Annotated in this window: 108 protein-coding genes, 1 tRNA gene, 1 other RNA gene and 11 pseudogenes (2 of these 121 only partly in view); 62 read left to right on the top strand and 59 right to left on the bottom strand. The window is 46.0% G+C overall.

The features are described from left to right. Window positions 1–410, top strand: the final stretch of a protein-coding gene (gene mutY, locus DXE27_RS02575; RefSeq protein ID WP_128112787.1) for an A/G-specific adenine glycosylase. The gene continues 736 nt to the left of window position 1, outside the view; 410 of the gene's 1,146 nt are visible here — the last part of the coding sequence; its start codon lies off the left edge, out of view; its stop codon occupies window positions 408–410. On the opposite strand, the gene rapZ is transcribed toward mutY, so the two are convergent. From rapZ to DXE27_RS02530, 9 genes and pseudogenes are all read right to left on the bottom strand, one after another. Beyond that, window positions 355–1,245 carry an RNase adapter RapZ gene (rapZ, locus tag DXE27_RS02570; protein ID WP_128112786.1) on the bottom strand — a complete coding sequence of 297 codons (891 nt, stop codon included), beginning with the start codon at window positions 1,243–1,245 and terminating at the stop codon, window positions 355–357. The genes mutY and rapZ overlap by 56 nt on opposite strands. A gap of 40 nt (window positions 1,246–1,285) precedes the next feature. Beyond that, a complete protein-coding gene (hprK, locus tag DXE27_RS02565; protein WP_128112785.1) occupies window positions 1,286–2,236 on the bottom strand; it encodes an HPr(Ser) kinase/phosphatase in 951 nt (316 codons plus the stop codon). After that, the gene (locus DXE27_RS02560) at window positions 2,233–2,694 is read right to left on the bottom strand and encodes a PTS sugar transporter subunit IIA (protein ID WP_128112784.1); all 462 of its coding nucleotides are present in this window, start codon (window positions 2,692–2,694) and stop codon (window positions 2,233–2,235) included. The genes hprK and DXE27_RS02560 overlap by 4 nt, the downstream gene beginning before the upstream one ends. Before the next feature lie 33 nt (window positions 2,695–2,727). Beyond that, window positions 2,728–3,052, bottom strand: a pseudogene (gene hpf, locus DXE27_RS02555) (ribosome hibernation-promoting factor, HPF/YfiA family). A gap of 182 nt (window positions 3,053–3,234) precedes the next feature. Continuing rightward, a complete protein-coding gene (gene lptB, locus DXE27_RS02550; protein WP_128112783.1) occupies window positions 3,235–4,002 on the bottom strand; it encodes an LPS export ABC transporter ATP-binding protein in 768 nt (255 codons plus the stop codon). Beyond that, on the bottom strand, window positions 3,999–4,571 hold the full coding sequence (lptA, locus tag DXE27_RS02545; RefSeq protein ID WP_128112782.1) for a lipopolysaccharide transport periplasmic protein LptA: 573 nt from the start codon (window positions 4,569–4,571) through the stop codon (window positions 3,999–4,001). Before lptA ends, lptB begins: the two co-directional genes overlap by 4 nt. 1 nt (window position 4,572) lies before the next feature. Next, window positions 4,573–5,214 carry an LPS export ABC transporter periplasmic protein LptC gene (gene lptC, locus DXE27_RS02540; RefSeq protein WP_128112781.1) on the bottom strand — a complete coding sequence of 214 codons (642 nt, stop codon included), beginning with the start codon at window positions 5,212–5,214 and terminating at the stop codon, window positions 4,573–4,575. A gap of 3 nt (window positions 5,215–5,217) precedes the next feature. Continuing rightward, a complete protein-coding gene (locus DXE27_RS02535; RefSeq protein ID WP_128112780.1) occupies window positions 5,218–5,790 on the bottom strand; it encodes a KdsC family phosphatase in 573 nt (190 codons plus the stop codon). Between the two features lie 28 nt (window positions 5,791–5,818). Next, window positions 5,819–6,811: a KpsF/GutQ family sugar-phosphate isomerase gene (locus DXE27_RS02530; protein ID WP_128112779.1), complete on the bottom strand. Its 993-nt coding sequence runs from the start codon at window positions 6,809–6,811 to the stop codon at window positions 5,819–5,821. 11 nt (window positions 6,812–6,822) lie between these two features. On the opposite strand from DXE27_RS02530, the gene DXE27_RS02525 reads away from it, so the two are divergent. After that, window positions 6,823–8,805: a monovalent cation:proton antiporter family protein gene (locus DXE27_RS02525; RefSeq protein WP_128112778.1), complete on the top strand. Its 1,983-nt coding sequence runs from the start codon at window positions 6,823–6,825 to the stop codon at window positions 8,803–8,805. Between the two features lie 27 nt (window positions 8,806–8,832). Here DXE27_RS02525 and uvrA read toward each other — a convergent pair whose 3' ends face one another. Then, window positions 8,833–11,730, bottom strand: a complete 2,898-nt coding sequence (uvrA, locus tag DXE27_RS02520; protein ID WP_128112777.1) for an excinuclease ABC subunit UvrA — start codon at window positions 11,728–11,730, stop codon at window positions 8,833–8,835. A gap of 37 nt (window positions 11,731–11,767) precedes the next feature. Between uvrA and DXE27_RS02515 the strand changes: the two genes are divergently transcribed. Further along, entirely contained in the window at window positions 11,768–12,952 is a 1,185-nt protein-coding gene (locus tag DXE27_RS02515; RefSeq protein WP_128112776.1) for an MFS transporter, read from the top strand. Window positions 12,953–13,036: 84 nt separating this feature from the next. Then, the gene (gene ssb / locus DXE27_RS02510) at window positions 13,037–13,492 is read left to right on the top strand and encodes a single-stranded DNA-binding protein (RefSeq protein ID WP_068319607.1); all 456 of its coding nucleotides are present in this window, start codon (window positions 13,037–13,039) and stop codon (window positions 13,490–13,492) included. Window positions 13,493–13,596: 104 nt separating this feature from the next. On the opposite strand, the gene queF is transcribed toward ssb, so the two are convergent. The 3 genes from queF to ilvA are packed head-to-tail and all read right to left on the bottom strand — an operon-like array spanning window position 13,597 to window position 16,888. After that, the gene (gene queF, locus DXE27_RS02505; protein WP_128112775.1) at window positions 13,597–14,424 is read right to left on the bottom strand and encodes an NADPH-dependent 7-cyano-7-deazaguanine reductase QueF; all 828 of its coding nucleotides are present in this window, start codon (window positions 14,422–14,424) and stop codon (window positions 13,597–13,599) included. Window positions 14,425–14,447: 23 nt separating this feature from the next. Beyond that, window positions 14,448–15,353, bottom strand: coding sequence for a 5'-nucleotidase (locus tag DXE27_RS02500; protein ID WP_128112774.1), 906 nt, complete (start codon window positions 15,351–15,353; stop codon window positions 14,448–14,450). A 14-nt stretch (window positions 15,354–15,367) separates the two neighbouring features. Continuing rightward, entirely contained in the window at window positions 15,368–16,888 is a 1,521-nt protein-coding gene (gene ilvA, locus DXE27_RS02495; RefSeq protein ID WP_128112773.1) for a threonine ammonia-lyase, biosynthetic, read from the bottom strand. Window positions 16,889–17,022: 134 nt separating this feature from the next. Between ilvA and DXE27_RS02490 the strand changes: the two genes are divergently transcribed. From DXE27_RS02490 to rnpB, 13 genes and pseudogenes are all read left to right on the top strand, one after another. Continuing rightward, window positions 17,023–20,862, top strand: coding sequence for a DUF3683 domain-containing protein (locus tag DXE27_RS02490; RefSeq protein WP_128112772.1), 3,840 nt, complete (start codon window positions 17,023–17,025; stop codon window positions 20,860–20,862). Next, window positions 20,862–21,260 (top strand): gamma-butyrobetaine hydroxylase family protein, encoded by a 399-nt coding sequence (locus DXE27_RS02485; RefSeq protein WP_128112771.1) that lies wholly within the window; start codon window positions 20,862–20,864, stop codon window positions 21,258–21,260. The genes DXE27_RS02490 and DXE27_RS02485 overlap by 1 nt, the downstream gene beginning before the upstream one ends. Then, window positions 21,260–22,003 (top strand): bifunctional demethylmenaquinone methyltransferase/2-methoxy-6-polyprenyl-1,4-benzoquinol methylase UbiE, encoded by a 744-nt coding sequence (gene ubiE / locus DXE27_RS02480; protein WP_128112770.1) that lies wholly within the window; start codon window positions 21,260–21,262, stop codon window positions 22,001–22,003. Before DXE27_RS02485 ends, ubiE begins: the two co-directional genes overlap by 1 nt. A gap of 68 nt (window positions 22,004–22,071) precedes the next feature. Then, window positions 22,072–22,980, top strand: a complete 909-nt coding sequence (locus DXE27_RS02475) for a Tim44 domain-containing protein (protein WP_128112769.1) — start codon at window positions 22,072–22,074, stop codon at window positions 22,978–22,980. A gap of 54 nt (window positions 22,981–23,034) precedes the next feature. Next, window positions 23,035–23,655, top strand: coding sequence for a ubiquinone biosynthesis accessory factor UbiJ (locus DXE27_RS02470; RefSeq protein WP_128112768.1), 621 nt, complete (start codon window positions 23,035–23,037; stop codon window positions 23,653–23,655). Between the two features lie 3 nt (window positions 23,656–23,658). Then, on the top strand, window positions 23,659–25,245 hold the full coding sequence (ubiB, locus tag DXE27_RS02465) for a ubiquinone biosynthesis regulatory protein kinase UbiB (RefSeq protein WP_128112767.1): 1,587 nt from the start codon (window positions 23,659–23,661) through the stop codon (window positions 25,243–25,245). A gap of 56 nt (window positions 25,246–25,301) precedes the next feature. Then, on the top strand, window positions 25,302–25,949 hold the full coding sequence (locus DXE27_RS02460) for a DUF502 domain-containing protein (RefSeq protein WP_128112766.1): 648 nt from the start codon (window positions 25,302–25,304) through the stop codon (window positions 25,947–25,949). Window positions 25,950–25,965: 16 nt separating this feature from the next. After that, on the top strand, window positions 25,966–27,765 hold the full coding sequence (gene aspS, locus DXE27_RS02455; protein WP_128112765.1) for an aspartate--tRNA ligase: 1,800 nt from the start codon (window positions 25,966–25,968) through the stop codon (window positions 27,763–27,765). Between the two features lie 21 nt (window positions 27,766–27,786). Continuing rightward, window positions 27,787–28,230 (top strand): dihydroneopterin triphosphate diphosphatase, encoded by a 444-nt coding sequence (gene nudB, locus DXE27_RS02450; protein ID WP_128112764.1) that lies wholly within the window; start codon window positions 27,787–27,789, stop codon window positions 28,228–28,230. Window positions 28,231–28,267: 37 nt separating this feature from the next. After that, a pseudogene (locus DXE27_RS02445) lies at window positions 28,268–30,096 on the top strand (ABCB family ABC transporter ATP-binding protein/permease). Between the two features lie 9 nt (window positions 30,097–30,105). Then, window positions 30,106–31,471, top strand: a pseudogene (locus DXE27_RS10375) (glycerate kinase type-2 family protein). A gap of 1 nt (window position 31,472) precedes the next feature. After that, window positions 31,473–32,531, top strand: coding sequence for a dihydroorotase (gene pyrC / locus DXE27_RS02435; RefSeq protein WP_128112763.1), 1,059 nt, complete (start codon window positions 31,473–31,475; stop codon window positions 32,529–32,531). A gap of 58 nt (window positions 32,532–32,589) precedes the next feature. Then, an RNA gene (gene rnpB, locus DXE27_RS02430) (RNase P RNA component class A) lies at window positions 32,590–32,898 on the top strand. Here the strand turns inward: rnpB and DXE27_RS02425 are convergent. Further along, a complete protein-coding gene (locus DXE27_RS02425; RefSeq protein WP_128112762.1) occupies window positions 32,899–33,321 on the bottom strand; it encodes an OsmC family protein in 423 nt (140 codons plus the stop codon). Window positions 33,322–33,746: 425 nt separating this feature from the next. Here DXE27_RS02425 and rplM point away from each other — a divergent pair, with 425 nt between their 5' ends. The 4 genes from rplM (at window position 33,747) to erpA (ending at window position 36,211) form a co-directional block, all read left to right on the top strand. After that, window positions 33,747–34,175, top strand: coding sequence for a 50S ribosomal protein L13 (rplM, locus tag DXE27_RS02420; protein ID WP_011903721.1), 429 nt, complete (start codon window positions 33,747–33,749; stop codon window positions 34,173–34,175). 9 nt (window positions 34,176–34,184) lie between these two features. Then, complete coding sequence (gene rpsI / locus DXE27_RS02415) at window positions 34,185–34,586, top strand: 30S ribosomal protein S9 (protein ID WP_128112761.1); 402 nt, start codon at window positions 34,185–34,187, stop codon at window positions 34,584–34,586. A gap of 112 nt (window positions 34,587–34,698) precedes the next feature. After that, entirely contained in the window at window positions 34,699–35,757 is a 1,059-nt protein-coding gene (argC, locus tag DXE27_RS02410) for an N-acetyl-gamma-glutamyl-phosphate reductase (protein WP_128112760.1), read from the top strand. 79 nt (window positions 35,758–35,836) lie between these two features. Beyond that, window positions 35,837–36,211, top strand: coding sequence for an iron-sulfur cluster insertion protein ErpA (erpA, locus tag DXE27_RS02405; protein WP_128112759.1), 375 nt, complete (start codon window positions 35,837–35,839; stop codon window positions 36,209–36,211). A gap of 20 nt (window positions 36,212–36,231) precedes the next feature. Here erpA and DXE27_RS02400 read toward each other — a convergent pair. Beyond that, window positions 36,232–37,363, bottom strand: a pseudogene (locus tag DXE27_RS02400) (anhydro-N-acetylmuramic acid kinase). 76 nt (window positions 37,364–37,439) lie between these two features. Between DXE27_RS02400 and tyrS the strand changes: the two are divergent. Beyond that, the gene (gene tyrS / locus DXE27_RS02395; RefSeq protein WP_128113680.1) at window positions 37,440–38,672 is read left to right on the top strand and encodes a tyrosine--tRNA ligase; all 1,233 of its coding nucleotides are present in this window, start codon (window positions 37,440–37,442) and stop codon (window positions 38,670–38,672) included. On the opposite strand, the gene ruvB is transcribed toward tyrS, so the two are convergent. From ruvB to DXE27_RS02345, 10 genes and pseudogenes are all read right to left on the bottom strand, one after another. Next, window positions 38,669–39,739 (bottom strand): Holliday junction branch migration DNA helicase RuvB, encoded by a 1,071-nt coding sequence (gene ruvB / locus DXE27_RS02390; protein ID WP_128112758.1) that lies wholly within the window; start codon window positions 39,737–39,739, stop codon window positions 38,669–38,671. The two genes, tyrS and ruvB, sit on opposite strands and share 4 nt — an antisense overlap. 42 nt (window positions 39,740–39,781) lie before the next feature. Further along, window positions 39,782–40,363, bottom strand: a complete 582-nt coding sequence (ruvA, locus tag DXE27_RS02385; protein ID WP_128112757.1) for a Holliday junction branch migration protein RuvA — start codon at window positions 40,361–40,363, stop codon at window positions 39,782–39,784. A gap of 29 nt (window positions 40,364–40,392) precedes the next feature. Beyond that, window positions 40,393–40,920 carry a crossover junction endodeoxyribonuclease RuvC gene (ruvC, locus tag DXE27_RS02380; protein ID WP_128112756.1) on the bottom strand — a complete coding sequence of 176 codons (528 nt, stop codon included), beginning with the start codon at window positions 40,918–40,920 and terminating at the stop codon, window positions 40,393–40,395. A 15-nt stretch (window positions 40,921–40,935) separates the two neighbouring features. Further along, complete coding sequence (gene purH, locus DXE27_RS02375) at window positions 40,936–42,516, bottom strand: bifunctional phosphoribosylaminoimidazolecarboxamide formyltransferase/IMP cyclohydrolase (RefSeq protein ID WP_128112755.1); 1,581 nt, start codon at window positions 42,514–42,516, stop codon at window positions 40,936–40,938. A gap of 47 nt (window positions 42,517–42,563) precedes the next feature. Then, window positions 42,564–42,803 carry a helix-turn-helix domain-containing protein gene (locus tag DXE27_RS02370; protein ID WP_128112754.1) on the bottom strand — a complete coding sequence of 80 codons (240 nt, stop codon included), beginning with the start codon at window positions 42,801–42,803 and terminating at the stop codon, window positions 42,564–42,566. A 40-nt stretch (window positions 42,804–42,843) separates the two neighbouring features. After that, entirely contained in the window at window positions 42,844–43,860 is a 1,017-nt protein-coding gene (gene dusB, locus DXE27_RS02365; protein ID WP_128112753.1) for a tRNA dihydrouridine synthase DusB, read from the bottom strand. 163 nt (window positions 43,861–44,023) lie between these two features. Further along, complete coding sequence (locus DXE27_RS02360) at window positions 44,024–45,175, bottom strand: FAD-dependent monooxygenase (protein WP_128112752.1); 1,152 nt, start codon at window positions 45,173–45,175, stop codon at window positions 44,024–44,026. Between the two features lie 13 nt (window positions 45,176–45,188). After that, window positions 45,189–46,556 (bottom strand): aminopeptidase P N-terminal domain-containing protein, encoded by a 1,368-nt coding sequence (locus tag DXE27_RS02355; RefSeq protein WP_128112751.1) that lies wholly within the window; start codon window positions 46,554–46,556, stop codon window positions 45,189–45,191. Further along, entirely contained in the window at window positions 46,549–47,265 is a 717-nt protein-coding gene (gene murU, locus DXE27_RS02350; RefSeq protein WP_128112750.1) for an N-acetylmuramate alpha-1-phosphate uridylyltransferase MurU, read from the bottom strand. Before murU ends, DXE27_RS02355 begins: the two co-directional genes overlap by 8 nt. After that, a pseudogene (locus DXE27_RS02345) lies at window positions 47,262–48,253 on the bottom strand (aminoglycoside phosphotransferase family protein). The gene murU and the pseudogene DXE27_RS02345 overlap by 4 nt, the downstream one beginning before the upstream one ends. Before the next feature lie 49 nt (window positions 48,254–48,302). On the opposite strand from DXE27_RS02345, the gene lptD reads away from it, so the two are divergent. From lptD to rsmA, 4 genes are read left to right on the top strand one after another with little or no spacing between them, the layout of a single operon-like run. Further along, window positions 48,303–51,080 carry an LPS assembly protein LptD gene (gene lptD, locus DXE27_RS02335; protein ID WP_231969615.1) on the top strand — a complete coding sequence of 926 codons (2,778 nt, stop codon included), beginning with the start codon at window positions 48,303–48,305 and terminating at the stop codon, window positions 51,078–51,080. Continuing rightward, window positions 51,077–52,537, top strand: a complete 1,461-nt coding sequence (locus tag DXE27_RS02330) for a peptidylprolyl isomerase (RefSeq protein WP_231969614.1) — start codon at window positions 51,077–51,079, stop codon at window positions 52,535–52,537. Before lptD ends, DXE27_RS02330 begins: the two co-directional genes overlap by 4 nt. Further along, a complete protein-coding gene (gene pdxA, locus DXE27_RS02325; protein WP_128112749.1) occupies window positions 52,512–53,501 on the top strand; it encodes a 4-hydroxythreonine-4-phosphate dehydrogenase PdxA in 990 nt (329 codons plus the stop codon). Before DXE27_RS02330 ends, pdxA begins: the two co-directional genes overlap by 26 nt. Window positions 53,502–53,523: 22 nt before the next feature. Then, window positions 53,524–54,300 carry a 16S rRNA (adenine(1518)-N(6)/adenine(1519)-N(6))-dimethyltransferase RsmA gene (gene rsmA, locus DXE27_RS02320; protein WP_128112748.1) on the top strand — a complete coding sequence of 259 codons (777 nt, stop codon included), beginning with the start codon at window positions 53,524–53,526 and terminating at the stop codon, window positions 54,298–54,300. Window positions 54,301–54,309: 9 nt separating this feature from the next. Here the strand turns inward: rsmA and DXE27_RS02315 are convergent, their stop codons facing one another. From DXE27_RS02315 to DXE27_RS02275, 9 genes are all read right to left on the bottom strand, one after another. Continuing rightward, window positions 54,310–55,044, bottom strand: coding sequence for a lysophospholipid acyltransferase family protein (locus tag DXE27_RS02315; protein ID WP_128112747.1), 735 nt, complete (start codon window positions 55,042–55,044; stop codon window positions 54,310–54,312). Between the two features lie 7 nt (window positions 55,045–55,051). Then, the gene (gene gmhB / locus DXE27_RS02310; RefSeq protein WP_128112746.1) at window positions 55,052–55,624 is read right to left on the bottom strand and encodes a D-glycero-beta-D-manno-heptose 1,7-bisphosphate 7-phosphatase; all 573 of its coding nucleotides are present in this window, start codon (window positions 55,622–55,624) and stop codon (window positions 55,052–55,054) included. Next, on the bottom strand, window positions 55,621–57,759 hold the full coding sequence (gene glyS / locus DXE27_RS02305) for a glycine--tRNA ligase subunit beta (protein ID WP_128112745.1): 2,139 nt from the start codon (window positions 57,757–57,759) through the stop codon (window positions 55,621–55,623). The genes gmhB and glyS overlap by 4 nt, the downstream gene beginning before the upstream one ends. Window positions 57,760–57,786: 27 nt before the next feature. After that, window positions 57,787–58,677, bottom strand: a complete 891-nt coding sequence (gene glyQ, locus DXE27_RS02300) for a glycine--tRNA ligase subunit alpha (protein ID WP_068319536.1) — start codon at window positions 58,675–58,677, stop codon at window positions 57,787–57,789. Window positions 58,678–58,736: 59 nt separating this feature from the next. Then, window positions 58,737–60,251 carry an apolipoprotein N-acyltransferase gene (lnt, locus tag DXE27_RS02295; RefSeq protein ID WP_231969613.1) on the bottom strand — a complete coding sequence of 505 codons (1,515 nt, stop codon included), beginning with the start codon at window positions 60,249–60,251 and terminating at the stop codon, window positions 58,737–58,739. A 17-nt stretch (window positions 60,252–60,268) separates the two neighbouring features. Beyond that, the gene (locus DXE27_RS02290; RefSeq protein ID WP_128112743.1) at window positions 60,269–61,108 is read right to left on the bottom strand and encodes an HlyC/CorC family transporter; all 840 of its coding nucleotides are present in this window, start codon (window positions 61,106–61,108) and stop codon (window positions 60,269–60,271) included. 25 nt (window positions 61,109–61,133) lie between these two features. Then, entirely contained in the window at window positions 61,134–61,607 is a 474-nt protein-coding gene (ybeY, locus tag DXE27_RS02285; RefSeq protein ID WP_128112742.1) for an rRNA maturation RNase YbeY, read from the bottom strand. Then, window positions 61,597–62,943 carry a tRNA (N6-isopentenyl adenosine(37)-C2)-methylthiotransferase MiaB gene (gene miaB, locus DXE27_RS02280; protein ID WP_128112741.1) on the bottom strand — a complete coding sequence of 449 codons (1,347 nt, stop codon included), beginning with the start codon at window positions 62,941–62,943 and terminating at the stop codon, window positions 61,597–61,599. The genes ybeY and miaB overlap by 11 nt, the downstream gene beginning before the upstream one ends. 66 nt (window positions 62,944–63,009) lie before the next feature. Next, window positions 63,010–64,272, bottom strand: a complete 1,263-nt coding sequence (locus DXE27_RS02275) for a putative Na+/H+ antiporter (RefSeq protein ID WP_128112740.1) — start codon at window positions 64,270–64,272, stop codon at window positions 63,010–63,012. A 58-nt stretch (window positions 64,273–64,330) separates the two neighbouring features. On the opposite strand from DXE27_RS02275, the gene DXE27_RS02270 reads away from it, so the two are divergent. Further along, complete coding sequence (locus tag DXE27_RS02270; RefSeq protein ID WP_172457102.1) at window positions 64,331–64,741, top strand: rhodanese-like domain-containing protein; 411 nt, start codon at window positions 64,331–64,333, stop codon at window positions 64,739–64,741. Between the two features lie 46 nt (window positions 64,742–64,787). Then, complete coding sequence (locus DXE27_RS02265; RefSeq protein WP_128112739.1) at window positions 64,788–65,177, top strand: OsmC family protein; 390 nt, start codon at window positions 64,788–64,790, stop codon at window positions 65,175–65,177. 49 nt (window positions 65,178–65,226) lie between these two features. Here DXE27_RS02265 and DXE27_RS02260 read toward each other — a convergent pair whose 3' ends face one another. Further along, window positions 65,227–65,529 carry a glycine zipper domain-containing protein gene (locus DXE27_RS02260; protein WP_231969612.1) on the bottom strand — a complete coding sequence of 101 codons (303 nt, stop codon included), beginning with the start codon at window positions 65,527–65,529 and terminating at the stop codon, window positions 65,227–65,229. Between the two features lie 47 nt (window positions 65,530–65,576). Then, window positions 65,577–65,777, bottom strand: a complete 201-nt coding sequence (locus DXE27_RS09050) for a Rap1a family protein (protein ID WP_231969611.1) — start codon at window positions 65,775–65,777, stop codon at window positions 65,577–65,579. Between the two features lie 287 nt (window positions 65,778–66,064). Here DXE27_RS09050 and DXE27_RS02250 point away from each other — a divergent pair. The 3 genes and pseudogenes from DXE27_RS02250 to DXE27_RS02240 all read left to right on the top strand — a co-directional run bounded on the left by DXE27_RS02250 (window position 66,065) and on the right by DXE27_RS02240 (window position 68,796). After that, window positions 66,065–67,276 (top strand): annotated as a pseudogene (locus tag DXE27_RS02250) (ammonium transporter). Between the two features lie 46 nt (window positions 67,277–67,322). Further along, window positions 67,323–67,853, top strand: a complete 531-nt coding sequence (locus DXE27_RS02245; protein ID WP_128112738.1) for a gamma carbonic anhydrase family protein — start codon at window positions 67,323–67,325, stop codon at window positions 67,851–67,853. A gap of 13 nt (window positions 67,854–67,866) precedes the next feature. Next, window positions 67,867–68,796, top strand: a complete 930-nt coding sequence (locus DXE27_RS02240; RefSeq protein WP_128112737.1) for an AEC family transporter — start codon at window positions 67,867–67,869, stop codon at window positions 68,794–68,796. Here the strand turns inward: DXE27_RS02240 and maiA are convergent. Continuing rightward, window positions 68,767–69,453, bottom strand: a pseudogene (gene maiA / locus DXE27_RS02235) (maleylacetoacetate isomerase). The gene DXE27_RS02240 and the pseudogene maiA overlap by 30 nt on opposite strands. A gap of 70 nt (window positions 69,454–69,523) precedes the next feature. Here maiA and DXE27_RS02230 point away from each other — a divergent pair. After that, complete coding sequence (locus tag DXE27_RS02230) at window positions 69,524–70,153, top strand: trimeric intracellular cation channel family protein (protein ID WP_128112736.1); 630 nt, start codon at window positions 69,524–69,526, stop codon at window positions 70,151–70,153. Here DXE27_RS02230 and DXE27_RS02225 read toward each other — a convergent pair. Beyond that, window positions 70,140–71,715 (bottom strand): annotated as a pseudogene (locus DXE27_RS02225) (gamma-glutamyltransferase family protein). The gene DXE27_RS02230 and the pseudogene DXE27_RS02225 sit on opposite strands and share 14 nt — an antisense overlap. Window positions 71,716–71,964: 249 nt before the next feature. Here DXE27_RS02225 and DXE27_RS02220 point away from each other — a divergent pair. Beyond that, a pseudogene (locus DXE27_RS02220) lies at window positions 71,965–73,637 on the top strand (MFS transporter). Window positions 73,638–73,689: 52 nt separating this feature from the next. Here DXE27_RS02220 and DXE27_RS02215 read toward each other — a convergent pair. Then, on the bottom strand, window positions 73,690–74,301 hold the full coding sequence (locus DXE27_RS02215; protein ID WP_128112735.1) for an MOSC domain-containing protein: 612 nt from the start codon (window positions 74,299–74,301) through the stop codon (window positions 73,690–73,692). Between the two features lie 15 nt (window positions 74,302–74,316). Further along, complete coding sequence (locus DXE27_RS02210) at window positions 74,317–74,580, bottom strand: 7(1) septoil knot domain-containing protein (protein ID WP_128112734.1); 264 nt, start codon at window positions 74,578–74,580, stop codon at window positions 74,317–74,319. Between the two features lie 157 nt (window positions 74,581–74,737). Between DXE27_RS02210 and DXE27_RS09045 the strand changes: the two genes are divergently transcribed. The 13 genes from DXE27_RS09045 (at window position 74,738) to DXE27_RS02150 (ending at window position 83,098) form a co-directional block, all read left to right on the top strand. Beyond that, window positions 74,738–74,935, top strand: a complete 198-nt coding sequence (locus tag DXE27_RS09045; RefSeq protein ID WP_197712283.1) for a hypothetical protein — start codon at window positions 74,738–74,740, stop codon at window positions 74,933–74,935. Window positions 74,936–74,940: 5 nt separating this feature from the next. Continuing rightward, window positions 74,941–75,123 carry a hypothetical protein gene (locus tag DXE27_RS09040; RefSeq protein WP_197712282.1) on the top strand — a complete coding sequence of 61 codons (183 nt, stop codon included), beginning with the start codon at window positions 74,941–74,943 and terminating at the stop codon, window positions 75,121–75,123. 82 nt (window positions 75,124–75,205) lie between these two features. After that, window positions 75,206–75,282 (top strand) — tRNA-Met (locus tag DXE27_RS02200). 71 nt (window positions 75,283–75,353) lie between these two features. Beyond that, on the top strand, window positions 75,354–75,869 hold the full coding sequence (locus DXE27_RS02195; RefSeq protein WP_197712281.1) for a DUF2878 domain-containing protein: 516 nt from the start codon (window positions 75,354–75,356) through the stop codon (window positions 75,867–75,869). Between the two features lie 125 nt (window positions 75,870–75,994). Next, a complete protein-coding gene (gene recA, locus DXE27_RS02190; RefSeq protein ID WP_415064458.1) occupies window positions 75,995–77,080 on the top strand; it encodes a recombinase RecA in 1,086 nt (361 codons plus the stop codon). Between the two features lie 17 nt (window positions 77,081–77,097). Further along, a complete protein-coding gene (gene recX / locus DXE27_RS02185; protein WP_128112732.1) occupies window positions 77,098–77,619 on the top strand; it encodes a recombination regulator RecX in 522 nt (173 codons plus the stop codon). Window positions 77,620–77,812: 193 nt separating this feature from the next. Then, complete coding sequence (sucC, locus tag DXE27_RS02180; protein ID WP_128112731.1) at window positions 77,813–78,982, top strand: ADP-forming succinate--CoA ligase subunit beta; 1,170 nt, start codon at window positions 77,813–77,815, stop codon at window positions 78,980–78,982. 15 nt (window positions 78,983–78,997) lie between these two features. After that, window positions 78,998–79,891: a succinate--CoA ligase subunit alpha gene (gene sucD / locus DXE27_RS02175; RefSeq protein ID WP_128112730.1), complete on the top strand. Its 894-nt coding sequence runs from the start codon at window positions 78,998–79,000 to the stop codon at window positions 79,889–79,891. A 99-nt stretch (window positions 79,892–79,990) separates the two neighbouring features. After that, the gene (locus DXE27_RS02170; RefSeq protein WP_128112729.1) at window positions 79,991–80,698 is read left to right on the top strand and encodes a TerC family protein; all 708 of its coding nucleotides are present in this window, start codon (window positions 79,991–79,993) and stop codon (window positions 80,696–80,698) included. Window positions 80,699–80,817: 119 nt separating this feature from the next. Then, window positions 80,818–81,330 (top strand): pilin, encoded by a 513-nt coding sequence (locus DXE27_RS02165; RefSeq protein ID WP_128112728.1) that lies wholly within the window; start codon window positions 80,818–80,820, stop codon window positions 81,328–81,330. Window positions 81,331–81,427: 97 nt separating this feature from the next. After that, complete coding sequence (locus DXE27_RS02160) at window positions 81,428–81,871, top strand: tetratricopeptide repeat protein (protein WP_128112727.1); 444 nt, start codon at window positions 81,428–81,430, stop codon at window positions 81,869–81,871. Between the two features lie 74 nt (window positions 81,872–81,945). Beyond that, a complete protein-coding gene (locus DXE27_RS02155; protein WP_128112726.1) occupies window positions 81,946–82,509 on the top strand; it encodes a tetratricopeptide repeat protein in 564 nt (187 codons plus the stop codon). 34 nt (window positions 82,510–82,543) lie between these two features. Continuing rightward, entirely contained in the window at window positions 82,544–83,098 is a 555-nt protein-coding gene (locus DXE27_RS02150) for a hypothetical protein (RefSeq protein ID WP_128112725.1), read from the top strand. Between the two features lie 25 nt (window positions 83,099–83,123). On the opposite strand, the gene DXE27_RS02145 is transcribed toward DXE27_RS02150, so the two are convergent. Beyond that, window positions 83,124–83,309 (bottom strand): hypothetical protein, encoded by a 186-nt coding sequence (locus tag DXE27_RS02145; RefSeq protein ID WP_128112724.1) that lies wholly within the window; start codon window positions 83,307–83,309, stop codon window positions 83,124–83,126. 1,029 nt (window positions 83,310–84,338) lie between these two features. Next, window positions 84,339–84,797 carry a hypothetical protein gene (locus DXE27_RS02140; protein ID WP_128112723.1) on the bottom strand — a complete coding sequence of 153 codons (459 nt, stop codon included), beginning with the start codon at window positions 84,795–84,797 and terminating at the stop codon, window positions 84,339–84,341. Between the two features lie 225 nt (window positions 84,798–85,022). Between DXE27_RS02140 and DXE27_RS02135 the strand changes: the two genes are divergently transcribed. From DXE27_RS02135 to DXE27_RS02120, 4 genes are all read left to right on the top strand, one after another. Continuing rightward, complete coding sequence (locus DXE27_RS02135) at window positions 85,023–85,697, top strand: hypothetical protein (RefSeq protein ID WP_128112722.1); 675 nt, start codon at window positions 85,023–85,025, stop codon at window positions 85,695–85,697. Window positions 85,698–85,982: 285 nt separating this feature from the next. After that, a complete protein-coding gene (locus DXE27_RS02130) occupies window positions 85,983–86,564 on the top strand; it encodes an LIC_10190 family membrane protein (RefSeq protein WP_128112721.1) in 582 nt (193 codons plus the stop codon). Then, window positions 86,543–87,271: a hypothetical protein gene (locus DXE27_RS02125; RefSeq protein ID WP_128112720.1), complete on the top strand. Its 729-nt coding sequence runs from the start codon at window positions 86,543–86,545 to the stop codon at window positions 87,269–87,271. The genes DXE27_RS02130 and DXE27_RS02125 overlap by 22 nt, the downstream gene beginning before the upstream one ends. A 193-nt stretch (window positions 87,272–87,464) precedes the next feature. Beyond that, window positions 87,465–88,052 (top strand): glycosyltransferase family 2 protein, encoded by a 588-nt coding sequence (locus DXE27_RS02120; protein ID WP_197712280.1) that lies wholly within the window; start codon window positions 87,465–87,467, stop codon window positions 88,050–88,052. A 148-nt stretch (window positions 88,053–88,200) separates the two neighbouring features. Here DXE27_RS02120 and moaC read toward each other — a convergent pair. Then, window positions 88,201–88,706, bottom strand: a pseudogene (gene moaC / locus DXE27_RS02115) (cyclic pyranopterin monophosphate synthase MoaC). A 23-nt stretch (window positions 88,707–88,729) separates the two neighbouring features. Between moaC and DXE27_RS02110 the strand changes: the two are divergent. Next, the gene (locus DXE27_RS02110) at window positions 88,730–90,436 is read left to right on the top strand and encodes a M48 family metalloprotease (RefSeq protein ID WP_128112719.1); all 1,707 of its coding nucleotides are present in this window, start codon (window positions 88,730–88,732) and stop codon (window positions 90,434–90,436) included. Here the strand turns inward: DXE27_RS02110 and DXE27_RS02105 are convergent. From DXE27_RS02105 to DXE27_RS02085, 5 genes are read right to left on the bottom strand one after another with little or no spacing between them, the layout of a single operon-like run. After that, window positions 90,433–91,059, bottom strand: a complete 627-nt coding sequence (locus tag DXE27_RS02105) for a DUF2946 family protein (RefSeq protein ID WP_128112718.1) — start codon at window positions 91,057–91,059, stop codon at window positions 90,433–90,435. The genes DXE27_RS02110 and DXE27_RS02105 overlap by 4 nt on opposite strands. 11 nt (window positions 91,060–91,070) lie before the next feature. Beyond that, window positions 91,071–91,505: a nuclear transport factor 2 family protein gene (locus DXE27_RS02100; protein WP_128112717.1), complete on the bottom strand. Its 435-nt coding sequence runs from the start codon at window positions 91,503–91,505 to the stop codon at window positions 91,071–91,073. 20 nt (window positions 91,506–91,525) lie between these two features. Beyond that, window positions 91,526–92,560, bottom strand: a complete 1,035-nt coding sequence (gene waaF, locus DXE27_RS02095) for a lipopolysaccharide heptosyltransferase II (RefSeq protein WP_128112716.1) — start codon at window positions 92,558–92,560, stop codon at window positions 91,526–91,528. 43 nt (window positions 92,561–92,603) lie between these two features. Next, window positions 92,604–92,792 carry a zinc-finger domain-containing protein gene (locus DXE27_RS02090; RefSeq protein ID WP_128112715.1) on the bottom strand — a complete coding sequence of 63 codons (189 nt, stop codon included), beginning with the start codon at window positions 92,790–92,792 and terminating at the stop codon, window positions 92,604–92,606. 14 nt (window positions 92,793–92,806) lie between these two features. After that, complete coding sequence (locus DXE27_RS02085; RefSeq protein ID WP_128112714.1) at window positions 92,807–93,730, bottom strand: branched-chain amino acid transaminase; 924 nt, start codon at window positions 93,728–93,730, stop codon at window positions 92,807–92,809. Window positions 93,731–93,937: 207 nt separating this feature from the next. On the opposite strand from DXE27_RS02085, the gene DXE27_RS02080 reads away from it, so the two are divergent. Genes DXE27_RS02080 through DXE27_RS02050 form a run of 7 tightly spaced genes read left to right on the top strand, consistent with a single transcriptional unit; the run spans window position 93,938 to window position 101,431 of the window. After that, on the top strand, window positions 93,938–95,149 hold the full coding sequence (locus DXE27_RS02080) for a phosphoglycerate kinase (RefSeq protein WP_128112713.1): 1,212 nt from the start codon (window positions 93,938–93,940) through the stop codon (window positions 95,147–95,149). Window positions 95,150–95,151: 2 nt separating this feature from the next. Then, entirely contained in the window at window positions 95,152–96,588 is a 1,437-nt protein-coding gene (gene pyk, locus DXE27_RS02075) for a pyruvate kinase (protein ID WP_128112712.1), read from the top strand. A 47-nt stretch (window positions 96,589–96,635) separates the two neighbouring features. Further along, window positions 96,636–97,700, top strand: coding sequence for a class II fructose-bisphosphate aldolase (fba, locus tag DXE27_RS02070; RefSeq protein WP_128112711.1), 1,065 nt, complete (start codon window positions 96,636–96,638; stop codon window positions 97,698–97,700). Between the two features lie 7 nt (window positions 97,701–97,707). Continuing rightward, a complete protein-coding gene (locus DXE27_RS02065; protein WP_128112710.1) occupies window positions 97,708–98,604 on the top strand; it encodes a phosphoribosylaminoimidazolesuccinocarboxamide synthase in 897 nt (298 codons plus the stop codon). A 50-nt stretch (window positions 98,605–98,654) separates the two neighbouring features. Then, window positions 98,655–99,149: a 5-(carboxyamino)imidazole ribonucleotide mutase gene (purE, locus tag DXE27_RS02060; protein ID WP_128112709.1), complete on the top strand. Its 495-nt coding sequence runs from the start codon at window positions 98,655–98,657 to the stop codon at window positions 99,147–99,149. A 3-nt stretch (window positions 99,150–99,152) separates the two neighbouring features. After that, complete coding sequence (locus tag DXE27_RS02055) at window positions 99,153–100,325, top strand: 5-(carboxyamino)imidazole ribonucleotide synthase (protein ID WP_128112708.1); 1,173 nt, start codon at window positions 99,153–99,155, stop codon at window positions 100,323–100,325. Between the two features lie 2 nt (window positions 100,326–100,327). Continuing rightward, complete coding sequence (locus tag DXE27_RS02050) at window positions 100,328–101,431, top strand: L-threonylcarbamoyladenylate synthase (protein WP_128112707.1); 1,104 nt, start codon at window positions 100,328–100,330, stop codon at window positions 101,429–101,431. On the opposite strand, the pseudogene dacB reads toward DXE27_RS02050, so the two are convergent. The 6 genes and pseudogenes from dacB to DXE27_RS09025 form a co-directional block, all read right to left on the bottom strand. Further along, window positions 101,377–102,897, bottom strand: a pseudogene (dacB, locus tag DXE27_RS09540) (D-alanyl-D-alanine carboxypeptidase/D-alanyl-D-alanine endopeptidase). The gene DXE27_RS02050 and the pseudogene dacB sit on opposite strands and share 55 nt — an antisense overlap. Before the next feature lie 41 nt (window positions 102,898–102,938). Continuing rightward, window positions 102,939–103,583, bottom strand: coding sequence for a response regulator (locus DXE27_RS02040; protein WP_172457100.1), 645 nt, complete (start codon window positions 103,581–103,583; stop codon window positions 102,939–102,941). Beyond that, entirely contained in the window at window positions 103,580–104,785 is a 1,206-nt protein-coding gene (locus DXE27_RS02035; RefSeq protein WP_128112705.1) for a sensor histidine kinase, read from the bottom strand. Before DXE27_RS02035 ends, DXE27_RS02040 begins: the two co-directional genes overlap by 4 nt. A 169-nt stretch (window positions 104,786–104,954) precedes the next feature. Beyond that, on the bottom strand, window positions 104,955–105,368 hold the full coding sequence (locus DXE27_RS02030) for a type 2 periplasmic-binding domain-containing protein (RefSeq protein ID WP_128112704.1): 414 nt from the start codon (window positions 105,366–105,368) through the stop codon (window positions 104,955–104,957). 7 nt (window positions 105,369–105,375) lie between these two features. Continuing rightward, entirely contained in the window at window positions 105,376–105,999 is a 624-nt protein-coding gene (locus DXE27_RS02025; protein ID WP_128112703.1) for a response regulator transcription factor, read from the bottom strand. Continuing rightward, the gene (locus DXE27_RS09025; RefSeq protein WP_197712277.1) at window positions 105,999–106,532 is read right to left on the bottom strand and encodes a hypothetical protein; all 534 of its coding nucleotides are present in this window, start codon (window positions 106,530–106,532) and stop codon (window positions 105,999–106,001) included. Before DXE27_RS09025 ends, DXE27_RS02025 begins: the two co-directional genes overlap by 1 nt. Window positions 106,533–107,156: 624 nt before the next feature. Between DXE27_RS09025 and DXE27_RS02015 the strand changes: the two genes are divergently transcribed. From DXE27_RS02015 to DXE27_RS02005, 3 genes are all read left to right on the top strand, one after another. Then, window positions 107,157–107,447: a co-chaperone GroES gene (locus tag DXE27_RS02015; RefSeq protein ID WP_072582790.1), complete on the top strand. Its 291-nt coding sequence runs from the start codon at window positions 107,157–107,159 to the stop codon at window positions 107,445–107,447. Window positions 107,448–107,475: 28 nt separating this feature from the next. Continuing rightward, on the top strand, window positions 107,476–109,119 hold the full coding sequence (gene groL, locus DXE27_RS02010) for a chaperonin GroEL (protein ID WP_128112702.1): 1,644 nt from the start codon (window positions 107,476–107,478) through the stop codon (window positions 109,117–109,119). Between the two features lie 89 nt (window positions 109,120–109,208). Further along, window positions 109,209–109,958 carry a hypothetical protein gene (locus DXE27_RS02005; protein WP_128112701.1) on the top strand — a complete coding sequence of 250 codons (750 nt, stop codon included), beginning with the start codon at window positions 109,209–109,211 and terminating at the stop codon, window positions 109,956–109,958. On the opposite strand, the gene DXE27_RS02000 is transcribed toward DXE27_RS02005, so the two are convergent. From DXE27_RS02000 to DXE27_RS01985, 4 genes are all read right to left on the bottom strand, one after another. Then, complete coding sequence (locus tag DXE27_RS02000) at window positions 109,947–110,738, bottom strand: hypothetical protein (RefSeq protein WP_128112700.1); 792 nt, start codon at window positions 110,736–110,738, stop codon at window positions 109,947–109,949. The two genes, DXE27_RS02005 and DXE27_RS02000, sit on opposite strands and share 12 nt — an antisense overlap. A gap of 103 nt (window positions 110,739–110,841) precedes the next feature. After that, on the bottom strand, window positions 110,842–112,209 hold the full coding sequence (locus DXE27_RS01995; RefSeq protein ID WP_128112699.1) for an NAD(P)(+) transhydrogenase (Re/Si-specific) subunit beta: 1,368 nt from the start codon (window positions 112,207–112,209) through the stop codon (window positions 110,842–110,844). A 33-nt stretch (window positions 112,210–112,242) separates the two neighbouring features. Next, window positions 112,243–112,581, bottom strand: coding sequence for a proton-translocating transhydrogenase family protein (locus DXE27_RS01990; protein WP_128112698.1), 339 nt, complete (start codon window positions 112,579–112,581; stop codon window positions 112,243–112,245). A gap of 24 nt (window positions 112,582–112,605) precedes the next feature. Further along, window positions 112,606–113,736 carry a Re/Si-specific NAD(P)(+) transhydrogenase subunit alpha gene (locus tag DXE27_RS01985; RefSeq protein ID WP_128112697.1) on the bottom strand — a complete coding sequence of 377 codons (1,131 nt, stop codon included), beginning with the start codon at window positions 113,734–113,736 and terminating at the stop codon, window positions 112,606–112,608. Window positions 113,737–113,912: 176 nt separating this feature from the next. On the opposite strand from DXE27_RS01985, the gene mnmA reads away from it, so the two are divergent. Further along, window positions 113,913–115,025, top strand: a complete 1,113-nt coding sequence (gene mnmA / locus DXE27_RS01980) for a tRNA 2-thiouridine(34) synthase MnmA (protein WP_128112696.1) — start codon at window positions 113,913–113,915, stop codon at window positions 115,023–115,025. A 59-nt stretch (window positions 115,026–115,084) separates the two neighbouring features. Here the strand turns inward: mnmA and DXE27_RS10370 are convergent, their stop codons facing one another. Beyond that, window positions 115,085–115,343 carry the 3' portion of a glutathione S-transferase C-terminal domain-containing protein gene (locus tag DXE27_RS10370; RefSeq protein ID WP_415064437.1) on the bottom strand. 56 nt of this gene lie beyond the right edge of the window, so 259 of the gene's 315 nt are visible here — the last part of the coding sequence; the start codon falls outside the window, past its right edge; the stop codon is at window positions 115,085–115,087.

Genomic DNA, 115,343 nt, shown 5'->3' with positions numbered 1-115,343 from the left:
TGATTCGATCTGGCAATTCTGTGCTGTTGCAAAAGCGTCCCAGTAAGGCGATATGGGGCAGCCTTTGGTCTCTGCCTGAGTCTGCTTGGACGCCTAAGGCGCCTGCAGATGCTGGTGTTCATATGAGTGTGAAAGCGTTATTTGCATTGACATTGCCAGGCGAAAAATCTAGCGCACATATGAAGTTATGCAAAGCATTAGAGAAGATAGAAGAAATCAAACATGTATTTACGCATCGCCGTTTATGGATGCATATTTGGCAAACAAGTAGCGTCAAAGAATTGCAGTTTGCAAATCCAGATCTAAAGTGGGTTTCCCTAAGTCAGCTCGGGCGATATGGGCTTCCGCAGCCGATTAAGATTTTGTTACAGGGTTTGAGTCTAGCTCGCGGTGACGATCTAGAAAATTAAGCTGTAAGTTGCTGAAGTCTTTTTGGTTGCGGAAGTATTCGCTAAGGCGATTCACCAGATAGACCGAGCGATGTTGGCCCCCCGTGCATCCAATGGCAACCGTTAAGTAACTGCGACCATCAGCAATGTAATGCGGAAGCCAACGATGAATAAATTGCGTGATGTGCGCTTCCATGTTGACTACCTCTGGAATTTTTTCTAAGAATTCTTTGACGGGCTTGTCATTGCCTGTAAGGGGTCTTAATACTTTGTCGTAGTGGGGGTTCGGTAAACAGCGCACATCAAAAACTAGGTCTGCCTCGGTGGGAACACCTTTTTTAAAGCCAAAGGATTCAAACACCACAGTGAGGCCAGCAGGCTTATCTTTGAGAAGGTCCTGAATCCAGGAGCGCAACGCATGAGCGGGTATGTTGCTGGTATCGATGCTATGTGCATGAGCGCGCAAGGGCTCTACTAGGCTACGTTCGCTATTGATCGCCTCTATTAGAGTGGCTGACTGAGATTGCTTGGCATTTGTAGAGAGCGGATGACGTCGACGTGTCTCAGAAAACCGTTGCACCAAAGTCTTGGTGTCTGCGTTGAGAAAAACGACTCCTACTTGATGGTTTTTGCGTAAGTTTTCGAGGATCAATGGCAGGTCAGCAATTGATTGACCACGGCGTGCATCTATTGCGACGGCAATACGCTCACTTTTTTCTTTTTCAAGGGTGCTGATAAGACTCTCTAGAAGAGATATTGGTAGGTTGTCTACACAGTCATAACCAGCATCCTCAAAAGCTCTTAGGGCTACTGATTTACCTGAGCCTGAGATTCCGGTAATCAGATTAATTTGCATAACTTAAAGTAAGCGTCCCTGAGATTTGGCTGAATCTGCTTCAGCATTCCATTTGCAAGCGTTGACGCTCGATAAATTCTTTTAAGGTGTCAATGCCGCGTAACTGCAAAATGGTATTTCGGACTGCGGCCTCAACTAGTACTGCCAAGTTACGACCTGCAGCCACTTGAATTTTGACGGTACGAATTGGAATGCCCAATACGTCTACGTGCTGCGCCTCTAGCGGTAATCGTTCAAATTCACCGTCGGTGCGACGAACCAATTGAACAATAAGACGAAGCTTTAGCTTGCGACGTACGGCCGTTTCACCAAATATGGTGCGAATATCTAAGAGCCCTAACCCACGAACCTCAAGTAGGTTGCGCAAGATGACTGGGCAGCGTCCTTCGATGTAGTCTGGACCAAGGCGAGCAAAATCCACGGCATCATCAGCCACCAAGCCATGTCCATGAGAGATAAGCTCAAGCCCTAACTCGCTTTTGCCAAGACCAGATTCACCGGTGAGAAGAACGCCCAAGCCTAGGATGTCCATAAAGACGCCGTGCATGGTGATTTGAGGGGCGCCAATTTTGGTCAAATAGGTACGTAGGTGATCGATGACCTCTGCAGCAGAGATGGCTGTAGTAAATAAAGGTGTGGATGAGCGCTGACAAAACAGCTGCAAATCCGGATCTGCCGCTTTTCCATCGGCAACGATGACGCATGGAGGTGTTTTGGAAATCAAGCTCGCAATTTGCTCTTGCCTTTGCTTAGGCTCCAGCATTGCGTGATAGTCAACCTCTTGCTCACCAAAGATTTGAATGCGACTTGGGTGAATGAGATTTAAGTGACCAACTAAGTCTGAGCTGGCAGCAGCAGCTTTTACTGCTTCTGGTGGAAAGGTGCGATCAGCGCCTTCAAGGCCGCCAATCCAAGACAGTTTTAAATCTGAAACGTTGCCATCGAAAATCTGCTGAGCAGTTACTCCGTCTAGAAGTAATGGCTGAGTCATTTTGTGCTACCCCAGTGTTGCAATAGCTCGCATACTTTGATTGGATCTACGGCGGTGCTTAGCAATTGACGTGCTTGCGCATCAGATAAAAGTTGCGCAATTGAGGAGAGAATTTCAAGATGCTGTTGCGTTGCTTTTTCAGGCACCAGCAAAAATATTAGGGTAGAAACGGGTTCGCCGTCAGGTGCGGCAAATTCAATAGGGTCTTTAAGCCTCATCATTGCTGCTGATGGCTGTTTAAGGCCTTTAACGCGACCGTGAGGGATTGCTACGCCAGCACCAAGGGCGGTGGAGCCCAAATCTTCGCGAGCATTTAGAAAGCCAACAACTTCAGCGGCATCAATGCCAACTCGTTGAGCGAAGAGTTCCCCGGCGGCTGCAAATGCATCAGACCTGTTTTTAGCAGGGTTATCTAATGCAATGCAGTCGGGGGTGAAAAGATTAGTCAGGGCATTCATGCGAATTGATTATAGGTGTCCTGACGCGCAAGATTACTCAAAATGCTTTTCGTGGTGATGATCTTGAATCTTTTCTTTATGTTTTACGACTTGGGCGCTCGAGTTTATCGACCACTGTATCCATTGCATGGTACAGGTCGGCATTGTGTGCTTCAGCGAACAAATCCTTTCCCTTTAGGTGAATAGTGATTTCCGCGCTTTGGCGAAGATCCTTTTCTTTTACCTTATCTACTACCAGAAAGGCTGAGGCGTCGATAACATGATCAAAGTGCTTGCGAATTTTGGCTAATCCCGCCTCAAGGTGCGAGCGCATGGCAGGGGTAACTTCTACATGACGGCTATTGATTTTCAAATTCATCAGCAACTCCTTTTATAGACGCGTGCGCATGGGCGTGCCTGGGGTGCGCAGCAAGCCCCTGAAATTTTTTGAACTGTTTTTTTGGAAAATAATCCATGAGCCTCCAGCGTATCAGTGAATTTGCTGAAAACCAAGAGGGAATTAAAATTTTTATTACATATCCTGGCAGACCCCCGGCCGGCTTACATTCTGAAGTTTTCGCCTAGATAGACTCTGCGAACAGCATCGTTTTGAATGATTTCGTCTGGCTTACCCGCGGCCAATACGCTACCTTCGCTGATGATGTAGGCGTGATCACATATACCTAGGGTTTCGCGGACGTTGTGGTCGGTGATCAATACGCCAATTTGGCGATCTCGCAAGAAACGTACAATCCGCTGAATTTCCCCAACGGCAATAGGGTCAACGCCCGCAAAGGGCTCATCAAGCAGGATAAATTTTGGTTGTGAAGCTAGGGCCCTAGCGATCTCAACGCGACGGCGCTCGCCGCCAGAGAGTGAGAGCGCTGGATTATTGCGAAGGTGGCTAATCTGTAGTTCGCCCAAGAGCTCATCTAGTCGACGGGCTATTTCCGCTTTGGATAATGGCTTACCGCCTTGCACTTGCAGCTCTAGGACAGCTTGGATATTTTCGGCAACATTCAGCTTTCTAAAAACAGATGCCTCTTGGGGGAGATAGGAGAGACCTATGCGGGCGCGCTTATGAATCGGCAGATGGGTGATGTCAGCTCCATCCAGCACAATATTTCCACCATCAAGCGGCACTAGGCCAACAATCATGTAGAAAGAGGTGGTTTTGCCAGCACCATTTGGACCTAGTAAACCCACTACTTCGCCGCATTTGACCTGAATGGAAACGTCCCGCACTACGGTTCTGGAGCCATAACGTTTTTGAAGGTTATGTGCGCTCAGCATTGCTGGGCTATTGGTTTGAGCTAAATCCGTTGTCATTTCTCTAATGCGGCTTTTCTTCTTGGTGAAAGGATTGCTCTTGCTAAAGGTAAATCCTCAGGTTTTGCAGCTTCAGGTGGAGTGACGCGATAGTACTGTTTTACATCATCGTACTCAATTTTCCAGCCACGTAATTGATCGAGCATTTGCATATTTAATAAACGCTTGAGGCTGGCATCGCCAGTGATTGTTAACACTTCAGTTTTAGCGTTGTAGTTCACTTGGGCCCCGCGACCCTGCATGAATTCATCGGCCGGTCCTTCGCGACGCTGTCTGAAGCTTGCCGTTGTATCAGGCGAACCCTCTACGTCTACATATTCGTAGCCTTCAGGATCTACTTCAATATGACCATTTTCTCCGGTCACCACAATGCTGCCTTTAATAAGGAGCACTTGTCCGCTGAGGTCGTAGATCTGCCGAACATCATTTACAGAAACTTTTTTAGCCTCGAGGATTACCGGCTTATCTTGGTCTGCTTTTTCTGCGTATGCAGTGCCAGTGAGAGCCGCACCCAGAGCGCCAAAGCAAAGTATTGCGCGACAGATTAGCAGGTAATGAGTAGATAACATTTTATTGGGTGCTGCGAGGAGCTCGCTCGATACGACCTTTAACCTGGCCTCTGAGTGTCATACTCTGCTCAACATTATTAAACACTCCACCTTCAGTAGAGTTCATGATAGACATACCTTGCTCAAGCGTAATGGGCGTATTTGTTTCAACAATGTCATCATTGATGAGCACTTTAAAGTAGTTTGAGCTGGCAAGCATTCTTAAGGTCGCAGGCTGTGTTGCGCTTGCTGCTTGAGCTGGACGAAAGATCGATGCATTGTCAAATAAGTCCAAAATCGTAAGGTCGCCATCCAGATGTCCGGTGTCGGATTTCACAGTAACAGGGGCTTTTTCGGCTTGGAATAAACGCATGCGAGGCGTAAGGATGTCAATTGAAGCGTCATCGTCATAGTGGGTAAATTTAACGCCGAGAATTCGATATTTGGTATTACCAAATTCATTTAGAGCAGAAAGGGCGCCATCTTTAATGGTGTAGTCAGGCTCATGAAGGCGTACTCGTGCCAAGGGAGATTTTTCTGGAGGCGTGTTTTTTTCTACTAGCCAAAAAGTGGCCAAAGTTAGTGCCCCCATCAGAATCAAAGGCATCAGTCGTAATAGTGCACGCCCAATACTAAGTTTGATTTGCCGAGGATTCAGTTGCATTACTTAAGAGCGTGCTTGCTTGAGAAGTTCGTTATAACGATCTTGCGCTTTAAGGATGAGATCACATGCTTCGCGAACTGCACCATTGCCGCCTACAAGCGTGGTGACGAAGTGGGCAAATTCTTTTACCGCTTCATGACCCTGCGCAGGACAAATTCTTAGGCCTGCATTTTTCATCATTTGGAAGTCTGGCCAGTCATCACCCATCACGGCACAGTCTGCTGGTGTAAGACTCAGAGATTTCAGAGTTTGTTCTAGGGCAACAGCTTTGTTTTCTACGCCCATATGTACATGTTTAATGCCCAACTCTTCGCAGCGGGCTAAAACCATTTTGGAACTTCTGCCGGTAATGATGGCAGTTAAGATGCCGCATTGCTCTAAAAGTTTGATGCCCAATCCGTCTTGGATATCAAAAGCTTTAAGCGATTCTTTGCCATCAGCACCAATCCAAACCTGGCCATTCGTTAACACGCCATCGACATCCAGTACGAGCAACTTCACTTTGCCAGCGCGCTCCCAGGCTTGCGGGTATTGCGTCAAAGGATTGGTGTTGTGAGTATTAAAAGCACTGGGCATAAAAATTCAATTCGGTTTACTTACAGAGTTAAATAACTTTTGCTGCGAATAAGTCATGCAGATTAAGGGCGCCTAGTAGGCACCCGTTGCTATCCGTAACCACTAGGTGATTGATGCGATGCTTCTCCATCATTTCAATGGCTACTTCTGCCAAGAGTTCTGCTGGGATGGTGCGTGGATCAGGGGTGGTGGCGCTTGCGAGCTTGATATCGCCAAGATTAGTAGTTTTTTCCAAAAGACGGCGTAAGTCACCATCAGTCAAGATGCCAAATACTTTTTGTTGAGCATCCAAGATCACCACCACGCCCATGCGCTTGGAAGTCATTTCCAGTAAAGCGTCTTGCAGGGAGGCGTCAACAGAAATCTTTGGCGTGTCTTCAAGGCTGCGCATGACTTCGCTAACATGCATTAATTGCTTGCGACCAAGTCTACCGCCTGGATGTGAGCGAATGAAATCTTCCGCCTGAAATCCCCTGGCATCTAACAAAGCTACGGCCAATGCGTCGCCCATAGCGAGAGCAGCTGTCGTGCTAGTGGTTGGCGCAAGATTTAAAGGGCATGCTTCTTTTTCAACGCTGGTATCTAAATGTGCATCAGCAAGCTTAGCGAGCGATGAGTTTGGTGCGCCAGTTAAGGCAATTAATTTTGCGCCGGTGCGTTTTACGATCGGAACGATAGTGAGTAACTCGTCCGTTTCGCCAGAATTTGAGAGTGCAACAAAAACATCGTCTCTAGTCACCATGCCTAAATCGCCATGACTGGCTTCAGCAGGGTGAACAAAAAAAGCAGGCGAACCGGTTGAGGCAAATGTCGCCGCAATTTTGCGGGCGATATGACCGGATTTACCGATTCCGGAAACCACAATTCGGCCCTTACAGCCTTGTAAAAGCTCAACTGCAAGCACTAAGGCATCAGCATTGGTGCCTTCAAGGCGATCGTGCATGGTTTGCAGTGCAGCAGCCTCAATAGTGAGGGTGTCGCGCGCAAGCTTTAGGGTACGTTCACGAGTCTTAGCTATCATCAAGTAAGTATATGCCGTCAGTCCTTCAATTAACCCTCATTCTTCTGGCCTCGGGTGTGGCCGGAGTGGTTATTTTCCGCTATTTTGGGCTACCCCCGATTTTGGGCTATTTGGCTATTGGCGTGCTGATTGGGCCAAATGCCCTGGGTATAGCGAACGATTCAGCCACCGTGAAGTATTTGGCTGAATTTGGGGTTGTTTTCTTGATGTTCTCCATCGGCCTGGAATTTAACCTCCATAAGTTAAGGGCAATACGATCTATCGTATTTGGTCTTGGCGGCAGTCAGGTCATTTTGACGATGTTGCTGGCAATTCCTGCCAGTTTGCTGATGAACTGGATTTACCCTATTTCTTGGCAGGCAGCGATTGCGTTAGGCGGCGCTCTGGCGATGTCTTCTACCGCGATTGTGACAAAACTGATTTCGGATCGCGCGGAATTGGAAACTGAGCACGGTCGCAATGTAGTGGGTATTTTGTTATTTCAAGATTTGGCGGTAGTTTTCTTGTTGATCTTGCTGCCGTCCCTCGGAAAAAATCCTAAAGACCTCTTCGTAGCCCTGACTGCAGCATCGATCAAAATAACAATTGCATTGACGCTGATTTTCTTCATCGGTCAAACGCTCATGAGCCGCTGGTTTAGGTTAGTTGCAAAGCTACGCTCACAAGAATTATTCATGCTCAATCTGTTATTGATTGTGCTTGGCATGGCAGGATTAACGGAGCACTTTGGTTTGTCTTTAGCGCTCGGTGCGTTTTTGGCGGGCATGTTGATTTCAGAAACGCCGTATCGCCATCAGGTGGAAGAAGATGTAAAGCCGTTCCGCGATGTTTTGTTGGGACTCTTCTTTATTACGATCGGTATGCTGCTTGACTTCAGTGTCATTGGTCAGCAGTGGGTGTTAGTGCTCTTGCTATTAATTGGCCCATTGGTATTTAAGTTTGGACTGATTGCCTTGCTCTCTCGGGTGTTTGGTTCAAGCCCAGGCATCTCCATCAGAACCGGTTTGTGCCTTGCCCAGGCGGGTGAGTTTGGGTTTGTATTGCTTAATCAAATCGATGGTTTAGATTTGATTGATCCCACCTTAAGTCAAGCAGTTCTTGCGGCAATGTTGCTCTCGATGTTCTGCGCACCATTTTTAATTGAATATAGCGATCGCATTGCAATGCGTTTCTCAAGCAATGAGTGGTTATTGCAATCACTTGCTTTAACGCGTGTAGCTGCAAAAAGTGTTCGCAATGAAAATCATGTGGTCATTTGCGGGTTTGGAAGGTCGGGCCAAAGTTTGGCTCGCATGCTTGATCAAGAAAAAATTCCGTACATTGCTTTGGATTTAGATCCTGATCGCGTCAAAGAAGCTGCGGCTGCTGGCGACAATGTTGTCTATGGCGATGCGAGCCGCGAAAATTATTTGGTGGCCGCTGGCCTCTCTAGAGCAAAAGCAGTGGTGATTACCTATGCTGATACTGGGGCGAGTCTGCGCGTACTTCGTCAGGTTGAGCACTTACGTCCCGGTATGACTGTATTAGTTCGCACCAGAGATGATGCAAATATTGCTAAGTTGCAAGCCGCTGGTGCTACCGAAGTTATCCCGGAGTTGATTGAAGGCAGTTTGATGATTGCTTCCCATGTACTGCTCATCATGGGTGTGCCGATGCGCAAGGTAGTGCGACGCATCACAACGGCACGGGAAGAGCGCTATAGCTTATTAAGAGGTTACTTCCGGGGTTCAGCTGATGATGACTTTGGCTCTAATGAATCTTGGCGGCTGCATGCTATTACCCTCTTGCCGAATTCTCAGGCTATTGGAAAGACTCTGGGTGATCTAGATCTTGAGAAGGAAGGCGTCAATGTTCAGGCGGTACGCCGTAAGGGGCTGAATGCCGATTATGTGAAGCTAGACCCTAAACCAGATTTACGTCTGGAAGACAATGATATTTTAGTGATCTCAGGCAATTCAGAGGCAACAGATTTAGCTGAAGCCAAATTACTCTGAGATCGTTCAAACACTTTATTTCAGGATTTACTTTTTCTTCTTGCTGACCGCGGGGGCGGGGGATTTGCGTGTCAGTAAGGGTGCTAAGTAGTGGCCGGTAAAACTTGCTTCATTCTTGGCCACATCCTCTGGTGTTCCAGTGGCGATAATTTGTCCACCACCAGCGCCACCTTTAGGTCCCAAGTCAATAATCCAATCCGCAGTCTTAATGACATCTAGGTTGTGCTCAATGATGACAATCGTATTGCCCTGTTTCTTGAGTGTCTGGATAACTGTTAGTAATAACTGAATGTCATGGAAATGCAGGCCAGTGGTTGGCTCATCCAGAATGTACAAAGTACTACCAGTATCGCGCTTAGACAATTCAAGAGAAAGTTTGACGCGTTGAGCTTCTCCGCCCGATAGGGTGGTAGCACTCTGGCCAAGCTTTACGTAGCCAAGACCAACATCAAGCAATGTTTTGAGTTTGCGCTTCACGACTGGTACTGCTTCAAAGAACTCATGAGCTTGTTCGATGGTCATCGAAAGCACTTCATGAATATTCTTACCCTTGTAGCGAATATCTAAGGTCTCTCGGTTATAGCGCTTCCCATGACAAACGTCACAGGGTACATAGACATCCGGCAAGAAGTGCATCTCCACTTTAAGAACACCATCGCCTTCGCAAGAATCGCAGCGGCCACCCTTGACGTTAAAAGAGAATCTACCGGCTTCGTAGCCACGCTCACGTGATGCAGGAACGCCAGCAAAGAGCTCTCTAATGGGAGTAAATAAGCCTGTATAGGTGGCCGGGTTAGAACGTGGTGTTCTTCCAATTGGAGATTGATCGACGCTGATGACTTTATCGAAATGTTCTAAACCTTTGATTGCGTCATGCGCTGCTGGCTCTGCATTTGAGCCATACAGATGTTGGGCAACAGCGTGGTGCAGGGTGTCATTAATTAAGGTGGATTTGCCTGAACCCGATACACCGGTCACACAAGTTAATAGGCCAACAGGAATCTTGGCATGCACCGATTGCAAATTATTTCCACGCGCGCCAATGATTTCTAGGAAGCGATCGTTCACTGGAATGCGTTTTTCGGGAACAGCAATAGCTTCGCGTCCAGCGAGATAGGCGCCGGTTAACGAGTTTGGGTTGGCTTCGACTTCTGCTGGAGTGCCTTGGGCAACGACTTCGCCGCCATGAACACCTGCGCCCGGGCCAATATCAATCACCCAGTCAGAAGCGCGGATCATGTCTTCGTCATGCTCAACCACTAAGACGCTATTACCTAAATCACGCAGGTGTTTAAGAGTTCCAATCAGGCGATCGTTATCGCGTTGATGCAATCCAATTGACGGCTCATCTAAAACATACATCACGCCCGTTAAGCCGGAGCCGATCTGGCTTGCCAGGCGGATACGCTGCGCTTCACCGCCAGACAGGGTGTCGGCTCTGCGTTCAAGAGAGAGATAGTCTAGGCCAACGTCATTTAAGAAGCGTAGACGAGCACTAATTTCTTTGACAATTTTGTCGGCGATTTCTCGTTTAGCGCCTTTAAGTTCGAGTGCCTCAAAATATTCTTTGGCTTCTTTGAGTGGCAGTGCGCTGATTTCATAAATTGCGCGTGATTGCTTTTTCTCGCCAACTTTGACAAAGCGCGCTTCTTTGCGCAAGCGACTGCCATTGCATTCAGGGCAGGTTTGCACATTCTGATAACGAGATAGTTCCTCGCGCACAGTCATGGAGTCGGTTTCGCGATAGCGTCTTTCGAAGTTAGCAACAATGCCTTCAAAAGCATGTTCACGAATACTGTTCTTGCCGCGCTCGTTGATGTACTCAAAAGGAATGGTGACATCACCAGAACCTAAAAGAATAAGATCTTGTTGTTTCTTGGACATTGTTTCAAAAGGTTTTTCCACATCAAAACCACCGTGCTTAGCAAGGGTTTGGAGAAGCTTGAAGTAGAACTGATTGCGACGGTCCCAACCTTTAATCGCACCAGAAGCTAGTGATAGGTCTGGGTGAGCGACGATGCGCTTTGGGTCAAAGAAGGACTGATGTCCAAGCCCATCACAGGAAGGGCAGGCGCCCATTGGGTTGTTGAAGGAGAAGAGGCGTGGCTCTAATTCTTGTAGGGAGTATGAGCAAACTGGGCAAGCAAATTTGCTTGAGAAGATCATCTCTTTGCCGGTATCCATGTCCACAATCATGGCCTTGCCATCCGCTAGGCGTAAAGCAGTCTCAAAAGACTCGGCGAGCCGTTGCTGAATATCAGGGCGCACCTTAATTCGATCAACAACTACCTCAATCGAATGTTTATCGTTTTTCTTGAGTGTTGGCAATTGATCGACTTCAAAAATTTCTGCTTTAGCAACGTTTGCAGTGCCGCCACCCGAGCGGACGCGGAAGCGCACAAAGCCTTGTGCTTGCAGGTCTTGGAAGAGGTCAACGAACTCACCTTTGCGCTCGCTAACTACTGGAGCCAGAATCATCAACTTCGTATCTTCTGGCGTCGAAAGAACGGTGTCGACCATTTGAGAAACGCTTTGCGCTTCTAGTGGCAGGTCGTGGTCCGGGCAATGTGGCGTTCCAGCGCGCGCAAATAACAAGCGCAGGTAATCATGAATTTCCGTAACAGTACCAACGGTAGATCGTGGATTGTGACTTGTAGCTTTTTGCTCAATCGAAATCGCAGGTGAAAGACCTTCAATCGTGTCGACATCTGGCTTTTCCATGAGTTGCAAAAACTGACGGGCGTAAGCTGAGAGAGATTCAACATAGCGGCGTTGACCTTCTGCATAGAGGGTGTCAAAAGCCAATGAGCTTTTGCCTGAGCCTGATAAGCCAGTAAGGACGACGAGTTTCTCTCTAGGGATGTCTAGATTGATGTTTTTGAGGTTGTGGGTGCGGGCACCGCGGATCTTGATTTCGTTATTCATGATTTTTTAGCGTAACTTGTTAATATAGCTTTTTCCCATGAATCCTTCTGAACTCCGATCTACTCTGGCCTTAGCGGGCATCTTTGGCCTACGCATGCTGGGCCTGTTTTTGCTATTGCCCATCTTTAGCATTCATGCGCGAGGCTTACCGGGTGGAGAGCACGCTCTTTGGGTGGGTTTGACCCTTGGCATCTTCAATATCGTCCAGGCCTGTTTTTATATCCCTTTGGGCCGTTTATCTGACCGAATTGGCCGTAAACCGGTTGTTTTATGGGGTCTGTCCTTATTTGTAGCTGGCGCCTTGATCTGTGCGGCCAAGGATGATTTGCTATGGATTGCCATTGGGCGCGGCGTGATGGGTGCTGGGGCAGTTTCAGCAGCGATTTCTGCCTGGGTTGCCGACTTAACTCGCGAACAAGTGCGTACCCGGGCTATGGCTTTGGTTGGCGGCAGCATTGCCCTGTCATTTGCCTTATCTCTAGTGATCGCCGCCCCCATTTATCGCGTGATCAGTCTTAGTGGAATTTTCGTAGTCTTGGCAGCATTGGGTGTTATTGCCATGTTTGTAACTTTTTACGTATTACCGACAGCTCAGCCAGAAGTAAAAGTTCAGCAAGCTTCGTTAAAAGAAGTTTTCTTTAGGCCTGAATTAATGCGCCTAAATATTGGTGTATTTGTATTGCATGCAACTCAGGTTGCGATGTTCTTGGTAGTGCCACGTTTATTGGTGCAGGCAGGGTTGCCACTCTCGTCCCATTGGGAAATTTATCTTCCTGTTGTACTGCTCTCATTTGTCTTTATGGCGCCCGCAATCATTTACGGTGAGAAGAAGCAGAAATTAAGAACCGTGTTGTTAGTTGCGATTGTTTTATTGTTAATTGCTGAATCGTTGTTTACACAAGCCTCATCTGTGATGGCTATTGCAGTAGCGCTACTGATTTATTTTGTAGGCTTTAATTTGCTCGAGGCATTGCAGCCTTCCCTGGTGTCGCGTTTTGCAAAAGAATCCAAAGGTACAGCACTGGGCGTTTACAACACCACTCAATCAATTGGCCTCTTTTCTGGGGCTGTAATTGGGGGTTATTTAATGGATAGCCATGGTGATTTATCGGTCTTTGCGATGGGTGCAGCACTCTTAGTTTGCTGGCTTATAATTGCTTGGTCGATGGGTGAAATGCCAACGAGAGCAACAGAATCAAAGGATGTAGCCACAAAGACATAACCGCAGCTTCATAAATTTAATTTAAGCGAGCAGTTTATTTTTTAGCAGTAATAATAACAGTAGTATTTTTCTTCGGGAGACAACATGGCTTCGGTAAATAAGGTCATCATCGTAGGTAACGTAGGACGTGATCCAGAAACACGGTACATGCCAAGCGGCGACGCCGTTACAAACATTTCAGTAGCAACATCTGATCGCTACAAAGACAAGCAAACTGGTGAAATGAAAGAAACCACAGAATGGCATCGCGTTGCATTCTTTGGCAAGCTCGCAGAAATCGCCGGTCAGTACCTCAAAAAAGGTTCACAGGTTTATGTTGAAGGTCGTTTGCGTACACGCAAATGGACTGATGCTAGTGGCCAAGAAAAGTATTCCACTGAGATTGTTGCAGAGACAATGCAAATGCTTGGTGGCAAGCCAGTGGGCGGAAGTGGTGACGGTGGCGAAAGCTATAGCCGCTCAAAGCCGGCTGAGCAATCCGCTCCAGCAGCCTCAAATGCTGCGTCATTGGGCGCAATGGACGACGATATTCCGTTTTAAGCAATACCAAAAAATTCATCGGCCATAAGCTGGTGGGTTAAATAGTAAAAACCCCTTCCAGATTTCCTGTAAGGGGTTTTTCTTTGCCTATTCTCTGGAAGAGTTTATCGCCGTGCGTGCCGAATGTTTTCTGGCCAAGGCGAGTTGTAGTCAGTGCGAAATGGGTTGATATCTAAGCCGCCGCGTCTTGTGTAACGGGCATACACAGAAAGTTTTTCTGGCTTGCACTGGCGCTTGATATCCGTGAAGATAGTTTCAACGCAATGCTCATGGAATTCACCTAATTGTCTGAAGCCAATGAGGTAACGCAACAAGCCTTCTTCAAGAATAGGCCGGCCTTGGTAGCGAATTTGCACACTAGCCCAATCTGGCTGGCCAGTTACAGGGCAATTAGATTTCAGAAGGTGTGATACTAAGCATTGCTCAATCGGGCCAAAGGATTCGTTCACGCCCAACAGGCTTGGGTCTGCAGCCAGACTGGGATCTACCTCAATATCCAATCTATCCATCAAAATCCCGCTCATCTCCTGCATCCCTTTTTTGGAGATTGATTCCGTTGGGTTAATACGAGTAGTGATCTTGCTACCAGCAACTGCTGATAAGTCAGCAATAAGCTTCTCTTTAACTTCATTCTCATCCTCGAAGCGCGCGCTATTGAGGCTGTTGAGGTAAAGCTTGAATGATTTTGACTCAATCATGTTTGGTGAGTCGGCAGGAATTTGAAACTCCGCCAATGCAATCTGCGGCTTTCCTTTTTTATTGAGCCAGCTTAGCTCAAAGGCACTCCAAATATCAACACCAACAAATGGCAGTGCTTGACCTTCTGTCAGACCTAACTTTTTTCTGTTCTCTGTTCTTGGAGTGGGAAACAACAAGTTTGGATCGTATTGATCTGGGTATTGTGTTGATTGACCGAGCGGTAACGTTGCCATAAATAACTTTGTTTATTTTTTTATTACTTGGCTTTATTGGATACACCTGATACAACATGGCCGGTGGGTGCAACTGATGCAGCCGATTGGCAGTGGCCAGTTTGATCATCAAAGAAAAAGTCGGGCTCAAATTCTCGCAAGAACTCGCTCTTGGAGAGGCCGCCTAAGAACATGGCTTCATCTACATCAATACCCCATGCCATCAAGGTTCGAATGGCGCGTTCGTGTGCAGGTGCAGAGCGCGCAGTTACCAGCGCAGTACGAATACGCATACCGTTTTCGCTGGTGGAGCGTTGCAGCCTATGAAGAGCCTCAAGCAAAGGCTTAAAGGGGCCTGGAGGCAAAGGAATGTCTACCATTTTGCTCTCGTGGTCAACAAAGGCTTCAAGCCCCTTTTTCTGAAATACTTGCTCTGCTTCATCAGAAAAAAGTACTGCGTCTCCGTCAAATGCGATCCGAATTTCATTAGGATGAGATTCAGCGGTTTTACTGGACTCTGGATATACGCGGGCCGCTGGAAAACCAGCATCAATAGTTGCCCTCACATCATCTTCATTTGCAGATAGGAAGAGGTTGGCATGAAGCGAGCGTAGGTAATGGTAGGGCGGACGACCTCTTGTAAATACACCGCGCTCAAGATGCAAGCCATGGTGTTCTGCAGAGCGAAAGACTCGCAAGCCGCTTACGGGGTCATTACGGGAGAGGATCACCACTTCAACTCGTTGTTCACCCTCATCATTAAACGCCAATAGTTTTTTTACTAGAGGAAATGCAACCCCTTTTTGAGCTGCCTCACTAAGACGCTCAAGCTGCAACTTCATATATGCGCTGTCGTCGGCAGATTCGAAAATGCGATTTTCTTCTTCAAAATCAAACAGGGCGCGCGATGAAATCGCAACGACAAGTTTTCCGGTGAGCGTATATGACATCTTGCGGCTGAATCCTATTTGAGAAATAGGCGGTAGGCGGGATTATTGCTTTCATCCCAATGCGGATAGCCTAGGCCGGCCAAGAAGTTTTGGAATTTCTTCTGCTCATTCTTGGGAACTTGAAGCCCTACCAAAATGCGACCGTAGTCTGCGCCATGATTGCGGTAATGGAACAGGCTGATATTCCAGTTGGGTGCCATGCTGGTTAAGAATTTCATCAAAGCGCCTGGACGCTCGGGGAATTCAAAGCGATAGAGCAACTCATCTTTGGCAAGTGCAGAGTGTCCGCCAACCATGTGACGTAAATGCGACTTGGCTAGCTCATCATGCGTGAGGTCAATCGTTGCAAACTTTGCTTTTCGGAAATGCTTTGCGATGACTTCACTATCGCCGGCTTTTTGTGTGCTGATGCCAACAAAAATATGTGCTTCACTTTGATCGCCAATACGATAGTTAAATTCCATAACGTTACGTTTGCCAAGTAGTTCACAAAAGCGTTTGAAAGAGCCGCGCTCTTCAGGAATGGTTACCGCAAATACTGCTTCACGGAACTCGCCAACATCTGCACGTTCGGCCACAAAGCGAAGGCGGCTAAAGTTCATATTGGCCCCGCAAGCCACAGCCACCAAGGTTTTCTTCTTGATGCGTTTCTTTTCTACGTACTTCTTCATCCCTGCGATAGCTAGCGCGCCAGCAGGCTCAAGGATGCTGCGAGTATCAGTAAAGACATCGTTAATTGCTGCGCAGATTTCATCGGTATCGACAGTAATAATTTCATCTACTACTTTTTTGCAAATGCGGAATGTTTCTTTGCCGACCAATTTCACAGCAGTACCATCCGAGAACAAACCCACGTCTTTCATCTCAATACGTTTGTTTGCTTTGAGTGATTGATTCATCGCATCCGAATCGGAAGCTTGCACGCCGATCACTTTTGTTTTTAGGCTGACGGCTTTGATGTATTCACCAATACCCGCAATCAAACCGCCGCCACCAATTGCTACGAAGACAGCATCGATGGGTTTTTCGTATTGAGTAAAAATTTCATGGGCAATCGTTCCTTGGCCTGCAATGACATCAGGATCATCAAATGGATGAACAAAGGTTAGGCCTCGTTTTTTGCCCAAAATTTCTGAGTGCTTAAAAGCATCGCTGTAAGACTCGCCATGGAGGATGACTTCAACCCAAGATCCGCCTCTGGCCTTTACTGCATCAATTTTGACGCTCGGAGTGGTCACCGGCATCACGATGACGGCTTTGCACTTCATTTTGGCGGCAGAAAGGGCTACGCCTTGGGCATGGTTGCCTGCTGAAGCAGCGATTACCCCCCGTTTTAGGGCTTCTGGGGGTAAATGGGCCATTTTGTTATAGGCGCCACGGAGTTTGAATGAGAAAACCGGCTGGTTATCCTCTCTTTTAAGGAGAGCCTGGTTACCCAAACGTTTTGTTAGTTCTGGGGCGAGCTGAAGCTCGGTTTCTCTGGCTACGTCATAGACGCGAGCCGATAAAATTTTCTTTAAATAGTTCGTTGCCATCCGATGAGCGTACCACGGATGGCTTCTAAGCCTTTAGATTTGCAAGGGTTTATCCATTTCGGGAGCAACTTTCCAGGAATCCTGCCAGTATCAGGTTTGCTCAATTAAAATGCTTATTTATCAAATATGTCGCTATGAACGCCCCATTAGCTTTGAACCAGTTGTTGGACGCTGAGGCAGGTTCCCCCCGCCTGCGTGAAATTCCCTACAACTACACCTCCTTTTCTGATCGAGAGATTGTTATTCGTTTGTTGGGCGAGGAGTCATGGCGCGTTCTAAATGATCTGCGCGGTGTTCGTCGTACTGGCCGTTCTGCGCGAATGTTGTTCGAAATCCTGGGGGATATCTGGGTAGTTCAGCGCAACCCCTTCTTGCAAGATGATTTATTAGATAGCCCAAGCCGTCGTCAACAGCTAATTGATGCGCTCTGGCATCGCCTGGGCGAAGTTAAGAAAAGAAATATTGGCGACTCTACTGAGCAAGTAGAGGTGCTGTTGAGTGCTGCGTATCGCGCAATTGAAAATTTTGAAAATGGTTTTAAAGAAGTTGAGCAGATTCGTAAGCGTGCTCGCAAAGAATTAGGCCGCCATACTGCTGCAGACAATATTTGTTTCGATGGCGTATCTCGTGCTGCGCACGTTACTGATGCAACTGACTGGCGTGTTGAGTTTCCGCTAGTTGTTCTTAAGCCTGATTACGAATCTGAAATCCCAGGCTTAGTTAAGGCTTGTATTGCATTAGGTCTCACGATTATTCCTCGTGGGGGAGGCACTGGCTATACCGGTGGCGCAATTCCGCTTTACGCAATGTCTGCGGTAATTAATACAGAAAAGCTACAAGACATTGGTGGCGTTAAATCTAAGCAGTTACCTGGGCTTGACCGCGAAGTTTCCACAATCTTCACTGGCGCAGGCGTTGTTACACGGCGCGTATCAGATGCTGCAGAGCATGCTGGCCTTGTCTTTGCGGTTGATCCTACCTCTGCTGATGCAAGTTGCATTGGCGGCAATATTGCAATGAATGCTGGCGGTAAAAAAGCAGTGCTTTGGGGTACCGCTCTTGATAACTTAGCTAGCTGGCGTATGGTTGATCCGCAAGGCAACTGGTTGGATGTTGAGCGTCTTGAGCACAACATGGGCAAGATCCATGATGTGACTACAGTACGTTTTCAGTTAACTTGGTCCGATGGAAATAGTGAGCCGGGTCAGCGCATTCTTAAAACAGAATTGCTAGAGGTTGAAGGTAAACGTTTCCGCAAAGAAGGTTTAGGCAAGGACGTTACGGATAAATTTTTATCTGGCTTGCCTGGCGTACAAAAAGAAGGTTGCGATGGTTTGATTACTAGCGCAACTTGGGTATTGCATCGCATGCCGAAGTTCATGCGTACTGTTTGTCTTGAATTTTTTGGACAAGCGCGCGAAGCCATTTCAAGCATTGTTGAGATTAAAGCTTACTTGGATGGTTTAAGCAAGCAGGGCGGCCCAATCTTGGCTGGTCTTGAGCATTTGGATGATCGCTATTTGAGAGCGGTGGGTTACTCCACTAAATCCAAGCGCAATAGCTTGCCAAAAATGGTATTGATTGGCGATATTGCTGGAGATGACGAAGAAGCGGTTGCTGCCGCAACTAGTGAAGTAGTGCGCATGGCGAATTTGCGGGTTGGCGAAGGATTTGTTGCTGTTAGTGCTGAAGCCCGTAAAAAGTTCTGGCTTGATCGTGCTCGTACAGCTGCAATTGCCCGTCATACCAATGCATTTAAGATCAATGAAGATGTTGTGATTCCCTTGCCACGTATGGGTGAGTACACCGATGGCATTGATCGCATCAATATTGAACTCTCTCTTAAAAATAAGCTGCAAGTACTAGATGGCCTAGAAGCTTTCTTGAAAAAGAGTGCTTTGCCGTTGGGTAAGAGTGACGAGGAATATGAGATTCCAACCGCAGAAATCTTGGGAGATCAGGTTCAGCAGGCTTTAGAGCTTATTGCCAGGGTGCGGGCACGCTGGGCTGATTGGCTCACGCAGATGGATACGTATTTCCCGCAACTACAAAACTATAGCTTGCGCGCCTCTTGGAAAGAGGAAGTGCGATCTGAATTGCGCATCATCTTTGGTGGTCTTGCATTCGAGCCTATCCTAGCTGAGCTCGAGGCCATTCATAAAAATACTTTGCGTAAGCGTGTATTTGTGGCTTTGCATATGCATGCTGGTGATGGCAATGTTCACACCAATATTCCTGTGAACTCTGGTGACTATGAGATGTTGCAAGATGCTCATCGTGCTGTAGATCGCATCATGAAATTAGCGCGCTCACTAGATGGCGTTATTTCTGGAGAGCACGGCATTGGTATTACCAAGCTAGAGTACTTAACTGAAGCTGAATTAAAAGACTTCCGTAGCTATAAGAACCGCGTTGATCCTGAAGGCCGCTTTAATAAAGGCAAGTTGATGCCGCATGCGGATCTCAGCATGGCGTACACACCAAGCTTTGGTTTGATGGGTCATGAGTCCATCATCATGCAGCAAAGCGATATTGGAGCAATTGCCGATAGCGTTAAAGATTGCTTACGTTGTGGTAAATGTAAACCTGTTTGCTCAACGCATGTGCCACGTGCAAACTTACTTTACAGCCCACGCGACAAGATCCTCGCAACTTCTTTATTGATCGAAGCCTTTCTTTATGAAGAGCAAACCCGACGCGGTGTTTCGATTCGTCACTGGGAAATGTTTGATGATGTTGCTGCACACTGCACTGTCTGCCACAAGTGTTTAACGCCTTGCCCGGTCAATATTGACTTTGGCGATGTGACCATGAACATGCGCAATCTCTTGCGTAAGATGGGGCAGCAGCGCTTTAATCCTGGTACTGCTGCATCCATGTTCTTCTTGAATGCAACTAGTCCAGAAAGCATTAATCTTGCGCGCAAGACCATGATTGGTTGGGGTTATAAGTTGCAGCGTTTGGGTAATGATGTGTTGCGTAAGTTTGCAAAACAACAAACCGCACATCCTCCCGCAACGGTCGGCAAGCCAAGCGTTAAAGAGCAGGTAATTTTCTTTGTCAACAAGAAGATGCCTGGCAATTTGCCGAAGAAAACAGCCCGCGCTTTGTTAGATATTGAAGATGCGAACTACGTTCCGATTATTCGAGATCCTAAGACCACTTCTGCTGATACTGAGGCAGTGTTTTATTTCCCGGGCTGTGGTTCTGAGCGTTTGTTCTCGCAAGTTGGCTTAGCCACACAAGCTATGTTGTGGAATGTTGGCGTGCAAACTGTTCTTCCTCCAGGTTACCTGTGCTGCGGCTATCCGCAGCGTGGAAATGGCGACTTTGATAAAGCTGAGAAGATGATTACGGATAACCGTGTGTTATTCCATCGCGTTGCCAATACGCTCAATTACCTAGATATCAAGACCGTGGTTGTTTCGTGCGGCACTTGTTACGACCAATTGGCTGGCTATCAGTTTGAGCAGATTTTCCCTGGTTGTCGCATTATTGATATTCATGAGTTCTTGGCTGAGAAGGGCGTGAAGCTCTCTGGCGTTACAGGCGTGAAATACATGTACCACGATCCTTGCCACTCTCCAATGAAGTTGCAGGATCCATTGAAGACGGTCAATGAGCTGATTCAGTTAGAGGATAGCAAATCTATTCAGAAGAATGATCGTTGCTGTGGGGAGTCTGGAACTCTTGCTGTGACGCGTCCTGATATTTCCACTCAAGTGCGCTTCCGTAAGCAGATTGAGATGGAAAAAGCTGCCAATGATTTGCGCAAAGGTGATTTCACTGGTGATGTCAAAGTCTTAACTAGCTGCCCATCCTGCTTGCAAGGTCTCACACGCTTTGATGCTGATAGCGATACAACAGCTGATTACATTGTGGTTGAAATGGCTCAGAAGCTGCTTGGCAAAGAATGGATGCAAGACTACGTAGCCAAGGCAAACCAAGGTGGTATCGAGAGGGTTCTCGTTTAATGATTCCAAGTAATGTGGTTGTGCATCAGCAATCTAAAGTCTTAGAGCTCTCTTATGAGAATGGCAATACTTATCGCCTACCTTTTGAGTTGTTAAGAGTGCTGTCTCCTTCCGCTGAAGTACAAGGCCATGGCCCTGGACAGGAAACATTGCAAACCGGCAAGCGCGATGTTCTGATTGCTCATCTCGAGCCAGTGGGGCACTATGCGCTCAAGCCGAGCTTTTCAGACGGACATGACTCTGGGTTGTATACATGGGATTACTTATTGTTCCTGTGTGAGAACCAGGAACAATTATGGAAAGAGCATTTAGATAAATTGGCTGCTGCAGGTCTTGATCGGGATGCGCCTATGGTGCAAGCTGGACATTCGCATGGCCATTCTTGTGGAAGTCACTAATGAGTAAAACGCACTTCGGTTATCAAAGTGTTGATGAGGCTGAGAAAGCCGGCAAGGTTGCTGAAGTTTTTCATTCGGTAGCAAGTAAATATGATGTGATGAATGACTTGATGTCTTTTGGATTGCATCGTCTTTGGAAAAAAATTACGATAGCGCGTGCAAACGTTCGCCCGGGCCAAAAGGTATTGGATATTGCCGGTGGCACTGGTGATCTAGCCGCTGCATTTGCTAAAGCCGCCGACTGGGGTCGCAACCCTGACGCTCAAGTTTGGTTAAGTGATATCAATGCTTCCATGTTGGGAGTTGGCCGTGATCGTTTATTGGATCGCGGTATGGCTCTGCCTTGTGTCCAGTTTGACGCTGAGAAGATCCCTTTCCCAAATAATCATTTTGACGTAGTGACAGTGGCATTCGGTTTGCGCAATATGACTCATAAAGATGTTGCTTTAGGTGAAATGCGTCGTGTGATTAAGCCGGGCGGTCGAGTTTTGGTATTGGAGTTTTCCAAGCCGGATGCTTTTTTACAGCCGGTATATGACACCTATTCTTTTAAGGTGTTGCCATGGTTGGGCGAGAAAATTGCACAGGATTCAGAAAGCTATCGCTACTTGGCAGAATCTATTCGCATGCATCCAGATGCGCAAACCCTCAAAGAAATGATGTTGGGAGTGGGTTTTGATGAAGTGGAAACCCACAGAATGACTGGGGGTATCGTCGCCTTACATATTAGTATTAAATACTGATAGTTGTATAGTTTTTAAAGTCTTAAAAACTAAAGAAGTTGAGTGGTTATAAGAAGGAGTAAAGATTAATGAATAAACATTTTTTTAAAGCTGCGCTTTTAAGTCTGACTTTGGTATTTGCAACGGTTGGCCATGTTGAGGCTGCACGTTTAGGCGGCGGCAAAAGTATCGGACGTGCACCTAGTGCCCCAATGCAAAAACAAGCTGCGCCAGTTCAAAAGCCTGCGCAACAAGCTCAACCTGCAGCTCCAGCTCCGGCCCCTCAAACTCCAGCACCAAGTCGCTTTGGTGGAATGGGTGGCATATTGGGTGGCTTAGCAGCTGGCTTAGGTATCGGCTATCTTTTGTCCCATTTTGGTTTAGGTGAAGCGGCCCCTTCTTTGATCACCGGTTTGCTCATTGCGATGTTGGCAGGTTTTGCAATCATGTTTGTGATTCGCAAAATGTTGCCTGCAATGTCTGGCGCTGGTCAGAATTCGAATATCCCATCACAGGGTATGCAGCGTAGCAATGCCGAGATCCAAAGACAGGAGCCGGCATTTACTCCTGCGGCAAATGCATTTGGTGGTGTTGGCGCTGCTCCAGAACCATTTCAGTCTACTTTGCCGCCTGGATTTGATCAGCAAGCTTTTTTAGAAAATGCAAAGCAGTATTTTATAACTTTGCAGAAAGCTTGGGACCAGGGCGATCTTGCATCTTTGCGTGAATTTACAACGCCTGAGATGTTTGCAACGATTCAGCAGGATTTGGCGGGCCGAACTGATGGCAGCAATCAAACCGATGTTGTTACTATCAATGCCCAGCTCTTGGGAATTGAGACTGCAGATGCTCACTATTACTGCAGCGTTCAGTTCGGCGGGATGATTCGAGAGCAACAAGGCACTCCTGCGAGTGATTTCTCTGAAATCTGGAATTTAAGTAAGCCGGTAGATGGCCCTGGCGGCTGGGTACTGGTGGGTATCTCCCAGTTGGTTTAAGCCTTTAGGTACTTGCCGTCGGAAAACCCGCACTAGTGCGGGTTTTTTACACTCATGAATACACATTTTTCGACTACCCACACAATTGCTTCTGGCGCTGCATGCCGGGGTATTAACCATGTTTTGGGGAGTGAGCCTTGGGCATCTGCTGAATTGGCTCGCCATGCGGGTAAAACCATTTTGTTACAGCTGCCCCTGGGTAACCTTTGTTTTGAGATAAAGCCTGACGGTTTATTGGTTAGCTTGAAAGAGAGCGACTCCCCTTCACTGACTTTGGAAGTTTCTGCCGCGGCATTAAGTGATTTGGCTGGTAGCTCTGGCTCCTTGAGGGAGCAGGCTTTTAAGGCCGTCAAAATCACCGGTGATGCTGACCTTGCGCAGTTATTGGCTCGCCTAGCCGGCCAGCTGCGTTGGGAGTATGAAGAAGATTTGGCTCGCCTAGTGGGTGATGCGCCTGCTAACTTTGCGGTTAGACAGGGTAAAAAGTTTGTATCTGCAACTCGTTCTGCAGCTGCTGATTTGCTGGACAATGTAGTGGAGTATGTCAGCGAAGAAAAGAAAGGGCTTTTAAACAAACGAGACTTTATGGTTCGTAAATCCGAATTAAGTGAATTGCGCGAATCTGTGGATCGCATCGAAAAACGTATTCAATTCTTAGAGCAAAAGGCTAAATAAATCGTGCGTCGAATTGCTCGTCTCTTTTTCATTTTCTTTACCGCTTGGCGCTATAGCTTGTTGCCACTCCTGCATGATCTCTTAAAGCCCGGAATTCGTCGTGGCTTTTTAACTGCCCTTTGTTGGGTTTCTCCAGGCAACCACTTGCCTAGAGGTGAGCGTATCCGCTTAACGCTAGAGGCTCTTGGTCCTATTTTTGTAAAGTTTGGACAAGTCCTTTCTACGCGCCGCGATTTATTGCCCGAAGATATTGCAAATGAATTGACTAAGTTGCAAGACCAAGTTCCGCCATTCTCAAACGAAGAATCTCGTCGCTTGATTGAGCAAGACCTGGGGCAGCCGATTGAAGAAGTTTTTGTTAGCTTCGATGCAACGCCAGTAGCCAGCGCTTCGGTAGCGCAGGTTCACTTCGGAGTGTTGCGTGGCACGGCCAAGCACCCTGAGTGGGAAGGGCGCGCAGTCGCTATTAAGGTTTTGCGCCCTGGCATTCTGCCGGTGATTGAAGGCGATCTAGCCTTAATGTATGACTTGGCCAAGGTTATTGAAAAAAGTTCCGAGGATGGTCGTCGTCTCAAGCCTCGCGAGAACGTTTCTGAGTTCGATACTTATTTGCATGATGAGTTAGATCTCATGCGCGAAGCAGCAAATGCAAGTCAGCTTCGCAGGCAGTTTGCAGACTCGAAGCAGTTAATGATTCCAGAGATGTATTGGGATTTATGCCATACCAATGTCATTGTCATGGAGCGAATGTATGGCGTCTCCATTGGTAAAACTGCAGCTCTGCGAGAGGCTGGTGTTGACTTTAAAAAATTAGCCGCAGATGGCGTTGAAATATTCTTTACGCAAGTATTTGAGTATGGATTTTTCCATGCGGACATGCACCCTGGAAATATCATGATTAGCTTGGAGCCGGAAACATTTGGCCGCTTCATCTCGCTTGATTTTGGAATTGTGGGTGCTTTGAGTGAGCCAGATAAAAATTATTTGGCGCTGAATTTCTTGGCATTCTTTAATCGTGATTACCGCCGCGTTGCTGAATTGCACATCGAGTCCGGTTGGGTTCCTGCTAATACGCGGGTTGAAGAATTAGAGGGCGCAGTACGTTCTGTTTGTGAGCCGTATTTTGATCGTCCGCTAAAAGAAATTTCCTTGGGCATTGTCCTGATGCGTCTATTCCAAACGTCGCGACGTTTTAAAGTGGAAATTCAGCCTCAACTGACTTTGTTGCAAAAAACCCTCCTTAATGTGGAGGGGTTAGCTCGTCAGCTCGATCCCGACCTAGATCTTTGGAAAACGGCAAAGCCAATTCTGGAGAAGTGGGTGAGCAAGCAGTTGGGTTGGCGCGGTTTACTGGATGGCCTTAAGGAAGAGGCACCAACTTGGGCCAAAATCCTGCCAACCTTACCCCGCTTGATTGCAGAGAGTCTGGCCCAGAGCCGGGTTCAAATAAAAGACCAAAATGGTGAATTAGAGGTCTTAAAAGCCCTTTTGCTCCAGGAAAGACGTATACACCGCCTTTTGGTGGGTGCTTTGCTCTTTGCTGGCGGGTTTTTGGCTGGAATTTTGATCATCGGCCTGGGCATTTATTAGTCTCTCGCTGGTTGGTTGGCCGCTAACCCGCTAAAATAGCGGGTTAGGCAGAACACATGAAAAAATACTTTATCGCAGGCATCCTCGTTTGGGCACCATTGTCGATCACCGTTTGGGTGATTGCTTGGGGCTTGGGCTTGCTTGACGGCGTATTTGGATCCGTGATGCACGCCATCATCGTGGTTCTTCCCCATGATGCTGCGGTAGATGTTCAGAATTTCCGTGATCTACCAGGCGTTGGCATATTGATCGTGATTGCGGTCATCATGCTTACAGGTCTAGTAGCAATTAGCTTTGCTGGGCAATGGTGGATTCGGATGTGGAATAAGCAGATTAATCGCATTCCAGTTGTGCGCTCTATTTACTCTAGTGTTCAACAAGTTTCATCCACTTTATTTTCTGGAAGCGGCCAGGCCTTTAGTAAGGCACTATTGATTCGCTATCCCCATGCTGATTCTTGGGTGATTGCATTTCAAACGGGCACTCCTGCAAAAGAAGTGACTGCTAAATTAGGTGAAGATTACATTAACGTATTTTTGCCAACAACCCCAAACCCCACCTCTGGTTTTTTCATGATCGTGCCACGTGCACAAACGATTGAATTAGAGATGAGTGTGGAAGAGGCTCTGAAGCACATTGTTTCAATGGGTTCTGTTCCCCCCTCTAGTGGTTTAACTGCATCCCAGTTGCCACACCATTTTTGATTTATAGGAAATTGTTATGTCGATGCGAAGCCATACCTGCGGCCAGGTAACTGATTCACTCATTGGTCAAGAAGTCACCCTCTCTGGATGGGTAAATTGCCGCCGTGACCACGGAGGCGTTATCTTTATTGACTTGCGTGACCGCGAAGGTTTCGTACAGGTAGTTTGCGATCCAGATCGCCCAGAAATGTTTGCGCTTGCTGAGCAAGTGCGTAGTGAGTTTTGTATCCAGATTAAAGGTCTTGTGCGCGCGCGTCCTGCTGGTACTGAAAATACCGATTTGGTAAGTGGAAAAGTAGAAATTCTTTGCCATAGCTTGGTGATTCTGAATGCTTCTGTAACGCCACCATTCCAGATTGATGATGAGAATTTATCTGAGACAACTCGCTTGACTCATCGCGTACTGGATTTGCGTCGTCCACAAATGCAAAAGAATTTGCGCTTGCGTTACAACGTAGCGATGGAATGCCGTCGTTATTTAGATGATGCTGGTTTTATCGATATCGAGACGCCAATGCTCACTAAGAGCACTCCAGAGGGTGCGCGTGACTATTTAGTTCCATCTCGCGTGCATGATGGTCAATTCTTTGCATTGCCACAATCTCCTCAATTATTTAAGCAGTTGTTGATGGTGGCCGGCTTTGATCGTTACTACCAAATTACAAAGTGTTTCCGTGATGAAGATTTGCGTGCGGATCGTCAGCCAGAATTTACACAGATTGACTGTGAAACAGCTTTCTTGAGCGAGCTAGAGATTCGTGATTTGTTTGAAAACATGATTTGTCATATTTTCAAGAAGACAATGAATGTAGAGTTGCCTAACCCATTCCCAACCATGCCTTATTCAGAAGGTATGGCGCGTTTTGGCTCTGACAAGCCAGATTTACGTGTAAATTTCGAATTCACAGAATTAACGGATTTGATGAAAGACGTTGATTTCAAGGTCTTCTCAGGCGCTGCTAATCAAGTTGGTGGCCGTGTAGTGGGATTGTGCGTTCCTGGCGGAGCTGAAATCAGCCGTAGCGAAATTGATGACTACACCCAGTTCGTAAGCATCTATGGTGCTAAGGGCTTGGCTTGGATTAAGGTGAATTCTGTTGCTGAAGGCCGTAATGGTTTGCAGTCACCAATCGTCAAGAATTTACATGACGCTGCGATCGAAGGCATCTTGAAGCGCACTGGCGCAAAAGACGGCGATATTATTTTCTTCGGTGCTGATAAAGAAAAAGTAGTGAACGATGCTATTGGTAATTTACGTCTGCGCATTGGTCAGTCCGCTTGGGGTAAAGAGCATGGCCTCTTTACAGAAGGTTGGAAGCCATTGTGGGTAGTGGATTTCCCAATGTTTGATTACGATGAAGGCGAAGCCCGTTGGGTTGCTTGTCACCATCCATTTACTAGTCCTAAAGATGAGCACATGCAGTACTTGGAGACTGACCCAGGCAAGTGCTTAGCCAAAGCTTATGACATGGTTCTGAACGGTAGTGAAATTGGTGGCGGTTCTGTACGTATTCACCAAGAAGCGGTTCAAAGCCAGATATTCCGTGCATTGAAGATTGATGCAGAAGAAGCTCAAGCGAAGTTTGGTTTCTTGTTGGATGCACTCCAATATGGCGCGCCTCCTCATGGTGGCATCGCGTTTGGTCTGGATCGTATCGTCACCATGATGACTGGTGCAGAATCAATTCGTGATGTGATTGCTTTCCCTAAAACGCAACGTGCACAGTGCTTATTAACTCAGGCTCCTAGTCCAGTGGACGAGCGTCAGTTGCGTGAGTTGCACATCCGCTTGCGTCAAGCTACGCCTGCCGCGTAATACAAATACAGCAATACTCCTTTGAAAATCCCTATTTCGGTTTTAGTAGTTATCTATAAATCGAATGGGGATGTTTTATTAATAGAGCGCGCTGATCGTGCTGGTTTCTGGCAGTCAGTAACCGGCAGCCTTGATGCTCTGGACGAAGATCTTGCTCTGGCCGCTACCCGCGAGGTTTGTGAGGAAACAGGTATTGCGGTAGATTCCTTGCCCAAGGGCGCCTTGCAAAATATGCATCATCAAATTGAATATGAGATCTATCCTGAGTGGCGTTTTCGATATGCCCCTGGTGTAACTCGTAATATTGAGCATTGGTTTGCACTGCAAGTCCCCGATAATACTGTGGTTAAGTTGGCGCCAAGAGAGCATGTGGCTTATGAATGGCTACCTTATCAAGAAGCTTCTCTGAAATGTTTTTCTCGCAGCAACGGCGAGGCTATTTTGAAGTTGTTCTCAGCAAGCTAAGCTAAATCCAATTTCTAATTAGGAATAAGATAGAGCGATGAGACATTCATCGGGACATCATCACAGTAACGCAGATTCAAAGACGCCTCAACGAGGTGACTGGCGCGTTATACGCGACCTACTGCCTTACCTTCTAGAGTATCGCCTTCGAGTAATGATCGCCCTGAGTTGCTTGGTTGCGGCTAAGGTGGCCAATCTGGGCATTCCGATTGTCATGAAAGAGTTAATTGACTCTTTAGATATCAAAGCAAATTCCCCGCAAGCGCTTCTGGTGGTTCCTTTGGGAATTATTGTTGCTTATGGTCTTTTAAGAATTTCTGCATCTCTATTTACAGAATTGCGTGAGGCCTTGTTTGCCAAGGTTACACAGAATGCTGTTCATAAAGTCGCACTTCAGGTATTTGAGCATTTGCATTCTTTAGCGTTGAGCTTTCATCTAGCGCGTCAGACTGGTGGCGTCAGTCGAGATATTGAACGTGGGACTCGCGGCATTCAGTCGCTGATTTCTTATTCGTTGTATAGCATCTTGCCAACATTGATTGAGTTTTGTTTGGTGCTTGGCTACTTTGCATATTCATACGACATTTGGTTTGCTGCCATTACTTTGTCCGCTCTAGTTCTTTATATCGCTTTCACGATTGTGGTGACAGAGTGGCGTACGCACTATCGCCGCACCATGAATGATATGGATTCAAAGGCTAACCAGAAGGCCATTGATTCTCTATTGAACTTTGAAACGGTGAAGTATTTTGGTAACGAGGCTTTTGAGGCTAGTCGTTACGACGAAAATCTGCTGCGCTACCAGGCGGCAGCGGTGAAGTCACAAAAGACCTTGGCCTTTCTTAATCTTGGCTAGCAGATCATTATTGCAGTTGGTCTGATGCTGATTTTGTGGCGTGCGACCGTAGGTGTAGTCAACGGCACAATGACCCTGGGCGACTTGGTGCTGGTTAACACCTTAATGATTCAGCCCTATATACCGCTCAATTTCTTGGGTGTCATTTATAGAGAAATCAAACAGTCGTTGACTGATATGGATCGTATGTTCTCTTTACTCAATACGGATAAAGAAATCGCTGATTCACCAGATGCAAAGCCATTGCAAGTTCAGAACCAAAGTGACGGCCCCGATGTTCGCTTTGAGCATGTGTCTTTTCACTATGATGCCAAGCGTGAGATTTTGCGTGATGTGAGTTTTAATATTCCCGCAGGAGCGATTACAGCAGTAGTAGGCCAGAGCGGTGCTGGTAAAAGTAAAGTACTTTGGCTCGACTGTTATTTCGCTTTTATGATGTTCAGTCAGGAAAAATCCAAATTGATGGACAAAATATTCAGGATGTGACACAGGCCAGCTTACGTAAGGCTATTGGGATCGTTCCGTAAGATACCGTTCTGTTCAATGACACGATTGGCTACAACATTGCCTATGGCAATCCCTCAGCAACAATTGAAGAGGTGCAAGAAGCGGCAAGGGCGGCTCAAATTGACGGCTTCATTAAACGCTTGCCAGAGGGTTACGACACTCAAGTGGGTGAAAGAGGCTTAAAGCTTTCTGGCGGTGAAAAATAACAGGTAGCAATTACTAGGACACTACTTAAAAAGCCGGCGATGTTGATATTTGATGAGGCCACTTCAGCCTTGGACTCCAAAACAGAGCGCGCTTTTCAGGAAGAGTTGTTAAGTTTGGCGAAGAATCGCACAACACTCATCATCGCCCATCGACTCTCAACGATTGTTCATGCAGATCAAATTCTAGCGATGGATCATGGGCAAATTGTGGAACGAGGAACCCATATGGAGCTACTTGCGCTTAAGGGAAAATATGCAGAGATGTGGCAAATGCAAGAGCGCGCTAGTCTTAATTAGAATAGCTTGATGACTCAAAACAGCTTTTCACCTTCTATGTCGGCAACTAAAGAGGCAACTCTCAAAAATGCGTTTGCTGCTGCTGTAGCGGTTGCTGACCCAAAAGTAATTGTTTCGCAATATTTAGCCAAGATATTTCCAAAGGGGCAGGAGCCTAAGGGTAGGTGCTTAGTAGTTGGTGCTGGCAAAGCAAGTGCCTCCATGGCTAGTGCTTTAGAGTCGTATGCGCAAGTGTATTGGCCGCATACTGAAATTAAGGGCATTGTTCTTACGCGTTATGGACATAACTCGCCCCAACCAGTCATATCAAAATTATTGAGGCTGGACATCCAGCGCCCGACCAGGCTGGTATGGATGGCGCCAAAGAAGTCCTGGCACTCACAAACCACTTGAAGCAAGGTGATGTGCTCATTGCCTTGGTATCTGGCGGCGGCTCTAGCTTATTGACCTTGCCATAAGAAGGTATTTCGATTGATGACATGCGCCAAACGACCGAAGCGCTGTTGCGTAGCGGTGCCCCCCAATTGAAGAAATGAACGTAGTTCGGAAACATCTATCTGCAATCTTGGGTGGTAACTTAGCCAGAGTGGCAATTACTCGTGGCGCACGAGTGGAGGCGCTATTAATTTCTGATGTAACTGGCGATTCGCCGGCAGATATTGCCAGTGGTCCATGCGCTGCTGATTACTCTACCTATTTAGATGCGCTCAATATTTTGCAAAAATATGACTTAGATGGATCTGCTGTTCCTGCATCAGTGCGCAATCATCTCAAGCAAGGTTTAGCTGGAGAAAAACCTGAGACTCTGAAAGATGTGGATTTGGTAAATGCTCAAGTAACTAATCATGTCATTGCAACTGCATATAAAAGTCTAGAGGCTGCCGCTGCTTATGTACGCACCCAGGGATATGAGCCAATTATTTTGGGTGACACGATTACTGGTGAGACACAAGAGGTTGGTGTCGAGCAGGCCACTTTAGTGCGTGACTATTTGACTAAAGGGATTGATAAACCGCGAGCCTTGATCTCCGGCGGTGAATGTACTGTGACTATTCCAGCTGGTGTTAAAGGACGCGGCGGTCGTTGCAGTGAATATTTACTCTCCCTATTTGCAGCCAGTTCTGATTTACCTAATATTGCTGCTTTGGCGGCCGATACCGATGGCATTGATGGCAGCGAAAAGAATGCAGGAGCTTGGTTTGATGCGACTATTCGTAAAGCCAGCCAGCCAGCCAGCCAGCAGATCGCGCGCCAGAAAATTTCTTATCGGCGCATGATTGCTACGGCTTCTTTGCAGAATTTGGCGCTTTGGTGGAAACTGGCCCTACACATTACCAATGTGAATGATTTTCGCATCATCTTGCTAGAAAAATAATATGTCCAATAGTCCAACTCAAATTCAACTGATACAGCCAGACGATTGGCATTTGCATATTCGTGATGGCGAAGTCATGAAGGATGTATTAGCCGACACAGCGCGACAATTCGCCCGCGCAATTATCATGCCCAATCTCAGGCCACCAGTGACAACTGTCGATTTAGCTAAGGCCTACCAAGCACGTATTGAATCGAATTTAAAGTCGTTGGGAGTAAGTAGTTTTACTCCTTTGATGACGCTGTACCTCACTGACAACACATCTGCGGATGAGGTTCGTAAGGCTAAGGCTGCAGGCATTGTAGGGTTTAAGTTGTATCCAGCGGGCGCAACTACAAATAGTGACGCTGGCGTTAGTGACCTGAAGCATTGCCATGCAGCTCTAGAGGCGATGCAAGCTGTCAGTATACCGCTCTTGGTGCATGGCGAGGTAACCAGCTCTGAGATTGATATTTTTGATCGCGAGGCTGTATTTATAGATACGGTGTTAGAGCCGTTACGTAAAAAATTTCCTGAACTCAAAATTGTCTTTGAGCACATCACCACTAAGCAGGCTGCCCACTTTGTTCGTGATGTGGTTACTGACGGAAAAAATTCCATAGCAGCCACGATTACTCCTCAGCATTTGCTGATGAACCGCAATGCGATTTTTGCTGGCGGTATTCGTCCGCATAATTATTGTTTGCCAGTACTCAAACGCGAAGAACATCGCGTTGCATTATTAGAGGTAGCCACTAGCGGAAGCCCTCGTTTCTTCCTGGGAACCGATAGCGCGCCTCATGCGAAAGGTGCTAAAGAGGCTGCTTGTGGTTGCGCGGGTTGTTACAGTGCATTTAACGCATTGGGTTTATATGCCGAAGCGTTTGAGAGTGTTGGCAAGCTTGATAAGTTAGAAGGTTTTGCTAGTTTCTTCGGCCCTGATTTTTATTCTCTGCCACGCAATAGCAAAACTATTACCTTGGCAAAGCAAGCTCAAAACATCCCCGCAGAATTGCCGTTAGGCGATGCCACTATTGTTCCGCTTCGTGCTGGCGAAACGATTGCTTGGTCACTCGTTTAAATACTCAAATCATTGCTTTCTTGGTCAAATTGTCCTGACTGCGTTAGACTGCAGGCGCAGAGTCAATTGGGCAATCGCCGCCTCTTTATTGAGGGGGAGGAAAGTCCGGACTCCATAGGGAAGGGTGATGTGGCTAACGGCCATCCACGGCGACGTGAGGAATAGGGCCACAGAGACGAGCGTATTTAGTTACGGTGAAACGCGGTAACCTCCACCTGGAGCAATCTCAAGTAAGCAGGCGATGAGGCGTCCCGCTGAGTCTGCGGGTAGGGAGCTTGAGCCGTCAGGTAACTGCCGGCCTAGAGGAATGATTGCCCCTAGATGCAAATCTAGGCGACAGAATCCGGCTTATCGATTGACTCTGCACTTATTCTGAAACGATTTCGACGCTGTAAGTCAGTTCTGCAGTTTTAGCCAACATAGTGGTTGCTGAGCAATACTTTTCATGAGAAAGCTTCACCGCGCGATCTACTTTTGCCTGGTCAAGATTTTTCCCTTTGACAATAAAGTGCAAATTGATCTTAGTGAAGACTTTGGGGTCTTCAGTACCCCGTTCGGCCTGAAGGACCACTTCGCAGCCATTAATGGCCTGGCGAGCCCTCTGTAGGATTAAAACCACATCAAATGCAGAGCAACCGCCTGCGCCGGCTAAAAGCAGCTCCATTGGCCTTGGGGCCAGGTTTCTTCCGCCCGCTTCAGGGGCTCCATCCATATTTACGAGGTGGCCACTGCCAGTTTCAGCTGAAAAAGCCATTCCGCCATTACCCAACCAAGATACTCGACAATCCATATTAGTGACCCCTAACTTACTAAATTAATCAATATTATCAATAGTTTACCAATATTTACAGCGCTTTGTTTGGTGATAAAAATAGCCAAAAAACATCAAAAAATCGATTTTAGTCAATTTTCTTGCGTTGCACCATATTGTTTGTGTAGAATAACTATATTGGTAGTCAGTCTTGTATTTGTATAAGACTGCGACTTACCTCCCAGTGTCTCCTCCACCCAAACATAGGTGGATTCCAACCCAGGACTCGTTCCTGGGTTTTTTTAGGTTACAATTCAAGGCTTTACTGAATTACCTAGCCGGTCAGCGGTAATTTGTTGTACCAGTTAAATTGCAGAATCTGCGAGCTTGCAAACATAAGCAGGGCCAAGGTGGATGTAGTTTGGTTGGGGTAATTTTTTTTGACCATAACAATTTGAGAAATCATGAAAACTTTTTCTGCAAAATCCCATGAGGTAGTGCATGAATGGTTCGTGATTGACGCTACGGACAAAGTCCTCGGTCGTGTCGCCAGTGAAGTGGCACTCCGTCTACGCGGCAAGCACAAGCCTGAATACACCCCACACGTTGATACTGGCGACTTTATTGTCGTTATCAATTCTTCTAAGCTCCGTGTCACAGGCACTAAAGGCTTGAACAAGATTTATTACCGTCACAGCGGATACCCAGGTGGTATTAGCTCGACTAACTTCGACAAGATGCAAGACCGTTTCCCAGGTCGCGCTTTGGAGAAGGCTGTGAAAGGTATGTTGCCAAAAGGCCCACTAGGCTATGCCATGATCAAGAAATTAAAAGTCTACGGCGACGCCAATCATCCGCATGCGGCTCAACAGCCAAAAGCGTTAGAGATTTAAGGAAACCAAATGGCTATTAATTACGGAAATTGGAATTACGGTACTGGTCGCCGCAAGAGTTCTGTTGCGCGCGTATTCATTAAATCTGGCAAAGGCGAAATCATTGTTAATGGTAAGCCTATCGATGTATATTTTGCTCGTGAAACATCACACATGATCGCTCGTCAGCCTTTGGCTCTCACAGCCCACTTAACAACCTTTGATATCAAAGTAAACGTTTCTGGTGGCGGTGAAACTGGCCAAGCTGGTGCGGTTCGTCACGGTGTTACTCGTGCATTGATCGACTACGACAACGCTTTGAAGCCAACCCTGTCTAAAGCAGGTTTGGTAACTCGCGATGCTCGTGAAGTTGAGCGTAAAAAAGTTGGTCTGCACGGCGCGCGTCGTCGTAAGCAGTTCAGCAAGCGCTAATTCTTTCAGTCGCTTAAGTTTTATCGAAAGGGTCGCGCAAGCGGCCCTTTTTGTTTCTACAATCTAGGTAATAAAGAAATAAAATTCATCTGTTGGTATTTTGGAGAATGGCATGATTAAAGTTGGCATCGTAGGTGGCACTGGTTATACCGGAGTGGAATTGCTACGTTTATTAGCGCAGCATCCCGAGGTAGAGCTCACTGCAATTACTTCTCGTACAGAAGCTGGCATGCCAGTGGCTGAGATGTTTCCATCGTTGCGTGGTCGCGTTGCTCTGAAATTTACGACGCCTGATGAAGCTAAGCTCAGCGAGTGCGATGCTGTGTTCTTTGCAACTCCGCATGGCGTTGCCATGGCACAAGCAAAAGAGTTGCTTGCTAATAATGTGAAGATTTTGGATCTTGCTGCTGACTTTCGTTTGAAAGACACTAAAGAGTTTGCAAAATGGTATGGCATGGAGCACGGCTGCCCAGAAATTTTGGCTGAAGCGGTTTATGGTTTGCCAGAGATCAACCGCGATGCAATTAAGAAGGCTCGCGTAGTTGGTTTGGCGGGTTGCTATCCAACTTCTGTGCAGCTTGGCCTCGCACCTTTGCTGTCACCAAAATCAACTGGCGGCAAGCATTTAATCGATGGTACGCACATCATCTCTGATTCCAAGTCAGGCACCTCTGGTGCTGGCCGTAAGGCCGAGATCGGCACCCTGCTGTCTGAGGCGAGTGACAACTTCAAAGCCTACAGCGTTAAAGGGCATCGTCATTTGCCGGAGATCGAGCAAGGCTTAAAAGCGATTGCTGGCCATGATCAGATTGGCCTGACCTTTGTGCCGCATTTAACGCCAATGATTAGAGGTATTCATTCGACTTTGTACGTTCGTTTGACTGACGCGGGTAAAGAGGTTGACTACCAAAAGCTTTACGAGAGTTTTTATAAAGATGAGCCGTTTGTCGATGTAATGCCAGCAGGTAGTCATCCTGAGACGCGTTCTGTACGGGGTAGCAATGGCATTCGGATTGCGATTCATCGTCCAGGCGGCGGCGACACTTTAGTTATTTTGGTGGTTGAAGACAATTTGGTGAAGGGTGCTTCAGGCCAAGGTGTGCAGTGCATGAACCTGATGTTTGGCTTGCCAGAGACTACAGGCCTTACCCAGATCGCTGTATCACCGTAATCAGGACGTAATGACCCTTCAGCAAACTGGACATTAAAAGCCTAAAATAGGACATTGCCTTTTGAATTAGGAGTAAATCATGACCGAATTAGCGACAAAACCTACTGAAGACTTGGCAGAGCCACCAACTCCATTGGTGTTCACGGATAGCGCTGCTGCAAAAGTAGCGGACTTGATTGCTGAAGAAGGTAATCCAGAGTTGAAGTTGCGTGTATTTGTTCAAGGCGGCGGCTGCTCAGGATTTCAGTATGGCTTCACATTTGATGATGCTGTGAATGAAGATGACACCCTCTTTGAAAAAAATGGCGTTACTTTATTGGTGGATTCAATGAGCTTCCAATATTTAGTTGGCGCTGAGATTGATTACAAAGAAGATATCAATGGCTCACAGTTTGTCATTAAGAATCCAAATGCTCAAACTACTTGTGGTTGTGGATCCTCTTTCTCTGCTTAAAGAGAGAAAGGTTTATCGACTTAAGCTGGATAGCAAGCGCCTAGAATTCTAGGACCCTTCGGCTCCCGTAACGGCTGGCAAATTTGCTGGCCGTTTTTCTTTGTGAGCCGCCCATGCAAGCCAAGCAAAAGCAAGACCTTCCACTAGCTGTGGATCAATGCCGGCAGAGTCGCTAGTAGTAATTTCTAAAGACTGCTTTAAAAAATGTTGTGCTTTGACTTTGAATAAATTCATCAAGGCAGTATTGCGAGCGCCGCCTCCACAGACAATCAGCTTCTGGGTTTGCGGGGCATGACGGGCTAAAGCTTCGAGGGCGGAGTGCGCTGTCAAATGTAGCAAGGTCGCTTGCACATCTTCGCAAAGATAATTTTCACCACCCAATTTTTCTTGCAGCCAATTCAGGTGAAAGTCGTCTCTACCGGTGCTCTTGGGAGGCGCTTTTGCAAAGAAAGAATCGGCCAGCATTTTTGTAAGCAATGCCTCATTAACTTTGCCTTGTAATGCCCAACGCCCATTCTCATCAAAAGCATTGCCTTGATGTTCGTGTATCTATGCATCCATCAGCATGTTTCCAGGGCCACAATCAAAGCCAGTGACTTTGCCAGTCTTGGGAAGTAGTGTGAGATTGGCAATTCCACCAATATTGAGAATGGCTAAATTTTTATCTTCTACAAATTGCTGTGCATGAAACGCGGGTACTAAAGGTGCGCCATGTCCACCGGCTGCTAAATCGCGACTTCTAAAATCGGCGATGACATCAATGCCAGTTTTTTCGGCTAAGAGGGCTGGGTTTAATGTCTGATGGGTGTAAGCCATATCGCCAAGATGCGGTTGATGGCGAATAGTTTGGCCGTGTGCACCGATAGCAGCAATATCTGAAGCTTGGAGTTTGGCCTTTTTCAGGAGCTGTTCAACGGCATCCGCATAAGCTAGGGCTAGCGCATTGCCTGCCTGCTTTTCGCGGTGGAGCTCGTTGGGGCCAGGACTTTGAAGCTCAAATAAGGCCTTGCGGAGCTCTGGTGAGAAAGCTGTGCTGATTGCCTCTAGAGCGGTTGCCTCCCCATTGCCACCAATCTTGGCTAGAACAGCATCTATCCCGTCCAGGCTAGTGCCGGACATGAGGCCGATATAGAGGGAATGGGGTTTGTTCATGTGGTTCTCAGGAATGCGACAATTATGCTTTAGCAATTTAACTACTAATTTAACTGAATCAGTAACCCGAATCAGCATGATGGCTAAACCAGAACAAAAATATCCTTTGACCCCAGAAGTCTTTGCGGCACTCGAGGCCACTAAACGTGGCTGCGATGAGCTATTGGTGGAGGCTGATTGGGTTCAGAAGTTGGCTCGTAGCCAGGCAACCAATACCTCGCTCAGAATTAAATTGGGTCTAGATCCTACGGCTCCAGATATTCATCTTGGTCATACGGTAGTTCTGAATAAATTGCGCCAGCTACAGGATTTGGGCCATACCGTTATTTTCTTGATTGGTGACTTCACCAGCATGATTGGTGATCCGTCCGGCCGCAATGCTACTCGCCCACCTTTGACTGCTGAAGAGATCGCCGTCAACGCTGAGACCTACTATCGTCAGGCAAGCATGGTGCTTGATCCTGCTAAAACTGAAGTGCGCTACAACAGTAAGTGGTGTGATCCCTTGGGTGCACGTGGCATGATTCAGTTGGCAGCGCGATATACCGTTGCGCAAATGTTAGAGCGCGATGACTTTACAAAACGCTACCGTAGTGGCGTACCCATTTCTGTACATGAGTTCTTGTATCCATTGATGCAAGGTTACGACTCTGTTGCACTCAAGAGCGATTTAGAGCTCGGCGGTACGGATCAAAAATTTAATCTCTTAGTTGGGCGTGAGCTCCAGCGTGAATATGGCCAAGAGCCTCAATGTATTTTGACAATGCCGCTGCTGGTTGGTTTAGATGGCGTGGACAAGATGAGCAAGTCAAAAGGCAATTACATTGGCATCAGCGAACCTGCTGGCGAGATGTTTGGCAAGCTTTTGAGCATCTCCGATGAATTGATGTGGGATTACTTCACATTGCTTTCATTTAGGCCAATGGCTGAAATTGATCTCATGAAACAAGAGGTTGCTGCCGGTCGTAATCCAAAGGACTGCAAAGTACTTCTCGCACAAGAAATCGTGGCGCGTTTTCACCCACAAGCGGCAGCTGAAAAAGCATTAGAAGACTTTAATCACCGCGCTAAAGGCGGCGTGCCGGATGACATTCCAGAGCTCAGTCTCTCTGGTGCACCAATGCAAATTGCTAGCCTTTTGAAGGCTGCAGGCTTAGCACCATCAACGTCTGAAGCTAATCGCAATATTGAGCAAAATGGTGCAAAGATTGACGGCGCAACAATTACTGATAAGCAGTTAAAGATTGAAGCTGGTACTTACGTCGTGCAAGTTGGCAAACGTAAGTTTGCGAAGGTGACGCTAGCTTAAATATCCAAGCTAGCACTGCCGCTAGGTGGCGTTAACCCAAAGTGCTCATAAGCTTGGCGAGTAGCCACTCGGCCACGTGAGGTTCTTTGTAGATAGCCCTGCTGAATCAAGTATGGCTCTAGAACATCTTCAATAGTGTCGCGCTCTTCGCCAATAGCTGCAGCCAAATTATCAATGCCCACTGGACCGCCATCAAATTTATGCAAGATGGCTTCTAGTAATTTTCGGTCCATAACATCAAAGCCACTTGGGTCTACATCTAGCATTTTGAGTGCTGCATCAGCCATGGCTTTGGTAATCGTGCCTGTGCCTTTGACTTCTGCATAGTCTCTTACGCGACGTAATAAGCGGTTGGCAATACGAGGAGTACCGCGCGCACGCTTCGCAATCTCAATAGATCCTTCTGGATCAATATTCGCCTTTAACAAGCTGGCAGAGCGGTTGATGATCTTAGTGAGCTCTTCCGTTGTATAGAACTCAAGTCTTGCCACAATGCCAAAGCGATCGCGCAATGGATTAGTGAGCATGCCGGCACGAGTAGTTGCACCAATCAGTGTGAAAGGTTTGAGATCAATTTTGACGCTGCGTGCTGCAGGGCCTTCGCCAATCATGATGTCTAGGCTGTAGTCTTCAAGTGCAGGGTACAGAATTTCTTCTACGACTGGAGAGAGGCGATGAATTTCATCAATAAATAGCACATCGTTTGCTTCTAGATTCGTGAGTAAAGCTGCGAGGTCACCAGGCCTATCTAAAACGGGTCCGCTGGTTTGACGCAGATTTACGCCAAGCTCTCTGGCGATGATGTGGGCAAGGGTTGTTTTACCAAGACCAGGAGGCCCAAATAGTAGGACGTGATCTAAGGCTTCTTGACGTGCTCTTGTGGCGCTAATAAAAATTTCTAATTGCGCTCTGGCTTTAGTTTGTCCAACGCACTCGTCGAGCTGCTTAGGTCGCAAGGCTCTTTCAAATACAGCCTCTGCGTTTCCGGCAGCGCCGCTCACAATGCGGTCGTTACCTTCCGGGATATCTTCAGGAATTGAGCTTAGATCGTCGGTATGAATTGCCATGCTACAAGTGTAGTGCTTATTGAGAATTGCTTCTATCTAAGATCAGGCTTTAGATAAGTACTTCAAACCCATACGAATGCCATCAGAAACACTGGTATCTGGTGGGATTTGTTTGAGTGCCAATAACGCCTCTTTTTCTGAGTAGCCCAGCGCCAGGAGCGCTTGTAATACTTCGCTGCTCGCTTCAATTGCTTGTGGCTTGCCGCCAGTAATGCCAAGGTCTGGAGCTAGCTTGCCTTTAAGTTCTAGGCAAAGGCGCTCAGCAGTTTTCTTGCCTATGCCTGGAACTTGAGTTAGTCGACCAGCCTCTTGGAGCGCAATTGCTTGGGCTAATTCATTAACGCCCATACCAGAGAGGACTGCTAGTGCCGTACGGGAGCCAACACCACTAATTTTTATGAGTTGTCTAAATGCTTCACGTTCAGTTTCAGTGGCAAAGCCAAAAAGTTGCTGCGCATCTTCACGAACTTGAAAGTGTGTAAGAAGCGTAATTTTTTCGCCAGTCGAAGGCAATTGATACAAAGTGCTCATCGGCACATCTACCTCATAGCCAATGCCATGACAATCAACCAGGAGTCGAGGAGGGTGAACGGAAACGAGAGTACCTTGTATGCGACCAATCATGTAGAGATCTTAACCTGTGATGTGTATTTTTACTTAGTGCGTTTCTTGGGGTTTAAGGCCGCGGTGGCAGCAGTAATCGCTTTTGGTATTTGCGCATGATGGGCTGCACAGATAGCAACGCCCAGCGCATCTGAGGCATCGGTTCCTGGTGCGCGATTCAGCCTGAGAAGGCGTTTCACCATTTCCTGAACCTGTGGCTTAGCCGCGCGACCAGTACCTACGATTGCTTGTTTGACTCTCAAGGCGCTGTACTCGGCTACAGGAAGTTTTTGAGAAACTAGGGTGGCAATCACTGCTCCTCTGGCTTGTCCTAGCATCAGGGTAGATCGAGGATTCACATTTAAGAAGACTTCCTCAATCGCAGCAGACTCTGGATGATAGGTATCCAGAACTTCTTTCACGCCAGCGTAGAGGGCCCCTAATCGCTCTGGTAGCCCTTTTGCTGGATCACCGCTTTCAATCGTGCCTGAGGCAACGTAGGTCAGTTTTTGGCCGTCAACGTCAATGACGCCAAAACCGGTAGTACGAAGACCTGGGTCGATTCCTATCCAGCGCATGTTGATTGAGCTTGCTTAGTGACGGAAGAGGCGGGTGCCAGTAAAGATCATGGCAATGCCGTGCTCATCAGCTGCCGCAATGATTTCATCATCACGCATGCTGCCACCCGGTTGAATTGCGCAACTTGCGCCACCATTGACAACTACATCTAGGCCATCGCGGAATGGGAAGAACGCATCGCTTGCCACCGCAGAGCCTTTCAGGCTAAGACCAGCATTCTCTGCCTTGATGCTAGCCATGCGGGCAGAGTCCACGCGACTCATTTGGCCTGCACCAATTCCGAGTGTCATGCCATTTGCGCAATATACGATTGCATTAGACTTCACAAACTTAGCAACGCGCCATGCAAACATCATGTCGTGCATCTCGCTTGGGGTTGGCAAGCGTTTGCTCACAACACGCATTTCATTTTCAAGAACATTCTTCGCATCAGGGGATTGCACAAGCAAGCCACCACCTACGCGTTTGAAATCAAATGTATTAAACGCAGTACCTAGTGGGATTTCCAAAAGACGAACATTTTGTTTGGCAGCAAAAATTGCTTTTGCTTCATCGCTAAAGCCAGGGGCAATTAATACTTCCACAAACTGTTTGGAGATGGCTTCAGCTGCAGCGCCATCACATGGAACGTTAAATGCAATGATGCCGCCAAAGGCAGAGCTTGGGTCGGTTTTAAATGCTTTTTGGTAGGCTTCAGGCGCTGTCGCACCAACGGCTACACCGCAAGGATTGGCGTGTTTGATGATGACGCACGCAGCAGCGCCGCCAGCATTGCCGGTAAAGCTCTTGACACATTCCCAGGCTGAATCAGCATCGGCAATATTGTTATAGGAAAGTTCTTTGCCCTGCAATTGCTTGTAGTTTGCAAGCGCACCATCTACAGGATAAATATCTTTGTAGAAAGCAGCAGACTGATGTGGGTTCTCTCCATAACGCATCTCTTGTACCTTTTCAAAGGCAAGATGCAGGGTTTCTGGATGGGCAGAGCGAGCCTTATGATCTAAGTCATCACCCAACGCTGAGAGATAGTTGGCGATTGCACCATCATATTGGGCGGTATGAGCAAATACTTTTTTAGCTAAAGCTAAATTGGTCTTGTATGAAACAACATTCTTATTGGATTTCATTTCAGCCAAGACTGGGGCGTAATCTTCGGGTGAAATCAGTACGGTAACGTCTTGATGATTCTTGGCGGCAGCGCGCAACATGGCTGGACCGCCGATATCAATATTTTCAACCGCATCTTCAAATGAGCAGTTTTCCTTGGCAACAGTCTCATTAAATGGATACAGATTAATTACCAGCATGTCGATTGTGTCGATGCCGTGCTCTTTAAGCGCCGCCATATGTTCCGGGAAGCCTCTGCGCGCTAGTAGACCGCCATGCACCATGGGGTGGAGCGTTTTAACGCGGCCATCAAGCATTTCTGGAAATTTAGTCAGGGACGAAACTTCTACAACAGGCAAATTGTTCCCAGCCAAGAGCTTTGCGGTGCCTCCGGTTGAAATTAGCTTGATACCTTGATCATGAAGGGCTTTAGCAAAAGGCACGATGCCATTTTTATCGGAGACAGAGAGAAGGGCTGTACGGATCATATTTTTCGGAGGGTTTAATTAAAAATTACGTTAAAGACTGTTGATTCTTATTTCAGTAGCTGATGTTCAACTAACTTCTTATGAAGGGTATTGCGATTAATACCGAGGTATTGAGCTGCTAGGGACTGGTTGTGTTTGGCATGTTGCATCACTAACTCCAGCATCGGCTTTTCTACAACAGCCAATACCATTTGATAGATATCAGTAGGTGCCGTTCCTTTAAGGTCATTTAGGTAACCTTGTAATTGGGTTTCAATACATTCAGTAATTGGGTGCTTATTGGTCATAACAATCTATCAATACAAAAACAAATATAAAAAAAAATAATTAAGCAGCTTCTAAAAACAGCAAACGGTCAGAATGAGATTTCATCTCATCAAAATAATCATTCACCATTTGTAGTTGCGTTTTGCAATCATCAGCAGTATTCATGCGCTGGCGGAAAGCATGTGAGTCACGTAAGCCCTTGCAATACCAGCCAATGTGTTTACGTGCGGTGCGAAGGCCAATGTGCTCGCCGTAAAACTCATAGTGATCCAGAAGGTGAGCATTCATGATGGCCTGGATCTCATTGATCTCCGGGGTCGGAAGCTTGCCACCAGTTTCTAGGTAATGATTGATTTCTCGAAAAATCCAAGGGCGTCCTTGTGCGGCTCGACCAATCATGATGGCGTCTGCACCGGTGACCTTTAAAACTTGCTCTGCTTTTTCAGGGCTATTGATGTCGCCATTAGCCACCACCGGTATGCCCACACTATTTTTAACGGCGGTAATCGTTTCGTATTCTGCTTCGCCGTGATACAGGTCTGCTCTAGTGCGGCCGTGAACAGTCAACATGGAGATGCCACTTTTTTCAGCCAAGCGCGCAATCTCAATTGCATTTTTATGTTCACGATCCCAACCGGTACGAATCTTCAAAGTGACTGGCACTGCGTCTGGGCCAACTCCAACAGCATTAACGACCGCCTCCAAAATTTGTTGAACCAAAGGTTCGTCACGTAATAACGCAGAGCCTGCAGCAACATTACAAACTTTTTTTGCGGGACAGCCCATGTTGATATCAATAATTTGGGCGCCATGATCTACGTTGATTTTTGCAGCCGCCGCCATCATGGCAGGATCGGCGCCTGCAATTTGTACGGCGATCGGTTTGAATTCGCCAACGTGATTTGCGCGACGTTGCGTTTTTTCGCTTTTCCAAAGCAGGGCATTAGAGGCCACCATTTCAGAGACGGCATAGCCAGCACCTAATTTTTTGCAAAGCTGTCTAAAAGGACGATCAGTTACCCCGGCCATAGGGGCCACAAAAAGCTTGTTTGCGAGTAAGTGAGGACCAATATTCATCTAAAAAGGCTTGGGAATTGAGAAATTCGCTATTGCAGTGTCGGCTTGGGCCGAAAGCATGACACTTTAGCACAATCAACCCTAAATCTGCCTATTTTTTAGGCAGATTGCTTGTTTTAGATCAAATGCGGAGAGCTTGGATTTTGAGGGCGATTTAAGCCCTTTAGCGCCTGCCAAACATCATCTGGCGGGCTAAGGCTGTCTTGACTGACGGAACCCACTGAAGGGCCGATAAAGCTAGTCCGCGAGCGAGCACAATCGGGGCTAGATTGGATGTAAATACTCTGGCCATAAAGTCTGTCAGCCCAATGGTGGTTGTTCTATCAGCTTTGCGACTTTGGGCATAGCTTTGGAGAGCGTTTTGGATTTCGATGGGAGATTGCTCAGATCCAGAAAATGCCCCAACCAATTTTTCTGACAAAAGGTAGGCATCACGCAGACCCAAGTTAAGGCCTTGTCCTGCTACAGGGTGCAGAGTTTGCGCAGCATTACCAATCCAAACTTCATTATCTTTGGTGATTTCTTTACGGTAGTTCAGACCCAGTTCGTATAAGCGACGATCTTGAATCTTTAAAAAGCGTCCAATGCGTGAACCAAATTCATTTTGTAATGCATCTAAAAAATCTGCATCACTCAGTTGTAAGCGGTGTTGTGATGAAGCGGGCGAACCACACCAAACGAGATTCAGAATGTTAGAACCATAGTGACTTGGCAGAACTGCTAGAGGGCCCTCTGATGTAAAACGCTCCCAGGCTTGGTGGGGCGCTGCATTTTCTACTTCTACTAGGCCAACTAAAGCAGATTGGCCATAATCACGACCAGATTCCACCCAATCTTGCTTCTTAAACAATCCACCCTCAGCATGCACAATGCATTTAGCCTGAATAGTATTTTCTTCCGCGCCATCACTAATATGCCGCCAAACGAAGTTTTTACTTATTGTTTGAATTCCCCTAAGAGCTTGGCGAAGCGTGACATGGATATCGCGATAGCGAATGATGTGCCCTAGAGCATCTTGCTTAAGTTCTTCACGTGTCATTAGTGCGCGGCCAAAGCGCCCAGCTTGAGAAACATGTACTTGATGAATTTGTGCAGACTCTTTTGGCCAGGCATGAATGGTGTCGAGTAACAGCTTGCTACCATGTGAGAGGGCGATACCACGACTGTCTGAGTTTGCTAGATCTTCATCGCTTACCGGGTTGCGATCAAGCAATGTGATCCTGGCATCCGGAAATTTTTGTAATGTCCAGGCGGCACAGGCCAACCCTACTGGACCGCCGCCTTGAATCAAAATGTCGCAATTAGATGAGCTCATTTTTTAGTCAGCTCTACGAGTTTTTCATGAGCGCTTCAATCTCATCCGATTTGACCGGTACGCCACGCGAAATCAATTCGCATCCAGAGTCATTAATTACGGCGTCATCCTCAATGCGAATCCCAATGTTCCAGAAGGCCTCATCAATGTCGTCCGCGGGTCTGACATATAAACCCGGCTCAATTGTGATGACCATGCCGCTTTTCAGGATGCGCCAGGGCTTTTCTGTGTTGGATGTGTCTTGTGATGTCTCGCGATACGAGCCAACATCGTGAACATCCATGCCGAGCCAATGTGAGGTGCGATGCATGTAGAAACGGCGGTAAGCTGCTGTTTCAATGGCGTTATCCAAAGAGCCTAATTCAGAGAGCTTAAGCAACTTTTCATCTAATAATCCCTGAGTGAGAGCTTTGAGCGCCGCCTCATGAGGTTGCATGAAAGTGTTGCCTACTTTGGTTGCTGCAATAGCAGCTTCTTGCGCTGCTAGCGTGATGTCATATAAAGCGCGTTGTGGTCCGGTAAATTTTCCATTCACTGGAAATGTGCGGGTGATATCTGAAGCATAGCCATCCAACTCACAACCGGCATCAATTAAACATAGCTCACCACTGCGCAATTCAGTTGCACCAGCACGATAGTGGAGGATGCAAGAGTTCTCGCCGCCCGCAACAATGCTGTTATATGCAACACTTTGTGCACCACTATTGCGGAACTCATGGAGTAATTCTGCTTCGAGTTGATATTCACGCATGCCAGGCTTACAAATTTGCATTGCTCGGATATGGGCGCGTGCAGAGATGGCTGCAGCACGACGCATAATGTCGATTTCGTGAGCGTCCTTAAACAAACGCATTTCATGAATTAGCGCTTCAACATCATGAAATTCTGAAGGCGGGTTTACTCCGGAGCGGGCTTGACTGCGAACTTGTTTCATCCAATGGCGTAAGCGCCTATCGGCTTCAGCGCTTTCTGACAGGCGTACGTAGACTGCATCTTCATCAGCCAATAGTTCGCCAAGTTTTTGATCGAGTTCTTGATTGCTGCGTGCAAATTCAAGGCCTAAAACTTTTGGGGCCGCCTCAGGACCAAGGCGTATGCCATCCCAAATTTCTCGTTCAAGATCTTTAGGTCTGCAAAATAAATGAGATTGAAGTTGAATATTTCCTGCGCTGCCATCAACCTTCATGACAAGCGTTGCGCCAGGCTCTTCAAAGCCCGTTAAGTAGAAAAAATCACTATCATGACGATAGGGAAATTCGCTATCGCGGTTGCGGGCAAGTTCTGGTGCTGTCGAGATCACAGCAATGCCCCCGCCAGTTTTGGCAAGCATCTGTTTTGCTAGGGCAATTCTACGAAGCTGATAAATATCGTTTTTATTCATATGCTGCATTGAGCTCTTGTAAGCGTTGTGGCGTACCTACATCGTGCCATGGGCCGATATATTTTTCACCAGACACTTTATTTTGCTCCATTGCAGTTTGCAATAAAGGGGCGAGCTTAGCTGGAGCCCCATATTCCAGGCCCTTAAATAAGTCTTTGTGATAAATGCCAATTCCTGAGAATGTGAGCTTTTCAGCATTGGGCGCTGCTGAATTCTTTACGGACGAGCCCTGGAGGTAGAAATCTCCCTCGGGGTGCTGGACGGGGTTGGGGACCATCAGCAGGTGGGCCAAAGGCTGATGACTATCCAAACCCATCTTGGTGGCAGCATCCAAGAGCTGGGAAATTGGCAGGTTTGGACTAAATACATCCCCATTGATTACTAAAAAGTAATCCCCTGGATTCAGGATGGGAAGCGCTTGGCGTATTCCGCCAGCAGTTTCTAAAGCCGTTTCTTCGGGGGAGTATTTGATGTGTAGGTTAAATTGGCTTCCATCATCCAAGGCCTTCTCAATTTTTTTACCCAACCAAGCGTGGTTGATAACGATGTTTTGAATTCCAGCTTTCGCTAATGCTTCTATATGCCATTGCAATAGAGACTTATTTTGGATTGTTAAGAGGGGCTTTGGTAGATCATCTGTAAGAGGACGCATGCGTTCACCTCTACCTGCAGCAAGCAGAAAACAGGGAATCAGCATGCTCTTATTCATGAGCGAGTGGCCTCTAAAATTCGTGCCAAAGGTTTCAATTCAATATAGCGGTGGGCGCAGGCAATGGCATATTCAAGAACCAAAGGGATATCTTTGAGGTAACCATCTTTTCCATCACGATGAAATAGTCTTGCAAAAATACCAAGAACCTTCAGGTGGCGCTGGAGACCCATCCATTCAAAATCACGGTAGAACTGACCAAAGTCATTAGGCATGGGAAGCCCAGCCTTGCGACCTTCTTCCCAAAACTTAATTACCCAGTCGATTACGCGCTCCTCAGGCCAGGCAATGTAAGCATCGCGCCAGAGCGAAGCGGCATCATAGGTAATGGGGCCGTAGACAGCATCTTGGAAATCAATGACGCCCGGATTATTTTTTTCAGTCACCATCAAATTGCGCGAATGGTAGTCGCGATGCACATAGACTTTTGCTTGGGCTAAATTATTTTCAATGATGAGCTCAAAAGATTTTTTAACTGCTCATCTTGCAAATCATTCAATTGAATATTGAGATGTTTCTTTAAATACCACTCTGGAAATAAATCCAATTCACGTTGCAGGAGTGCTTCATCATAGTTTGGAAGCACATTAGGTTTGCTAGCAAGTTGCATTTGTACCAATGCATGTGCCGCATCTTTGTAAAGATGATCTGCACTCTCGTTCTTGAGCTCTGCAAGGTATGTTTTATTGCCAAGATCGTTTAATAAAAGGAAGCCATTAACGAGGTCTTGCTCAAGAATTTTGGGGACATTTAGGCCTGCCTCTGAGAACAATAAATCGACCTGAATGAAGGCATCTAAAGGCTCATGTTGCGGAGGGGCATCCATGATGGTTAAGGTTGGAAAATCTGCCTTTTTGGACTCAATCCGGAAATACCGCCGAAAGCTGGCATCTGCTGATGCGGGGGTCAGAGTGTCGAGATCTAATTGCCAGTTAGCTTGTAGGCCTTTTAGCCAGCTGCGAAGGGTATTTAAGCGAGAGTCAGTCATGGTCGATTCGTATAATAAGGCGGGTCTGTATCTATGAGTCACTGTATCTATGAGTCATTATCGCCGTCGCGCCGGCCTTTGCGCCCCTCTTTTAACAGCTGCAACCCTGCGCGTAATGATGGGGGTGGCATTCTTTATTTTCGTGCTTCCGGGGCATGCTCAGGCACCAGCTCCATTGCCCGCCCTTGGACAGTCTTCAATCAATTCTATTTTGCTTCCCGATCGCGGAAATGTAACCATTTTAAAGTTAGATGATCAGTTGCGTGTGGGTCAGCCGATCAGTGATAGCAAAGCGCTCACTTTTACTTCTAGCGATTCTATTGATGGTGTTGTTGATCGTGATATGCATCTTAAAGGTCGCGCGCAAATTCGTCGTAATGGAGCTGTACTGAAAGCAGATGAAATTACTTATGATCCGGACACTGATATTGCAGACCTATTAGGCAACGCGGAGTTATCAAAAGGCAACGTTACGTTTAAGGGTCCTAAAGGACAGTTCAAAGTGGATGCGCGCGAGGGTGCAATGGAGTCCCCTATATACCAATTGCGCAATAACGGTGGTAATGGCTCGGCAAGTAAATTAACCGTGCAAAGNCATCTTAAAGGTCGCGCGCAAATTCGTCGTAATGGAGCTGTACTGAAAGCAGATGAAATTACTTATGATCCGGACACTGATATTGCAGACCTATTAGGCAACGCGGAGTTATCAAAAGGCAACGTTACGTTTAAGGGTCCTAAAGGACAGTTCAAAGTGGATGCGCGCGAGGGTGCAATGGAGTCCCCTATATACCAATTGCGCAATAACGGTGGTAATGGCTCGGCAAGTAAATTAACCGTGCAAAGTGCTGATGTGTTTGTATTTGATAAAGCTACTTACACCACGTGTACACCAGAAAACATGGATTGGTATTTCACGGTCAACTCAATGGAGATTGATAACGAACAAAAAGAAATGGTTAGTACGCACGGCGTCATGCATTTCTTTGATGTGCCTATTGCCTACGTTCCGTATTTCACCGCACCAACCGGTGGCCAGCGTCGCTCAGGCTTACTCGCCCCGGTTGCGGGCTATAACTCCAACAATGGATTTGATGTTACTCAGCCCTACTATGTAAATATTGCGCCCAACCGCGACTTGCTGTTATTGCCCCGTTATATGAATCAACGCGGCGCTATGCTTGGCGCTCAGTACCGATTCTTGGATAGTCAATATTCCGGCACTGCCATGGGTGAGTTCATGTCTTACGATAAGAAGACGGGCACAGATCGCTGGAAGTACGACTGGCAACAGCGACAGATTTTCAGTGGTGGGACAGGACCTGGCGGTGTGCCCTTACCGGGTTCATGGACGGGCTACGCCAACATGGCAAGAGTCTCTGACAATATGTATCCAACAGATTTTTCACAAAGTATTGCTGGAGCTGTCACAAGTCAATTTCGTCAGGAGGTTGGAACCGCTAAAAATCTGACAGGCAGTTTGAGTAACTGGACTGTGGGCGCTAAAGCGGCAACATTTCAAACTTTGCAACCCGATCCAACGGTTACGGTGCAAGCGCCTTACAACATATTGCCAAACATTACTGCTACCTATAACAACCGCTTGACTCCAGCAGCAGCGGATTACAGCGGAAAGTATTTAGCGTTACCAAGTGGGCCTGTTACAACTTTCTCATCTGACTTCACACGCTTTTCTTATAACATCGGCGGCAATTTAGCGGCTACAGCGCCAGGTGTATATAGCCAGGCTGATAGAACTGTTCTCAAGGGTGCAATGTCACTCCCACAGGTGACGCCAGGATATTACTTAACTCCCAAAGTGAGTTTTCAGTCAAATACTTACAATGCAACCCAATTTACTACGGGCACTGTCCCGATTGTGCAAGGCTTTACTATTCCGACCTTTAGTCTAGATTCTGGTTTGGCTCTTGAGCGTGAAGCAGCTGAGCTAAAAGGATTTTATGGTCGCGATATGCTGTTGACTATGGAGCCGCGAGCGTTTTATCTGTACACGCCTTATCAGAGCCAAGCGCAAACGCCGATCTTCGATACTGCTGATGCAGGTTTTGGCGTCTCCAAAATTTTTAGTGAAAACACATTTGTCGGTAATGACCGTATTGCTGACAGCAACGCTGCAACACTGGGTTTAACTAGTCGCATCATTGAGTCAAACACTGGTACTGAGCGTGCAAACGTGACGCTTGCTCAGAAGCAGCAATTTGTAGGTCAAAGAGTTGGCTTGAACGGCAACATTGCTAGCCCTACAACGTATTCGGATACATTGGGTTCGGGATCGATTCGTTTGCTTGGTAACTTCAGTGCAGATGTATTTGGACAATACAACACCCAGCTAAATAAATTTGTGCAGAGTACTGTTGGCGGTAGCTGGCGACCAACTCCCGGCAGAAGTTTAAATTTTGGCTATCGCAATGTATGGTCACCACCAGTTCAGGCTTCGATACAAAACAATCAAACTTTCGTTCCGGCTGCAACAACAACCGATCAATACAATATTTCTGGGCAGTGGCCGATTACTCGTGAAGTGTCGTTGCTGGGCCGTTGGGGATATGATGCTTTGGCTGCCAAAACCTTAAATTCTTTAATGGCTTTAGAGTGGACTCGTGATTGCTGGACTTTCCGTGGCGCGTACTCTCAAGTGGCCAATACATCACAGATGACCACCACCCAAATCCTATTCCAAATAGAATTTAGAGGCTTTGCTAGTGCGGGAAGCAATCCAGATCCAGTTGATATTATGAAGTTAAATGTCCCTGGATATATGCCTACCTCTAAGCCAATTCCACCCTCAATTTATGAGAACTATCAATGATGCTTTGCAGGAATCGCCTTAAACACCTTAGTGCCGCTATTTTATTTTGCGGCCTTGCTTCATTTTCTAGCTTCAGCGCTGCGCAAGATTCTGCTCGCAGTGGTGCTGTTGTCGATAGCAAGGTTCGGAATATTGACGGAGTTGCGGCAGTTGTTAATACAGGCTACGTTACACGTAAAGAGATTGATGATCGAATTGCTGCCCTTAAAAAGCAGGGGGCAAAGCTGCCAGACGATGCTACTTTACGAAAAGTCATTCTCGAGCGTTTAATTGTTGAGAAAATTCAACTCCAAAATGCCGAACAAGATGGCGTAAAAATTACGGACAAAGAAATTAATAAAATCGTTGGCGATATTGCGGCAAAAAATAAATTAACGTATGCAGAGCTCAAAGTGAAAATTGAAGCTTCGGGTACTACTTTTGCACGTTACAAAGAAATGTTGCGCGATGAAATTATTGTGAGTCGTTATCGTGAGCGTGAGGTTGAAGGCAAGATTAAGATTTCTGATGCTGAAATCGATAACTTTATTGCGGATCGTAGAGCTGCCGTCACGGGTGGTCCTGTTCAGCGATCTGCGCCAGCCGCAAAGGGCGCTCCAGAAGAAATCGATGTTGCACAGATTTTTATTCCCGTAAATGCGGGAGCTGGGGCCGGCACTCAAGCTGAAGTCAAGAAACTTGCAGACGCTTTATTGCGTCAAGCCCGCGGCGATGCTGATTTTATGCAACTGGGTGCAATGGCTGCTAAAGATAATCCAAGCATTAAGTTTCAGGATCTGGGTTATCGCACTCCAGATCGTTTGCCTCAATTATTTTATGAAGCCATTAGAAATACTGGCGGTGGCCAGGTTGCCAGTAATGTCGTGAAGAGTCCAGCTGGTTACCATGTGCTCAAAGTATTGGATCGTCGCGCGCTTGTTGCTGGCGCTGCCCCTGAACCTCAGGCTGCTCCACAGGAGGCTGCTTCTACTACTCTGCAAAATATTATGGTTACGCAAACAATGTCGCGCCATATTTTGTTGCGCAATCGTCCTGGCTTATCTAACCAAGATGCCGAGAGACGTCTTCAGGGATATAGAGATCAGGTTCGCGCCAAGACAGCGGACTTTGGCGAGCTTGCCAAAAAGTATTCTGAAGATGGCTCTGCTGCGAACGGCGGAAACTTAGGTTGGATGGGGCCTGGTGATTTGGTGCCCGAGTTTGATCAAGCCATGAACCGCCTGCAAGTTGGTGAGGTCAGCAATCCTGTTAAAACGGAGTTTGGTTGGCATTTAATTCAGGTGCTAGAGCGCCGTGAAGCTCAGCTGACTATTGAAAAGCAACGACAGTTTGCTCTCGCAGCTATTCGTGAGAAAAAGTTTGAGCAGGCCTATCAGGATTGGTTGCGTGAGCTGCGCGATACAGCAACTGTCAAGATTCTGAATGTGGAAGATGCAGCAACTAGCGCCCCTCGTTAAGCTGGCCGTTACCACTGGCGAGCCTGCCGGTGTTGGTCCTGAGGTTTCTGTAGCAGCTGCACAAGCCTTTTTGCAGAAGCATTCAGATGTTCAGATCACTTTACTTGGGGATGTTGATTTATTGACATCAACTCAAGTAATTAGCCCCACATTAACTGATCGCCTCAAGATAGAGGCCATTTCTATTTCTAAGCCTGTAATTCCAGGCACTTTAAATCCAGCAAATGCTCAATACGTTTTACAGTTACTGAATAATGCTGCAGACGGTTGTCTCGATGGTCGATTCGATGCAATGGTGACCGCCCCAATACAAAAAAGCATTATTAACGAAAGCGGGATTCCTTTTACGGGGCACACAGAATATCTAGAGCATCGTTGCAAGGTAAAGCATGTTGTCATGATGCTATGCGCTCCTTTGCCAGCTGGATTCCTTGGGCTTAAGGCATCGAGGAACTTGAGGGTTGCCTTAGTGACTACGCATCTTCCAGTCAGAGAGGTGCCGTTAGCTCTCAGTTATGAATTAGTTCTGGAAACCATTCAAATTGTAAATGAGGACTTACAGAATAAATTTGGCATTTCTAAGCCGGTCATACGTGTCGCAGGATTGAATCCCCATGCGGGAGAGTCGGGCTATATTGGACATGAAGAAATTGAGTTCATCTCTCCTGCTATTGAGGCTGCAAAAACGATGGGTATTAACGTGACGGGACCTTATCCAGGTGACACCATGTTCGACGCCTCTTCATTGACAAGCGTTGATGCTTATATAGCGATGTTTCACGATCAAGGCTTAGCCCCATTTAAATTTGTTAGTTTTGGTGGTGGCGTCAATGTCACCTTGGGCTTACCAATTATTCGTACATCGGTTGATCACGGTACGGCATTGGATATTGCGGGTAAAGGGGTGGCAGATTCTGGAAGCATGTTTGAAGCCCTTAGTTTGGCTTATCAATTGGGGCAGTAAATCAGAGAAAAAATCTAAATAAATGCATCGCGCTCGTAAACGATTTGGTCAGAACTTTTTACAAGACAATGGGATTATTCATTCCATAGTAGCCTTGATTAATCCAAGCTCAGACATGCATGTGATTGAGATTGGCCCAGGCCTAGGCGCACTCACTAGACCCTTGTTGAGTAATCTTGATCAATTAGATCTTTTAGAGATCGATCGTGACTTAGTCGCTTGCTGGAATAAAGAAAATCTAACAGGCTTAAAAGTAATTGAAGGTGATGCCCTGAAATTTGATTTTTTGGAGTGGGCTACAAATCGTGCCGATAAAAAGGGTCTATGCAAGGTTGTAGGAAACCTCCCCTACAACATCTCTTCCCCATTGCTATTTCATTTAGTATCGGCAGCAGAAGAAATTGATGAGCAAGTATTTATGCTGCAAGCAGAAGTCGTAGAGCGTATGGTGGCTGAGGCGGGAAGCTCAGATTTCAGTAGATTATCCGTAATGCTTCAAGCTCGCTACGATATGGAGTTGGTTTTAGAGGTTCCCCCTGAGGCTTTTGATCCAATGCCTAAGGTGAATTCTGCTGTGGTCCGCATGATCCCTAGAAGGGATTTTGATTTAAGTGATCCACAGTGGCGCTCTTTAGAGAAGGTGGTTGCAGCGGCATTCTCACAAAGAAGAAAAATGCTGCGTACGAATTTACAAGCTTTTGCGGATAGGCTTAATTTGACTGAGATAGAGCTCAAAGCAAGAGCTCAAGATATTTCTGTAGCGCGTTACGTTGAATGGGCGAAGACTTTAGCTTCTTAGACCCATCAATTATTTATATGCGCTTGGATCGATGACGCGCATTTCCGCTTCAATCCAACCCTCCACCTCTTGTTGCAGTTCTTCCCCAGATTTTCCGGTGGAAACAATGGCGGGACCGATTGAGAAGATCACGGTACCGGGATGTTTTAAGAATCCATTTTTAGGCCAGTAACGACCTGCATTATGTGCAATAGGAATCACTAGTGCGCCAGTAGCGCTTGCTAGACGCGCACCACCCTTACGGTAGGGCTTATTAGAGCCAGTAGGTGTTCTGGTGCCCTCTGGAAAGAGCATGATCCACTTACCTTCCGCCAGCCGCTTACGTCCCTGACTCGCAACAGAAAGTGCAGCCGTCTGTTTATTAGACCGGTTGATGTGAATCATCTTTAATAAAGCTAGAGCCCAACCAAAGAAAGGAATCCATAGCAATTCACGCTTAAATACAAAACACAGTTGTTTTGGTAGGAGGGCGATATAGGCAATAGTTTCGTAGGCAGATTGATGCTTACTCAAAATCACTACCGGCTCATTCAGAACCGCTTGCATATGTTCCATGCCACGGATCTCGTAACGAATTCCGCAGAGGTGCCATAACAGCCAGATGACTACTTTGTTCCAAAGACCAATAAAGCGATAGCGATTCTCAGGGCTTAAAAATGGGAAGGCCAACATGCACAACACCGACCAAACTGGCGTGAAGATCAGTAAAAATAAAGCAAAGAGAATTGAGCGGACATAAATCATGATTGCCTTAGACCTTATTTTCTAAAATTGCTTGTGCAAAAGCCATGAGATCAGCATGTATTTGTGTGTCTTCAGGCAAGCCACCTTTAGTAAGAGTTTTTTGGCCCTTGCCTGTTAAAACCAGATGTGGCGTGGCACCTAGAGCGATGCCTGCTTGAAGGTCGCGCAAAGAGTCACCTACGATCGGCACTCCCAGTAAAGGATGTGCGCTGTCATTTTTCTTATAGCGCAGCGCAATTTCTTTCATGAGGCCAGGGGCCGGCTTACGACAATCACACTGGTGAGAATCAACATGCGGACAGAAAAAGATGCTGTCAATATGTCCGCCTAGCGGCTTGAGTAGCAACTCCATTTTGCTATACATCGCGTGCAAGTCATTAATGGTGAAGTAGCCCCTCGATAGACCTGATTGATTAGTTGCTATTGCGATTTGATAGCCTGCTTGTGTGAGTAGTGCGATGGCTTCTAGGCTTCCTGGTAAAGGAACCCACTCATCTACAGACTTTACATAATCATCACGATCTTCATTGATCACTCCATCGCGATCAAGAATAATTAGCTTGGAGGAGCTATGGCTCATGCTAATTTGCCGAAATCGGCAACGAGATTCATTTTCTGGTGAAGTTGTTGCAGGAGTGCTAGGCGATTGTCGCGCAGCTCGGGATTTGGATCCATCACCATTACATCGGCAAAGAATTGGTCAATTGGCGCACTCAAAGCAACCAGTGCTTTTAAGAGCTCCACAAATTGATGCTTTTCATAAGCAGCATTTAATGCAGGCGCGATCGCTTCCAGGGCTTGATGCAGAGAAGTTTCAGCCGGTATCTGCAATAACTGCTTTGAGCAAGTCGCAGGAATAGCGGTAGTAGTCTTTTTGAGAATATTGCTAATACGCTTATTGGCAGCAGCTAGTTGGGCTGCCTCTGTGAGCGAGTTGAATTCACGAAGTGCGGTTAAGCGTGCAATTAGGTCATTAATTTGCGCTGGATCCTGGCTGAGCACAGCATCAATTTCAGCGCTAGTAAATGGTTTTCCAGCCACCGATTGATCACGTAAATATGCGCGCAGGCGATCAATGATGAATGCGTAGATATCGGCACTCTTGGCCTTCTCCTGAACATCTTTCTGTGGAAACTGCGCGCGAGCTAAGTCAATTAACTCAGGCAGGCTTAATGACAAATTGTTTTCTGCTAAAAGACGACAGATGCCAAGGGCATGGCGACGTAGAGCGTACGGGTCCTTATCTCCTGTTGGAGCAAGACCTACCCCCCAAATGCCAACAAGCGTTTCTAATTTGTCAGCAATTGCTAGGATTGTTCCGGTTTGGGTTTTTGGTAGTGCATCGCCAGCAAAGCGTGGCATATAGTGTTCGCTACATGCTGCTGCAACTTCAGCATTCTCACCATCATGATTGGCGTAATAGCGCCCCATGATTCCTTGCAGTTCTGGAAACTCACCGACCATATCGGTTAGAAGGTCTGTCTTAGCGATTTCTGCCGCTCTAAGCACAAGTGTTTTGTCAGCCTTGAGTTTTTTGGCAATACCGGCGGCAATTCCCTGAACGCGTTTAGTGCGATCAAGTTGATTGCCTAGTTGATTGTGATAAACCACCTTGCCAAGATCAACCACACGCGATCCTAGCGCGCGTTTTTGATCCTGCTGGAAGAAGAAGCGAGCATCTGAAAGGCGTGGACGAACAACGCGCTCATTACCTGAGATGATGGCGTCCGGTTTGTTAGTTTCAATATTGGAAACAATCAGAAAGCGATTGCGTAGCTTGCCGTGTTTATCAGTCAACGCAAAGTACTTTTGATTTGTTTGCATTGTCAAAATCAAGCACTCTTGTGGGACCTCTAAGAACTCTTGGTCGAAATGACATTCGTAAATAGCCGGCCATTCAACTAAGGCAGTAACTTCATCTAGAAGACTGTCAGGCATTAACACCAGATCATCGCCTGCCGCCTTGAGGAGCGCAGCTTCAATCTGCGCGCGACGCTTATTAAAACTCGGAACAATTTTGGCTTTGGACTCTAAATCAGATTCATATTGATCGGCATTGTCGATCGTAACGTTCCCTGGGGCTAAGAAACGATGTCCTTCGGTTTGATTGTGTGCATTAATACCAAGGGCGCTGATGTTGAGGACTGCATTTCCATGAAGGGCAACAATACGATGGGCAGGGCGGGCAAATTGCACATCTGCTAATTGACCATTTTTTTGCTGCACTTGGTAGTGCATCATTTTGGCGATAGGCAGCTTATTGAGTGTTTGCTCGAGTGCTGTTTGAGCAGTTTGTTCAAGTGCGGCGCCTTTAGCAATCACATTGAGATAAAGCGCTTCATTCTTGCCTTCGCCAGCTTTTTCTAAAGTGGTGAGATCAACATCAGCATAACCAAGAGACCCTAGTTTTTTTAGCAAAGGCGGAGTTGCTTTACCTTCGGCATCAAACGCAATACTCGTAGGCAATAATTTTTCGCGCACAGGGTAATTCGACGCCTGATTTAAAACGTTTGTGATTTGAACTGCTAAGCGGCGTGGAGTCGCAAAGCCTGTAGCCTTAGATGAGTCTGATGTTAGGCCCGCTGCTTTCAGCGCCGCAAAGATACCTTCACTAAATGCATCTCCCAGGCGACGCAAAGACTTTGGAGGTAGTTCTTTTGTAAATACCTCAATCAACAAAGTGGCTAATTGAGGTTTTGAATTAGATGTGCTCATAAATAGATTGCAAAAATCTCGATGCGCTTAAGCCTGCGCTTTAGCTTGACGTTGACACATAGGGAAGCCCAGCTTTTCGCGGGACTCAAAGTAAGCCTGAGCAACTGCACGTGAGAGGTTGCGAATGCGGCCAATATAGGCAGCGCGCTCAGTTACCGAGATGGCGCCGCGGGCGTCCAGCAAGTTAAAGGTATGCGCAGCTTTGAGAACCATTTCATATGCAGGAAGAGCCAAAGGAACTTCCATTAAACGCTTTGCTTCACTTTCGTAATTCGTGAAGTTGGCAAAGAGTAAGTCAGTATTGGAGTGCTCGAAGTTGTAGCAAGATTGCTCCACTTCATTTTGATGATAGACGTCGCCATAAGAGATGCCATCAGCCCACACGAGATCGTAAACGTTCGAACAATTTTGAATGTACATCGCTAAGCGTTCAATGCCGTAAGTGATTTCGCCAAGCACTGGCTTGCAGTCAAGGCCACCAACTTGTTGGAAGTAAGTGAACTGAGTTACTTCCATGCCATTTAGCCAAACTTCCCAGCCTAAACCCCATGCTCCAAGCGTTGGGTTTTCCCAGTCGTCCTCAACAAAACGAACATCATTTTCTTTGAGGTCTAAACCTAGAGCTGCAAGGGATCCCAAATACAGATCCAAAATATTTTCGGGGGCTGGTTTGAGAACTACTTGATATTGATAGTAGTGCTGCAAGCGGTTTGGATTTTCACCATAACGACCATCTTTGGGTCTACGGGATGGCTGAACATAGGCAGCTTTCCATGGCTCCGGACCGATGGCCCTTAAGAAGGTCGCGGTATGGGATGTACCGGCGCCTACCTCGAGGTCGATGGGTTGCAATAGGGCACAACCTTGTTGGTCCCAATAATCTTGAAGTTTTAGAATGATTTGCTGAAAAGTAAGCATGATTAACCTGGCTAAGCCATTGATTTTACATGGCTAGAGCGGCCTGAAGCTAAAAATCTCTAAAAACGTCTGTGACGCAACAAACCCCATATCAACAAGAGGCATGAAATGCTCAAAATTGGCAAATTTCCCCAAATTACAAAGGGCGTTTTGCCTGCGTAGCTCTGCACTTGCGTGACTAGGGTGCTTTGGGTAAATTCCGGCAGGTTTGCCAGCACCTTCCCGTCAGCACCAAGTACTGCCGTGATGCCAGTATTGGTTGCGCGTAACGCAGGCAGACCTGCTTCTAAAGATTGCAACTGGGAGAGTCTTAATTGTTGCGTGGAGGCTTGGGATTTTCCAAACCATGCCAGATTGGTCATATTGATCAGGAGGTTAACTGGCTGATCGCTATTCTTGATGCGAGAAGCAAGCTCGCCACCAAAGACATCCTCATAGCAAATAGTTATTGCGGCGTAAGCATCTACTTGATCTTTGCGCACAATCTTGAAAGGGGATTGGTCTAGACTGCCTCTTGCAAAGTCGCTCATGGGCACATGAAATGCACTCACAAACCAATGGAAGCCTGGTGGAATGAATTCGCCAAATGGGACTAGGTGTGCCTTGTCGTAGTTATACGGAGGGGTGTTGGGTGATAAACCTGTGGCGCGATTTGAGTACTGCATCGTTTGATCACCGGGCACCTCACCAATCAATCCTAATAGTAGGTTGCTTGAACTGGCGTTTGAAAAATCCTGCAGGTAGTTCATTAAGCCAACTGGCAAATTATTTTGTGGCCAAGGAAATGCAGTCTCAGGAATGATGATGAGATCTGCTGCTGATTTTTTAATTTCCGCAGTGTAAAAATTAATTTGCTGGTTAATTGCTAATGGATCAAACTTTAAGCGCTGCTCAAAATTTCCCTGAATGAGTCTAACGCTGATTGGTTCGCCAGTGGGTTTGGTAAAGCTGATAAAACTTGCAAGTTGTGTAAGAGATAGGACGCAGATAATACTAAACACACTCCACACCACCCGTTTGCGCACCTGAGTCATTTCCCAAGAAGTCCATACAACTAAAAAAGTGCATGCCAAGCCGCCAAAGAATGGGGCAATGGGTGCAAATGGCCCATTAAATTGTGTTTCTGCAAAGCCCATCCATGGAAAACCGGTAAAGATATATCCGCGTAAGAACTCCATCACCACCCAGCTAGCGGCAAGCAAAAGACCTTGAATACGCGAGCTGTCAAATATGCGAATTGCTAACGTTGCGGCGGAAAAGTACAGCGCAACATATCCAGAAAGTAAAAAAACAGCCATGCAAGAAAACAAGCTATTAATTCCGCCAACATCGTGCAGGCTGATATATAGCCACCACAGAGCCGCCACAAAGTAACCTAGCCCAAAAATCAAACCAACGCTAAAAAAAGATTTAAACGTGGACCTGGATTCAAGGTCGAGTCGCCACCAAACAATACTCAGTAATGGAATCTGTAGCCAACCGCCATAAGGCAGCTCTGCAATACCGGCAAGCAGCGCTCCTAGTGTAAAGAGTATGAATGCGTTGATGCTACGTTGATGCCTAATGGAATGCAAAATGACCAAGGTAGATCTCAGTCAGATTTTTTGGGAATTTGTCGAGCCAACAAAATATGAATTTGTCGGGGGTCTGCTCGCTGTACTTCAAACTCGATGTCGTCAATCGTTACGAGTTCTCCCATTTTAGGGACTCTGCCAAGGTGCTGAATAACTAGCCCCGCAACAGTTTCAATGTCATCTTCCTCAAACTGAGTGCCGAGTTTTTCATTAAATTGATCAAGCTCAGTAATGCCTTTGACACGAATATCACCATTGTCCAGAGCGATCAAATTATCCGCCTCTTCGTCGACGTCATGTTCATCTTCAATGTCGCCAACAATCTGCTCAAGAACATCTTCAATCGTAATAATCCCGGCAATCCCACTATATTCATCAACCACAACAGCAAGATGATTGCGATTATCTTTAAAGTCGCGCAACAAAACGCTTAAGCGTTTTGATTCGGGAATGAATACCGCTGGACGAAGCCAATCACGCACTTGAAAATCTTTTTCTGTTGCATGTCGCAGCAAATCTTTGGCTAGCAAGATGCCGATGACGTTATCTCGTGATCCTTCGAATACTGGGAAGCGCGAATGGGCTGCCTCAATCACGCTCTTAATGATTTCAGATAAAGGAAGGTTGATGTCAATCCAGTCAATCTGAGCTCGTGGCACCAAAATATCTCGAGCGCATAATTGCCCTACTTGAAAAACACCCTCAATCATTGATAGTGCATCTGCATCAATTAACCTCTCGGCTTGCGCTTCACGCAGGGTATCTATTAATTCTTGGCGACGTTCGCTGGGGTTGGTTGGCTGAGGAGTTAAAAAATCAGCCAAGCGGTCTAAAAGGGATTTAGTGGGGTCGGGCATATAGCAAGGATAGCTTAGAAATAAGTCAAACAATCAGTAGGGGGTTAGCAAAACCCAATTTTTGAAGAATTTTGATTTCAAGGAATTCCATTTTTTTAGCATCCCTCTCTATCTCATGGTCAAGGCCCTGGGCGTGAAGACAGCCATGGACTACTAAATGCGCCAAATGTGCCTTGAAGGTTTTATTTTGCTCTTTTGCCTCCTTTTGAATGACTGGCAAGCAAAAAATGATATCGGCCATCAAGGAATTTTTAGTGAGCTCGTATGGAAAAGTTAAGACGTTGGTTGCGTAATCTTTTTTACGAAAGGCTAGGTTCAACTTCTTTCCCTCGGTTGCATTTACAAACCGAAGCGTGAGTAAGCCATTACGGTTAGTCGTAGATTTGACCCATTTTTTAATTAAGCTAGGGCTCGCTGCCTCATTGAGTTTGTCCTCAAGCGCATTGGTTGCGCATTGAATATCGATCGCCAATTTTGAGGCATTCAATTTAGTGGACATGGGCTTCAACCAGTTCACCTCTTAGGGTGTAATTTAGAACCTCGGTGATACGAATATCGACTATTTGCCCAATAAGGGTTTCGATGTCTTGATCAGGTGCTGTGAAATGAATAACGCGATTATTTTCAGAGCGGCCTTGTAAGTTGATTCCATCTTTAGCAAGACCTTCAATAAGCACCTTCTCAGTTTTGCCTAACATTTTTTGACTGATTTGATTGGCTTGACTCTCTACTAACGCTAAAAGTGTTTGTAAGCGTTTGAGTTTTACTTCGTAGGGTGTGTCATCACTTAAATTCGCAGCAGGAGTGCCTGGACGTGGACTGAAGATAAAGCAAAAACTATTATCAAATTCCAGATCCTTCACCATCTTCAATAATTTTTCAAAGTCAGCTTCAGTTTCACCCGGAAAGCCGACAATAAAGTCACTTGACAGAGTGAGGTCTGGGCGCACGGCACGCATTTTGCGAATAATACTTTTAAATTCGAGAGCAGTGTAACCACGTTTCATGGCTGATAGCATGGTGTCAGAGCCATGCTGCACTGGCAGGTGGAGGTGACTCACTAGCTTCGGCACTTTGGCATAGACATCAATGAGGCGCTGTGTAAATTCTTTTGGATGGCTGGTGGTAAAGCGAATACGCTCAACACCAGGAATCTCAGCAATGTACTCAATGAGCAGAGCAAAGTCAGCAATCTCTTCGGTGTCACCCATCTTGCCAAGATAGGCGTTAACGTTTTGTCCTAGCAAAACAATTTCTTTAACACCTTTGCTTGCTAAGCCAGCAACTTCGGTTAGTACATCATCAAAGGGGCGCGATACTTCCTCGCCGCGCGTATATGGCACTACACAGTAGCTGCAATATTTGGAGCAACCTTCCATGATGGAAACATATGCAGAGCCGCGTGTTTGGCGAGATGCAGGCAGATGATCAAATTTTTCAATTTCTGGAAATGAAATATCTACTTGAGAGAGGCCTGTTTTGCGTCGCTTTGCAATGAGGTCCGATAAGCGATGCAATGTTTGGGGCCCAAAGACAACATCAACATAAGGTGCGCGACTCACAATTTGCTGGCCTTCTTGACTGGCAACACAACCACCCACGCCAATTAATAAATTAGGCTTACTTTTCTTAAGCTCACGCAATCGCCCAAGATCGGAAAAGACTTTGTCTTCAGCCTTTTCGCGAATGGAACAGGTATTCAGAAGAACCACATCGGCATCTTCGGGGCTATCTGTCATGACCATGCCTTCATCGGCATGCAAGAGGTCGGCCATCTTGCCCGAGTCATACTCGTTCATTTGACAGCCAAAGGTTTTGATATAGAGCTTTTTCATATGCCGTTCTCAGGTTTATAGCTGGGGGCGAAGCTCAGATTTTACTGCCTAAGGCCTTTGTGGGCTTTAGATGAGTCTATAGACCAGGATGGCGACCAGGGTTGGAGGTATTGCGGCTATTAATAGAAAGAGAGCTGATACCGCACCGTTTGGGAAGTGCTGTCTCAGGATCGCAATACCGGCAGGATTTGGGGCATTCGCAATGACAGTAAGGCCGCCACCAGCAACTGCGCCGCCAACAAGAGCCAATTTAAATTCTGGTGATATACCCGTAACCAAGGAGCCTAAGTACGTTAGCGCCGCGTTATCTGTAAATGCCGTGAGAACAAGACTGCCGTAGAAGACTGCGGTAGGGCTCATCATTTCTAAAATTGGTTGTAGCCACCATCCCTGTAGAGCACCCAAGACCACTAAGCCACCCAAGAAGAACCCTACTAATAGCGCCTCTTTCAAAATAAGAGGGCTTTGATGTTTTGGGTGGGCAGTGGTGTAGCCAATAAAGAATAAAAGTATCCACATAAAAATAATGGGATCGTGGGCAAAGACAACAATGCCGCACAAAAATAGCAAGTGCATGCAAATAACTGCTGCAGGTATATTCACCTCTTTTTTGTCAGTGTTCGGTTCAATCAGCTGGCGATGAAATATAAGAGTAGCAGCGAGTGCATTGATAAAGATTGCTATGCAGGACTCCAGGCCAAAGTTCGCAAACATAAATGCTGAACTCCAGCCCCAGGTGGAAGCAACCATCAATACTGGTGGAGCTGCAAAGTTCGTCAGCGTACCGCCAATCGATATGTTGACAAACAAAACTCCAAGCGTGCCAAACAAGAGTGCCTTAGAACACTTGTGACGATAGACTAAGTCGCGCAGTAGAAAGGCCGCCAAGGTCATTGCTGCAAGCTCAGTAATTAAGGAACCTAGGAGCGGCGTGACGCCTAGGGTTAAGAAATATAGAGCGGGCGCACTCTTGATACGCAATGTGGTCTGCAATATTTTTGCTAGCCCATGAAGTGCTTGGGTAGAGATATGCAAAATTGGTTTGGTGCCAGCAACGATCATGATGGCAAAAACAAAGAGCGGCTCTGTGAAATTGCGTTTATTCAGAAACTCTTTTGCTGTACTTAGATCATCTTTAAAGCCAATAAAAATAACCAGTACAGCAGCCCAAAACCCAAAAACAATTTCAACTTCACCTAAGAGGTGCCATAGCCCAGCATGCCGTGGAGATTTTTTGGCAATAGATTCAAAATAACCTGTGCAAAAGGTATGCAAAACGGCAATTGCAAAAATAATACTTGCGCCAAGTTCTGTGGGGGTAAAGTTCATAGCAGAATGGTAGCAGGTACTTGATTAAAGGCGGGCTTTGTTAATTTAGGAGATTTTGGTGAAATTAAAGATTGGATATCAAGAGCTCATTCAGGATGCGATGAATGAAATCGAGACGCTTCCGGCAGAAATGGCTCAGAAATTGTTAGAGGATCCCAATGTAATGTTTGTGGACATTCGCGACGTCCGTGAATTGGAGCGAGAGGGTATGATTCCAAATGCTCTTCACGCACCAAGAGGGATGCTGGAGTTCTGGGTTGATCCTGAAAGTCCTTATTACAAGCCCGTGTTTGGCGAAGGCAAAAAACTCATTCTGTATTGTGCTTCCGCTTGGCGTTCAGCCTTAGCAACCCAAACCTTGCAAAGAATGGGTGTGCCAAATATTTGTCATTTAGAGGGCGGCTTTAGCGCATGGAAGAGCGCGCAGCTCCCTGTAGCCGAAAGAGCAGGCAAGCCCCACTCCAGTTAAAGTAAATGTGTCATGCAATTAATAGAGTTCATTTTTTAGGATAGATATGAGAAAAGTAATCTCACAGTTTGGCCAGGGCCCGCTTCAGCAAAAATTAACTGCCGGAGACTTACATTTTGTATCTGATGCAGAGGTCTCAAAAGGAGGCTCCGGAACTGGGCCAAGCCCCCATGAATATCTGGGTGCAGCTTTAGCTGCTTGTACGTCAATGACTCTAAAGATGTACGCCGGTCGCAAAGATATGAAATTAGAAAATGCGATTGTCACTGCGGATATCGAACGAGTCGACAACGTCGAAGAATTTTCCCGTGACATTCAATTGATGGGCGATTTAACTGCTGAAGAAAAAGAGCGCCTATTGGAGATAGCTGATAAGTGCCCGATACACAAAGCCTTAGCTGGCGAGATCCAAATAAAAACCCAGCTGGTAAATTAATATTAATATGAGCTGGGTTTGGTATTGCTCCGCTATGACCTCAAAAGGCCTAGCTGTGAAACTTAGTTAGGCGCTTTAGCTGGCTGATTGCTTTTACCAGCGTTATAGCCTGCATTGTAATTATAGAGGCTTCATTTTTCTTGTAAGCGTCGTAAACATAGCCTGATGCTGCGCCAACTGCTGCGCCACCTACTGCGCCCCAGATTGGGTTGCCGTGGAAAATGGCAGTGCCAACTGCACCAGCTGCTGCACCAATGCCGGCGCCTGAGAGTGTGCGTTGTTCTGTGTTGCTCATATTTGAACAACCAGCGATTGCTAAAGTTGCTGCTGTAACCGCGATAATTTTTTTCATATCAACTGATCCTTTAAATGTGTATTAGTTTGGGTAAGTTGTTCGGTTTATTTTCTTGCGCAAGGGAAGCGTGAAGCCAAGAAGCCTAATAAAACACCTGCTGCTGGTTTGTCGCCAACTTGAGGGGTGCTTTGTGCAAACTTCACAAAATCGCCGATCACTTCATCGCGAGCTGGTGCCGGTTGTTTTACGCAAATAAATGGCTTAGCGCGTTGTGGATGGCGTGTTGCCAAATAGGTCTCATACACGGCAGTTGTAAAGCCAATACAAAAGCTACGTGATTCTGGGCTTGCAGGTATTTGCGAGTTCCTGAGTGCTAGTTACCTTGATGGATTCTTGGGCTTGTGCAACTCCGGAAAATGTCGCAAGAGTGGCTAAAACAACGAGGAATTTCTTTATGGGTTCTCTCTTAAGTGTATGTAAATTCATCATAAACGATAAATAGGACAGTTTTATGCCCTAAATAGGCGCAATCTGCACTTTTTTGGGTTTTTTGATTCCCCATAATGATGCAAAAAATAAGAGGGGAAATTTCATGGAAATTCTGAAATCCGGTAGTGATGCTTTATTCATTCTGCTTGGCGCCATCATGGTGTTGGCGATGCATGCTGGTTTTGCATTTTTAGAGCTTGGTACGGTTCGTAAAAAGAACCAAGTCAATGCACTTGTCAAAATCTTGGTCGACTTTGCGGTTTCTACTATCGCTTACTTCTTCATTGGCTACAGCATTGCCTATGGCGTGAACTTTTTCTCAGGCGCTGAATTATTGGCCGAGAAAAATGGCTATGAGCTCGTGAAGTTTTTCTTTTTGCTGACATTTGCTGCAGCGATTCCTGCGATTATTTCTGGCGGCATTGCTGAGCGCGCTAAATTTAATCCACAACTGATCGCGACATTTGTATTGGTTGGTTTTATCTATCCCTTCTTTGAAGGTATCGCCTGGAGCCAACACTATGGGATTCAAGCGTGGATCAAGGGTTTGACCGGTGAAGAGTTTCATGACTTTGCAGGCTCAGTGGTAGTGCATGCAGTCGGTGGTTGGATTGCGCTGCCTGCTGTGATTCTTTTGGGTGCGCGTCGTGGTCGCTACACCAAGGAAGGGCAAATCTCCGCTCATCCTCCATCAAGCATTCCCTTCCTAGCATTGGGTGCTTGGATTTTGGCGGTAGGTTGGTTTGGTTTTAATGTGATGAGTGCGCAAACCATTGACAAGATTAGTGGTTTAGTATAGTAGCAATCAATTCATTAATTAATGGCAATGGTTGGCGGTACTTTGGCAGCGTGGGTTGTTGGTCGCAATGATCCGGGCTTTACTTACAACGGCCCGCTGGCTGGATTGGTGGCGGTTTGTGCAGGCTCTGACTTAATGCATCCAGTTGGCGCTTTGTTCGTTGGTTTAGTAGCGGGCGCTTTGTTTGTGTACATGTTTACGCTAGTGCAAAACCGCTGGAAGATTGATGATGTTTTAGGTGTATGGCCTTTGCATGGTTTGTGCGGTCTCTGGGGTGGTTTGGCTGCGGGCATATTTGGTGCTAAAGCGCTTGGTGGAATTGGTGGGGTTACCTTTACTGGGCAGCTGATCGGTAGCGCGCTTGGCGTTGGTATTGCCCTGGTCGGTGGAATTGTGGTCTACGGCACTTTAAAAGCCGTGCTCGGTATTCGTATGTCTCAGGAAGAAGAATTTGAAGGCGCTGATCTGAGTGTTCATCGCATTTCTTCTACGCCAGACTGCGAACCTAACTGGTAGTTTTATGCAGCTCAATATATAGCCTGATTCATACCTATAATGAGTCATGGCTATATATGAACTTGACGGAAATGTGCCCCAGTTAGCTGAGGGCGCTTGGGTAGCAGAGAGTGCCGAAGTTATCGGCAAGGTCGAACTTCATAAAAATGCGAGCGTCTGGCCCAAGGTAGTTATCCGCGGCGATAACGACCTCATTCAAATAGGCGAAGGTAGTAATGTACAAGACACTTCAATCTTGCATACCGATCCTGGCTTTCCGCTCAAGATTGGCAAAGATGTCACGGTAGGTCATCAGGTCATGCTTCATGGCTGCACTATTGGTGATGGTAGTTTGATTGGCATTGGTGCAGTCATTTTGAATGGCGCAAAGATTGGCAAAAATTGTTTAGTTGGTGCTGGCGCTCTCGTTACAGAGGGTAAAGAATTTCCAGATGGCTCCATGATCTTAGGAACGCCCGCCAAGGCGGTGAAAGAACTCACTCCAGAGCGGATTTCTGGCATTCACGATATTTCTATTTCTGGGCGTTACGTTATAAATGCTCAGCGCTACAGCAAGACCCTGAAAAAAATCTCTTAAGTATTGATAAAAAGTGCTCTACGTATTTAATGTAGTTCTACCAGTTTTTGCCCTCATATTGATTGGCTATTTGTGTGGGCGTACAGGTAAGTTAGGCACAAGCGCATCTATCGAGTTAAACCGGTTTGTTGTCTGGTTGGCTTTACCTGCGCAGCTATTTAACTTTGCCGCTAACAGTGGTTGGCAGACTCTTTGGCAACCGGGATTTATTGCAGCCTTCTTCTTGAGTTGTTTGCTAGTGTTTGCTCTAGTACTGTTTATCAGCTGGCATCGGACGGGGGATTTGGCGGCAGCTAGCTTTAATGGATTAAGCGCCTCCTACTCTAATACTGGTTACATGGGGATCCCGCTGTGTGCATTAGCACTTGGTCAAGATGGCTTGGCGCCTGCAATTATTTCTACCTTTATTGTCTTCGTGATGTTTGCCTTAGCAACGGTATTTATTGAAATCGGCATTCTTTCTCATAAAAAATCTCATGAAATTATTTTGAGTGTGGCAAAGTCCTTGTGCACCAATCCTTTGCTCATTGCGCCAGTAGCTGGCTTATTGTGGGCTGCAAGTGATTTACAGATATATGACCCGATTGCACAAGTGATTGCCTTTTTAGCTGCTGCCTCAACGCCGTGCGCATTGGTTTCAATCGGATTATTTTTATTGCAAAAAAGTGATGCTCCAGCAAGTCAGGCATGGGGCATTAGTTTTGCCAAGCTGTTTGTTCAGCCTCTAATCGCTTGGATAATTGCCAGCCCCATTTTGGATTTGCCCGGCTTGTGGGTAACAGCCATTGTGATTTTGAGTGCCCTGCCAACCGGTACCGGCCCATTTATGTTGGCACAATATTACAAAGCGGATGGTAGCGTGATTTCTCGGGTGGTACTAATCACGACGGTAGGTTCCTTGCTGACCCTTTCCCTATTCCTGTGGATGAGCAACGGGGTTTGATCCCTCAGCATCAATTTGCTTTTCCCATGAGGCATTGATAAAGGCGGGCAAGGTCATACACTCATCGAAGATCTTCATGAGCCTGGGGTAGGGACTTACATCCATTTTGCTACTTAAGGCATTAAATATTTGCGGCACTAGGCAGATGTCAATTAAACCTGGTTGATTGCCATAGGCAAATTTCCCAACCCTTGAATCATTGCTTAAATGTTTTTCTAAGTTTGCCAATCCAAGCTCAATCCAATGTTGATACCAAATATCTTTTGCCTCCGTGCTGACGCCTAGTTGTTTAATGAGATAGCGCAGCACCCTTAAATTATTGATAGGGTGAATGTCGCTGGCAATGTCCATTGCAAGTGCGCGAACCCAGGCGCGATCTGTCGCTGAGACCGGCAGCAATGGCGGTTCTGGTTTTATTTCATTGAGGTACTCAATGATGGCAAGTGATTGATGGATGGTATTTTTCCCATCATCAAATAAAGGCACCAAGCGATTTGGGTTCTTATTGCTATATTCATCACCCATTTGCTCGCCACCATTTTTACCCAGGTGCACGGGAATGATTTCGTAATCCATGCTCTTCAGATTCAAAGCAATTCGAACGCGAAATGCGGCAGAGCTTCGTCAGAAACTGTACAGCTTAGGTTTTGCATTCATGAAGGGCTTTCTGTGGATCCGTTCTCATTATCAGCCTTGCATCAATCTAAATTGCATTAGACTGGCTGCTATGGAACAGATTCAATTTTGGATTGGCATCATTGCAACCATGGCGTTTGCGGTGACTGGCGTGCTCGCGATTGCGGATCGTGGCGTTGATCTCTTTGGTGTTTTGGTGCTTGGACTAATTACTGCCATTGGCGGGGGCACGATTCGCGACATCATTCTGGAGGCCCCGGTCTTTTGGTCTGAAAACCAGATCTATGTTTGGCTTGCATTGGGCGCAAGTATTTTGACCTTTGTAGCCGAATCCTTTTTTACCCAGCCGCAAATTTATCGCTGGATGATATATATCGACGGTTTTGGTGCAGCTCTCTTCGGAATTCGGGGGGCCGATAAAGCCTGGAGTATGGGTTATGGCTTACCGGTTGCCCCTGTCATTCTGGGTGTGATTACAGCGATTGGCGGTGGCTTGATACGAGATATTTTGGCGGGCAGAAAAACGCTCATCATGTCGCATGAACTTTATGCCGTTCCTGTGACCTTGGGTTGCTGTGCTTATGTATTGGTTTTGAACTTCTTGCCACAATATGCGCTTGAGGGATCTGCCTTTTGCATGCTGGCAATTTTTGGACTACGCGCAGCCGCTATTCATTGGGATCTGCGCGTACCCAAAATGTTTATTACTAAAACGCGCTAACTGCGCCATCGCTGCGGGGATCCCAGCCGCCGCCACGCAAGGTGCCAGAAGGATCGCGGATGATGCAGCCTGCATGACCAACGGTCTCATCAAACGCATCGAGCATTTCAATTTCATGACCTAACGCATGCAATTCTTTTGCGACCCAAGGGCTAAAGCGTGATTCCAATTTCAGACTGTCGCTTGTTTGCCCCCACGTTCTGCCTAAGAGCCAGCGCGGACGACTGATTGCATCTTGTGGGTCAAGGCCGTAAGTGGCAGTTCGGGTAAAGACTGCACATTGAGTTTGCGGTTGGCCATCACCACCCATCGTTCCGTAAACCATAGAGCGACCATCTTTGAATAAGGCCATCGCTGGGTTTAAGGTATGGAATGGTTTGCGATAGGGCTCTAGGTGATTGAGAGTTTTTGGATCCAGAGAGAAGCTGCATACTCGGTTCTGCCAATTGACTCCAGATTTGGGTAGAACAATACCGGCACCAAACTCGTGATGAATACTTTGAATGAAGGAGACGCAGTTACCGTCACCATCAATCACACCCATCCAAATGGTATCCGCTGGGCCTTTGCCTTGGACCCAAGGCAAAGCTTTATTAGGATCAATATTTTTTAGCTAGTTTTTTGAGGAACGCTGGCGATAAAAAAGACTGTGCATTCTTTGTCATATACGCCGGATCCGTCACAAATTGATCGCGAATCTTAAAAGCTTGCTTCGTGGCCTCAACGCAGTGATGAGCATACTCGGCGCTATCCACCTTAAAGCGTTTTAAGTTCAGTTGATCCAAGATGCCAATGATCATCAAGGAGACAACCCCTTGAGTTGGCGGAATCATGTTGTATACCTTGCCCAGGCTATGTTTGAGCTCTAGGGGGTCAATCAGTTTTGCGTGATGACGTTGAAGATCGTCAACTCTAAGTGGGCTACCAATATCTGCCAGCTCTTTACCGAGTAGGTTAGCAAGATCGCCGCGATAAAAATCGTTAGTTCCTTTTTCCGCAATTTGGCGTAAAGTTTTCGCAAGGCGCTCTTGTTTAAAGATGCTGCCAACCGCTGGCGCTTTACCATCCACTAAAAAAGTTTTGGCAAATCCTGGGATGAGGCCAAGCTCTTCACGTTTTTTTGCAGTCAAACTCGACTGGCTATAGGTGACCGGCACACCCGCCTGCGCGTAATGAATTGCATCTGCCAATAGACGAGAGAGTGGAATTTTGCCGCCCAAACCTTGTTTGGAAAGTTTGTGTGCAGCGCCCCAGCCTGAGATAGTTCCAGCGACCGTATTGGCTGCAACTGGACCGCGAAAAGGTATGGTCTTAGAAATGCCGCGTTCCGCATACCATTGTTTGGAAGCTAAACCTGCTGCTGCGCCACAGGCATCAATGCCGCCCATAGCCTTGCCTGGGGAGTGCACCACCCAGAAGGAGTCGCCGCCAATAGAGTTCATGTGTGGATACACCACGGCAATGGTTGCAGCTGCGGCCACCATTGCCTCGAGCGCATTACCACCCTCCCGAAGAACCGCTAAAGCCGATTCCGAAGCCAGGGAGTGCGGTGCAACCGCCATTCCTCTAATTCCCCATTTTTGTTGCATGGTTATTTCATCCTCATCCTCATCCTCAATATATAAGTGCCACCTTGCTATTAGACGCTAGGCTAAGACTTGTTGCATTAATGCCTCTAGATTCTAGATTTTTCGGGAAAACCCCGATCCTATTTGATGGGGAATTACCCTAAGTAGTGGATTTCTTTGAATTTTTTCAAAGCATAATCGACCCGTTGTTTTTTATTTAATAAAAATAGTTAGGAGCTACTGATGTCAACATCAACTAAAGCAGCCCCAATGACCGCGGAAGAACGCAAAGTTATTTTTGCTTCATCTTTAGGTACGGTTTTTGAGTGGTACGACTTTTATTTTTACGGTTCTTTGGCTGCCGTTATTGCCAAGCAGTTTTTCTCAGGCCTAGATGCAGGTTCAGCCTTCATTTTCGCTTTGTTAGCGTTTGCTGCTGGTTTCATCGTGCGTCCATTTGGCGCGTTGGTGTTCGGTCGCTTAGGCGATTTGATCGGACGTAAATATACGTTCTTGGTCACCATCCTCTTAATGGGTGGCGCAACTTTCATCGTGGGTATTCTGCCTAACTACGCAACTATCGGTGTTGCTGCTCCAGTTATCTTGATCGCATTGCGTATGCTTCAAGGTTTGGCTTTGGGCGGTGAATACGGTGGTGGTGCTACTTATGTTACAGAACATGCTCCTCATGGTCGTCGTGGTGCATACACAGCTTGGATTCAAACAACTGCTACTTTAGGCTTGTTCCTCTCCTTGCTCATGATTTTGTTCACACGTGAATTCACTGGTCCAGACTTTGATGTTTGGGGCTGGCGTATTCCTTTCATCCTTTCTATCGCATTGTTGGCGGTTTCTGTATGGATTCGTTTGTCCATGAATGAATCACCAGCTTTCAAGAAGATGAAAGAAGAAGGCAAATTATCTAAAGCTCCTTTGTCCGAGTCTTTCGGTCAATGGAAGAACTTGAAGATTGTTATCTTGGCATTGTTTGGTCTGGTTGCAGGTCAAGCGGTGGTTTGGTATACAGGTCAGTTCTACGCTTTGTTCTACCTCACACAAGTGTTGAAAGTAGATGCTAAGACTGCGAACTTGTTGATTGCTGCTTCATTGGTAATCGGCACACCATTCTTTGTGATCTTCGGTAGCTTGTCTGACAAGATCGGCCGTAAAGTGATCATCATGGGTGGTTTGTTATTGGCTGCAATCACTTACATCCCTAACACTCCAGTTTCAGTGTTCAATGCTTTGACACACTTTGCTAACCCAGCGTTGGAAAAGGCAATGGCAACTTCACCAGCAACGATTACTGCTGACGTGTAAGTGAATGTACATTCCAGTTCAACCCAACTGGTACAGCTAAGTTCACAAGTTCTTGCGATATCGCAAAACAAGTGATGGCGTCTCAATCTGCTAGTTACAGCACCATTGCTGGTCCTGCAGGCGGTCTTGCTGTTGTGAAGATTGGTGATACAGAAATCACTGGCTACACACCTGTAGGCATGGCTCCAGCTGATGCAAAAGCAAAAGATGCTGAGTTTAAAAAGCAAATTCGTGATGCGTTGAATGCTGCTGGCTAGCCAGCTAAAGCTGATCCATCACAAATCAACTACGTAGCTGTATTGCTCTTGTTGGTGTACTTGGTGATCTTGGTAACCATGGTTTATGGTCCAATCGCTGCGATGCTGGTTGAGATGTTCCCAACTCGTATTCGTTACACCTCTATGTCCTTGCCATACCACATTGGTAACGGTTGGTTCGGCGGCTTGTTGCCAACGATCTCCTTCGCCTTGGTAGCGCAAAACGGTAACATTTACTACGGTCTCTGGTACCCAATCATCATCGCTGCGATGACATTGGTAATCGGTACGCTGTTTGTACGTGAAACTAAAGACGTAGATATCTACGCACGTAACTAAGCATTTTTAGTCCGCATCAAATAAGAAACCCGATCAGAAATGGTCGGGTTTCTTATTCCCACAAATCCTTTTGATTGCGATTATTTAATAGCTTTTGATTTTGTTGGGCGATGGAGATTTCTCTAGAGCCGGGGATGACCGTAATGGCACTACCAGCATTCAATGTGCCTGTTTTTAAAACACGCAAATACCAGCCACTAAAGCCAGACTGCAGCATCGCTTTGCTTGCGCCTTTATAGCCCATGGCGGCATTAAATTTGAAGCAAGGTTCGCGTAGCTTTACAACGACAAATTCTAGTTCGCCAATTTGTAGTCGATCGCCAACGAATACTTCGGTTTCTACCAAACCTTCAATCGTGAAGTTCTCACCAATAGCGCCGTACTGTAGATCAACAGGCCTCTTGGTTTCGCGAGTTAGCAGCGCGTTCCAGAAAGCATAGTGTTCTGCTGGATAAGCGTAAATCGCTTTTTCTATTCCGCCATGTACAGAAAGATCAGCCTGTTCGTCACCCTTAACTCCAAGCAATCCAATTTCAACTAATTTGGGATTTTCTAGATTGCTAATGCTTGTCTTGCGAATCGCCGAGGCAACAGACTTGTAGTTGGGGTGATGGTTGCCAAACAAGGGCGTTACTATTCCCGCTGAAATAGAAAGAATTCTCATGAAGTGACAAGTTTTCTAGTAGCGACAGCGCGCTTCACTCTTATATTTGGTGAAATACACAATGAGATCTGCTTCTGACTTGTATTGGGTGTAGTAAATCACTGCGCGAGCATCGCCTTTGTATTTCGTATAGAACCAAACGCCAGGCTCGTTATCGCTGGAGTATTGGGTGTCATACACAATGCAGTTCGCCTCTGATTGGTACTTTGTGACATAGACTTTGGCATTGGCTTCTGATGGGTAATTGGTAACAAAGATTTGCGCGGCAGATGCGTGCATAGAAAAGCAGATGCTTATGAGGAGCAGGACTGGGCGCATGTAGAAAAATTGATTCATTATTCGGGAATATTACGCTTTCTGATTTTGTATGCATGGGTTCGGCTAATATGACCATCTCATCTAGCAAGAAAACTGTTTTTTATCCATCAGAGTGTTCTTGGCGTTTAGCTTTTGCGCACTCAGTCAAAATCTATATGCCAAGTGGGATGAAGAATGTGACATGACTACGAATGGCAAGGAAGAGTTAGTTTATTACTACAAGACGAATGAACAGGGTCAAAAGCTCGTCTTGGATAAAGTATGTAAAGCGCTTAATTTTTTATACGCCCTGACAGGCTCTATAAGCGGTCGATAAAGCAAATGAAGATTGATGGTGTGGTTGTGGATATCACTAGCGACCCCTTTTCTCGGTTCCCTGAGCAAACAGCCATTGTTTTTGAGAATAAGGATGAGGTCCTAAAAAAGCCCTTTTTGGCAAAAAAGATCGAATTTAATGTGCTCTATGGCCGAGAAGAGGCTATTAGCGTTTTTCAGATCAAATAAGTAGCAAATAAGGCCTTAGCCATCAAAAGGTTCATTCCTTTAGACAGATGGATTCCGATCATTTACAATAAATAGCGAGTTCGGCGAATTAGCTCAGCTGGTTAGAGCGACGGAATCATAATCCGCAGGTCCGGGGTTCAAATCCCTGATTCGCCACCAAATCTAAAGGCCATTGCCCACCGGCAGTGGCCTTTTTCTTAGGCTCGCTAGGCGCTTCGTATGAGTAAATTTTGGAACTTTATCTTTTTCCCCAGCTCGGTTGGTTTGCTTGTGTATTAGGTGCAGCCAATAAGCAGGTGCTGTGGGCGGTTCTTGGAACCATGGCCTATATAGCTTTCCATGTTTGGAACTTAGACCAACCCCGAAGATCATTGCGCCTATTGACGAGAGCACTCATCTATGGGGTTGTAGTCGATACCCTGATCGTGCATCTAGTAGGCTATTTAGATTTTCAAGATCCATGGCCCTCAGCCTATTTGTCGCCGGTTTGGATGTGGGTTCTTTGGGTTTTGGTGGCCACCACCATTAATGGTTCTCTATCTTGGCTGCGTGGCAGGCCAGTTTTGGGCGCTATTTGCGGTCCAATGTCTTATGAAGCCGGCATTCGAATGGGTGCTGGAGCGTGGCCTCCTGGAGGTCAAACCATTGGATTTATCTTAGTGGGCGTGGTCTGGGCTATAGCTATCCCCCTCTTTTTCTACTGGGATCGCACCCCAATCGAGCATGGCTTAGTAAAAAATCCGTAAATTCCATTAAAAAGTCGCTTGCCAAGAATACTGTTTTTATATACAGTAACTCCTAAGTTGTTAAACAGTAGATAAAACTTCGGGAAAAAGCCCAGTACATAGTGAAAAGGGAATAAAAAATGGCCTTGGATAATAAAAAGCAATCCGCCTCTTCAGAATTTGAAGGAATGAGTGGAGACAAACAAAAAGCATTAACTGCAGCGCTGGCACAAATTGAGAAACAGTTTGGCAAAGGTTCAATCATGAGATTGGGCGATGCCGAAATTAGTCAAGATATTCAGGTGGTTTCTAGCGGTTCACTCGGATTAGATATCGCTCTTGGAGTTGGCGGCCTTGCGCGTGGTCGCGTCATTGAGATCTACGGCCCAGAATCTTCAGGTAAAACAACATTGACCTTGCACGCGATTGCAGAAATGCAAAAGCTTGGTGGGACTTGCGCATTTATTGATGCTGAACATGCGTTGGATGTGCAGTACGCATCACGCCTCGGTGTTGATGTAAATAATTTGTTGATCTCCCAACCAGATACTGGTGAGCAAGCTTTAGAAATTGCGGATGCATTAGTGCGCTCAGGCTCGATTGATCTGATCGTGATCGACTCAGTTGCCGCTTTGGTTCCAAGGGCTGAGATCGAAGGCGATATGGGCGATTCTTTGCCAGGCTTGCAAGCACGTTTGATGAGCCAAGCCTTACGTAAGTTGACTGGTGCTATCAAGCGCACAAACACCACTGTGATCTTCATTAACCAAATTCGTATGAAGATTGGTGTGATGTTTGGATCCCCTGAAACCACTACTGGTGGTAATGCACTTAAGTTCTACGCTTCTATGCGCTTAGACATCCGTCGTATCGGTAGTATCAAAAAAGGCGATGAGGTTGTTGGTAATGAGACTCGCGTGAAGGTTGTGAAGAACAAAGTGTGTCCTCCGTTCCGCGAAGCTATCTTTGACATCATGTACGGTGCTGGCATTTCTAGAGAGGGCGAAATCATTGATATGGGCGTTGAAGCTGACCTCGTTGAAAAGTCAGGCTCTTGGTATAGCTACAACGGTGATCGTATTGGTCAAGGCAAAGATAATGTGCGCGAGTTCCTAAAAGAGAATCCAGCCATTGCCAAAGACATCGAAGTAAAGATTCGTGAGAAATTGGGTGTGAAGTCTGGTTCAGCAGTGGTTGCTGATGTGCTGAGCGAGGAAGAAGAAGTCGAATAAGTGCGTCGAATAATTCAATGTCAGAGTTAAGCAGCAATCAGAAGGTTAAACAAAGCCCGAGTCTCAAAGCTCGGGCTTTGCGCCTTTTGTCGCAGCGAGAATATAGCCGGAAGGGCTTGGCTGCCAAATTGGCTGAATCAGAGGCTAGATGGAGCAAGTTGGGCGGTGAGCAGGCAGAGCAAACTCCAGAGTCTAGGCTTTCTCAAATTGAGGTTGTTTTGGATGATTTTGAGGTCCGAGGATGGTTATCCGACGAGCGCTTTGCTGAGGCTTTGGTCCGTCGACGCAACGAGCGCTATGGCATGAGAAAGATTGCCGATGAGCTTGAAAGGGCTGGCGTGGATTCCAAGCGATCAGCTAAGTTGCTTGTGGCTTTAAAAGAGACTGAGTTTCAGCGGGCTTTTGATCTCTGGACCAGGAAATACGGTGTTCGCCCCCAGGATCAAAAGGAGAAAGCCAGGCAGTATCGGTTTTTAGCTTCCAAGGGATTTGGGTCCGATATCGTTGCTAAGGTAATAGGCGGGCAAACGCCTGATTAGGGCAATTACGGTTCAGAAAACGCCATTTGCGGCGTTGCAGCATGATAGACTTATGGAGTCGGTCAAGCCGTTCGCATTTATTCAAATTTATTTGGCATTTTTAGCCATTTCCAGAGTAAGTATGAGATTTGTGGCGACATCGGTTTTACTAATCCTCATCGCTTGCTAAAAAAGATACCGTTTCGGAGTAATTATGAAAATTCACGAGTACCAAGGCAAAGAACTTCTTCGCCAATTTAATGTGCCAGTTCCAAACGGCATTCCCGCATTCAGTGTTGATGAGGCAGTAAAAGCTGCTGAAAAACTCGGTGGCCCAGTATGGGTTGTTAAAGCGCAGATTCATGCTGGTGGACGCGGTAAGGGTGGCGGCGTGAAGTTGGCAAAGAGCATGGATGAAGTGAAGAAATACGCTTCTGAAATCTTGGGTATGCAACTCAAGACACATCAAACGGGTCCAGAAGGTCAAAAAGCAAATCGCCTCTTAATCGAAGACGGCGCTGACATCAAAAAAGAGTATTACTTCAGTATCGTTACAGACCGTGGAACACAGAAGAATGTAATCATGGCTTCTAGTGAAGGCGGCATGGATATTGAGGAAGTTGCCGAATCTCATCCAGAAAAAATTATCAAAGTATTTGTTAATCCAATGGTTGGTTTGACAGATGCTGACTGCGACATCGTTGCCAAAGGCATTGGCGTTCCAGAAGCGTCTATCCCGATGGCACGTGACGTTTTCAAAAACCTCTACAAGACTTATTGGGATACCGATGCTTCATTGGTTGAAATCAACCCATTGATTCTTGAAGGTAACGGCAAGATCAAGGCCTTGGACGCAAAGTTCAACTTTGATCCAAATGCATTGTTCCGTCATCCAGAAATCGTTGCTTACCGCGATATCGACGAAGAAGATGCTGCTGAAATCGAAGCTTCTAAATTTGACCTCGCTTACATCCCTCTAGACGGCAATATCGGCTGTTTAGTAAACGGTGCAGGTTTGGCAATGGCAACTATGGACACCATTAAGTTGTTTGGCGGCGAGCCAGCAAACTTCTTGGACGTTGGTGGTGGTGCTACAGCAGAAAAAGTAACTGAAGCATTCAAGATCATGTTGAAGAACAAGAGCGTTGAAGCGATTTTGGTTAACATTTTCGGCGGCATTATGCGTTGTGACGTGATCGCTGATGGTGTTGTGACTGCATGTAAAGCAGTAAACCTCACAGTTCCTTTGGTTGTGCGTATGAAGGGTACAAACGAAGAGTTGGGCAAGAAGATTCTTGCGGACTCTGGTTTGCCAATTATTAGCGCTGATTCAATGGCTGAAGCTGCTACTAAGGTAGTTGCTGCTGTTGCCAAAAACAAATAATCCAGGAATTTCAATATGTCTATTTTGATCAATAAAAACACCAAAGTCATTACACAAGGTATCACTGGTAAGACAGGTCAGTTCCATACTGAAAAATGTCAGGAATACGCAAACGGCAAGAATTGTTTCGTTGCTGGTGTAAATCCTAAAAAAGCAGGCGAGTCTATTTTTAACATTCCAATTTATGCAACTGTTAAAGAGGCAGCCCAGCAAACTGGCGCAACTACTTCTGTAATTTATGTTCCACCTCCTGGTGCTGCTGCTGCGATTTGGGAAGCTGTTGAAGCTGACCTCGACTTTGTTATCTGTATTGCTGAAGGCATTCCAGTGCGTGACATGCTTGAAGTACGTAACAAGATGCATGCAAAAGAAGCGGCTGGTGGCAAGAAGACTTTATTGCTCGGCCCTAACTGCCCAGGCATCATTACTCCTGATGAAATCAAGGTTGGCATCATGCCTGGTCATATTCATAAGAAGGGTCGTATTGGTGTGGTTAGCCGTTCCGGTACATTGACTTATGAAGCGGTTGGTCAGTTAACAGCTATTGGCTTAGGTCAGTCCACAGCAGTTGGTATTGGTGGCGACCCAATTAATGGCCTGAAGCACATCGACATCATGAGAATGTTTAATGAAGATCCAGAGACTGATGCTGTGATCATGATTGGCGAAATCGGTGGACCAGACGAGGCGGAAGCTGCTCGTTGGTGCAAAGACAATATGAAGAAGCCAGTAGTTGGCTTTATTGCTGGCGTAACAGCGCCTCCAGGTAAGCGTATGGGCCATGCTGGCGCATTGATTTCTGGTGGTGCCGATACAGCTGATGCCAAATTGGCTGTGATGGAAGAGTGTGGCTTCAAAGTCACAAAGAACCCATCAGAAATGGCTGCTTTGTTGAAAGCCATGTTGTAATTAGTGATTGGAAAAGGGTGCTGATAAAACAGCATCCTTTTTTGTAGTGCCTAGTAGTGAAAATAGCAGTTAAAACATAAAAAAACGTAGGGAGACATCATGGATTTTTTAGTATTTTCAGGACCAGCATTCTGGGCCGCTCTTTTATCAATTATTGTTGCGAATATTTTGCTGTCAGGCGATAACGCTGTTGTGATTGCATTGGCATCACGTAATTTGCCACCAGTCCAGCAAAAGAAGGCTATCTTTTGGGGTAGCGCTGCAGCGATTATTTCGCGTGTAGTTCTAACCATTACAGCCGTTCAGTTGTTGACGCTGCCTTATCTCAAAATCATTGGAGCAATTTTGCTTCTTTACATTGGTGTTCAGCTCTTAGCCGATAGCGGTGAAGAAGAAGATATGCATGCGCATCCAAATATTTGGGGTGCAATTCGTACGATTTTGGTCGCAGACTTAGTAATGAGCTTGGATAACGTTTTGGCTGTGGCAGCTGCCGCTCAAAAGGGTCCAGAGGAAACTCGCTTGTTATTGCTCATCATTGGCTTGGGCTTATCCATCCCATTGATTATTTTTGGTAGTGCCTTGCTATTAAAAGTAATGGATCGATTCCCGATCATCATTACTTTAGGCGCAGGCCTATTGGGCTTGTTGGCTGGTGGAATGTTGGTAGAAGATCCGGCAATTAAAGAGTCGATGCAGGCTGCTTTTGAAGATGCGCATATGATTTTTGAGGGAATTGGAGTTGCTATTGTGCTGTTGGTTGGCACTTATCTCAAAAAGAAGCAGAAGCATAAAGAAGCGGCGTAATTACTCCGCATCAAATCAGAAAAGGCGGCCTTTAAAGCCGGCTTTTTTGCTTCCGACTTCCTTGTGCGCTAAGGGTATAGACTGGAAGATGGGGTATTTAACCTCAGGAGCCAAAATACATGCAGAACTCAAAACAACATCATCTGGAACAAGATCAAGAGGCTGGATTTACGCTGATTGAAGTAATGGTTGTAGTAGCCATTATTGGAATCTTGGTAGCAGTAGCAGTTCCTCAGTATCAGGATTATATTGCACGTAGTCGAGTGGTGGAAGGTATGAACTTGTCTTCTAGCGCAAAGCTAGCGGTTACCGAAGCATTTGCTAGTCGAGGTACCGTACCAATGGATGACGCTACTAATGGGGCTTTTACATTTACACCAACACGCAGCGTGAAGTTAATTGAAATCACACCATCTGGTGCTATTGCCATTGACTATCAGGTGAGCGTAGCCCCAGAGGGCAAAAACACGCTTCATCTAGTCCCTACTAACGAGCCGGATGCGAATTCACCCAAGCCTATTGATTTGTCTAAACCAGAGGGCGCTACTTGGGCTGGCGGTTGGTCTTGCAGATCTAGCGAAACTAATCTGATTTCTCAGCTCTTGCCATCTGAATGCAGAATTAGTAAATAAAGACTGATGAAAGTCATGGGTTTAAAGTTTTGATTTAAATGCATTGACACCATTAACGGCTTAGATCGCTGGCGGATACATGCTATAAAATACATTCATGAATTCCCAGCTCCAAAAAATAATGCTTCAGCAAGCAATACAAGCCTTTCAGGGCGGGAATTATGCAAGCGCTGACTTAATTTTAAAAAGAGTCATTCAGGTTGATTCAAAAAATTTGCCTGCATTGCACGTGCTGGGATTAATCAAGGCTTCACAAAACAACTATAAGGAAGCTGCGGATTTATTGCTGAGGGCTGCTCGCATTTGTCCGGATGATGCCTCCATTCAATACAATTTAGCTAAAGCCTTGTCCGATTCAGGGCGCAATAGAGAGGCTGTTGCTCACCACAAAAAAGCGGTTGAGCTGAATCCAAATAATCCAGAGGCATGGCTTAATTACGGTAAGACTGCATCGAGTTTAGGAAGATGCGAAGATGCTTTGTCATACTATGAAAAGGCGCTGGGTCTCGTCTCAAGCCTGACTACGCTGAAGCTGCCATAAATAAAGGCGCAACTCTAAAAGAGCTTGGTCGTTATGAAGGGGCTATCGAGTTTGCTGAGCAGCCATAGCCATCAATCTCTCACGAGGCATGGTCAAACAAGGGTGTTTCTCTGCAAGAGCTAAGGCGCTATGAAGAGGCGTTAATTCATTTTGACAAGGCTATCGGCCTTAAGTCGAATTATTACGAAGCATTGACCAATAAAGCTGTTGCCTTACAAGAGCTCAAACGTTTTGATGAAGCGCTTGCCTGTTACGACAAGGCGCTTAGCATTAACCCCGAATATCACGAGGCTACCTGGAATAAAAGCCTTTCGCTGTTATTGCAGGGTGATTTTGAGAATGGCTTGCCACTCTATGAAAGTAGATGGAAATCCGATAAGCGGAGCGTAAGCGCTGGTAAGCGAACTTTTGATAAGCCAACCTGGTTGGGCATTGAATCCCTTAAAGATAAAACCATTTTGATCTATGGGGAGCAGGGCTTCGGTGATTACATTCAATTTTGTAGGTATGTTCAATTGGTTGCTGATTTAGGTGCCAGGGTCGTATTAGAAGTTCCGCTTCCTCTGGTGGGCTTAATGCGTTCTTTGAAGGGCGTCGCCCAGTTAGTTGCCCCAGGGGGATGCGCTTCCAGCTTTTGACTACCAATGCCCTTTATTGAGTTTGCCGCTAGCCTTGAAAACAACTCTATTAAATATTCCTTGGGATGGGCCTTGCTTAGCGGCTGATGCCAATAATGTGTCTGAATGGAAGCTCAAGCTGGGCGAGAGTAAAAAGATACGAGTTGGCTTAGCTTGGAGTAGCACCTCCTTGTTTGAGGGGGATGCCAATAGAAGTCTCAGGCTTGCAGACTTTGTAAAGTCATTACCGGATGAGGGATTTGAGCACGTTTGTTTGCAAAAAGAATTAAAGGAATGCGATAAAGAATTTTTTGCAAACTATCAAAATATTCGCTTCTTCGGTGATGAGCTGAATGACTTTAGTGACACTGCAGCATTAATTGAATGTCTAGATTTGGTTGTGAGTACATGCACCAGCATTCCGCACTTGAGTGCGGCGTTAAATAAAAAGACTTGGATTCTTTTGTCTTATTTAGCGGATTGGCGCTGGCTTACAAATCGAAATGACAGCCCATGGTACCCCTCATTATGTCTCTATAGGCAGCCCACGATGGGTGATTGGGACAGCGTTCTCGAGAAAGTTAAGTTAGATCTAGAGAAGCTTCGCTAATTATTTATCTAGTAAATAGAGTTACTTAGGGCGCAAGCCAATCGCTCGGAATATTAGCGGCGTAATCAATTCCCTTGGGAAGGCTGCTAACACCTATTAATTCACCATATCGATCGCCAACAAATCCTTTTTCAATATTGGTGTAGGGCATCAAAAGCTCAATCGGCTTGTTGGCAAAATTAATGTCGTAATCATGCCTGCCGAATTTCAAAAACTTTTTAATCTGATCTTCGCAAATAATTTGTATGCAGTTTTCAGGTAAATTTTGACTTGGGCAGTAAAGGCTTGTCCACCCTGTGTTGAGTTGATTAATGTGGGTCGTTAATCTCTCAGAGAATATAAAGCTATCACTTTCAATATGAATAATTTTATTGAAGTTATATTGCTTGGCCCAAATGCTTGCGAAGGTATAGCTTCTGTACCATCCAGGGTAATTTAAAAGACTACTTCTTCCCAGGCGTGAATTAAAGTGAAAAGTGCACATTCACTTTTCACCACATCGGGTAGATCTGGCTCCTTGCATATACTTAGATCACTCCAGTCAGGCAAAACAGGACTGCCATCATCAATGATTAATATCTGTCCGCTCTAAAGAACTCTTTTTAACAAAGTCCAACCATTTTTTATATCTTTGAGTCCATTGAGCATCATTTTCAGCATAGGACGTGCAAAAAATGAGAGTTTTATTTGTATTCATAACCTTACGGTGGCATTCAAAATTTTTGATTTGGCAGTACGGTAAGGCTAAGAAGTCTTACCCTCACTAATCTTACCGCCACTGTTTCAAGTGGCTTCACATTCCCCATTACTATCCCTCGGTCTAATACTTTACAGACACCATAAATTATGAGGGGTATTGAAATTCATTCCCCTGCGGGATTGATAGCTCAAATCTTGAGGTTTGCCTGGACAAAGATTAACACAAGAATGTGGGGTTTCTATTGCCGGATTTTGTCCAGAATAATTATGTTTGGGAAATTTTGAATTAGTGGGATTACTGAATGGAAAAAAGCTTTGGAATAAAGCTGGTTAGATATTGCGGTGAGGTGACGGTGTAATTTGTGGATTACCAGCTCTAATATCCTCTAGAGTGCATGCTGGAGTAAATAAATAGGCACCATACATCCTGTTGTCATCTAAGTGGGGCGTCTGATTGGAGTGAACATGCGTATTTTTAATGTCCAGACGGGGGTTGAAGACAGCAAAACCCGTACTGAAAAGGATTTCTGAGAATCTGACTTCACAGCCCGGCAGCCCCAATGGAATATCGCATTGATGAATCACGCTTTTGTGAATTGGTTGCGAAAGCATTGCCCATACATCCTGCGTGCACCATGGGAAGTCTGCAAGTATTCCGTTTTTTTTCGTATCTACTTAGAGCAATCAAAGTTTTTTCTTTGATAAGGCTATCAAGAGACAGAATATCTTTATCTAGCTTGATATCGGTATTCGTAAGCACAACGAGAGAACCATAGTTACTGGGATCCTTTACTACGTTAATATAGTCGCTGTAAGTAATTCGGCTATGGGTTGATACGTTTTTTATATTTTGACCGTGAAAAATAGGATCGACAGAATCGTTGTAAATAATTACCTCATCAAATCCAATGGCTAAATTATGGTTAATGCAGTCAGTTAGCTCTTGCTTTCGAGCTATATCTTTGCAATCAAACCACTGAAACATCAATGTTTTTTTCATCTGAATGAATTTGTCTTAAGGGACGGAATATAAAATGTATAGTACTAGAAAATATTCCGAAGCCAATAAATGGGCTGATAAAAAATACTTATTGTTGGTGTTATTAGAAATGGTGAAAACACTATTGCGCCTGAGATTTATAGTCTTCAAAATGCATTTAGTGATTTTTCAGAAATACATTGGCTAATTATTGAATCTGACAGCAGCGACAATACAATTAAAAAATTGTCTGAGTTAAGTCAAGATGTTAAAAATTTCCACTATAAGTCTGCTGGCGCATTGTCCGAGAAGATGCCTTTGCGTACCCAGCGCCTTGCATTTTGCCGAAACATTTATCTCGATGAAATAAGAAATAATTCAACTTACAGTGATTTTGACTATGTTGCTGTGGCTGACTTAGATGGGGTAAATAACCTTCTGACGAAAGAAGGTATCTACTCTTGTTTTGAGAGAGATATCTGGGATGTATGCACGGCAAATCAGCGTGGAAATTACTATGATATTTGGGCACTTCGTCACCCTATCTGGCGTCCGGGAGACTGCTGGGAGCAGTTTAGGTATTTGAACCGGTTTGCAAAAAATCCGGAAGATAGCGCCAATCTACTTTATGCAGCCGTATATTCAAAAATGATTGTCATTCCTATGGATGCGGAGTGGATTGAGGTTTCGTCTGCATTTGGTGGCTTGGCAATCTACAAGCGCGAGACACTCCTTGATAGTAATTCTAAGTATGTAGGCTTAAATAGTGAAGGGGTAGAAATTGTTGACCATGCCTCTTTGCATTTGGGGATTGTTCAGAATGGATACAAAATATTCATCAATCCAAAGCTTATTAACACTGATTTTACTGAGCACTCAATAAGATTTAAGCCCCAAGAAAAACGTTTGCTTTATGTTTGATGTCTCGATCATGGTGCGAGTTCCTAATGTGTTAATTAAATTTCAATAAATGTGATGAATTCTCATCTTCTTGACTTAGGCGGCTTATTTTTTGGTTTATCTATTTGGCTCTTGAGCTTTATTGGATGGGGGATTCTTACAAAAAATATTATTGGGCTTAACCATAGGCTCAAATTCTCAGATGCTTGGCTGGGGCTTGTTACTGCGATTTTGCTGGTTGAGGCTTGCAATATTTGGGTCCCAATAGATTGAAAGGTTTCCGTTCTATTTTTGATGATAGGGCTATTGAGTTTTATTAAGAGTAATCCTAGCCATCAAGTTCTAAAGTTGAAGTCGTTTCTTGGCGTAAACCCAATTCCATCTTTAATCGGATTTGTAATACTTTTGGTGGTGGGCTCTTTGGCTTTGACTGCTCCTGCGAACTATGATTCAGGCCTTTATCATTTTCAAAGCATTAGGTGGCTTAATGAATTTCCTGTAGTGCTAGGACTGGGAAATGTACATGGGCGATTAGGATTTAATCAGGCCTATTTTAGTTTTGTAGGGCTATTAAATTTCTTTCCATTTTTCAACAGGGGTTATGCATTGGGCGGCCTATTGATGCTAGTAATTTCTGCTGCCACTCTTATGGAGGCTCGCCTAAAAGATATTAGGGGCGGCTGGTGGTTAAATATTTGGATTTTTGTAGCATTTATTGGGGTGTCTAATACGGCCTCACCAAGTCCGGATATCGCGGTAACTCTCGTTGAGTCTTGCATTTTTATATTTCTATTGCAAATATATTCTAGAAAATTCCAGACTGTTGATGATGTTGCCTCCAATGTGGCAATGGTGCTTTTGTTATCTTGTTTAGTGGTAACCCCGTAAAAGTTAGTGCTGCGGTTTTTGCCTTAATGTCGATAATAATTGTTTTGCCAGCGCTTGTTAAAGATTTTCATCAGAATAAAAAAATATATCTCAATTCATTTCTGCTGGGAGGTTCCCTCGTTGGGGTGCATCTCCTTAGAGGATTTTTGAATTCTGGGCTTGCGATCTATCCAAGTACCCTTGGAGCAATGTGGGATCTTGACTGGGCTGTATCTTATGAGCAAGTAAAGAACGAGGCGGATTGGATATATAGCTGGGCAAGGACGCCAAATAAAATTCCTAGTGAAGTGTTGGATTCATGGGCCTGGTTTCCGGATTGGGGGGTGCGTCTACTCAAGGAGCATTGGCGATACGTATATGGCTGTTTAATACTGACGGCATTGAATTTAATGGCCTTACTATTTAAAAAACAACGAGTAGAAAAAGATTTATATGTCCTATATGTTCCCCTCTTGGCTGGCATGCTGTTTTGGTTCATTACCGCGTCTAATTGGCGCTTCTTCGGCGCCATCCCTCAGCTATATGTAGCCTTATCTGGATTCATATTGGTTAGATATTTCACCCCCACTGGAGTTGCTCGCTATATTGAGAGGTTGCCTGTCTATTTGATCCCTCTTTTTTTTGGCGCAATAGTTCTGTTGCTGATGATTCAAAAGGCGGATTTGAAAAATTTGCCATTCCAGCGGTCGAAACTAAGGAGGAGGTAACCTCGTCTGGATTGAGAGTTTTTGTGCCTAAATTGGGAAACCAGTGTTGGGATTCACCTCTCCCATGCACCCCTTACTTTAATCAAGAGCTTAGGCTTGGGGGTCAAGGGGTTGGGAGTAAAAATATAGATGATGGGTTTAGTCACAAAAAATAATTCATACATAATTCTCTTGATTAATTAGAAAGTTAAAAATGCGCTTATCTATCATCATCCCCTGTTTCAATGAATTAACTACTATTGATGCAATTATCGAAGCTGTAAATGCTGCCCCCTATCCTGATAAGGAAATTATTATCGTAGACGATTATTCTACCGATGGGACGCGCGAAAAATTAAAATCCACTATTGAGCATTCTGGCAAAGTTCACCAAGTCCTCTACCATGACATCAATCAAGGCAAAGGTGCCGCATTAAGAACTGGGATAGCTGCTGCCACTGGAGATTTGGTCATTATTCAAGACGCAGGTATGGAATATGATCCAAATGAGTATCCTCGTCTGGTGGAACCTATTTTAAAGAATCGGGCTGATGTGGTTTTTGGGTCTCGATTTCTAGGTGGCGACGCACATCGTGTACTTTATTTTTGGCATCGAGTTGGCAACGGCATGCTTACTTTAATGTCCAATATGTTCACCAATCTCAACCTATCCGATATGGAAACTTGCTACAAAGTATTTCGCAGAGAGATTATTCAAAGTATTCCAAGCGAAGAAAATCGCTTTGGTTTTGAGCCTGAAATTACTGCCAAAGTATCTAAATTAAACTGCCACATTATATGAAGTGGGCATTTCGTACTATGGCCGTACCTATGACGAAGATAAGAAGATAGGTTGGAGAGACGGATTTCGTGCGATTTATTGCATTTTGAAATACAACCTCCGCTGATACGATTAATTTATTTTTCAGTATAGCGGCCGTTATTGAGGTTTACTTCCCCGCCTTCCACTCACCACTCTTGCCGCCACTCTTCTCTAAGAGTTTCACATCACCCATCACCATCCCTCGATCTACTGCTTTGCACATATCGTAGATTGTGAGTAGGGCAACTTGGACTGCAGTGAGGGCTTCCATTTCAACGCCAGTAGGCCCGGTAGTTTCTGCTTTAACTTGGCAGGTGACACTACTTTCTTTAGGGTTGAGCCTAAATTCTAGGCCGACATGAGTCAGGGCCAGCGGGTGACAAAGCGGAATGAGGTCTGATGTTTTCTTGGACGCTTGAATCCCTGCAATTCGGGCAATACCTAAGACATCACCTTTTTTGTGGGTCCCGGCTTCAACCATTTTGAAGGTTTCGGGTAACATCGAAATCGTACCTGTAGCAACTGCAACTCTATGAGTATTGGGCTTATCGCCAACATTTACCATGTGGGCTTATCGCCAACATTTACCATGTGGGCTTGGCCGCTGGCATCAAAATGGGTTAGTTTGTTCATAGGATTAGTTTTACCATATAGGCATGCAAGACATAAAGTCAGTTAAAAAACCCTCTTTTTTACAGCGCCTATTGGCTGTGCAGCTGATGTTTGCCTTAAGTTGTGCGGGTATTACGCCTGCCTTTGCAGCCTCAGCTGCTGGCGATGTTACGGTTGATGGTAACTCTGCTGCAATTCAAAATATTGGCAGAGCAATGCAATCGCCTGATGCTCGCTCGTCAAAGCTGCCAACACGTAATACTCTCCAAGTCCAGCCAAATATTGTCTTGCCCGATATGGGTGACCCAGGCGGGGATACTCTAAGTAGGGTGGATGAGCGCAAGTATGGCGAGATGATCATGCGTCAGATACGGCCTGATCCAGAATATTCCAACGACTTGCCGTTATATGACTATCTCAATCAAATGGAGCGCCGTTTATTACAAGCTGCTAAAAAATTACAGCTTGGGGGTGCGAATGAGCAGGGTAGCGGGGCTTATAACTTTGAAGTGTTTGCAGTTAAAGACAGCGGCATCAATGCGTTTGCATTGCCTGGTGGTTTCATTGGCTTTAATACTGGATTGATTGTTAGTGCTGAGTCAGACTCTGAGGTGGCTTCAGTCATGGGGCATGAAACTGGTCACGTCCTGCAAAGACATTTAGCGCGCCAAATGGATAAACAGGCTACCAACACCATGATTGCACTTGCGGGCATGGTGCTTGGTGCCTTAGCGATGTCACGCAATCCATCTGCGGGCGCGGGCCTCATACAGGGCGGTCAGGCAGCAGCAGTAAATAATCAACTTTCTTATTCAAGGGATGCGGAGCGAGAAGCGGATCGCATTGGATTCCAGATTTTGGATGCCAGTGGATATGATGTAAATGGTGCCCCAGGATTTTTTCAGCGCCTTCAAAAAATCACAGGCGTTATGGATAAGGGCGTACCAGCTTATGTCCGAACTCACCCATTAACGACCGATCGTATTGCAGACATGCAAGATAGAGTGCGCACGATTATTCCCTCGCGTAATGTATCTACTGCTATTGAGTTTTATTTTATTAAGGCTAGAGCGCGAATGGAGCAATCTGGCACATCTAGTGGCATGTACGATTTAAAAAATACCTTTGAGAGTCTCAGTAAGCAAGCGCCTATTGGTAAACAAATGGAAGGTTTTTATGGCCTTGCTCTCGTTGCTCAGCGCCAAGGGAAAATAGACCAAGCCGAAACTTACCTGCAGCAAGCTCGCAATTTGGCTCAGACCGCTAGTGCGCCCGGTTCTCTGATTCAAAGACAAAGTCTCTCACTTGATATCACCGCTTCCGAATTAGCTTTGGCTAAAGGCAAAGGTGAGGAAGCCTTACAGATTGCTCAGGCAACCTTACGGGCCTTCCCGCAGTCCTATGCTGCTGGTGCTGCAATGATCAATGCTGATCTTAGGCTAGGTCGAACCAATGATGCGATTACATGGCTTAAGGCACGCACCAGATCGCAGCCGAATGAAATTGTTTGGTGGGAATTGCTTTCTAAATCTTATGATCAAGCCAAAAATATTCCGATGCGACATTACGCCCTTGGAGAAAAGTATGCTCTTGAGGGTGCTTGGCCTTCAGCGATTGAGCAACTCAAGATCGCGCGCTCAGCGGGCGGTGCAGATTACTATCAAGGATCTAGTATTGATGCTCGTCTTCGTGAAATGCAAAGACAGTATCAAGATGAGCTCAGGGAGCAGGGCAAGCAAATGCCTGGCTAAGTCTGGCCGCTTGGATTTGGTGTAGCTATAAAATGAAATTGCGCGGCAAGTTCATCCGAGTGAATCGGGTCTAGGGGTAATTGCCTGTCATGCCAATTCCAGGAGCCACCAAAACTACAAGCCTCCTCACGTAAAGTCGCCAACTCAGAAAAGTGATCTAAATCGTGATCATGCAGCAGGGCGACGGTGAGATTTTTGTGCTGGGTAAATGAATGACTTACGCGGTCTTGATAAGTTGTTTGATCAACTTGCCCAACAATATAAATGTTACCGTTCTCATCGCTTAATGCGCCGCTTGGTTCAATGCGGCTGCGACATTGTGTCATCAGTTTCAGACCCTCGTCGGAGGGGGTAATTCGGGCAATCCAAGGCGTGGCATCTAAAGTGACAAAAACCCTTTGCGGACCATTTTGAAAAAAATATCTTCCCAGGGAGTCGCAGGAATAATTTCTGGAGATATATTCCTTAAAAGCCAGATGCTCTATGACTTGGCCTGGCAATTTATTTGCTTGTGTGAACTCATCACGCATCCGCCATTGGCCGCGACGATCTAAAGCAAGCCAACCAAAACAATCAGGCACATTTGGCCACTTTGCTAGTGACCGCAGTACTTGTTCATCCATATCTGTTGTAGTTAATGCAGGCCGTGTGGCGTAGAGGGGGCGTCAAATGTATCTTCAGTTGAGCGACTGGCATGAAGATGGGCAATTCTCCACCCTTGACTGTCTTGTAGAAGAACGAGTGTGATGCTGAGAAAAAACTCAGCCTCAATTTGATCTGCTCTGAGGTGCACTGCCTCAGTGGTGTCGTATACCGCAGCGCCTAAAACGGAGTGGCTGATACAGGCAATGGGTTCTAGGAATAAAGGTTGTTTGGCTAACAGTCTCTCCAGACCATCACGAATTTCAGCGTGACCACTTAAGCGATGCCCTTCTGGAAGAACGCAAGTAATCGAATCATCATCAAGCCAAATATCTAAGGCGCTCTTAACATCGCGATGACGTAAGGCATCGCGCCAGGCCTCTACAACATCATCAGCATTGTGAAAAAGTCTGACAAGTTTTGGCATGGCTTACATTCCTTGAATGACTATTGCAAGCTATTGAGTGTAGCTAAAACTTGCTCTGGGAGGATATCTTTTAGGCACTTCAAGTGACCTAGTGGGCACTCTCTCTTATGGCATGGACTGCACGGAAAATTTAGCCAAATGATCTTGGCCTCTTCCGATAGAGGCGGGGTGTGTGACGGATCGCTGGATCCAAAGATGGCCACTTGTGGTGTTTTAAGGGCTGCGGCAATGTGCATTAATCCAGAGTCATTGCTGATCACTGCCTTGCTTAGACCAATCAAGGCGATGGCTTCATCAAGCGAAGTATTGCCGCACCAGTTATGAAGCTTGCTTGAGTTGGGAGCCTGGGAGAGGATCTCTTGAGCTAGCGCGAAGTCACTTTTGCTGCCAAGCAAGATGACGTGATTATCTGAATTGTTGGCGATTAGGGATTGAGCAAGCTTTGCAAAGTGCTCTGTAGGCCAGCGCTTTGTAGGTCCATATTCAGCACCTGGACACATTACGTAAACTGAACCAGTGATATTCGCTGCCGCTAAATTTTTTTCTACAACTCTCTTTGCGAGAGCGGAAACATTTAATGTTGGCACCGGCTTGTCAGCTGGCATTTTTTCAGAATGATCGCTGAGTAGTTGGTTTAGTGCAAGGTAGTGATCAACCATTGGTGGTCGGTTTACTTTGCTTGGGTTGTCTAGCGAAAGATTGATTAGTCCATAACGCAGTTCACCGCGGTAACCAATGCGAAATGGAATATTTGCTAACCATGGAATGAGTGCGGACTTAAAGCTATTGGGCAAGACAAAACAAGCTTGATAGTTTTTCGCCGCCAATTCTTGCGCGAGTTGTTTGCGCATACCCCATTGCAATTTCTTGTGCTCAAATTTGACTTCAATAACTTCATGAACTTCTGAGCAGGCGCGATAAATCGGCGCAACCCAACTGCTAGCTAGAACATCAATTTTTGATTCTGGATAAAGTGCTTTGAGGCTTGCCAGTAAAGGCTGCGTCATTACCGCATCCCCAATCCAGTTTGGGGCAATGATCAGAATACTGCGCATGAGATGTATCCCGACTCAGCGCCCCTGAGGGCGCTGATAAGGCTTAGTGACCGTGTGGTTCGGTACCCGGAATCAGCTTATATTCAGTGCCGCAATATGGACACTTCGCTTCCCCGGTTTTAGTGATATCTAGAAAGACGCGTGGATGCGAATTCCAGGCTGGAGTTTTATTGGTGGGGCAATGCAGCGGCAAATCTTTACCATCCACCATTGTTACTTGAGCTTGAGTCATATCTCTTTTCCTAATTACTTAACGTAAGTAAGCCACGCTTTGTATTTGCTATCTCTGCCGTAGACGGCATCAAAATAAGTCTTCTGAATTTTTTCAGTAATAGGGCCACGCTTGCCATCGCCAATTGTGCGATCGTCGAGTTCGCGAATTGGCGTTACTTCAGCAGCGGTACCAGTGAAGAAGGCTTCATCAGCGGAATACACTTCATCGCGAGTAATGCGCTTCTCACGAACTTCGTAGCCAAGATCTTTTGCAATCTGCATGACTGAGTCACGCGTGATGCCATCAAGACAAGAGGCAAGATCAGGTGTGTAAACGATGCCATTACGAACCATGAAAAGGTTTTCACCAGAGCCTTCAGAAACATAGCCTTCTGTATCGAGCGATAAAGCTTCGTCATATCCGTTTGCAGTTACTTCTTGATTGGCCAAAATCGAATTAATGTAATAGCCAGATGCTTTTGCGCGAACGAGTGAGGAATTTACAAAATGGCGTGTAAAAGAGGAGGTTTTTACGCGGATGCCCTTATTTAGGCCGTCTTCACCCAGATAAGCACCCCATTCCCAGGCCGCAATAGCCGTATGAATGCTGTTACCTTTTGGGGAAATCCCAAGCTTTTGGGAGCCAATAAAAATGATGGGGCGAATGTAGCAAGATTCCAGCTTATTGCTGTTAACCACCTCAATAATGCCTTTGGTGATCTCTTCCTGGCTGTAAGGCATATTCATTTGGAATATCTTGGTTCCATTGAAAAGGCGCTTTACGTGCTCCTGGAGGCGGAAAATGGCTGTGCCCTGGGGGGTTTTGTAGGCTCGAATACCCTCAAAAACGCCCATTCCGTAGTGGAGACTATGGGTTAGGACGTGAACATTGGCCTCACGCCAGGGAATCAGCTTCCCATCGGACCAAATAAAGCCATCGTGGTCGGACATCGACATTTTCTCTACCTTTTTATATCTATTAAACCGGGTTAATCGGGGCGCTAGGCTAGGGGTTTATTCATTCTGGGGCCAAATTGCGTCCAAGTCTCTATCTCTATTGTAGAGCAGGCAGCGCAGTCAGATCGGCCCATTCCATTGGTTTTGGTGGCCCAGAGCATTTAGAATGGAGCATTCCCCATAAACCATCATATTTGCCCCAATCTCATGCCGGAATCATTATTCAAAGTTAAGCGTTTAAGCGATTTAGCCCAGTCAGGCCAACTCAAGGGAAAGCGAGTATTTATCCGCGCCGACCTGAATGTGCCCCAAGATGAGGCTGGAAATATTACCGAAGACACTCGAATTCGGGCTTCTATGCCTGCCGTACAAATGTGTCTCGATGCTGGCGCTGCTGTAATGGTGACTTCACATTTAGGGCGTCCAACCGAGGGTGAATTTAAGCCTGAAGATAGCCTTGCTCCAGTGGCAGATCGCATTGCTACTTTGCTCAACCGTAAAGTCCCCTTAATTAGCGACTGGATAAATGGTGGCTTTGAAGTCAATCCTGGCGAAGTGGTCTTGCTAGAAAACTGCCGCTTGAATGTTGGTGAGAAAAAAAATAATGACGAGCTATCAAAAAAGATTGCTGGCTTGTGCGATGTTTATGTAAATGATGCTTTTGGTACTGCGCATCGTGCAGAGGCAACAACTAATGGTGTGGCGAAGTTTGCTCCAGTTGCTTGTGCTGGTCCATTGATGGCTGCCGAATTAGATGCTTTGAGCCGTGCACTGGCAAGCCCTAAGCGCCCTCTCGTAGCAATTGTTGCTGGCTCTAAGGTGTCTTCTAAGCTCACTATTCTGAAAGCGTTATCAGAGAAGGTAGATGAACTTATTGTTGGCGGCGGCATTGCAAACACTTTCATGTTGGCCAAAGGTTTACCAATCGGTAAATCACTTGCTGAGCCAGACTTGGTTGATGAAGCTAGAGAAATTATGGCGCTCATGGAAAAGCGTGGCGCGCATGTGCCTATTCCTGAGGATGTGGTTGTTGCAAATGAATTGTCGCCACTCGCACGTGCAAACCGCGTCCCTGCAGATCAAGTTGCTGAAGATGACATGATTTTGGATATTGGCCCTAAGACAGCTGCAAGACTTTCCATCATGCTTGCACACGCTGGCACGATTGTTTGGAATGGCCCGTTGGGCGTATTTGAAATTGATCAGTTTGGTGGCGGCACAAAGATGCTTGCTGCAGCCATTGCGCATTCACCAGCTTTCTCTATTGCTGGTGGTGGGGATACCTTGGCAGCAATTGCGAAATACGGTATTGAAAATCAAGTGGATTACATCTCAACTGGCGGTGGCGCCTTCTTGGAGTTCCTCGAAGGTAAAACATTGCCAGCCTTTGCAGTATTGGCCGAACGGGCGAAAGACTAAATATGCTTCGAGCAACAAAAATCATTGCAACACTTGGTCCTGCATCAGAAAAACCAGAAGTATTGCGTGACATGATTCGTGCAGGTGTAGATGTAGTACGTATGAACTTTTCCCATGGCACAGTTGCTGACCATAAAGCGCGTCATGATTTGGTGAGAAGTATTTCTGCTGAGGTGGGTAAAGAAGTTGGCATCATGGCCGATTTGCAGGGTCCAAAAATTCGTGTGGGCAAATTTGCCGACACCAAAATTCTTCTAAAAGAAGGCGAGAAGTTTATTTTGGATATCGCGTGTGAAGTAGGCGATCAAGGCCGTGTTGGTCTTGATTACAAAGAGCTACCAAATGATGTTAAGCCTGGAGATCGACTCTTATTAAATGACGGCTTGGTGGTTTTGCGTGTCGAAAGCGTCAAGGGCGGGGAGATTTTTACCCTTGTTGAGCAAGGCGGCCCACTCTCAAATAACAAAGGTATTAACCGTGCCGGCGGCGGCTTAACTGCGCCCGCTCTGACTGAAAAAGATATTGCTGACTTAGATGCCGCTATTGCTATGGGCGTTGACTTCTTGGCGATTAGCTTTCCAAAGGATGGTGCTGACATAGCTTACGCTCGTAAGCTGGCAGATGCAGCTAGTGCAAAGTATGGTGTTGGTAAGGTGCGCACTATTGCCAAGGTTGAGCGCGCAGAAGCTATTGAGCCCGAAGCCCTGAAAAGCATTATTGCTGAGAGTGACGGCATTATGGTTGCACGTGGTGACTTAGCGATTGAAGTTGGCAATGCGGCAGTGCCTGCATTACAAAAGCGCATGATTAAGTGGGCGCGTGAGGCGGATAAATTTACGATTACTGCTACGCAAATGATGGAGTCTATGATTAATGCTCCCGTGCCTACGCGTGCAGAAGTCAGCGACGTTGCTAACGCGGTTTTGGATGGCACTGATGCAGTGATGCTTTCTGCTGAATCTGCTGCAGGTTCATATCCTGTCCAAACAATTAAAGCGATGGCAGAAATTTGTATCGAAGCAGAAAAGTCAGACCCCGTGAAGTTGGATACGGATTTTCTGGATCAAACCTTTACACGTATTGATCAAACGATTGCATTAGGCGCCTTGTTCACCGCCCACCACTTGCATGCTAATGCGATTGCAGCCCTGACTGATTCTGGGTCAACGGCTATTTGGATGAGCCGTCATAACATTCATGTGCCGATTTTTGCTCTAACCTCTAAGATTGCAACTCAGCGTGCATTAAGCACTTATCGCAACGTGACGCCAATTGGCCTTGATTACACCAAGGATCGCGACACCGCTTTGCAAGAAGTGGAAGCTTGCTTGAAAAAGGCTGGCGCAGTCAACAAGGGTGATACGGTGGTATTAACTTCGGGTGAGCCAATGGGTGAGCCTGGTGGCACCAATAACCTCAAAATCATTCACGTGAAGTAATTCACAGTCTATTCACTACTTTAAACAACACTAATTAAGAGAACATCATGGCTTTAGTATCTTTACGACAACTCTTGGATCATGCTGCAGAGAATGGTTATGGCTTGCCAGCATTCAACGTAAATAACTTAGAGCAAGTTACTGCGATTATGGAGGCAGCCAATGAAGCGGATTCTCCGGTCATCATGCAGGCATCTGCTGGGGCGCGCAAATATGCTGGTGAAGCATTCTTGCGCCACCTCATTTCCGCGGCAGTAGAGGCTTACCCACATATCCCAGTCGTCATGCATCAAGACCATGGCCAAAGCCCAGCGGTTTGTATGGCTGCAATTAAAAGTGGTTTTACTAGTGTCATGATGGATGGCTCTCTCGAGGCTGATGGAAAGACGGTTGCAAGTTACGAATACAACGTAGATGTTTCTAAGGAAGTGGTGAAGTTTTCTCACTCCATCGGAGTCACTGTAGAGGCTGAGCTTGGAGTGTTGGGTTCGCTTGAAACTATGCAGGGCGATAAAGAAGATGGTCATGGTGCTGACGGCAAGATGACGCGTGAGCAGTTATTGACAGATGTTGAGCAGGCAGCAGATTTTGTGAAGGCAACTCAATGTGATGCTTTGGCAATTGCGATTGGCACTAGTCATGGCGCATATAAGTTCAGCAAAAAACCAACTGGCGATATCTTGGCGATTGATCGCATTAAAGAAATCCACGCACGCATCCCAAATACCCACTTAGTAATGCACGGCTCATCCAGCGTTCCGCAAGAGCTGCTTGCTGAGATCCGTGAGTTTGGTGGTGATATGAAGGAAACCTACGGCGTACCGGTTGAAGAGATCCAAGAGGGCATCAAGAACGGTGTTCGCAAAATTAATATTGATACCGATATTCGTTTGGCAATGACTGGCGCTATTCGTCGTTACTTCATTGAGAATCCAAGCAAGTTTGATCCACGTGATTACTTGAAACCGGCGCGTGAAGCAGCCAAAAAAGTCTGTGTTGCACGCTTTCAAGCTTTTGGTTCTGCTGGACAGGCTTCCAAGATTAAACCTATCTCCCTAGAAAAAATGGCTGAACTTTATAAGAGCGGCAAACTAACTCAGATCGTGAAGTGATTTAAATATGGCTGGTTTATACGCAACTTCTATTAAGTCATTACCTTTGCTATCCAAAGGCAAGGTGCGCGATGTATACGCCTTGGGTGATGACAAGTTATTGATGATCACTACTGATCGTTTGTCTGCATTCGATGTCGTAATGGGCGAGCCGATTCCTGAAAAGGGTGTTGTACTGAATCAGATGGCTAATTTTTGGTTTGAGAAATTGGCATCAGTCATCCCCAATCATTTAACAGGCATTGATCCTGCAACTGTCGTCAGTGCGGATGAGGTTAGTCAGGTAAAGGGCCGCGCAGTGGTAGCTAAGCGCTTAAAGCCTATTTTGGTCGAGGCGGTGGTTCGTGGTTACTTAGCAGGTAGCGGTTGGAAAGATTACAAAGAAACCGGCAAGGTTTGCGGCATTGCTTTGCCAGCAGGCTTAGAGAATGCGCAAAAACTGCCTGAGCCAATTTTTACTCCAGCCGCTAAAGCTGAAGTAGGCGAGCACGATGAAAATATTTCTTTTGAAAAAGTCATCGAATTAATTGGCGAGAAGTTAGCCAATCAAATTCGTGAAGTTAGTATTCGCTTGTACAAGGAAGCATCAGAATATGCGGCTACTCGCGGAATCATCATTGCCGACACAAAGTTTGAGTTTGGTTTAGATGATGCTGGTCAACCGGTTTTGATGGACGAAATTCTCACTGCAGACTCTTCTCGTTTTTGGCCTGCTGAAACCTATTATGTTGGCTCAAATCCTCCGTCATATGACAAGCAATTTGTGCGTGATTGGCTTGAAACAGCCGAAGTGAATGGTAAGTTATGGCCCAAGACCGCTCCAGCACCGCAATTGCCTGCTGACGTCATTGAAAAGACTGCCCAAAAGTATCGTGAAGCTCTGACCCGCCTAACTCAGGGATAATAGAGTCTTAGAAAGTATTGAGTTGATATTGAAGGCATTTGGAGAGGTAAATGAGTAAAAAGCCAATAGTCGGGATAGTGATGGGTTCCAATTCGGATTGGGAAACCATGCAACATGCCGCCCAAATGCTTGAGCAGTTTGGAATCGCCCATGAGGCTAAAGTTCTATCGGCACACCGTATGCCCGATGACATGTTTCGGTACGCAGAAAAAGCACAGGCCAATGGCTTGCAGGCAATCATTGCAGGCGCTGGTGGTGCGGCCCATTTACCGGGAATGCTCGCTTCCAAGACAATCGTTCCTGTTTATGGTGTACCTGTGGCAAGTAAATATTTGCGCGGCGAAGATTCCTTGTATTCAATTGTGCAGATGCCCAAAGGCATTCCTGTTGCAACCTTTGCTATCGGTGAAGCGGGTGCTGCTAATGCAGCCTTGCATGTGATTGCAGGCTTAGCTTTGCATGATGCAGATTTAGCAAAGCGGTTAGAAGAGTTTCGCGTTAAGCAGTCTGATACTGCGCGCTCTATGAATTTGCCGGGATATTAAGCAATGGCAGATCGTATGGAGCCCATTTTGCCGGGTTCATATTTAGGAATATTAGGTGGCGGTCAATTGGGTCGGATGTTTACTCAAGCCGCCCAGTCAATGGGTTACAAAGTTTGCGTTTTGGATCCTGGATCCAATAGCCCTGCTGGCTCAATTGCAGAAAAATTTATCCAAGCGGATTACACGGATTCTGCTGCTCTAAAAGAGATGGCCTCACTTTGTGCATCAGTTAGTACGGAGTTTGAGAATGTGCCAGCACAGGCGTTGGATGAGCTCGAGTCATTGGGTGTCTTTGTCGCCCCACGCAGTAGCTGCGTATCTTTAGCGCAAAATCGGGTAGCCGAGAAGAAATTTTTAGCCACCTGGAAATCCGAAACGAATATTGGTCCCGCACCCAACTTTGTGATTGAGTATGATGCCGATATCGATCATGTTCCCGCAGACCTTTTTCCCGGAATTTTGAAGACCGCGCGCATGGGCTATGACGGAAAAGGTCAGGCCACTGTCTATGACTCAGAAGGTTTGAAAACGGTTTGGAATAATTTTGGTCGCGTTCCTTGCGTATTAGAAAAGCGCATGGATTTAGATTTTGAAGTTTCGGCATTGGTCGTGCGTGGTTATGACGATGCTGTAGTTGCTTATCCTGTATCTCAAAATATTCACCGTGATGGTATTTTGCATACCTCGACTGTGCCAGCTCCATCCCTCAAGCCGGCGCAAGAAAAGAAAATTATCGAAGCTGCTAAAGCGCTGATTCGAAAGATTGATTACGTTGGCGTACTTTGCATCGAATTCTTTATATTGAAAAACGGCGATATTGTTGCCAATGAAATCGCTCCTCGTCCGCATAACTCTGGCCACTACACGATGGATGCTTGCGTCAGCAGTCAGTTTGAGCAGCAGGTGAGAGCAATGGCACGTCTACCTCTCGGCGACACACGTCAGTTGGCGCCAGTATCAATGCTTAATCTATTGGGCGACCTTTGGTTTGAAGGTAGTGAGGATCGCGCAAAAGAACCCGCCTGGAATAAGGTGCTTGCACATCCAGATGCAAAACTTCATCTTTACGGTAAATCAGATCCGCGTATCGGAAGAAAAATGGGTCACATCAACTGTTTAGGTGAGGCTCGTCAAAATTGCGCAGCCGTTGCTTCTGAATTAGGGATCGAGCCCTAGAAATGTCTACGGACACAGCTGATAGTCAGTCACCACAATCTTCCGTAGTGATGAATGAGGCAGTGCAAACCTTGCGTGACGGTGGTTTAGTTGCGTTCCCAACCGAGACTGTCTATGGATTGGGCGCAGACGCTAAAAATCCTGAGGCCATCAAAAAAATCTTTGCCACCAAAGGGCGACCTTCCAATCATCCATTGATTGTGCATTTGGCAGCGCCAGATAAATTTGATCAGACGCAGGTAGATTGGGTCCCTATCTTGGCTCCATGGGTAAGGGATATATCTGAGGATGCTTTACGTCTGATGAATGCTTTTTGGCCGGGGCCATTAACGCTAGTCTTTATAAAAGATAAAAGTGTTCTGAATGAATTAACGGGTGGTCAGGATACTGTTGCCATACGCGCACCAGCACACCCGGTAGCACAAGAGTTATTGCGAAAATTTAAGGGTGGTGTAGTCGCACCATCGGCCAATCGTTTCGGTAAGGTATCTCCCACTAGCGCTGCAGACGTTCGTCATGAATTTGAGGGTGTTTTAGATCTCATGATTTTGGATGGCGGTGACTGTGAGGTCGGCATTGAGTCCACCATCATCGATTTATCTTCGGGTGACAAAGCAATCCTTCTCAGGCCCGGTGTCATTACGCCTGGTGAGATTCTGGCTAAGACTGGAATCAAGGTATTTCAGCGTGGAGAAAATCAAGAAACCGGCGAGGGAGAGAGTCTGCCAAGGGTTTCTGGAGGTTTACGAGCGCATTACGCTCCTACGACGCCATTACGTTTATATGCGCCTGGCCGTGTATTGGATGCCTTAAGCGAATTCCCGGATACCAAGTCTCGCGTAGCTGTTGGTGTTTGGGACTCAGAGTCATCGCTTGGCGATGACGGACATCCATCGGTGTGCTTTAAGGAAGTGGAAGTGCCTAGCGATAGCGCAGCTTTTGCTAGCCGGCTTTATCGTTCATTACGTGATTTGGATCAGCAGGACTGGGATTTAATTTTGTTTCCTGAGCTGCCTGCAGGCGAGGAATGGGATGGCGTTAGAGATCGACTTCAGCGCGCGTGTTTTGGTTCTGGACCATCCTCAAGCAGCCACGTCAATAACTGATCATGTGCCTCAAGACCTCTCCATGCATTGGGGCGGTTAATAAAAGAAGTTACCGCATACATCTTTCCGGATTTGCTCAATACATAGCCTGAGATAGCGCGCACATCTGCTAGTGATCCGGTTTTAATTCTGGCCTCAGGTTTTTTCTTAAGATGTAAAAATTTTCTGAGTTGTGTCATTAAGCGATTGCGCATCGTGCCATCAGTTCCGGCAATTGGCAGGCTGTTGTAGAAGATATCTCCCACTGGCAGATTACGCGCGGTTAATAGTAGTTGGTTCATATTCCCTGCAGTAATCGCTTCATTGCGAGAGAGTCCAGAGCCATTTTCAATTACCAGGCCAGAGAAACCAAGGCCATTCTGCTTGAGCCAACTTTGAATAACCAATTCTCCGTTGGCGGTAGTGGCAGGCTTACCCATTTTTTCCAATGCCAGCGTTAAGAGGACCTGACGAGCCATGACATTATTGGAGTACTTGTTAATATCCTGCACATCCTCACCCAGGGTGATGCCTTCATATTACAGTAGTAAGCGGGCCGCAAGTGGTGCCGTAGCATTTTTACCAATTGGTGGCTGCACCCAGCTTCCACCAGCTAATTCCCAGGCAGCAGTAAATCCTTGGGTCAAAAATGTATCGGCATCCAGAGCAACTACGTTGTAATTAACGCCTTTACAACCGCTTGGAAATGCGCCAGAGAATTGTGCAGTCAATAGTTGGCTAGTGCCACTTCCACCCTCTGGGTCAAGATTAAATTGGATATTACTTTTCCAGCTGTCACATGACCGATCAACCAATTGCATTTGGTTATCAATTTTTAGCCCCGATAGAGTGGGTGTGTAGTTGACATCTATGAAGTCGGCAGTACGCGATTTACCTAGCTGAAAGGAGAGCGTTCTAAATGCATAAAGCAAAGGATCCGGCGGAACGTTGTACGCGCGCAGCGACTCACCGTCGATCGTATTGTGTTCCATGACGCTTGGCGCATAGGCACTACGATCAAAGAATAAATTGCCATCAATTTTTTGTATTCCCAGATTCTGCAATTCTTTCATGAGCTTAGCCAGCTCCTCTAGAATAAGCTTTGGATCACCTGTGCCTTGTAAATACAAGTTGCCCTTCAGTGTTCCTTGTCGAATCAGTCCATCGGTATATATATTGGTGTGCCAGCGATATTTAGATCCCAGAATGTCTAGGCCCGTAAGCGTTGTTACTAGCTTCATGGCCTCTGCTGCACGCCAATCTAAAACGCTCTTGCCAACATATTTCCCTGGGTTGCTGGGTTCGATTTCAATGACCGAAATGCTGATGGAGTCTTTTGGGATTTGATTGCGCTCTAGGCTATTGCTTACTGCCTTGGGAATGGATCCATTGACATCATCCGCATGAACTGAAGGGGTGAGTAAGCCAGCACAGACCGTTAGGGCGGCTAAAGTGGGTTTACGAAGGCATTTAAAAAAGTGTCGCATCCCCCATAGAATAAACCCCCGCTATCAGATATCAAAATTACTTAAGAATCTGAAAACTTCTTCATGTGACGAAGAATATTCTGGTTTTGATCCTGTAGGACTAGTTGAAATGACTCTATTGTTGTGGGGAGGGAGGCTTCATTCTCCAGGCGTTCACAAGATTGAATGAATTCTTGAGCGCTGAGTAACTGAGCACCCCCTTTTACTTTATGAATTAGGCTTTTTAATAAGACCTCATTGACTGGCTTGTTCTGTAACATCTCCAAGACTTCGTCGTGCACTTTTTTAATCTCATCGAGTATCACTACGACTTGATTTGGCTTTTCTCTTAAGAGATTCGCGAAGGCGTCAAAGGTATATTCATCCGAAGTATTTTGTAAGCCTTCTAAGGCGTCAACTTCAATAATCTTGAAATAGCGGGCAAGTTCATTTTTAAGGCTCATTAGGCTAAGCGGTTTAATTAATACCCCGTTCATTCCGGCCGCCAAAAACCGATGGCGAGAATCTAGAGCATAGATATCTGCCGTTACTCCGATGATGATGAGATCCGTAAATCCCAGCGAACGAATCTTCTTAGCCAAATCAGACCCCTGCATTCCTGGGATGGATTGATCGGTAATGAGTAAATCAAAATGCTGTTTTGAAAGCAGCTCTATTGCTATGAATGCACTTTCACAGACTTTCACTTCAATGCCGAATGCCTCCAGCTGTAAGGATATGATTTGTGGCGGCTAGCGGGATGGTTCTCAACTACCAATGCGTGGAGCGTTCGTTTCTCGGCCACAGAGCTATTAGAGACAATTTTCCTAGAGAGCAGTATTTGGCTGCTATCAGCGCCGGTCTTCGACGCTGCCATACCTGTACGAGGAAATGCAATGCTGAAATGGATGTTGCTTCCAAATCCAGGATCGCTCTCAAAGTACAGTTGGCTGTTCATTGATGTCACTAGATGATTGGTGATGGTAAGGCCGAGCCCGGTTCCATTGGTTTGATCTGTTTTTCCTGGTACTTGTTCAAAGGCTTGAAGTACTAGCTTGATTTCTTCTTTGCCCATGCCAATACCAGTATCAATAACGCGAAACTCAATCAGTTGTCCAGCATGGTCATCGGCCAATACGCCAATGGAGAAGTAAATTTCACCTTGATCGGTAAATTTAATTGCATTGCTTAGTAAGTTTTGCAGGATTTGACGAAGTCGTAAGGCGTCCATCATGAGGACGGGGGCAATACGCGGGTCTTTAATGGTATACAGCGCGAGCTTATGTTTATTGGCTACCGTTGCGAAGGTTGAGTCAATGTCATCAATCAGAGAATTGAGGCAGTAAGGCTCTAAATTGAGCGTTAATTTTCCTGCCTCTATTTTGGAGAGATCTAAAACCTGATTCAAAATGCCCAAGAGTGATTCTGCGGAAGCATAAGCGCTCTTTAAGAGTAATTTATCGTTCGCTGGAAATTTCTGGCTCGTGAGTAATAGCTCCTGTACTCCCAGAATGGCATTCATCGGCGTGCGAATCTCATGGCTCATAGTTGCTAGGAAGGCAGATTTAGCCGCATTTGCTTTTTCTGCAATCTCCTTAGAAAAAATCAAGTTTGTCGTGATTTGCTCTTGAAGCGCTTTCGTTCTTTGCCAGCGCCACATCATCAATGTCCCGACCATTAGTAGTAAGAGAGTTGAAATCCAAGCTAGCTTGTTCCAGTGAGGGCTATTACTAGACTGCAACTCTAGGGGGTGAATAGCAAATAAATGGCGCGATTCAATTGGATCAAGGTTTTCGAGGAAGTCATCAAGAATTTGATTGAGCGGGGCATCCTGATGTGAGATGAGCCAGCGATATGCAAAAGGCTCCCTGGTGTAGAGGCCATCTATACGCAGTTCTACCTTATCCAACTTTTTTATCCATTGCTGAGCCAGGCGTATCGGGAGAATCAGGGCGTCAATATCATTTTTGAGCAAGTCAAAGGTTAGCTTGTCGATTTGGCTAGATATATTTGCATTGGGCTCTGTGATAAAAAGCTGGCCCTCAAAGCCGCGATCAAAATACGCAACATTATTGGGGTCAATTTATCCCCTTAGCGGTGTTGGTAAGGATGGCATCATGACCCCAAAAAATGGCTTCCGATAATGCGCCGAATCGAAGATACTCCTCATCGAGCGCAGGTGGATCAATGATGAAGCCTACTTCGCCATTAGCTAGCTGACGTAAGCCTTCCTTATCTGTTTTTCTCCATGTCGGTAGAAATTGCTGTTGAGTGTAGTTCCCTAGCTTTTCAAGAAGCATGTGAAATACACCAGCATCTGCGCTGCCCTGTTTGCTTTGCAAGTATGGCGCATACTTTTCATGAATGCTAAATCGAACAATTGGGTGAGCATCGATCCATTGCCGCTCTTCATGGCCTAGAGTGTGCGCATGGATAGTTCCATTTGCCAGTATGGAGGCAACAAGGGCTAAAAAGATAATGAACCGATGCATGCTTACTTTAGCTTTCGATAATCTTATTCATGCGGCAGAACAAAATTAAGTCTGCAATATTGTTTATGCCTAATTTATCGAATACTCGTGTCTTGTATGTGGCGACCGTTTTATTGCTGATGTGAAGCATGTCTGAAATTTGTTGGTTGGTATTGCCTTTTCCGAGGTATTTCATGACTTGCAATTCACGATCAGAGATTAAGGCTAGCTTATCGTTGTCACTCAGAGGGCTATTGCCATTTTTTCCGTGAGTAAAAAAGTTGTATCCCTGTGAGATAGCAACGCAAGCTGCAAGAATGACATCGGCCCCAGCAGTTTTATTGACAAATCCATGTCCGCCTAAAGATCGCACCCTACCTCCATAAACCGCCTCATCCATACTAGATAGCACCAGCATGCGAACTTCGGGATGCATTAAGCCAATGCGTCGGATAACGTCGAAGCCATCTGTCTTTGGCATATCCAAATCTAGAATCACCATGTTTGGATTTACTTCTTTCATGGATCTCAGACATTCCTCGCCATTTTGGGCTTGTCCGACAATTTCAAACAACAACTGATCTTGCAACATACTTTTAAGAGCCATCAGCATAGCTGGATGGTCGTCTACCAACATCACGCGTTTTCTCATTACTTATCTCCGTTTTGGTTTGGGTGTTGATGAGGGTGCAGCGAAAAAATGGCTTTAGCAATTCTGCTATCATTAATTTGTAAGGTTTGGTGCCTACTTAATGGGGGCATCATCAAACCGCCATAGCAATAGTCTATCTGCCACTCAGCGGCATTTTCAATATCTTTTACAAGCGCAATATTGCTAGCGTAAATTTGTGTTGATGAGTACGCAGGCCGTCTTATTTGTGAGAGCGCATCAAACGGCAGCATCTCGTTTCGGAGTTGAGTCATATCAATATGAACGCCATCCATTTGCATCTCTTCCACCCACTGCAATTGCTCAACGCTGCCTGAAAAATTGAGAAAGTGCAGCAACGCTCCTAGACGGCGCATTCGCAGTAAGCCATCTTTATATGTGGATGACATGCTGTACTCGGGAATAGACTGAAGTCCGATAGCTACCAATCCGACTGGTAGGCGTGAATTCAAAATCAGATCACTCATGGCGTCTACATACTCGCTCGATGCCATGACATTTGTTGGAACGGGCAAGATTCCAGGAATAAATCTTCCGCTACGATGCCAGTAAGAGAAGCATCTAGGCCTTCCATAAAAAAAGGCGTAGAAACTGCATATCAGTTGCGGTGATTAATGGTCTAAATAAAGATCCGATCAGTTTTGTCCCCTTGCAATTAAATATGGGTTCATGGCTAATCGCTTGTCGCTTGGACCAGGATTGATGTTCTTCAAGGGCTTGGCTGCTAATGCCAAGGTGCGCCACAGGCGTCTCGTACTTCTTGGAAGGGTTTGTTCTTCCATGCCTTTACAAGCGTGTACAGCCGGGATTTCGGGCTCATCAGCATTTTCCAATCGGTGACTGTCCAGTCTAGGCAGGACGGATTGGAGGGGTAAGGGCTTAAGGCTGATTTATCTGTAGGAAAAGGCCTACTTACCTGTCCCCAGTATAGATAGGGCTTAAATCCATAAAGAATTTAAGGTGATCCGCCCTTGAAATCCGCTGAATCAGACCTATATAATCAGCACTCCCTACATGCGAGTGCTACAATATAGGCAGTTTATTTGTAAATTCACCCTAATTTGCGTGTAATGAGATTGTAAATCATTGATTTATATAGTTTATTTAAATAGTTAACACTTACTAACATAGGAGAAGAGATGAATTTGCGTCCCTTACATGATCGCGTAATCATCAAGCGTTTAGATCAAGAATCAAAAACTGCTTCCGGAATCATCATTCCTGATGCTGCTGCAGAGAAACCTGATCAAGGTGAAGTTTTGGCAGTAGGCCCAGGTAAGCGCGATGACAGCGGCAAATTAAACGCACCTGACGTCAAAGTAGGCGATCGCGTGTTGTTTGGTAAATATGCAGGTCAAACAGTAAAAGTTGACAGCGAAGAACTCATCGTGATGCGTGAAGACGACATCATGGCTGTTGTACAGAAGTAATTTCGGTATTTAAGAGAGGAATTTAATCATGGCAGCAAAAGACGTTGTATTTGGAGATAGCGCTCGCACCAAGATGGTCGAAGGCGTGAATATTCTTGCTAATGCAGTTAAAACAACTTTGGGGCCAAAGGGTCGCAATGTTGTGATCGAGCGTTCATTCGGTGGACCAACAATCACTAAAGATGGTGTATCTGTTGCAAAAGAAATCGAACTCAAAGACAAGCTCCAGAATATGGGTGCGCAGATGGTTAAGGAAGTTGCTTCCAAAACTGCTGACATCGCAGGTGACGGTACAACTACCGCTACTGTGTTGGCTCAGTCTATCGTTCGCGAAGGTATGAAATATGTTGTTTCAGGCCATAACCCAATGGACCTCAAGCGCGGTATTGATAAGGCTATTACAGCCGCAATCGAAGAGCTGGCAAAAATCAGCAAGCCTTGCACAACTACTAAAGAAATTGCTCAAGTAGGCTCTATCTCTGCAAACAGCGACCATAGCATTGGTCAGCGCATTGCAGAGGCGATGGAAAAAGTAGGCAAAGAAGGCGTTATCACTGTTGAAGATGGCAAGTCTTTGGAAGACGAGCTTGAAGTAGTTGAAGGTATGCAGTTTGATCGTGGCTACCTCTCTCCATACTTCATCAATCAACCAGAAAAGCAAGTTGCCGTATTGGAAAGCCCATACGTTCTCTTGTTTGACAAGAAGATTGCCAACATTCGTGATTTGCTCCCAGTACTCGAGCAAGTAGCGAAGTCTGGTCGCCCATTGTTGATCATTGCTGAAGATGTTGAAGGCGAAGCCTTGGCAACTTTAGTTGTGAATAACATTCGCGGAATTATTAAGACTTGTGCTGTTAAGGCTCCAGGCTTTGGTGATCGTCGTAAAGCTATGTTGGAAGACATCGCGATTTTGACTGGCGGTACAGTAATCGCTGAAGAAATCGGACTCACACTCGAGAAAACAACTCTTGAGCACTTGGGTCAAGCTAAACGTATCGAAGTAGGCAAAGAAAACACTATCATCATTGACGGTGCTGGCGATGCTAAAGCGATTGAAGCTCGCGTGAAGAACATCCGTGTTCAGATCGAAGAAGCAACTAGCGACTACGACAAAGAAAAATTGCAAGAGCGTGTAGCCAAATTGGCTGGCGGTGTTGCAGTGATTCGTGTTGGTGCCGCTACTGAAGTCGAGATGAAAGAGAAGAAAGCCCGCGTTGATGACGCATTGCATGCAACTCGTGCAGCTGTTGAAGAGGGCATCGTTCCTGGCGGTGGCGTAGCCTTGATTCGTGCAATGCAAGGTATCAAGGGCTTGAAAGGCGATAACGCTGATCAAGACGCTGGTATCAGCATCGTATTGCGCGCTATGCAAGAGCCATTACGTACGATCGTAAGTAATGCCGGTGAAGACGCTGGTGTGGTTGTTAATGCTGTGCAAGCAAGCAAAGGTAATAACGGCTACAACGCGGCTACCGGCGAGTATGGTGACCTCGTTGCACAAGGCGTGATTGACCCAACCAAAGTAACTAAGACTGCATTGGTAAATGCTGCTTCTGTTGCAGGATTGTTGTTGACTACTGACTGTGCAATCTCCGAAGCACCAAAAGATGACTCTGCTGGTGGCGGTATGCCTGATATGGGCGGCATGGGCGGCATGGGCGGCATGATGTAATAGCCGTCAATTTCCTCAGCCCTCTGGCTGTAGAAACTAAAACGCCTAGTTCAAAGGACTAGGCGTTTTTTATTTGTTACAGTGAACCCATGAATAAATACCTCAAGTTGATAGCTGCCTTTCTTATCCTGTCTTTTGGTGCGGCATACGCCCAGACTTCCCCACAAGCAATCCCAGTATTTGAGAAAAGCATAACGAACTTGCGCAATCAGCGATATTGCGAGGTTTTGGTGGGGAAGCGTAATTGGCTTCAGCTGGAAGTGGGGGTATTTAATACGCAAGGACTTAACCTTTGCCCTGAGGCCCAGTGGAAATCTTTAAGCAAAGAATCGATTGCCAAAACTCATGATGCTTCATTTGTTTTATTGAATGGCCCTCGCTACTGGATGATGGATGAGATTCAGGCTGCAGGCGCAACCATCAATGGCGTTAAAGAGTCTTTTGGTGGTATTGAGATGAATTTACGTGCCACTATTGATCTGAGCTTATTTAAACAACTAATAGGGAGCAAGCATTACACCCCCAATCAAATAACCAGGACGACCAATTTTATCTATAAAGCAGGAAGCCCTATTTATGAGCTCACTTCACCTGCTGGAGATGTTTATGTGATGCAGTCTTATTCTCAGATTGTTGAATCATCACTAAGCATGCAAGATCTTTCTCTGCTTGATAAGCAACTCAAGCTTCCGGCTGGCTGGGTTTATAGCAGCAGACTGTTGGAGAAGGATTTGTCTTTAATTGCAAATGGTATCGCCTATGTATTACAGGACAATTTATCCAACAGCTATCAGAGGCCTATCAGAGGCGATAGATGCCATCTTAATTTATTGCAATAACTTTTGAACGCGTAAAAAATCGGCATTCATTGATTCGTATGGGAAAAGTTCATTCGGAAACTCCAAGGAAAAGATCACATAGAGTGCAAGCCCCATTATTCCAAGGCAAATAATGGTTAAGAACCAATCTTCTTCTTTTTGAACTGCCATGGCATAACCGCTTAATAGTGCGCCAATTGTGAGAAGTGCAAATAAAAAGCGCTCAATAATTACCGGGGGATGATGTCTGGCGTTGAGAATTCCAGATTTAAATACTTCGAATAGATGTTCTGTTTGAGGCCCTAAGATCTTGTCGGCCAAGTCTTTATTGACTCCTGATGCGCGAGCAATGCTTGTCACTATTAACTCATTAAGGTTGTTTATTTTCCCTTTTACTCGGCCTAGATTTTCATTTAGAGAGTCGAATGATTTGACGTTTTGGTAAACGGAAATACGGGCTGAAAGAATCTCCTTGAGGGTATTTCGCACTGCGACTTGATCTGCTGGATTGAGATACTTGCTTGATTCATAAACTTGACCAATGGCATCTGCTTGGGCGCGATTGAGGGCAATACGAACATCAAAATGGTCATTAGCACTCGAAAATGTAAAGCCCAGAACAAGTGCGGATAGGCCAAAGATGGCGGCAGCCAAAGAGTCTCGCACCACGACTTTTTGTGAGGTACGAAGCCGGTATTTTCCAAAGAACCAGCCAATACCCAAAAAAATCACAATTGAGATAAGGAATATGTAGGGTGCAAACTTCACTACATTAAGGTGGCCTTCAATAAGGTAATGCATGACTAACCTTTGGACGGTGGTATGACTTGGTTGATAGGTGTAATTAGTGTAATAAAAAACCGCCCGAAGGTGGTCATTTATTTAATGGTTTTGATAAATAATCTTATTCAACGGCCTTAACCATCTCCTCAACCACTTTCTTCGCATCACCGAAGACCATCATGGTTTTATCCATGTAGAAGAGTTCGTTATCAAGGCCTGCATAACCCGCTGCCATTGAACGTTTGTTCACAATAATGGTTTTAGCTTTAAATGCTTCCAAGATTGGCATACCAAAGATTGGGCTGCCCGGAGTGCGCGCTGCTGGGTTAACTACGTCGTTTGCACCAAGCACCAGAACTACGTCAGCCTGACCAAAATCGCTGTTGATGTCTTCCATCTCAAATACTTGATCGTATGGTACTTCAGCTTCAGCCAACAGTACATTCATATGACCAGGCATACGACCTGCTACTGGGTGAATCGCGTATTTCACAGTCACGCCATGATGAGTTAACTTTTCAGTCAGTTCTTTCAATGCATGTTGCGCGCGAGCCACTGCCAAGCCATAACCTGGAACGATGATGACGGTGTCAGCATTTTCCATAAGGAAAGCTGCATCTTCAGGTGAACCTGTTTTGTAATTCTTAGGGCCGCCATCATCGCCACCGCCTGCAGCAGCTTCGGCACCGAAGCCACCAAGCAATACAGCCAGAATGGAGCGGTTCATTGCCTTACACATGATGTAAGACAGAATTGCGCCTGAGGATCCAACGAAAGCACCAGCGATGATCAATACTGGGTTATTCAAAGTAAAACCAATGCCCGCAGCCGCCCAACCGGAGTAGCTGTTCAGCATAGATACAACCACTGGCATATCAGCGCCGCCAATAGGAATGATTAAGGTCACACCCAATACCAATGCAATCGCACACATTGCCAAGAAGGCTGCGTGGCTGTCGCCCATGTAGTAAGCAATACCTGCGCCCACCATGGAAACGGCCAAGATTAAATTGAGTAAATGCTGACCAGCGAAGCTGACGGGTTTGCCGCTGACCTTGCCTGATAACTTGCCGAAAGCAATAACAGATGCGGTAAAGGTAATTGCGCCAATAAACGCGCCAATAAAGAGCTCGATCTTCTGAGCGCCAGTATGGTCGTGCGCTGGATTAAACACGGCGGCAACCGCAATCAATACAGCTGACAAACCAACAAAAGAGTGCATTAAAGCAACCAACTCCGGCATCTTGGTCATTTGCACGCGCTTAGCGGCAATCGTTCCAATGATGGCGCCACCAACAATCGCAACGCCAATTAAAGAGATAACTGGTTTGAAGTCAGGAATAAAGAAAGTGGTGATGACTGCCAGCAACATACCAATCATGCCAAAGGTATTGCCTTGGCGTGATGTAGTTGGTGAAGATAGGCCGCGCAAAGCGAGGATGAACAACACCGATGAGATGAGATAGGAAATAGCGGTTATGTTTGACATAGTTTTGGTCTCTATATAGGTCTTATTCTGGGTTTATTTAGTTCCAGCCGCATCAGCTTTTGGGGCTTTTTTCTTGAACATTTCAAGCATGCGACGGGTGGCCATAAAGCCACCAAAAATATTGATAGAGGCAAGGAAAACAGCAACTGCACCAATAATGCTAGTGAGTGTGATTTCATCACCGCCGATCACCTCGGTTTGCAGTAAGGCGCCAACAATGATGATTCCGGAGATCGCATTAGTAACGGCCATCAAAGGCGTATGCAATGCTGGTGTTACGTTCCAAACAACGTGGTAGCCAACAAAAATGGCTAATACAAACACGGTAATGTTTTGAACGGTGAGGATGCTTTGAAAGGCAGCGAGATCCATAGTGTTTCCTTAGTATTTTTACTATTAGTTTTTGCGGATGGCTTGGCCATCACGACACATTAAGCAAGCGGTAACGATGTCATCATCACTTGGGATAACTAACTTCGCATCTTTATCGATAATGAGTTTCATAAAGTCGAGCAAGTTACGTGAGTAGAGTGCAGAAGCATCAGCACCAACCATGCTAGCTAAATTGGTGTAGCCAACAATCTTCACGCCATTCACATCAACCACTTTGTCAGCCTGTGTCAAAGGACAGTTGCCTGAACCGTTATCACCTTTACCGGCAGCTAAGTCGATCACGATTGAGCCTGGTTTCATATTGGCAACAGTGTCGCTATGCAACAGAACTGGTGGTTTGCGTCCGGGAATCAATGCAGTGGTAATGACGACGTCAGCTTGTTGTGCGCGTTCAGCAACTAAGGCGGCTTGACGCTTCATCCAGGCTTCTGGCATTGGACGGGCATAACCGCCGACGCCTTGTGCAATTTCGCGCTCTTCATCAGTCTCATAAGGAACGTCAACAAACTTAGCACCCAAAGATTCAATTTGCTCTTTAGCGGCAGGGCGAACATCAGAAGCTTCAATCACAGCGCCAAGGCGCTTTGCAGTAGCAATTGCTTGCAGGCCTGCAACGCCAGCACCCAAGATTAATACACGCGCTGCTTTAACAGTGCCAGCAGCAGTCATCAGCATTGGCATGAAGCGTTGATATTCATTTGCAGCAACCATGACTGCTTTGTATCCAGCGATGTTTGCTTGGGATGACAAAACGTCCATGCTTTGCGCACGCGTTGTGCGTGGCGCAGCTTCTAAAGAGAATGCAGTAACGCCTTGGGCAGCCATTGCTGCAATCATGTCGTTATCGAATGGATCCAACATTCCCAAGAGAACTGCACCAGATTTAATCTGCTTGAGTTCTGCTGGTTCAGGAGCGCGCACCTTAAGAACAATCTCAGCGCCAAATGCATCTGCAGCGCTACCAATAGTTGCGCCTACAGCTTCATATGCGGAGTCAGGTTGACTTGCTTTTAATCCGGCGTCTTTTTGGATAACGACGGTATGACCTTGACCGATGAATTTTTTAACGGTTTCTGGTGTGGCGGCTACTCGAGCTTCCCCAGGCCTTGTTTCCAGTGGCACTCCTATGCGCATGGCATGTCTCCAAAAGCAAAATTTATAAAAAATCTATTTTAGTTAAATAGGGCTCATTGCGCCTATTTACTTATCCCTAAGTCCGCTTGCTTGGTTTTTGCCTAAATTTCTGTGAAATTGGGCTAAGACTTCTACAATATGGTCTGTCAGCTTATATTGAATTCTCGCATTTTTTGATGATCCCGCTCAATTCTTCCGCAATCCCATCTTCTAGGCCCAAGAAAGTCGTTATTGGCATGTCTGGAGGGGTAGATTCGTCAGTGGCAGCTTGGATGCTCAAGGAGCAGGGCTTTGAAGTTATTGGCCTTTTTATGAAGAATTGGGAAGATGACGATAACGACGAGTACTGTTCGGCTCGTCAGGATTGGCTGGATGTTGTTTCAGTAGCCGATATGATCGGAATCGATGTAGAGGCAGTCAATTTCGCTGCCGAATACCGCGAGCGCGTATTTGCTGAGTTTTTGTGTGAATACGCCGCAGGGCGAACACCAAATCCTGATGTCTTGTGCAACGCTGAAATCAAGTTCAAAGCCTTTTTGGATCACTCCATGAGTTTGGGGGCTGATGCAATTGCTACCGGCCACTATGCACGTGTTCGCCATGAGGGCGGCAAAGTTCAACTATTAAAAGCGGTTGATGCCAGCAAAGATCAAAGTTATTTCTTGCATCGCTTAACGCAACAACAATTAGCGAATGTCATGTTCCCGCTTGGGGAGATTCCAAAGACTGAAGTCAGAAAAATTGCTGAGCAGATTGGTTTGCACAATGCAAAAAAGAAAGACTCCACTGGAATTTGTTTTATTGGGGAGCGTCCCTTTAGAGAATTCTTAAATCGTTATTTACCGCGTGTACCAGGCCCCATTAAAACGCCAGAAGGTAAGACCGTTGGTGAGCATATGGGCCTGGCTTTCTTTACCCTAGGGCAACGCAAAGGTATTGGTTTGGGGGGTAGTCAGGATGGTAATGGTGACGCTTGGTATGTTGCTCGTAAAGATATCGCGAACAACACGCTGTATGTAGCTCAGGGCCACGAACACCCGTGGCTATTGGCTAACAAGCTATCTGCGATGGATGCAAGCTGGGTTTCCGGTGAGATGCCAGTGCCCGGAAGCTATTCAGCGAAGACCCGTTATCGTCAAGCAGACTCTGCTTGTGTATTGAGTACTACAAGTGAAGCACTCAGTTTTGAATTAAGTTTTCCTGATGCGCAGTGGGCAGTTACCCCCGGACAATCTGCCGTCCTTTACGACGGAGATATTTGTTTGGGCGGCGGAATTATTTCCGCATAAGTCTCATCGCCTTGCGCTGGAAAGAAAAATGCCAATCAGTTTTGATTGGCATTTTTTAATTAAGCAGCAGGTGGTTCAGCCTCAATGAAAGAGGGTCGTTGCAATAACTTTTTATGCAGGCGATCTAAGTTTGGATATTGTGTTTGCCATTTCACTTCTGGAAAGCGAAACAATAGATATCCAATTGCACAGCCGACAGCAATGTCCGCCAAAGTAATTTGATTGCCATGACACCATGCGTTTTCACCAAGTTGTTCAGACATTTGGCGAAGGGCGGCATCAATCTTGCCCATTTGGCGGTCATACCAAGTTTGGCTT

Origin of the sequence: Polynucleobacter necessarius (genome assembly GCF_900096755.1) — a bacterium.
Classification (GTDB): domain Bacteria; phylum Pseudomonadota; class Gammaproteobacteria; order Burkholderiales; family Burkholderiaceae; genus Polynucleobacter; species Polynucleobacter necessarius_K.
The sequence above is the reverse complement of the archived record's forward strand: the minus strand, read 5'-3'. Positions and strand labels throughout refer to the sequence as shown.

Bases quoted from the DNA above. Each gene is read 5' to 3' on its own strand.
- DXE27_RS02005 (WP_128112701.1), top strand. From the start codon at position 109,209: ATGAATAAATACCTCAAGTTGATAGCTGCCTTTCTTATCCTGTCTTTT.
- DXE27_RS02120 (WP_197712280.1), top strand. From the start codon at position 87,465: ATGCGCTTATCTATCATCATCCCCTGTTTCAATGAATTAACTACTATT.
- DXE27_RS02265 (WP_128112739.1), top strand. From the start codon at position 64,788: ATGAGAAAAGTAATCTCACAGTTTGGCCAGGGCCCGCTTCAGCAAAAA.
- rsmA (WP_128112748.1), top strand. From the start codon at position 53,524: ATGCATCGCGCTCGTAAACGATTTGGTCAGAACTTTTTACAAGACAAT.
- rapZ (WP_128112786.1), bottom strand. From the start codon at position 1,245: ATGCAAATTAATCTGATTACCGGAATCTCAGGCTCAGGTAAATCAGTA.
- DXE27_RS02050 (WP_128112707.1), top strand. From the start codon at position 100,328: ATGTCTACGGACACAGCTGATAGTCAGTCACCACAATCTTCCGTAGTG.
- recX (WP_128112732.1), top strand. From the start codon at position 77,098: ATGTCAGAGTTAAGCAGCAATCAGAAGGTTAAACAAAGCCCGAGTCTC.
- DXE27_RS01995 (WP_128112699.1), bottom strand. From the start codon at position 112,209: ATGTCAAACATAACCGCTATTTCCTATCTCATCTCATCGGTGTTGTTC.
- DXE27_RS02230 (WP_128112736.1), top strand. From the start codon at position 69,524: ATGGAACAGATTCAATTTTGGATTGGCATCATTGCAACCATGGCGTTT.
- DXE27_RS02475 (WP_128112769.1), top strand. From the start codon at position 22,072: ATGAATAAACATTTTTTTAAAGCTGCGCTTTTAAGTCTGACTTTGGTA.
- DXE27_RS09040 (WP_197712282.1), top strand. From the start codon at position 74,941: ATGAAGATTGATGGTGTGGTTGTGGATATCACTAGCGACCCCTTTTCT.
- DXE27_RS02085 (WP_128112714.1), bottom strand. From the start codon at position 93,730: ATGTCGATGTCCGACCACGATGGCTTTATTTGGTCCGATGGGAAGCTG.
- uvrA (WP_128112777.1), bottom strand. From the start codon at position 11,730: ATGAATAACGAAATCAAGATCCGCGGTGCCCGCACCCACAACCTCAAA.
- DXE27_RS02140 (WP_128112723.1), bottom strand. From the start codon at position 84,797: ATGAAAAAAACATTGATGTTTCAGTGGTTTGATTGCAAAGATATAGCT.
- DXE27_RS02100 (WP_128112717.1), bottom strand. From the start codon at position 91,505: ATGCCAAAACTTGTCAGACTTTTTCACAATGCTGATGATGTTGTAGAG.
- DXE27_RS02315 (WP_128112747.1), bottom strand. From the start codon at position 55,044: ATGATTTATGTCCGCTCAATTCTCTTTGCTTTATTTTTACTGATCTTC.
- DXE27_RS02470 (WP_128112768.1), top strand. From the start codon at position 23,035: ATGAATACACATTTTTCGACTACCCACACAATTGCTTCTGGCGCTGCA.
- DXE27_RS02015 (WP_072582790.1), top strand. From the start codon at position 107,157: ATGAATTTGCGTCCCTTACATGATCGCGTAATCATCAAGCGTTTAGAT.
- DXE27_RS02355 (WP_128112751.1), bottom strand. From the start codon at position 46,556: ATGAATAAAAACGATATTTATCAGCTTCGTAGAATTGCCCTAGCAAAA.
- DXE27_RS02515 (WP_128112776.1), top strand. From the start codon at position 11,768: ATGAATCCTTCTGAACTCCGATCTACTCTGGCCTTAGCGGGCATCTTT.
- miaB (WP_128112741.1), bottom strand. From the start codon at position 62,943: ATGAAAAAGCTCTATATCAAAACCTTTGGCTGTCAAATGAACGAGTAT.
- DXE27_RS02360 (WP_128112752.1), bottom strand. From the start codon at position 45,175: ATGAGCTCATCTAATTGCGACATTTTGATTCAAGGCGGCGGTCCAGTA.
- pdxA (WP_128112749.1), top strand. From the start codon at position 52,512: ATGCAGCAACTAGCGCCCCTCGTTAAGCTGGCCGTTACCACTGGCGAG.
- DXE27_RS02080 (WP_128112713.1), top strand. From the start codon at position 93,938: ATGCCGGAATCATTATTCAAAGTTAAGCGTTTAAGCGATTTAGCCCAG.
- DXE27_RS02160 (WP_128112727.1), top strand. From the start codon at position 81,428: ATGAATTCCCAGCTCCAAAAAATAATGCTTCAGCAAGCAATACAAGCC.
- DXE27_RS01985 (WP_128112697.1), bottom strand. From the start codon at position 113,736: ATGCGCATAGGAGTGCCACTGGAAACAAGGCCTGGGGAAGCTCGAGTA.
- purH (WP_128112755.1), bottom strand. From the start codon at position 42,516: ATGATCCGTACAGCCCTTCTCTCTGTCTCCGATAAAAATGGCATCGTG.
- DXE27_RS01990 (WP_128112698.1), bottom strand. From the start codon at position 112,581: ATGGATCTCGCTGCCTTTCAAAGCATCCTCACCGTTCAAAACATTACC.
- DXE27_RS02425 (WP_128112762.1), bottom strand. From the start codon at position 33,321: ATGGATTGTCGAGTATCTTGGTTGGGTAATGGCGGAATGGCTTTTTCA.
- DXE27_RS02065 (WP_128112710.1), top strand. From the start codon at position 97,708: ATGGCTGGTTTATACGCAACTTCTATTAAGTCATTACCTTTGCTATCC.
- DXE27_RS02500 (WP_128112774.1), bottom strand. From the start codon at position 15,353: ATGTCATATACGCTCACCGGAAAACTTGTCGTTGCGATTTCATCGCGC.
- DXE27_RS02560 (WP_128112784.1), bottom strand. From the start codon at position 2,694: ATGAATGCCCTGACTAATCTTTTCACCCCCGACTGCATTGCATTAGAT.
- gmhB (WP_128112746.1), bottom strand. From the start codon at position 55,624: ATGAGCCATAGCTCCTCCAAGCTAATTATTCTTGATCGCGATGGAGTG.
- DXE27_RS02530 (WP_128112779.1), bottom strand. From the start codon at position 6,811: ATGATAGCTAAGACTCGTGAACGTACCCTAAAGCTTGCGCGCGACACC.
- waaF (WP_128112716.1), bottom strand. From the start codon at position 92,560: ATGCGCAGTATTCTGATCATTGCCCCAAACTGGATTGGGGATGCGGTA.
- lptC (WP_128112781.1), bottom strand. From the start codon at position 5,214: ATGCAACTGAATCCTCGGCAAATCAAACTTAGTATTGGGCGTGCACTA.
- tyrS (WP_128113680.1), top strand. From the start codon at position 37,440: ATGATGGCTAAACCAGAACAAAAATATCCTTTGACCCCAGAAGTCTTT.
- pyrC (WP_128112763.1), top strand. From the start codon at position 31,473: ATGTCCAATAGTCCAACTCAAATTCAACTGATACAGCCAGACGATTGG.
- lptB (WP_128112783.1), bottom strand. From the start codon at position 4,002: ATGACAACGGATTTAGCTCAAACCAATAGCCCAGCAATGCTGAGCGCA.
- mnmA (WP_128112696.1), top strand. From the start codon at position 113,913: ATGATCCCGCTCAATTCTTCCGCAATCCCATCTTCTAGGCCCAAGAAA.
- DXE27_RS02260 (WP_231969612.1), bottom strand. From the start codon at position 65,529: ATGAAAAAAATTATCGCGGTTACAGCAGCAACTTTAGCAATCGCTGGT.
- DXE27_RS02105 (WP_128112718.1), bottom strand. From the start codon at position 91,059: ATGGATGAACAAGTACTGCGGTCACTAGCAAAGTGGCCAAATGTGCCT.
- ybeY (WP_128112742.1), bottom strand. From the start codon at position 61,607: ATGTCCACTAAATTGAATGCCTCAAAATTGGCGATCGATATTCAATGC.
- DXE27_RS02165 (WP_128112728.1), top strand. From the start codon at position 80,818: ATGCAGAACTCAAAACAACATCATCTGGAACAAGATCAAGAGGCTGGA.
- sucC (WP_128112731.1), top strand. From the start codon at position 77,813: ATGAAAATTCACGAGTACCAAGGCAAAGAACTTCTTCGCCAATTTAAT.
- fba (WP_128112711.1), top strand. From the start codon at position 96,636: ATGGCTTTAGTATCTTTACGACAACTCTTGGATCATGCTGCAGAGAAT.
- glyS (WP_128112745.1), bottom strand. From the start codon at position 57,759: ATGAGCACATCTAATTCAAAACCTCAATTAGCCACTTTGTTGATTGAG.
- ilvA (WP_128112773.1), bottom strand. From the start codon at position 16,888: ATGGCAACGAACTATTTAAAGAAAATTTTATCGGCTCGCGTCTATGAC.
- DXE27_RS02245 (WP_128112738.1), top strand. From the start codon at position 67,323: ATGGCTATATATGAACTTGACGGAAATGTGCCCCAGTTAGCTGAGGGC.
- glyQ (WP_068319536.1), bottom strand. From the start codon at position 58,677: ATGCTTACTTTTCAGCAAATCATTCTAAAACTTCAAGATTATTGGGAC.
- DXE27_RS02000 (WP_128112700.1), bottom strand. From the start codon at position 110,738: ATGCATTACCTTATTGAAGGCCACCTTAATGTAGTGAAGTTTGCACCC.
- DXE27_RS02460 (WP_128112766.1), top strand. From the start codon at position 25,302: ATGAAAAAATACTTTATCGCAGGCATCCTCGTTTGGGCACCATTGTCG.
- DXE27_RS02525 (WP_128112778.1), top strand. From the start codon at position 6,823: ATGCCGTCAGTCCTTCAATTAACCCTCATTCTTCTGGCCTCGGGTGTG.
- ssb (WP_068319607.1), top strand. From the start codon at position 13,037: ATGGCTTCGGTAAATAAGGTCATCATCGTAGGTAACGTAGGACGTGAT.
- purE (WP_128112709.1), top strand. From the start codon at position 98,655: ATGAGTAAAAAGCCAATAGTCGGGATAGTGATGGGTTCCAATTCGGAT.
- DXE27_RS02215 (WP_128112735.1), bottom strand. From the start codon at position 74,301: ATGAGAATTCTTTCTATTTCAGCGGGAATAGTAACGCCCTTGTTTGGC.
- lptA (WP_128112782.1), bottom strand. From the start codon at position 4,571: ATGTTATCTACTCATTACCTGCTAATCTGTCGCGCAATACTTTGCTTT.
- DXE27_RS02490 (WP_128112772.1), top strand. From the start codon at position 17,023: ATGAACGCCCCATTAGCTTTGAACCAGTTGTTGGACGCTGAGGCAGGT.
- groL (WP_128112702.1), top strand. From the start codon at position 107,476: ATGGCAGCAAAAGACGTTGTATTTGGAGATAGCGCTCGCACCAAGATG.
- ubiE (WP_128112770.1), top strand. From the start codon at position 21,260: ATGAGTAAAACGCACTTCGGTTATCAAAGTGTTGATGAGGCTGAGAAA.
- queF (WP_128112775.1), bottom strand. From the start codon at position 14,424: ATGGCAACGTTACCGCTCGGTCAATCAACACAATACCCAGATCAATAC.
- ruvB (WP_128112758.1), bottom strand. From the start codon at position 39,739: ATGGCAATTCATACCGACGATCTAAGCTCAATTCCTGAAGATATCCCG.
- hprK (WP_128112785.1), bottom strand. From the start codon at position 2,236: ATGACTCAGCCATTACTTCTAGACGGAGTAACTGCTCAGCAGATTTTC.
- DXE27_RS02025 (WP_128112703.1), bottom strand. From the start codon at position 105,999: ATGAGAAAACGCGTGATGTTGGTAGACGACCATCCAGCTATGCTGATG.
- DXE27_RS02370 (WP_128112754.1), bottom strand. From the start codon at position 42,803: ATGACCAATAAGCACCCAATTACTGAATGTATTGAAACCCAATTACAA.
- DXE27_RS02535 (WP_128112780.1), bottom strand. From the start codon at position 5,790: ATGCCCAGTGCTTTTAATACTCACAACACCAATCCTTTGACGCAATAC.
- pyk (WP_128112712.1), top strand. From the start codon at position 95,152: ATGCTTCGAGCAACAAAAATCATTGCAACACTTGGTCCTGCATCAGAA.
- rplM (WP_011903721.1), top strand. From the start codon at position 33,747: ATGAAAACTTTTTCTGCAAAATCCCATGAGGTAGTGCATGAATGGTTC.
- ruvA (WP_128112757.1), bottom strand. From the start codon at position 40,363: ATGATTGGTCGCATACAAGGTACTCTCGTTTCCGTTCACCCTCCTCGA.
- murU (WP_128112750.1), bottom strand. From the start codon at position 47,265: ATGAATAAGAGCATGCTGATTCCCTGTTTTCTGCTTGCTGCAGGTAGA.
- DXE27_RS02170 (WP_128112729.1), top strand. From the start codon at position 79,991: ATGGATTTTTTAGTATTTTCAGGACCAGCATTCTGGGCCGCTCTTTTA.
- rpsI (WP_128112761.1), top strand. From the start codon at position 34,185: ATGGCTATTAATTACGGAAATTGGAATTACGGTACTGGTCGCCGCAAG.
- DXE27_RS02210 (WP_128112734.1), bottom strand. From the start codon at position 74,580: ATGCACGCATCTGCCGCGCAAATCTTTGTTACCAATTACCCATCAGAA.
- DXE27_RS02485 (WP_128112771.1), top strand. From the start codon at position 20,862: ATGATTCCAAGTAATGTGGTTGTGCATCAGCAATCTAAAGTCTTAGAG.
- DXE27_RS02030 (WP_128112704.1), bottom strand. From the start codon at position 105,368: ATGCATCGGTTCATTATCTTTTTAGCCCTTGTTGCCTCCATACTGGCA.
- DXE27_RS02055 (WP_128112708.1), top strand. From the start codon at position 99,153: ATGGCAGATCGTATGGAGCCCATTTTGCCGGGTTCATATTTAGGAATA.
- dusB (WP_128112753.1), bottom strand. From the start codon at position 43,860: ATGAATATTGGTCCTCACTTACTCGCAAACAAGCTTTTTGTGGCCCCT.
- DXE27_RS02330 (WP_231969614.1), top strand. From the start codon at position 51,077: ATGATGCTTTGCAGGAATCGCCTTAAACACCTTAGTGCCGCTATTTTA.
- sucD (WP_128112730.1), top strand. From the start codon at position 78,998: ATGTCTATTTTGATCAATAAAAACACCAAAGTCATTACACAAGGTATC.
- argC (WP_128112760.1), top strand. From the start codon at position 34,699: ATGATTAAAGTTGGCATCGTAGGTGGCACTGGTTATACCGGAGTGGAA.
- aspS (WP_128112765.1), top strand. From the start codon at position 25,966: ATGTCGATGCGAAGCCATACCTGCGGCCAGGTAACTGATTCACTCATT.
- erpA (WP_128112759.1), top strand. From the start codon at position 35,837: ATGACCGAATTAGCGACAAAACCTACTGAAGACTTGGCAGAGCCACCA.
- DXE27_RS02110 (WP_128112719.1), top strand. From the start codon at position 88,730: ATGCAAGACATAAAGTCAGTTAAAAAACCCTCTTTTTTACAGCGCCTA.
- ruvC (WP_128112756.1), bottom strand. From the start codon at position 40,920: ATGCGCTGGATAGGAATCGACCCAGGTCTTCGTACTACCGGTTTTGGC.
- DXE27_RS02090 (WP_128112715.1), bottom strand. From the start codon at position 92,792: ATGACTCAAGCTCAAGTAACAATGGTGGATGGTAAAGATTTGCCGCTG.
- DXE27_RS02290 (WP_128112743.1), bottom strand. From the start codon at position 61,108: ATGCCCGACCCCACTAAATCCCTTTTAGACCGCTTGGCTGATTTTTTA.
- DXE27_RS02275 (WP_128112740.1), bottom strand. From the start codon at position 64,272: ATGAACTTTACCCCCACAGAACTTGGCGCAAGTATTATTTTTGCAATT.